Source organism: Sphingomonas sp. GW821-FHT02B09 (assembly GCF_059421875.1).
In genome coordinates this window covers 728,053-837,815 of sequence record NZ_JBWKVV010000002.1, presented here as the reverse complement: position 1 = coordinate 837,815, position 109,763 = coordinate 728,053, and the positions used below count along the sequence as shown (strand labels likewise).

Sequence of the window (109,763 nt, the reverse complement as noted above, 5' to 3'; positions counted from 1 at the left end):
ATCACAGGATGCGAACAGATTGATTTTGCACTGCGGCATGAGCACCTATATCCGGTCCACGTCATTCAACCGGAGACCCGACATGGCCCTCATCGGCAGCAAACTGAAGCCGTTCACCACCCAGGCCTATAAGGAAGGCAAGTTCGTCAGCGTCAGCGACAGCGACGTGCTCGGCAAGTGGGCGGTCTTCTTCTTCTATCCCGCCGATTTCACCTTCGTCTGTCCGACCGAGCTGGAGGACCTCGCCGACATCTATCCGACGCTACAGAAGATGGGCGTCGAGGTGTACAGCGTGTCGACCGATACGCACTTCAGCCACAAGGCGTGGCACGACAGCTCGCCGGCGATCGGCAAGATCAACTATTTCATGCTGGGCGACCAGAACCACAGCATCAGCACCAATTTCGAGATCCTGCGCGAAGGCCAGGGCCTCGCCGATCGCGGCACCTTCGTGGTCGATCCCGAGGGCGTGATCCAGCTCATCGAAGTGACCTCGGAAGGCGTCGGCCGCAATGCCGCCGAACTGCTCCGCAAGATCAAGGCCGCGCAATATATCGCTGCGCACCCGGGCGAAGTCTGCCCGGCGAAGTGGGAAGAGGGCGAGGAAACGCTCGCCCCCAGCCTCGACCTCGTCGGCAAGATCTAAGCGAATCCCTGCCTCTCCCCGTGGCAGGTGATCGCGGCCCGGGGTGGTTCCCTCCGCCCCGGGCCGCTTGTTTTTGAAGACGCCAATTTTTCGGAGTGCCCCCATGCTCGACGCCAATCTGACGCAGCAGCTGAAGGCCTATCTGGTCAACATCCGCGAGCCCATCGAACTGGTCGCCAGCTTGGGCGACGACGCCAAGTCGCAGCAGATGCGCGAGCTGATCGACGAGATCGCCGCACTGTCCGACAAGATCACCACCGCGACCGGCGACGATGCGCGCCGCCCCAGCTTCCTGATCCGCCGTACCGGCACCGATATCGGCGTGCGCTTCGCCGGCCTGCCGATGGGGCATGAATTCACCTCGCTTGTGCTGGCGCTGCTCCAGGTCGGCGGTCATCCGTCGAAGGCGGCGCAGGACCTGCTCGATCAGGTCCGCAGCCTCGACGGTGACTATCGGTTCGAGACCTATTTCTCGCTGTCCTGCGCCAATTGCCCCGACGTGGTGCAGGCGCTCAACCTGATGGCGGTGCTCAATCCGCGCGTGACGCATACCGCGATCGACGGCGCGCTGTTCCAGGACGAGGTCGCCAGCCGCAAGGTGATGGCGGTGCCGACGGTCTTCCTCAACGGCGAGGTGTTCGGCCAGGGCCGGATGGAGCTGGAGCAGATCGTCGCCAAGCTCGACACCGGCGCCTCGGCGCGGGCCGCGGCGTCGATCGCCGCCAAGGATGCGTTCGACGTGCTCGTCGTCGGCGGCGGCCCCGCCGGTGCCGCGGCGGCGATCTACACCGCGCGCAAGGGCATCCGCACCGGCATCCTCGCCGAGCGGTTCGGCGGTCAGGTCGCCGACACTATGGCGATCGAGAATCTCGTCTCGGTGCCGCATACCGAGGGGCCGAAGCTGGTCGCCGATCTCGAACGCCACGTCCGCGAATATGACGTCGACATCATGAACCTGCAGCGCGCCGAAAAGCTGATCCCGGCGCCCGAGGGCGGCCTGCACGAGCTGGTGCTGGAGAATGGCGCATCGCTCAAAGCGCGCACCATCATCCTGTCGACCGGCGCGCGCTGGCGGCAGATGAACGTGCCGGGCGAGGATGCCTATAAGAACAAGGGCGTTGCCTATTGCCCGCATTGCGACGGTCCGCTGTTCAAGGGCAAGCGCGTCGCGGTGATCGGCGGCGGCAATTCGGGCGTCGAGGCGGCGATCGACCTCGCCGGGCTGGTCGCGCACGTCACGCTCATCGAGTACGACACCGACCTGCGCGCCGATGCCGTGCTCCAGCGCAAGCTCGCCAGCCTGAGCAACGTCACGATCATCACCGCGGCGCTGACCACCGAAGTGCATGGAGACGGCGACAAGGTGACCGCGCTCTCCTATCGCGATCGCACCCACGGGACGATGCACCGCGTCGAGCTGGAGGGGATCTTCGTGCAGATCGGATTGGTGCCGAACACCGAATGGCTGGCCGGATCGATCGCGCTGTCCCCGCGTGGCGAGATCGAGGTCGACGACCGCGGCCACACGTCGCAGCCGGGCATCTTCGCCGCGGGCGATGCGACCACCGTGCCGTTCAAGCAGATCGTGATCGCGATGGGCGCCGGCTCGACCGCCGCGCTGGCGGCGTTCGACCACCTCATCCGCCTGCCCGCGGAAGAAACGCACGACTGGGAAGAAGCGGCGGAATAAGGGACCAAATTCCTCCCTCGCTTTAGCGGGGGAGGGGGACCGCCGGCGTAGCCGGTGGTGGAGGGGGCGTTTCCGCACACGGCAAACTTACCGTATCCTCCCCCTCCGTCAGGCCTTCGGCCTGCCACCTCCCCCTGGCGGGGGAGGACTTAGGGGGTAGCGCCCTCCTCTCGCGCTCCCTATCTGCCGACCCCATGGCAGCGACCTACCTCCCGACGCTGAAGCAGCTTCAATATCTCGTTGCGCTGAAGGACGCGGGCCATTTTGGCCGTGCCGCCGACGCCTGTTTCGTCACCCAGTCCACCCTCTCCGCCGGCCTGCGCGAGCTCGAGACGCTGATCGGCGTGACCCTGGTCGAGCGCACCCGCCGCGTCGTCCGCTTCACGCCGCTGGGCGACCGGATCGCCGACAAGGCACGCCGCGTGCTGCGCGAGGCGGAGGAGCTGGGCGATATCGCCCGCGCCGCCGGCCGGCCGTTGTCGGGCGAGATGCGGATGAGCGTCATCCCGACGATCGCGCCGTTCATGCTGCCGCATATCCTGCCGCGGCTGCGCCGCGACTATCCCGATCTCAAGCTGTTCCTGCGCGAGGAGCCCTCGGGCGCCGCCTGCGAGGGACTGCACAACGGCCGCACCGATTGCGTGCTGCTCGCTTTGCCCTTCGCCTGCGGCGACGTCGCCTCGCACCCGTTGTTCGACGACCGCTTGTTCGTCGCCTATCAGCCGCAGGACATGCCGAGCGACCCGCCGACTATCCCGGCGTCGCTGATCGACGAGACGCGGCTGCTGCTGCTCGAGGACGGCCATTGCCTCAAGGATCATGCGCTCTCGGCGTGCAACCGCCCGGAATTGCGCGCCGAGGCGACGATGCTCGGCACCTCGCTGCATACGATCGTGCAGATGGTCGACAACGGCCTCGGCATGACGATGCTGCCCGAGATGGCGCTGAAGGCCGGCATCCTCGACCATACCGATATCGTCGCGCGGCCGCTCGACGCCGACAATGCGGTGCGGCGGATCGCGCTGGTCTGGCGCCGCGCCTCGCCACGCGAAAAGGACTTCCAGTTGCTCGCCGAGGCGCTCGCCGAAGCGCGGTAATCCACAGGAGCCGATGTGATCCGATCCCAGACCCACGCGCGGCGTATCGCCGCGCTGCTTCTCGCCGCCGGCCTCGCCGGTTGCGTGCCGCCCGCGGCCGCGCCGGTCAGCGCGCCGCCGCCGCCGCCGGCCGCCGCCGCACCGGTGGCGGTCGACCCGTCGCACATCGAGTCCGACGCGATGATCGCCACCTCGATCGCGGCGACGCCGGGGCTGAACACGCTGGCGGCGGAGCTTCGCACCGCCGAACTCGACGCGTTGCTCGCCGGCAACGGCCCCTATACCCTGTTCGCGCCCACCGACACGGCGTTCACCCGGCTCGCGCCGGGGATCGCCGGCGATCTGCTCGCCCCCGAGAACCGCGCGGCGCTGGTCGCGTTGCTGCGCTATCATATCGTGCCGGGGACGATGACCACCGAACAGCTCACCCAGCGCATCCGGGCGGGCGGCGGCCGCACGGTGCTGACGACGCTCGGCGGCCAGCCGATCACCGCGACGCTGACCGGCGACGTCATCACGCTGACCAGCGTGACCGGGAACCGCAGCTACGTCGAGGCGGCCGACGTCGCGCAGGCGAACGGCGTGATCCACGTGGTCAATGGCGTGCTGGTACCGAATTTGCCGCAATAAGGAACCAGCGCCCCTACCAACCCCGTTCGTGCTGAGCTTGTCGAAGCACCTTGAGACTCACCTGCCCTTCGACGGGCTCAGGACAAACGGTAGCTGTTGTCTTGGCAGCCGGCGCGCAGGCTCCTGCCTCGCCAATCCTATTCGTCGCTGGTCTGTGCCTTACTAACCCCGTTGGTGCTGAGCTTGTCGAAGCACCTTGAGACTCACTGCCCTTCGACAGGCTCAGGGCAAACGGCAAAGATGGGACGTGAGCAAGTAGGATCGCCCTACCCCTCCCACCGCTTCGCCGCCTCCGCATCCGTCTCCCGTGCCTCGACCCAGCGCGACTCCCCCCCACGCGTCTCGCGCTTCCAGAACGGCGCATCGGTCTTGAGCCGGTCGATCAGATAGGCGCACGCCTCCAGCGCCGCGGCGCGATGCGCCGACGAGGCCGCGACGAAGACGATCCGCGTCCCCGGCGTCATCGGCCCGACGCGATGCACGATCGTCGCCCCGCCAAGCGCCCAGCGCTCCACCGCCCCGGCGGCGACCCGGAACAGCGCCGCCTCGGTGGCGCCGGGATAATGTTCCAGCTCCAGCGTTCCCACGCCCCCCGCTTCGTCCGCGTCGGCGCGGACCAGCCCGGTGAAGGTCGCGACCGCGCCGGTCCCGGCCGTCGCCTCGGCGAGCGCCATTTCGGCGGCGATGTCGATCGCCTCGGGCGTGACGACGATGCGGATCATCCGCCGGTCACCGGCGGGAACAGCGCCACCTCGCGCGCGCCGAGGATCGTCGCGTCCATCGTCACGAAGGCCTGATCCACCGCCGCGCGCAGCCGCCCGCGATCGGCCAGCGCCTCGGCGCTGACCTCGTCGCGCGCCGCCAGCCAGTCGACCAGCGCCGCCACCGTCGTCACCGCGGCGGGCGCCTCGACCATTTCCTGCGACCGGCCCATGCGCTCGCGCACCCAGGCGAAATAGAGCATCTCGAGTCGCATCGCTCAGTCCATATGCTTCAGGCCGACGCGCAGATAATCCCAGCCCGTCACCAGCGTCAGCGCCGCCGCCGCCCACAGGCAGCCGAGCCCGGTCACCTTGATCCACGCCTGCGCCGGCAGCGCCCCGGCGAGGATCAGCGCGCCGAACGCGACGAGCTGCAGCGTCGTCTTCCACTTGGCGAGCTTCGACACCGGCAGCGACACCTGCAGGCCGGCGAGGAATTCGCGCAGCCCCGACACCGCGATCTCGCGCAGCAGGATGATCAGCGCGGCGATCAGGTGGACGCCGGTGATGAGCGCGCTGTCGTCGTGCCGCGTGCCGACGAGCATCAGGATCACCGCGGCGACCATGATCTTGTCGGCGATCGGATCGAGGAACACGCCGAGCTTTGACACCGCCCCCTGCGCGCGGGCGAGATAGCCGTCGAAATAATCGGTGATCCCCATCAGGCAGTAGAGCGCGAAGGCGATCCCGAATCCCGCCTCCCACCGCGGCCACCACAGGAAGGCGACGAGCAACGGCACCGCGACGATCCGCGACAGCGTCAGGAGGTTGGGCAAGGTCAGCATCGCCGTCTTCCTACTCCGCCGGGGGAGCGGGCGGAACCCCAAGCTTCCTCTCCCTGCAAGCGAGGCGAGGCTATCGCATTGGCGCGGCGGTGTGACCCGGTCGTGTCCCACCCCCACGCCGTCACCCCGGCCCTGCGCCGGGGTCCCGCTGCTTCGGACGGTGCGGAAAAGCGGGATGCCGGATCAAGTCCGGCATGACGGAAAATACAGGTGCCGTTGCTACACCCCGACCGGTCATATGTAGCGGCGCCGGCGAGGGAGGGGCGATGCCGCCCGCACCTTCCCCGTTGGCGCGCCCTGCGCAAACGGCTATGCCGGTCACAATACCGCCACGATCAAAGGCCGTTACTCGCATGCTGAATGCCATGGGGTTGCTGAAGCAGCGCCGCTTCCTGCCCCTCTTCACCACCCAGTTCCTCGGCGCCTTCAACGACAATCTGTTCAAGACGTCGATGGTGCTGTTCGCGACCTATGCGATCTTCAACGATCCGCACTTGGAGACGAACTTCAACGCGCTGGCGACGGGTATCGCGATCCTGCCCTTCTTCCTGTTCTCGGCGCTCGCCGGACAATTGGCGGACAGCCACGACAAGGCGCGGATCATCCGCATCGTCAAGACCGCCGAGATCGGCATCATGCTGCTCGGCGCCGCCGGGCTGATGGTCGCGCGCGCCGGCCTGCCGACGCTCGGCGTTGCGCTGATGCTCGGCGCGGTGCTGTTCCTCGGCGTCCATTCGACCTTCTTCGGGCCGATCAAATACGCGATCCTGCCCCAGCATCTGAAAGCGCACGACGTGCTCGGCGGCACCGGGCTGGTCGAGGCGGGGACCTATCTCGCGATCCTGCTCGGCACGATCGTCGCCGGCTACGTCCCGATCGAGGGCGCGGCGATCCTCGTCCTCGTCGTTGCGGCGATCGGCTGGTTTGCCGCGCGCCAGATCCCGCCGGCGCCGCGCGAGGGGCCGCGGCTCAAGCTCAACTACAATCCGTTTACCGCCTCGTGGCGACTGATCCGTACGACGATGCACATCCCGCGGCTGTTCCTCGCGATCTGCGCGATCAGCTTCTTCTGGACGATCGGTGCGGTGCTGATCATCATCTTCCCGCCGCTGGTGAAGAACGTGCTCACCGCCGACAAGATGGTGGCGAGCGGCGCGATCGCGGTCTTCTCGGTCGGCGTCGCGATCGGCTCGGTGGTCATCAACACGATGCTCAAGGGGCGGATCAGCGCGCGTTACTCGCCGCTGTCGGTGATCGCGATGGGCGGCTTCGTCGTCGTCTTCTCGGTCCTGTGCCGCACCTGGATCCCGGCGGCGCCGGGCCAATATTACGACTGGACGCAATTCGTCGCCCAGCCGCGCGCCATCCCGATCATGCTGAGCCTGCTGGCGATCGCCACCACCGGCGGCATGTTCGTCGTGCCGCTCTACGCCTTCCTCACCACCACGGTGGAGAAGGACCAGACCGCGCGTACCGTCGCGGCGAACAACGTCGTCAATTCGGGCGCGATGACCTTGGGGTCGATCGCCGCGATCGGCATCAACATCGCCGGCGTCCAGCCGGTCGACATGCTGTTTCTCGTCGCCGCGATGTGCCTGATCTCGGCCTGGATCGCGCAGCGGCTGCACCGCGCCTGCGACTGATCCGGCGCTAGAACAGGAACGTGTAGAAGCAGGTGAAGAAGGCGGCGAAGCTGAGCAGGAACAGCTTCCAGTCCGCGTCGTCGCTCTTCCTCACGTCGGGCAGCACCGGCGGCGGCAGCGTCCGCCGGAACGGGTGACGGGCCGATTCATTGGTGAGGACGAGGCGTCTGGTCATGATGAGGATGTTAACGCCTCGTTTACGATATCGACCAGCGCGAAAGGTGGTTAAACCTGACCTGTCCACGGATGGGACGTTAACGATGAGGACCGCGTCATGAGTGTCGCCTTCCGCCGCGAGAGCGACGAGGAGCATCTGGAGCCCAAGTTCGAGCTGCCCATCCCGAGTGCGCCCAATCTCGTCACCGCCGCGGGCAAGCGGCTGATCGAGGAGCGGATCGCCACGCTGGAGGCGGCGATCGCCGCCGCCGATGCGCCGGCGGTCGACGCGCTGCGCCGCGACCTGCGCTATTGGCAGACGCGCCGCACCACCGCGGTGCCCACCGCCGCGCCGGCGGACGGCAGCGCCGGCTTCGGCACGCGGGTGACGATCCGCCTCGCGGGCAAGACCCGGACGATCGCGATCGTCGGCGACGACGAGGCCGACCCGCCTGCCGACCGGCTCGCCTATGGCGCCCCGCTGGCGCATGCGCTGATCGGCGCCGAGCCCGACGACGTGCTCGCCTTCAACGGTCGCGACGCGGCGATCGAGGTGCTCGCGGTCGAACCGATCGATCCGCGGGAGGACTAGCCGGGCTACGGGACCGGGGGGATCCCGTAGCGCGACCGTCGGGCACCGGGGAGCGCCCGGACGTCGATGGGTCGAGTGTGGGAGAGAACGCCACCGACGCGCGCTTCGCTAGCCACGCCATATTGCCGCGATATTTCCGCTTTGGACCGGTCGAGACATCCGCAGGCAATGCGCCGGCATGATGACACCCGGCGAAGGAGCCCAGCCCATGCCGGCATCGCCGATGATCGCCACCTGCCTTGCGACCCGCCACCGGCCCGGCCGCAAACAGAGCGAAATCGGCGGCGTCCGTCGCGCGCGCTGCGTCTGCTGCGGCATGCAGTTGATGCGCACCGCGATCAGCCGCCGCTGGATCATCGCCGACCAATTGGGCTGACGGCGCGGGCGGCAGAGACCTGCCCCTACACCGGCAACGTCACCCGCGCGATCGCGCCGCCGTCGGGATGGTTGGCGATCGTCGCGTCGCCGCCGTGCGCGCGCGCGACGCCGCGCACGCTGCTCAGCCCCAGCCCGATCCCGCCGGTATCGCGGTTGCGCGACCGCTCGCCGCGGAAGAAGGGCTCGAACAGGCGATGCAGATCCTCGGGCGCGATGCCGGGACCATGGTCGCGCACCTCGATCAGCGCATGGCCGTCGATCCGGCCCAGCATCACCTCGGCATCGCCGCCATATTTGAGCGCATTGCCGACCAGATTGGCGATCAGCGATTTCAGCCCCGCCGCATCGCCCTCGATCACCAGCGGCTCGCCGTCGTGGAGCGTCACCGGCTCGCCGCGATCCTCCAGTTCGTCGGTGACGCTCTCGACCAGCGAGCGCAGGTCGAGCCGGCGCCGCTCGCCGATCTGGTTGCCGTCGCGGAAGAAGCCGAGCGCCGCCTGGATCATCGCCTGCATGTCGCGGATGTCCGCCTCGCTGGCGCTGCGCAGCGGCTCGGGCGCGCGCTCCAGCCGCAGGCCCAGCCGCATCAGCGGCGTGCGCAGGTCGTGCGCGATCGCCGCGATCATCATCGTGCGATCCTCGACATAGCGGTTGAGCCGCGCCTGCATGCGATTGAACGCCGCCGCCGCGTCGGCGATCTCCGCCGGCCCGCCGAGCGGCAACGGCGCCGCGCGCGGATCGCGGCCGAGCCGCTCCGCCGCCGCGCCGAAGGCGGCGATCGGCTTGGTCAGCCGCCGCGCCAGCAGCCAGGCGAAGGGCGCGATCGCGACCAGCGCCGCCAGCAGCCACAGGAACGCCCGCCATCGCCAGCTTTCGAAGCCGGTGCGCGCCGCCCGCGCGATCCGCCAGCTGCCGTCGGGCTGATGGACCGAGACGGTGAAGCGCCCGAACAGGATCTGGTTGCGCGCATCGGGCGAGCGCGCCCGTTCGGGATAGCCCTCGCGCCGCGGCATCGGCCCGAAGACGATCGGCGGCGGCCCGCCGAAATGGACGTGGACGAGGTCGAGCGGCAGTTCGAGCTGCGCCGCCATCAGCCGCCGGATCCGCGCACCGCGCGCATCGTAAGGCGCGGGATTGCTGGCCTCGCGCGTCACCAGCACCTCGCCGGTCGCATCGCGGCCGGTGCGCAGCGCGGTGGCGACCTGCGGCACCGAGAAGATGCGCGGCGTCGGCGGGGTGATGAACACGACCAGCGCGACGTTGAGCGCCTGCACCGTCGCGACGCTCAGCAGCATCACGAGGAAGACGCGCCAGAACAGCGACTTGGCGACCCAGCCGATCCCCAGTCGGGACGCCGGCCGCCAGCTCATGTCCGCGCCACCGCCGGCACGAACAGATAGCCTTCGTTGCGGATGGTACGGATGATGTCGTCGCCGCCGCTGCGCAGCTTGCGCCGCAGCCGGCTGATCTGCACGTCGATCGCGCGATCGAACGCCTCGCTGTTGGGACCGCGCGCCGCCTCGAGCAGCAACTCGCGCGACAACACCCGCCGCGGCCGCTCGGCGAAGACGCGCAGCAGCGCGAACTCGCCGTCGGTCAGGCCGACCAGCACGCCCTGCGTGTCGAACAATTCATGCGCCATCAGGTCCATCGTCCAGCCGTCGAAGCTCAGCCGCGACCGGTCGGCGGGCTCGGCCTGCTGCCGGCTGCGCAGCGCGGCGCGGACGGTGGCGATCACCTCGCGCGCGCTGCACGGCTTGGTGAGATAATGGCTCGCACCGATCTCCAGCCCGACGATGCGGTCGCGTTCCTCGCCCAGAGCGCTCAGCATGATGACCGCCGGGCCGCCGTCGCGGGTGATGCGGCGGCAGGCGGAGATGCCGTCCTCCCCCGGCATCATCACGTCGAGCAGCACCGCGTCGATCCGGTCGCGCTCCAGCACCGCGTCCATCTCGCGGGTGTTGGCGGCGGCCTGCACGCGATAGCCGCGCGCGCCGAGGCTCTGGGTCAGCAGGGTGCGGATCTCGCGATCGTCGTCGACCACCAGGATCGCCGCCGGTTCGTCCCCCGATGCCCCTGCATTATGCTGTTGGCTCATCATCGCCCTCTCTTGGCGCCGAATTGTTTCCGCCGGATAACCGCATGATATCGGGTTGCGCCGGTCGTGGACATCCAACTGCAACATTGGGCTGGTTCACAGTGTCGTTCACCCGGGGAACCGCCATGAATCGCACCATCGTCATCGCCCTGCTCGCCTGCACCGCCGTGCCGGTCGCCGCCCAACAGCCGCCCGCCCACGGCAACCGCCGCACCTTCATCAGTCCGATGGGCCAGCCGTTCCACGGCGACGACGCCGCGCCCGATCCCGAACGCGCGTGGTTCGACGCGGCCGACGCCAACAAGGACGGCGCGATCACCCGCGCGGAGTTCCAGGCCGACGCCAGTCGCTTCTTCGCGACGCTCGACCGCAAGCACGACGGCGAAATCGACCCCGACGACATCGATTATTACGAAAGCACGATCGCGCCGGAGGTGCGCTCGGGCAGCGGCGGGCCGGGGGTGATCGCGAGCAGTTCCGATTCGGACGGCGGCGGCAAGGCGCCTGCCTATGACGCCGGCAAGCTCGGCGCGGCGCGCTTCAGCTATTTCCAGCTCCCCGAGCCGGTCACCGCCGCGGACCGCAACTTCAACCGCGGCGTCGACGCCCGCGAATTCGCCGACGCCGCCGACAAGCGCTTCGCCTCGCTCGACAAGAATCACGACGGCAAATTGAGCTGGGACGAATTGCCCCACGTCACCGGCCGCGCCGCGGCGATGAGCCGCGGCGGCGGCGAACGTGGCGGCGGTGGTGGCGGCCATCACGGCGGCGGCGGCCGCCGCGGTGGCGGCATGGGCGGCGCCGGCGGCGGCTTCGGCGGCGCAGGCACCGGCCCCGGCGGCGACATGACCGGCCTCGGCCGGGACTGATTCCTCCCTCGCTTTAGCGGGGGAGGCCCATCGCAGATGGCCATTCAAGGTGCTGAGACGGCATCCATTTTTCGTCATGCCGGACTTGATCCGGCATCCCGCTTCTTCTCACCGTCCGAAGAAGCGGGACCCCGGAACGAGTCCGGGGTGACGAATCCAACGAGGAAGCCGGTCGAACCTCAGCGGCGAAGCCATATGCGATAACCGCCGGAGGTCACCCCCGCCGGCGGATCAATCCAGCCGCCGCGCCAGCTCCTTGTTGAGCCCCAGCGCCACCAGCGTCGCGAACGCGCCCGACAGCAGGTACCCGCCCGCCGCCAGGAGCCCGAACTGGCTCGCCAGCACCAGCGCGGCGAGCGGCGCGAAGCCCGCGCCGAACAGCCACGCGAGGTCCGACGTCAGCGCCGCACCGGTATAGCGCGCCCGCTTGGGGAAATTGTTGGTCACCGCGCCCGACGACTGGCCGAACGACAGGCCGAGCAGCACGAAGCCGCCGATCATGAACGCCAGCTCGCCCGCATCGCCACCGGCGAGCAGCTGCGGCGCGAAGCCGCTGAACACCGCGATCGCCGCCGCGGTATAGCCGAGCACCGAACGCCGCCCGATCCGGTCGGCGAGCAGGCCCGAAATCACCACCGCGCCGAGCCCGAAGAAGGCGCCGATGATCTCGATCCCCAGGAAGCGCGCGATATCCTCGTTGGTGTAGAGCGCGATCCACGACAGCGGGAACACCGTCACCATATGGAACAGCGCGAAACTGGCGAGCGGCGCGAAGGCGCCGATGACGATGTTGCGCCACTGCGCCTTGACCGTCGCGGTGACGCGCGACGGGGTCAGCTCGCGCGTCTCGAACAGCCGGCTGTATTCCGGCGTCACGACGATGCGCAGCCGCGCGAACAGCGCCACCACGTTGAGCGCAAAGGCGACGAAGAACGGATAGCGCCAGCCCCACGACAGGAAGTCGATGCCCTCCATATTGGCGAGCAGGAAGGCGAACAAGGCGCTCGCCACGATCAGCCCGAGCGGCGCGCCAAGCTGCGGCACCATCGCATACCAGCCGCGCTTCTCCGGCGGCGCGTTGAGCGCGAGCAGCGAGGCGAGACCGTCCCAGGCACCGCCAAGCGCGAGACCCTGGCCGATGCGGAAGGCGGCGAGCAGGATCGCCGACCACACGCCGACCTCGGCATAGCCGGGCAGGAAGGCGAGCGACACGGTCGAGGTGCCGAGCAGGAACAGCGCGATCGTCAGCTTGGTGCCGCGGCCGTGTTCGCGATCGACCCACATGAAGATCTGCGTGCCGATCGGGCGGGCGATGAACGCCAGCGGGAACAGCGCGAACGAATAGAGCGTGCCGGTCAGCCGGTCGACGTACGGGAAGACCAGCGCCGGAAAGACGATGACCGAGGCGATCGCATAGCAGAAGAAGTCGAAGAATTCCGACGTGCGCCCGATGATGACGCCGATCGCGATCTCGCCCGGGTGGACCTCATGGTCCCCCTGCGTGTTGACGGCACGTGCATCGCGTTCGAGCGATCCGGAATGGGCGGAAGCCACTGACATGTATCGCAGTCCTGTCGTCTCGCAGCCCGAGGGCCGTCGGTCATCAACGCGCCGCACCCGGTTTCGGACGCAGCGCCAACATGACCCCTTACCGCAGCCGGCTGCGCACGGGGATAGGACAAAATGTCCTATTTTGCGGTGCAGCACACAGGCGTACCGGACCTGACGATGCGAACCTTCCCGTTCTCCCCCCTCCCGCCCCGTCCGGCACGCGCCATGCGCACTGCCGTCGCACTCCTTGCGCCTGCCCTGCTGGGCGGGTGCGACTGGGTGGTGATGAACCCGTCCGGCGATGTCGCGCGGCAGCAGGCCAATCTGATCCTGTGGTCGACCGGCCTGATGCTGCTGATCATCGTCCCGGTGATCGCGCTGACCATCCTGTTCGCGTGGAAATACCGCCACACGAACGAAGAGGCGGATTACGAGCCGCATTGGGACCATTCGACCGGGCTGGAGCTGATCATCTGGTCGGCGCCGCTGATGATCGTCATCGCGCTCGGCGCGCTGACCTGGATCAGCACCCATGCGCTCGATCCCTATCGTCCGCTGGCACGGCTGGAGCCGGGCAAGGTGCTGGCCAAGACCGACAAGCCGCTGGAGATCCAGGTGGTGTCGCTCGACTGGAAGTGGCTGTTCATCTACCCCGAACAGGGCGTGGCGACGGTCAACGAGCTGGTCCTGCCGATGAACCGCCAGGTCCGCTTCCGCATCACCTCGTCGTCGGTGATGAACACCTTCTACGTCCCCGCGATGGCCGGCATGATCTATTCGATGCCGGGCATGGAGACGCGGCTGCATGCCGTGCTCAACAAGCCGGGCCGGTTCGAGGGCCTGTCCGCCAACTATAGCGGTGCCGGCTTCTCCGACATGCACTTCACCGTCGACAGCGTCGACGATGCCGGCTTTGCCAAATGGGCCTCGGAGGCGCGCAGCGCGCCGGCGAAGCTCGACATGGCGACCTATGTCCAGCTCGAAAAGCCGAGCGAGAAGGTGCCGGCGATCCGCTACGCCGCGTTCCAGCCGCAATTGTTCGACCGCATCCTCGGCATGTGCACCAAGCCGGGCGAGACCTGCATGCAGGCGACGATGATGAAGGACGGCGCCAGGGACCCGCATCGCGACAGCGGGCACGGCAGCCCGGTCAACGACAGCGGCCATATGCGTGGCAGCGAATCGAAGGGCGCCTTGCAGAAGGAGCCCGAGGAGAAGGGCAGCAGCCCGCACCGTAACGCCCCCCGTCCCGCCCCGCCCGGCAGCAACAAACCTGGCAACGAAGACAATCGCTCGATGACCTCCGCCGCCCCGCTGCCCGCCATGCTGACCGGCCTCACCGCCGCCGCCCGTTCGTAGGACCGACCTGATGTCCGATGCTTTGCTCAAGACGATTTTCGGGCGCCTGACGCTCGAGAGTTTCCCGATCCACGAACCGATCCTGATCGGCACCTTCGCGGTCGTCGCGATGGGTGGCGCCGCGCTGATCGCCGCACTGACCTATTTCAAGGTCTGGGGCTATCTGTGGAAGGAATGGTTCACCTCGGTCGACCACAAGAAGATCGGGATCATGTACATGATCCTCGGTATCGTCATGCTGCTGCGCGGCTTCTCCGACGCGATCATGATGCGCGCGCAGCAGGCGATGGCGTTCGGCCCCAACGAGGGCTTCCTGCCCGCGCACCATTACGACCAGGTGTTCACCGCGCACGGCGTCATCATGATCTTCTTCGTGGCGATGCCCTTCGTCACCGGGTTGATGAACTACGTCGTCCCGCTCCAGATCGGCGCGCGTGACGTCTCCTTCCCGTTCCTCAACAATTTCAGCTTCTGGATGACCGCCGCGGGTGCCGCGATCGTCATGGCCAGCCTGTTCGTCGGCGAGTTCGCCCGCACCGGCTGGCTGGCGATGGCGCCGCTGTCGGGGCTCGATTACTCGCCCGATGTCGGTGTCGACTATTACATCTGGTCGCTGCAGATCGCCGGCGTCGGAACCTTGCTGTCGGGCGTCAACCTGCTCGCGACGATCGTCAAGATGCGTGCGCCGGGCATGAGCCTGATGAAGATGCCGATCTTCACCTGGTCGGCGCTCGCCACCAACGTGCTGATCGTCGCCGCTTTCCCGGTGCTGACCGCGGTGCTCGCGATGCTCAGCCTCGACCGCTACGTCGGCACGCACTTCTTCACCAACACCATGGGCGGCAACCCCATGATGTACGTCAACATGATCTGGATCTGGGGCCACCCGGAGGTCTACATCCTGATCCTGCCGGCGTTCGGCGTGTTCAGCGAGGTCACCTCGACCTTCTGCGGCAAGCGCCTCTTCGGCTATACGTCGATGGTCTACGCGCTGCTGGTCATCACCATCCTCGCCTATCTCGTCTGGCTGCACCACTTCTTCACCATGGGGTCGGGCGCGAGCGTCAATTCGTTCTTCGGCATCACCACGATGATCATCTCGATCCCGACCGGGGCCAAGATCTTCAACTGGCTGTTCACGATGTACAAGGGCCGGATCCGCTTCGAACTGCCGATGATGTGGACGATCGCGTTCATGATCACCTTCGTCATCGGCGGCATGACCGGCGTATTGCTCGCCGTACCGCCCGCCGATTTCGTGCTGCACAACTCGCTGTTCCTGATCGCGCACTTCCACAACGTGATCATCGGCGGCGTGCTGTTCGGTATGTTCGCCGGGATCAACTATTGGTTCCCGAAGGCGTTCGGCTTCAAGCTCGACAAGAAGTGGGGCACGATCAGCTTCTGGTTCTGGGTCATCGGCTTCTATGTCGCGTTCATGCCGCTCTACGTACTCGGCCTGATGGGCGTGACGCGTCGCCTGCGCCACTTCGAGGACCCGTCGCTGCAGATCTGGTTCATCATCGCCGCGATCGGCGCCGCGATGATCGCGGTCGGCATCGCCGCCTTCCTGATCCAGTTCTACGTCAGCTTCCGCAACCGCGAGGCGCTGCGCGACTTCACCGGTGATCCGTGGAATGGCCGCAGCCTCGAATGGGCAACCTCGTCGCCGCCGCCGGCGTACAATTTCGCCTTCACGCCCGTCGTCCGCGACCTGGACGCCTGGTACGACATGAAGTCGAACGGCGCCGAACGGCCGATCACCGGCTTCCGCGACATCCACATGCCGCGCAACACCGGCGCCGGCATCATCCTGGCCGGCCTGTCGATGGTCGTCGGCCTGGCGATGATCTGGTACATCTGGTGGCTCGCCGCGCTGGCGTTCGTCGGATTGCTGGCGGTCGCGATCGGCCACACCTTCAACTATGACCGCGATTTCTACATCACCGCTGCCGAAGTCACCGCCGCCGAGGACGATCATACCCGGCAGCTGATCACGCACGCAGCGGTCGCGGGGGCCTGAGGACCATGAGCGAAGCAACCATTCCCCCGGGCACACAGGCCCCGGTCTTCTACGAGACCGACGAACATCATCACGACGCCGGCGGCAGCACGATGCTGGGCTTCTGGCTGTACCTGATGAGCGACTGCCTGATCTTCGCCATGCTGTTCGCGGCCTATGGCGTCTACGGCGGCAGCTATGCCGGCGGCCCGCAGCCGCACGAGATCTTCGAGCTGCCACTGGTGGCGCTCAACACCTCGATGCTGCTGCTGTCGTCGATCACCTACGGCTTCGCCATGCTGGCGATGAACGACGGCAAGGTCCGCGCCGTGCAGGGCTGGCTGGCGATCACCGGCCTGTTCGGCCTCGCCTTCCTCTGCATCGAGCTCTACGAATTCTCGACGCTGATCCACGAAGGCGCCGGGCCGCAGCGCAGCGCCTTCCTGTCGTCCTTCTTCACCCTCGTCGGCACGCACGGGCTGCACGTCACCTTCGGCATCATCTGGCTGGTGACGCTGATGGTGCAGGTCGGCCGCAAGGGCCTGATCGCCGCCAACCAGCGTCGTCTGCAATGCCTGTCGCTGTTCTGGCACTTCCTCGACGTGATCTGGATCGGCGTCTTCACCTTCGTCTATTTGCTGGGAGTGCTGCGATGAGCGCGGACACGCATCACGGTCACGACGCGCACGATAACGCGCACGGCCACGGTCATTCGTCCGAAGGCGCGCACGGCAGCCGCAAGGATTATCTGATCGGCTTCATCCTGTCGGTGATCCTCACCGCCATTCCGTTCGGGCTGGTGATGAGCGGCGTCATCGCCGACGCGCGGATCACCGCGGGTATCGTCATGGTGTTCGCGCTGGTGCAGATCGTCGTCCACATGATCTATTTCCTGCACATGAACTCCAAGTCGGAGAATGGCTGGACGTTGATGGCGCTGATCTTCACGATCATCGTCCTGACGATCTGTCTCGCCGGCTCGCTCTGGGTCATGTATCATATGAACACGAACATGATGCCCAGCATGGACGCGGGCGCGATGTGAGCACCACCGCGTCCCGCCGGAGATGGGCGACCGGCGTCATGCTGGTCGTCATCGCGCTGCTGATCGGCCTCGGCATCTGGCAGCTCGAACGGCGGACGTGGAAGCTCGCGCTGATCGCGCATACCGAGCGCCAGCTCGCCAGCCCGCCGGTTCCGGCGTCGGGGCCGGCGGACTGGCCCGTCCTCGGCACCGGCGACGCCTATCGACCGGTCGTCGCGACCGGTCACTACCGGACCGGCGCCGACACCTATGTGCAGGCCGTGACCGAACTCGGCGGCGGCTTCTGGGTACTCACCCCTTTCGACACCGACCGCGGTTTCGCGCTGCTGATCAACCGCGGTTTCGTCCCCGGCGAGCAGCGCAGCCGCGTCGCCCCCTCCCCCGCGCCGCAGACGGTGCGCGGCCTGCTCCGCCTCACCGAGCCGGGCGGCGGCTTCCTCCGCAGCAACGACCCCGCCGCCGACCGCTGGTATTCGCGCGACGTCGCCGGAATCGCCGCGGCCAAGCACCTCGGCCGGGTGGCCCCCTATTTCATCGATGCCAGTGAACCGAAGAGCGGCTGGCCGCGTGGCGGCCTTACCGTCGTCCGCTTCCACAACAGTCATCTGGTCTATGCGCTGACCTGGTTCGGGCTGGCGGCACTGGTCGCGCTGATGGCGTGGCGGGTCCGCCGCCCGCGCTGACCCGCGTCAGTCGTCCAGCTTCGCGCCGTCGACGATCCGCTCCGCGCGTTCGCGCTCGGCTACGTCGGCGGCACGCTCGGCTTTCGTGCGGCCGAATTTGGCGCGATTGGCTTCGGCGGTCCGCGTCGCGGCAGCACGATCGCGCGCCTTGCGCGCCAGACGCAGGTTGATGATCTCGGCCATGGGGAGCCTCATATCAGTCCTCCCCCGCCAGGGGGAGGTGGCACGGCGAAGCCGGGACGTAGGGGGAGGTAAGGGTGGGAGCTTTGTAATGAAGCTCCCTCCCTTACCTGCCCCTCCACCATTCGACTGACGCCGAACGGTCCCCCTCCCCCTTGCGGGGGAGGACTTACTCGGCCGCCCGCGCTTCCGCCGCGCGCTTCACCACGCACCAGTGCTTCCATTCGTCGCGCGCATCCGCCAGCGCGCGATGCGCCGGCACGTCGCGGTCGCGCACCTCGGCGAGCGTCACCACCTCCGCCACCGCACGCCCGAGCAGCTCCGCCGGCACGACGTCGCGCAGGATCGCCGTCGCCGTATCGCGCTGCGCGTCCTCGGTATCGCGCAACCGCAGCGCGTGGCGCGGCAGCTTCGCCGCACGCAGCAGCGCGCTCAGCCATTTGCCGTCCCACGACGGCGCGCTCGCGAACAGGTCGTGCCCGGTCAGCGTCTCGATCATCCGCCGCGCGACGACGTCGTGCGGAGTCCCCTCTGCCTCCAGCCGCGCGCGCGGGATGTGGTGGATCGCCTCGGCCGCCGCGTCCCAGTCGGTCCATTGCGCCGCCGGCCGGATCAGATGGCTTTCCTCGCGCCCGTCCTCGAACACCCAGGCGACCTCGATCGGATAGCTCAGCTTGGCGAGCGACGAGGCTTCGAAATCGAGGAATACGAGCATGATCCGCCAACGCCTAAGCAGGCCGAAGGGGTGCGTCTAGCCGCCCTGCCCCGATCGCCGCCAAGCGCCGCGCGCCAACCGCCCGACCAGCGCCGGCAGTCCGGGCCGCAGCAGCAGCCAGTCGCGGATCGCCGGCCCCTTGTCGGCACCGATCACCTGTTTGTAGCCGCTGTCGCCCGCACCCCAATCGACGCGGGTGATGCCGCGGCCCAACGCCTCGACCAGATTGCGGTAATAAAGCAACTTGCCCGGCGAATGTTTCGCGTAAGCGGGGTCGTAGCTGTTCGCGATCGCATATTTGAGGTCGCCCGCATCGATGTCGAACGAGAAAGCTGCGGGCGTGCCGTCGATCGTCAGCAACGCCGCGCGCAACATGCCGGCGATCACCGGATCCGCCGAGGCCGCGCGCCAGAAGGCACCGTGGCCGGTGGTGGTGAACTTCGCGTCGGAGCCATCGGTGCGCGCCGCGATCCAGCTTACCGCCTCGATCTGCGCGAGTGCGTCGAACGCCGCCGGCCAGTCCGCGCCGCTGACGAACCGCCAGTCCGTCACGCCGTGGCTGGCGAGATGCTTCTCGTGGAAGCGGTTCTTGCGCAGCGTCGAGCCGCGTGGCCATCCCTCCGTCTGCAACGCCGCCATGTCGAGCAGCCAGCTGTCGGCGACGAACCGGTCGAGCACCGCCCAGCCGCTCGCCCGCGCCGCCGCGATCAGCGGTGCCGCCGCCGCATCGCCGTCATAGACCGGGCCGATCCGCAATCCGTTGACCGCGCCCGCCAGCGTCGCCAGCGCCGCGCGCAGCGTCGCCTCGCTTGCCCCGGCGGCGAGCGGAAAGCTGCGGAACGGCCAATAGCTGCCCGGCACCGCCGCCAGCCGCGCCCAGCCCGGCCCGACGCCGACGAACGGCAGCGCGCAGGTCGGCACGCCGTCCTCCTCGACCAGCAGCGTCCGCGCCCGCCCGCCATAAGCGCCTAGCGCCGCGGCGAACCAGCCGTAGCGCAGGAAACCGTGGCTCGCCGCGGCGCGCGCGGCGACGTCGTCGAGTGCCGCGGACAGCCCATCGCCGATCGTGGCGCGCGCCACCGGCGGCAGCCGCTGGAATTCGGCAAGGAGCATCGCTTCGGTCACCCCGGCGCATCTAACCGCCACGCCTTACCAATCGGTGCAGATTGCGGCGAGCCGTGCACCCTTTCGCCTCGCGCGGCGCGCCCTATGATGGGGCCATGCCAGTGTTCTTCCAGGTTTCGACGATCGCGCAGACGATCCAGCTGTCGCTCGCGCCGGTGTTCATGCTGGCGGCGATCGGCCAGATCCTCAACGTCCTCGCCGGGCGGCTCGCCCGCGTCATCGACCGCGCCCGCATCCTCGAAGAGCGCGTGCTCGGTCCGGAAACCGGCGCCGATCGTGTCCGCGACATCTGGGAATTGAAGCTGCTCGACGAGCGCATGTCGATCATCAACGCCGCGCTGTTCCTCGCGGTGTCGAGCGCGGTGATGGCCTGCGTCGTCATCGCGCTGCTGTTCATCGCCAATATCGCCAAATTCCACATCGGCACGTGGATCGCGCTCGCCTTCATCGTCGCGGTGGCGCTGCTGATCTGCTGCCTCACCGCCTTTATGTGGGAAGTGCGCGTGTCGCTGCGCGCGATCCACGTCCGCAAGGACCTGCTGCTGTGAGCCCCGCCATCGAACGGCGCCTATTGCAGGCGGTGGTGGCGCTCGCCTGTTTCGTACCGCTGTCGGTCGGCGGGCAGAGCGTGCTGCACGGTCCCGGCTTCCTCGGCCATCCGCCGGTGATCCCGACCGACCTCGACAGCCATTTCCGTTATATCTCGGGCATCTTCCTCGGCGTCGGCATCGCCTTCGCCAGCTGCGTGCCGCGGATCGAGGCGACCGGGCCGCGTTTCCGCTTGCTCGGCGCGCTTGTCGTCGCGGGCGGCCTGTCGCGCGTCGTGTCGCTAGTGACGGTCGGTGCGCCGTCGCCGGGCCATCTGTTCGGCTTCGCGATGGAATTGGGCGCGGTGCCGCTGCTGATGCTCTGGCAGGCGGCGTTCGCGCGGCGCTGGCGGGCGGCGCACTGAGCCGCCCAATCGGGACTCAGGCGTGGACGAGCGTCCCCGCGCCTTCCGAGGTGAAGATCTCGAGCAGCATCGCATGCGGCACGCGGCCGTCGAGGATCACCGCGGCATCCACCCCCGCTTCGACCGCGGCGACGCAGGTCTCGACCTTAGGGATCATCCCGCCCGAGATCGTGCCGTCCGCCTTGAGCGCGGCGATCAGCGCCGGATCGAGATCGGTCAGCAGCGTCTTCTGCTTGTCGAGCACCCCCGCGACGTCGGTGAGCAGGAAGAAGCGCGCCGCGCCGAGCGCCCCGGCGATCGCCCCCGCCATCGTATCGGCGTTGATATTGTAGGTCTGGCCATCGGCGCCCATCGCGATCGGCGCGATCACCGGGATGATGCCGCTCGCCGACAGCGTATCGATGATCGTCCGGTCGACCGCCACCGGCTCGCCGACGAAGCCGAGGTCGACGTGCCGCTCGATCCCCTGCAACGTGTCCGGCGTCTCGCGCCCGACCTTCTTGGCGGTGACGAGATTGGCGTCCTTGCCCGAGATGCCGACCGCGCGGCCGCCGGCCTGGCCGATCCAGGCGACGATTTCCTTGTTGATCGACCCGGCGAGCACCATTTCCGCGATCCGCGCCGTCTCCGCATCGGTGACGCGCAGCCCGTCGACGAAGCGCGATTCGACGCCGAGTCGCTTGAGCATCGCGCCGATCTGCGGCCCGCCGCCATGGACGACGACGGGGTTGATGCCGACCGCCTTGAGCAGCACGACATCCTCGGCAAAGTCCCGCGCCAGTTCGGGATCGCCCATCGCATGGCCGCCGTATTTGACCACGAAGGTCTTGCCCGCATAGCGCTGCAGATAGGGCAGCGCGTCGGTCAGCGTCTCGGCCTTGGCGAGCAGCGCGGCGGTGGCGATGGAGTCGGTCATGCGCGCGCCTTTAGCCGCGGATCGCCCGGCTTCAAAGCCTCTGTGGCAAGTGCTTCGATGCGGGGGATATGGAGCAGGCCAATGATGGATCGTGCAAGCCTCGCCCTCTCCACACCCAATCCGTCACCCCGGACTTGTTCCGGGGTCCACCGGGCCGCAAGCGCGCGCTCAAGCCTCAAGCCCGTCTCCTCGCCGCAAGGTGGACCCCGGAACAAGTCCGGGGTGACGGGTGATGGAACCCTACGAACCGTCGTCGCCCCTACCGCCGCCCGTCCAGCCCCTCGCCGACGTCCGCCTGCGGCACATAAAGCGGCGCCACCCGCGCCTTGGCCCGCTGTTCATAGGCATAGCCCGCGCCCAGCACCGTCGCCTCGCCGCTTTTGGTGGCGATGAACGACAGGCCGACCGGCAACCCCTTGGCGAGCCCCATCGGCACGGTGAGGTTGGGATAACCCGCGATCGCCGGCAGTTCCGACGACGACGGCCCGCCATATTGATCGCCGTACACCGGATCGCTCAGCCACGCCTGCGCATAGGTCGGCTCGACCAGCAATGTCGCGCCCGCGCGGCGCAGCATGCCGTCGATCGCCTCGCTCGCCAGCCTGAGCGATTTCGCCCGCGCCGCCTTGTACGCCGGATCGCCCAGCCCCTTGGTCTGCGCCGCCGCCTCGAACGTCTCCTGCTGGAAGAACGGCATCTCCTCGGCGGCATGCGCGCGATTGAACGCGATGAGCTGGTCGAGCGTCCGCGCCGTCACCGCCGGCGGGGTGGTCGCCAGATAGGCGTCGAGATCGGCCTTCAACTCGGTCTTGAGCACGGTGAATTCGGCGTCGCCGACGCCATCGAGCTTGGGCGGATCGACCGGCACCAGCACCGCGCCCGCCGCCTTGAGCACCGCGAGCGCGGCATCGAATGTCGCCGTCACCTCGACCGACAGTCCCTCCGGCCGCACCACGGCGACGCGCACCCCCGACAGCGCGCTCACCGACAGGCCCGCGGCATAGTCGCGGCTTACCGCGCCGGCGGTCGCCGGATCCGCGGGATCGGCCGCGACCATCGCCGAGAACAGGATCGCCGCATCGCGCACGCTGCGCGCCATCGGTCCCGGCGTATCCTGCGAATGGCTGATCGGCACGACGTGCGTGCGGCTGACCAGCCCGATCGACGGCTTCAGCCCGACCAGCCCGTTGATCGACGACGGACAGACCACCGACCCGTCGGTCTCCGTCCCCACCGCCGCCGCCGCGAAGCTCGCCGCCACCGCCGCGCCCGATCCCGACGACGATCCGCATGCGGTCCGGTCGAGCGCATAGGGGTTGCGCACCAGCCCGCCGACCGCGCTCCACCCGCTCATCGCATGGCTGGAACGAATATTGGCCCATTCGCTGAGGTTGGTCTTGCCGAGGATCACCGCGCCCGCCGCGCGCAGCGCCGCCACCACCGGTGCGTCGCGGCGCGTGACATTGTCCCTGAGCGCGAGGCTGCCCGCGGTCGTCGCCATCGGGTCGGCGGTCTCGATATTGTCCTTGATGAGCACCGGCACGCCGTGCAGCGGCCCGCGGATGCGCCCCGCTTTGCGCTCGGCGTCGAGCGCCTTCGCCTGCGCCAGCGCGTCCGGGTTGACCGCGATCACGCTGCGCAGCGTCGGCCCCTTGCGATCCATCGCCGCGATCCGGTCGAGATAGGCGCGCGTCACCTCGACGCTCGACGCCTTGCCCGCGGTCATCAGCGCCTGCACCTGTTCGAGCGACACCTCCTCGACCCGCGGCGTTTTCGCCATCGCGGTCGAGGCCGACGCGGCGAGCAGAACGGCAAGAAACATCCGACGCATGGAACCCCCTGTGCTTTTCGAGCGATGCTAGGGCCGTAGCGGCGACGCGCAAGCGTTCCGCCGTACGGATATCCGCCGTTCCACCTCCACCCCTCCGCCATATTGATCGGGATCAGGACGATGACAGGGCGCATAACGAGAATTGCCGCCGCGATCCTGGTGCTGCTGATCGTTGTCACCGGCCTCGCGGTGACGATCGTGCCGCGCTTTCTCGATCGGCTCTATTACGAAGGCCCGGCGACCGATCACTACGACGGCGCGCGCTTCTTCAATCCCGACAACGACCGCGACACGCAGGGCCTGCCCGGCGGCGGCAGCCGCGGCGGCTTCCTGTGGCGCCAGCTCACCGGCCGCGACGGCCGCCCGGTCTGGCCGGCGCAGGTCCCGGTCGCGCCATCGAAACCCGCCGCGCGCGTCGACGGCGAGCGGATGGTGGTGACGTGGATCGGCCACGCCACCGTGCTGATTCAGACGCAGGGCCTCAATATCCTCACCGACCCGGTCTATGCCGAGCGCGCCGGCCCGCTCGGCTTCGGCCCCGCGCGCGTCGCCGCGCCCGGCGTGCGGTTCGAGGATCTACCCAAGATCGACCTCGTCCTGCTCAGCCACAATCATTACGACCATCTCGACAAGGCGACGCTGCACCGCCTGTGGCGGCGCGACGCACCGGCGATCGTCACCAGCCTCGGCAACGACAGCGTCATCGGCCAGACCGGCGCGAAGGCGCTCGGGCTCGACTGGGGCGGTAGCGCGACGCTGACCGCCGCCGGGCTGAAGGACACCAGCCGCGACATCCGCTGCGACCCCGACAGCTGGTGTCCTGGCGATCGCGCGCAGGTGTTCGTGACGCGCAACCATCATTGGGGCAGCCGCTGGTTCACCGACCGCAACCGCGCGCTCTGGTCGAGCTTCGTCGTCCGCCTGCCGAGCGGCGGCAACCTGTTCTTCGCGGGCGACACCGGCTTCGGCGACGGCCTGTGGCCGGGCGAGGCGGCGGCCTATGGCCCGATCCGCTTCGCGATGATCCCGATCGGCGCCTTCCGCTTCCAGCCGGGGCAGATGTCCTCGGGCAGCCACGTCGGCCCCGCCGAGGCGGCGCTGATCCACCAGCGGCTCGGCGCGGCGCGGTCGCTGGCGATCCATTGGGGGACGTTCCGCCTGTCCTACGAAGGCTATGACACGCCGCCGAAGATGCTCGCCGCGGCGATGCGCTGCACCGGCGGCAGCGGCTTCACCGCGGAACGGCTCGGCGTGCCGTTCGAGGTGGCGCCCTATGCGAAGCCGGCGGCCGGCAAGCCGATGACCCCGCCCGAGATGATGCGCTGCCTCGACACGCCGGAGGTGAAGGCGCTGCGGTAAAAGCCCTTGTGAGGAAAGCGCCCCCTCATTCGTCATCCCGGCGAAAGCCGGGACCCATGGACGCGGGACATTCAAGGGGTCCGCACCGTCTCGGATCGCACTGAAACCATGGGTCCCGGCTTTCGCCGGGATGACGAGGATTGGGACGTCCCGCCGACGCCCCACCCCTCAATCCACGAACGCGCGCTCGATCACATACGTCCCGGCCTTGGCGTTCGAGCCTTCCTCGAACCCCAGCCCGTCGAGCATCGCCGCGGTCTCGCGGATCATCGCCATCGATCCGCACAGCATGATCCGGTCGGTCTCGGGGTCGAGGCGTTTCGCCCCCTGCACCGGATCGCCGAACAGCGCGGCGCTCTCGATCAGGTCGCCGATCCGTCCGGTGGTGCGGAACGGCTCGCGCGTCACCGTCGGGACATAGTGGAATTGCGTCGCCGCCTCGTCCGACACCAAAGGATCCTCGGCGAGCCGCGCCTGTAATTCGTCGTGATAGGCGAGGTCGCTGACCTGCCGCACCGAATGGACCAGGATCACCTGATCGAACATGCTGTAGACGTCCGGATCGCGCGCGAGGCTGAGGAACGGCGCGAGACCGGTGCCGGTCGAGAAGAAGAACAGCCGCTTGCCGCCGACCAGCGCATCGGTGACGAGCGTACCGGTCGGCTTCTTGCCCATATACACTTCGTCGCCCGGCTCGATCAGCTGAAGCTTCGAGGTCAGCGGCCCGTCCTCGACCTTGATCGACAGGAATTCCAGTTCCTCGGCATAATGCGGGCTGGCGATTGAATAGGCGCGCATGATCGGCTTCGCCCCCTCGCCGTCCCCCGGCAGGCCGATCATCACGAACTCGCCCGAGCGGAAGCGGAAGCTCGCCGGCCGCTCGACCGCGAAGCTGAACAGCCGGTCGTTCCAGTGGCGCACCCACAATACCTTGACGTTCGCGAACGCCTTGGTCTCGGGCAGGGTCTTGGGGGAACGGAGATCGGTCATGCGCGACGGGCTTCGGGTTGTTTGCGAAGGGATCGCATTATGAACCCCGCGCCGCCGGGTCAACCAAAGCAAAGCTTGGCCATGCCCCTGCCGGTCATTGCCGAGCCTTGGCGCCTACCCCATATCCGGTCCCGATATGGCCATCCAGATCCGCACCAGCCTCGCCGAGCCGGAAACCGGCGAAAGCTTCGTTCCGCATCGCCCCGCACGTCCCGACAAGGTCGAGGGTGGCCGGCCGTTCAAGCTGGTCAGCGACTATAGCCCGAGCGGCGACCAGCCGACCGCGATCGCCGAGCTGACTGCGACCGCGCGCGCCGGCGAGAAGGATCAGGTGCTGCTCGGCGTCACCGGCTCGGGCAAGACCTTCACCATGGCCAAGGTGATCGAGGAATTGCAGCGCCCGGCGCTGATCCTCGCCCCCAACAAGATCCTCGCGGCGCAGCTCTACGGCGAGTTCAAGAGCTTCTTCCCCGAGAATGCCGTCGAATATTTCGTCAGTTACTATGATTACTACCAGCCCGAGGCCTATGTGCCGCGCTCGGACACCTATATCGAGAAGGAATCGTCGACCAACGAGTCGATCGACCGGATGCGCCATTCGGCGACGCGCTCGCTGCTTGAACGCGACGATTGCATCATCGTCGCCTCGGTGTCGTGCCTTTACGGTATCGGCTCGGTCGAAACCTATTCGGCGATGATCTTCGATCTCAAGAAGGGCGCGACCGTCGACCAGCGCGAGATCGTCCGCAAGCTCGTCGCGCTGCAATACAAGCGCAACGACGCCGCTTTCGCGCGCGGCAATTTCCGCGTGAAGGGCGACACGCTCGAGATCTTCCCGTCGCATTACGAGGACAGCGCCTGGCGCATCTCCTTCTTCGGCGACGATATCGAGGAGATCACCGAATTCGATCCGCTCACCGGCAAGAAGGTGGCGAGCCTCAACAGCGTACGCGTCTACGCCAACAGCCATTACGTCACGCCCGGCCCGACGCTCAAACAGGCGGGCGACGCGATCAAGCACGAACTCGCCGAGCGGCTCAAGGAACTCGTCGCCGAAGGCAAGTTGCTCGAGGCGCAGCGGCTGGAGCAGCGGACCAATTTCGACCTCGAGATGATCGCCGCCACCGGTAGCTGCGCCGGCATCGAGAATTACAGCCGCTTCCTCACCGGCCGCCTGCCCGGCGAGCCGCCGCCCACCCTGTTCGAATATCTGCCGGAAAACGCCGTCCTGTTCGTCGACGAAAGCCACCAGACGGTGCCGCAGATCGGCGCGATGGCGCGCGGCGATCACCGCCGCAAGATCACGCTCGCCGAATATGGCTTCCGCCTGCCGTCGTGCATCGACAACCGGCCGCTGCGCTTCAACGAATGGGATGCGATGCGTCCGCAGACGGTCAGCGTCTCGGCGACGCCGGGCAATTGGGAGATGGAGCAGACCGGCGGCGTCTTCGCCGAACAGGTCATCCGCCCCACCGGCCTCATCGATCCGCCCGTCGAGATCAAGCCGGTCGAGGAACAGGTGCAGGACCTGATCCAGGAATGCCACAAGACCACCGCCGCCGGCTATCGCACGCTGGTGACGACGCTGACCAAGCGCATGTCCGAGGATCTGACCGAATATATGCATGAGGCGGGGATCAAGGTCCGCTACATGCATTCGGACGTCGAGACGCTGGAGCGTATCGAGCTGATCCGCGACCTTCGCTTGGGGGTCTATGACGTGCTGATCGGCATCAACCTCCTCCGCGAGGGGCTCGATATTCCCGAATGCGGGCTGGTCGCGATCCTCGACGCCGACAAGGAAGGCTTCCTGCGCTCGGAGACGTCGCTGATCCAGACGATCGGCCGCGCCGCGCGCAACGTCGACGGCCGCGTCATCCTCTATGCCGACCGCATCACCGGCTCGATGGAGCGGGCGATGAACGAGACCGCGCGCCGCCGCGAGAAGCAGGAGGAATATAACCGCGAACACGGCATCACGCCGACGACGATCAAGCGCAACATCGGCGACATCATCGCGCATGTATCGCAGGGCGATCAGGTCACGATTCCGATCGACGAGGACCGGCCGCACATGGTCGGCCACAATCTGCGCGCCTATATCGAGGATCTCGAAAAGCGGATGCGCAAGGCGGCGAGCGACCTCGAATTCGAGGAAGCCGGCCGGCTGCGCGACGAGATCCGCCAGCTGGAGAACGAGGAACTCGGCCTGCCCGTCGACGAGCAGAAGGCGCCGATCATGGGCCGCTCCAACGAGGGCAAGCCCGGCACCCGCAAGACGCGCTACGGCAAGGAACAGAAGATGCGGATGGGCGGCCGGCGCGGCGGGCGGTAAGCGCCGTCCGACGGCGGTAACATTGGTCAGGCAACGAACTACGGATCGGGTGGAAGGATGGCCCCATGATCCGCAGCTTTGCCGATACTGAGACGGAACGCATCTGGAACCGCGACCGCAGCCGCAAGCTGCCGCCGGATATCCAGCGTCCTGCGCTTCGCAAGCTGCGACAGCTCAACCGCATCGTCAGCCCGCACGACCTGCTTATCCCGCCGGGCAATCGATTCGAGGAGTTGAAGGGCGCCCGTAAGGGAACATATAGTATTCGCATCAACGCCCAGTGGAGGATCACCTTCCGCTGGGAGGACGGGAGCGCGATCGATGTCCGCATCGAGGATTATCATCGATGATAGCGAGCGACTGCCGAACATCCATCCGGGCGAAATCCTCCGTGAGGATTTCCTGATCGGCAGCGAGATATCCGCTGCCGAGGTCGCCGCAGGCGCGGGGATCGCCCGTGAGAAGCTGGAAGCGCTGTTGAACGAACGCGCACCGGTCGATGCCGAGTCCGCGCTTCGACTGGCTCGTTACTTCGGCATGAGCGAGACGTTTTTTCTCGGTTTGCAGAATGACTATGATCTCGAAGAGGCCCGGTCGGTCTACCGGGCCGATCTCGATCATATCATCCCCCGCGCCGCTTAGCCCGTCGTCAGGTTCGCCGCGCTCACCCCGTAATAGCTCGCGACGCGATCGGCATAGGCCTGGTCGAACACCGGCGCGTTGTTCGACCAGCTCGGCCCGCCCTCGAGCAGGCGGCGGTCGATCGTCACCACGTAGAGATCGCGCACCGGATCGAACTGGAGCAGCTCGAAAGGCAGCGGATAGAAGCTCTTGCCCATGCCGAGGAAGCCGCCGAGGCTGAGCACCGCATGCGTCGACCGGCCCGTGCCCTTGTGCACCATCAGCGCATAGACCGACCCGACCTGATCGCCGTCACGGCTCTCCACCTTCAGCGTGTGGGCGACGTTCGCCTGGACGAGCAATTGCGTAGCGGTGGTGGACTGGCTGTCGGTCGACATCGGATGCTCCTGGTTGTTGACGGGTGAACCGCCCGTTGCCCGCGCCGGTTCCACGCGCACGCCGCTTGAGGCATCGCCGCCCTTCCCGCATAAGCCGCCCGATGCGCATCCTTTCCGCCACCGCCCTGCTGCTCGCCGCGAGCGCCTGCGTGCCCCAGCCGGTGGCACCGCCCGCCCCCGCGCCCAAGCCGGTGGTGGCGCTGCCCGCGCCGCCGGTCACCGCCGCGCCGCGCGGCGCCGACTGGCGCGATTGGCCACCGACCCCGGGCGACTGGACTTGGCAGCGCGACACGCGCGGCAGCATCGCGCGCTTCGCCCCCGCCGGCGGCCCCGCACGCCTCGCGCTGCGCTGCGACCGCGACCGGCGCCAGATCATCCTGTCGGTCGACGGCAGCGCCGCGACCACCCTCACCATACGCACCACCAGCATCGCGCGCGCGCTCCCGGTCCAGCCGAACGGCGGCAATCCGCCGTTGCTCGCCGCGACGCTGGCGGCCAATGACGGCCTGCTCGATGCGATGGGGTTCAGTCGCGGCCGTTTCGTGATCGAGCGGCCGGGCGCACCGACGCTGGTCGTACCGGCCTGGGCGGAGATCGAGCGGGTGACCGAGGACTGCCGCGGCTGACGCGGCGGCGAGGGTCGGAATCGTCGCGTAAAATCCCCTGCATTACAAGACTTGTTTCCACCGCGGCGCATGCGCACATTGCAGCTGTGGCCGGGTCCGGTCACATGGCTATCAACAAGCGAAAGGAGGTGATCCGATGTCTCATGGTTCAGCAGTGAGTTCGGTTCGGTTCGTTCGGGGGACCGGCTTCTGACGTCCGTTTGAATCGTGTCGGGGGGTATCCTCCCCCAATCAACGGCACGACGAGGATGAACGAGGTCCCATGGTTTCCCGGGCTGGAGCTCTCCGGCCGCTGACCATGTTTGGAGGGTGTCGGGCTGCCGGGAGGCGCACGGCACCCTCTTCTCACATCTAGGGCAAAGCGCAGCGTGCCGTGACTGCACTTCCGCTTTGACTCGCCGGCATCCGAAGATAGGTTCCTTCCGGATATGGTTTCGGGAGGGACGGGATGTCGCCTGGAGTTCGCATCGGAATCGTCGCGCTCGCCGCCGCGCTGATCGCGCTGCTCGGCTGGCGGATCGATAGCCGCCATCCGGTCGTGCCCTCCCCGCCGGACACGACGCCTGTCCGCGTGATCCCCGCCAGCCCGATGCCGCCGTCCGCGACGACGGCACCGACCGCCCCGCCGGCTTCGCCCACGCCGCAACCGACCGCCGCCGCGTCATCGTCACCGCAAGATGACCCGATCACCGCCAACCTCCCGCCGCTGGACAGCGACCCGCGGGAATTGCACGCCCGGTTTCGGGCCGAAGCACGCGACGCGGGCTGGGCAGGACGCCGGGAAACCGACTTACGCCGCGCCTTCGCCGATATCCCGAACATCGGCAGCGACCCGCTCACCGTCCGCTGCGCGACGACGGTCTGCGAAGTCTCCGGCACCTATCCGCCGGGCCTGCCGCCCGACGCGGACCGCGGAGTGATGAGCGGTCTGCAAGGCCCACAGCTATCGGATCGCGCCCGAGCTTCGGGGCTCGACCAGGCCGCGTCCTCGTTCAGCGCGGTGCGCGACCGGCCGAGCTTCCTGATCTTCTTCCGCCGCCGATAACGCCGTTCGCGCACCGATCGACCGCATCGGCGCGCACGGCTCTATAACGGGATCATGGCTACGATCATCCGCCCCTATGCCGCGCCGGACAGGGACAGGATCCCGGCGCTGATCCTGCCGATCCAGCAGGTCGAGTTCGGGATGCCCATCACCGCGGGCGATCAGCCGGATCTGCTGGCGATCGACACTTACTATCAGACCGGCGCCGGCGGGTTCTGGGTGGCGGAGCGCGACGACGAGATCGTCGGCACGATCGGCCTCAAGGACATCGCCAAACGCAACGGCGCGCTGCGCAAGTTGTTCGTCGCCGCGCATGCCCGCGGTCGCGAGCTCGGCGTCGCCGTCGGGCTGCTCGATGCGCTGGTGCAGCATGCCCGGCAAAGCGGGATGCAGAACGTCTTTCTCGGTACCGCGCGGGACTTCCACAGCGCGCACCGTTTCTACAAGAAGAACGGCTTTCGGGAGATATCGCGCATGGGCCTGCCGGTGAATTTCCCGGTGATGATGGTGGACCGCAAGTTCTTCCAGCTCGCAATCCCGCAGTCGCCGACGACCACCGGCGGCCGCAGCCGGGTCAAAGGAACGCCTTTGCCCGGTTGAGCACCAGATTGCACACCTGGTTCTTCACCTGCCCGCGCAGCCCGTCGAGCGACAGCGCCTGCCCGCCCGGCGCCTGCACCTGCCCCGCCTGGCCCGCCGCATAGCCCGGCTGGCTCTGCACGTCCTTCTGTCCGGTCAGCCGTCCGAGCACGCCCGCCGCGCCCGACGCGCCGCCACCGGAGCCGAGCAACCGGTTCTTGACGCAATAGCCGAGCAGCCCGGCGGCATTGCCCGCGCCGATCGACCCGATCCGCGGCAGCGCCCCGGCCGCGCCGCCGCCGCCGCCGAGCAGGCTCTGCGCCTGCCCCAGCCACCCGCCGGCCTGCGACGTACCGGTGGCGGCGCCGGTCTGCGGTGCCGGATCGGCGGTCTGCGCGCTCGCCAGCGTCGGCGCGAGGATCAGCGCGGCGGCAAGGATCGTCTTCATGGCAGGGCTCCCATCGTCATGATGGCCAACCAACCACCCGCCGCGGGCGCCGTTCCACCGCCGCCCGCGGCGATGGAACGGCCCGTCCCGCTACTGCCGCCTCCGCTCACGCCGGCGTCAGCAGCCCCTCGCGTGCGATCTTCTCGCGCCACACCAGAGGCGCGAGCTGATGGACGTTCTGCCCCGCGCTGTCGACCGCGACGGTGACCGGGAAGTCGCTGACCTCGAATTCGTAGATCGCCTCCATGCCGAGATCCTCGAAGCCGACGACCTTCGACCCCTTGATCGCCCGCGCGACGAGATACGCCGCACCGCCGACCGCCATCAGATAGGCGCTCTTCGCCTCGGCGATCGCCTCGGTCGCCGCCGGGCCGCGCTCGGCCTTGCCGACCATCGCGAGCAGCCCCTGGTCGAGCATCATGCGGGTGAATTTGTCCATCCGCGTCGCCGTCGTCGGCCCCGCCGGCCCGACGACCTCCTCGCCGACCGGATCGACCGGCCCGACGTAATAGATCACGCGCCCGCGGAAATCGACCGGCAGCGGCTCGCCCTTGGCCAGCATGTCGGCGATCCGCTTGTGCGCGGCGTCGCGCCCGGTCAGCATCTTGCCGTTGAGCAGCAGCCGGTCGCCATGCTTCCACTGCGCCACCACCTCGGGCGTCAGCGTGTCGAGATCGACGCGGATCGCGGCGCTGTCCGGCTGCCAGTCGACCTGCGGCCAGTCGCTGAGCTTCGGCGCCTCGAGATAGGACGGGCCGCTGCCGTCGAGCGTGAAATGCGCGTGGCGCGTCGCGGCGCAATTGGGGATCATCGCCACCGGCTTGGACGCGGCATGCGTCGGCCAGTCGAGGATCTTGACGTCGAGGATCGTCGACAGCCCGCCCAGCCCCTGCGCGCCGATGCCGAGCGCATTGACCTTGTCCATCAGCTCGATGCGCAGCGCCTCGATATCGTTCTTCGGCCCGCGCGCCTTGAGCTGCCCCATGTCGATCGCACCCATCAGCGATTGCTTGGCGAGCAGCATCGCCTTTTCGGCGGTGCCGCCGATGCCGATGCCGAGCATCCCCGGCGGGCACCAGCCCGCGCCCATCTGCGGGATCATCTCCAGCACCCAGTCGACGATGCTGTCGCTCGGGTTCATCATCTTGAACTTGGACTTGTTCTCCGACCCGCCACCCTTGGCGGCGACGTCGACCGACACGCGCGACCCCGGCACCATCTCGACGTGCAGCACCGAGGGCGTGTTGTCGCGCGTGTTGCGCCGGGTGAACGCCGGATCGGCGAGGATCGAGGCGCGCAGCTTGTTTTCGGGATGCAGGTACGCCCGCCGCACCCCCTCGTCGATCACCTCCTGCAACGACAGGTCGCTGTCGAGCCGGCAATCCTGCCCCCATTTGACGAAGACGGTGACGATGCCGGTATCCTGGCAGATCGGCCGATGCCCCTCGGCGCACATCCGGCTGTTGGTCAGGATCTGCGCGATCGCGTCCTTCGCCGCCGGGCTCTGTTCGGCGTGATAGGCCTCGCCGAGCGCGCGGATGTAATCCATCGGATGATAGTAACTGATGAATTGCAGCGCATCGGCGACGCTGTCGATCAGGTCGGTGGCGCGGATGGTCGTGGTCACGGGGCGGGCTCCTTCGCGCCCGCCTTAAAGCCCGGAAGGATGGCCGCCAAGGTACGTTTCGGCCCGGAGCCGGTGTCGTCCCCGGCACTTGCCGAGCGTTCTGCGAAACCCCGCCATGTCGCCCCCCGCCAGTGTTCCCGCGAAGGCGGGAACCCAGAGCCAAGCAAAACAACGTCTCGTGGCGTTCATGGCCCTGGGCTCCCGCCTGCGCGGGAGCACTGCAACTGCCTGACGCATCCCAGCGGAGGCGGGACGTCCGCGAAACCCCGCGATGTCGCCCCCGCCAGAGTGTTCCCGCGAAGGCGGGAACCCAGAGTCACGCAAAGCAACGTCTCGTGGCGTACGTGACCCTGGGCTCCCGCCTCCGCGGGAGCACTGCAAATTCCTGACGCACCCGGCGGCGGCGGGAGGTCCGCGAAACCCCGCGATGTCGCCCCCCTCAGTGTTCCCGCGAAGGCGGGAACCCAGAGTCACGCAAAGCAACGTCTCGTGGCGTACGTGACCCTGGGCTCCCGCCTGCGCGGGAGCACTGCCGATGCCTGACGCACCCTAAAGACCGCGAGCCCACGCCTTTGCCCGGAGGCGACGAACGCCGGCATCGCGACCCAAAAACCCCCGTGATCGCAAAGCTTTCTCAACCATCACACGTTATTTTGCGCGTCATGCCCCTGCCCTCCCCCACGCCCGATCAGATCCCCGCCGTCCCGGTGCTGCGCCTGCTCGGTCTCGGCGGCGAGCAGAGCGACCATGAGGCGCAGATGCACGCCGGCCATCTCGCGCACGTCCGCACGATCTGGCCGTTCGCGCTCGCCGCGCAGGGAATCGCCAGCGCGGTGCTGATCGGCGCGGCGCTGGGCGACGTCGCCACCAACGGCGCGCCGGTCGGCATCGTCGTCGCCATCGCCGCGCTGCTGCTGCCCTCGCTCGCCGCCTATGCGCTGCTCGCGGCGTCGCGGCCGCGCAGCTGGCCGCCGCATGTCCGCACCCGCGGTCTGGTGGCGAGCGCCACCGTCGCCGCCGCCGCCCTGCTCTGGCTGCTCTGGGCGTCGACGCGGCTGCCGATCAGTCCGGTCCAGCTCGGCTGCTTCGTCGGCCTCGCCGGCGCGATCGGCATGACCAGCATCGCACTCCACCCGGTCCGCGCCGCGACGCTCGGCTTCGGCGCCGGGCTGGTGCTGATGCTCGCGCTCCTGTCCGACAGCGTGCTGCCGGCGCTGGTCGCGCTCGCCTTCCTCGTCTGCCTCGGCGTCGCCACCGCGCGGCTCGCCCGGCTCGACGGCCTCGCGGTGCAGCGCCGCGTCTCCGCCGCGCGCGAGGGCAGCCTCGCGGTCAAGATGATCGCCGAATTCGAAGGCCATGGCACCGGCTGGTTCTGGGAGGCCGACCGCCAGGGCCGCATCACCTATCTCTCCGCCAAGGTCGCCGCGGCGCTCGCCCCGCCCTATCGCGATCCCGGCGGCTGCCTGCTCACCGACGTGTTCCGGATGGACAGCGCCTCGCCGGGCACCGAACGCACCCTCGCCTTCCACATCTCGTCGCGCACCTCGTTCGCCGATTACACCGTTTGCGCCACCGGCAGCACCGACGGCACCGAGCCCGACCGCTGGTGGTCGATCTCGGGCCGGCCGGTGATCGACGATCTCGGCCGCTTCCAGGGCTTTATCGGCTCGGGCAGCGACCTCACCGAGAAGCGCAAGTCGGATGCCGAGATCACCCGCCTCGCACTGTTCGACGGCCTCACCGGTCTCGCCAACCGCCAGCGCATGCGCCAGAGTCTCGAAAAGACGCTGCAACCGCAGGGCGGCGTGCTGCGCCCCGCCTCGCTGTTCCTGATGGACCTCGACCGGTTCAAGGCGGTCAACGACACGCTCGGCCATCAGGCCGGCGATGCCTTGCTCAAGCAGGTCGCGCAGCGGCTCGAACGCGTCGTCGGCGCGGTCGGGCTGGTCGGCCGGCTGGGCGGCGACGAATTCAAGGTGCTGCTGCCCGCGATCGACCATCGCGATACGTTGACGACGCTCGCCCGGGAGCTGATCGCCGCGCTGTCGCAGCCCTATTTCATCGCCGGCGCGACGGTGACGATCGGCTGTTCGATCGGCATCGCCATCGCCCCCCAGCACGGCGACAATGCCGAGGAGCTGGTCCGCAACGCCGATCTCGCGCTCTATGCCGCCAAGGCCGACGGCCGCGGCGTCCACCGCTTCTTCTCCGAGGAGATGCTGTCGGGCGCGAAGAGCCGCAAGGCGCTGGAGGACGACATGCGCGCCGCGCTGGCGGAAGGCGGCTTCCACCTCCATTATCAACCCGTGGTCTCGACCGCGACCGAGGAAATCACCGGCTATGAGGCGCTGCTGCGCTGGCAGCATCCGGTGCGCGGCCGCATCTCGCCCGCCGACTTCATCCCGGTGGCGGAGGAATGCGGACTGATCGAGGCGCTCGGCGAATGGGTGCTGCGCACCGCCTGCGACGCCGCGGCGCGCTGGCCGCGCGCGGTACGCGTCGCGGTCAACGTCTCGCCGATCCAGTTCGCCAACCCCGCCTTCCCCGCGATCGTCACCTCGGCGCTGGCGCGCAGCGGCCTGCCCGCGTCACGGCTTGAGCTGGAGATCACCGAGGGCGTGTTCCTCGACGAATCCGGCGCAACCGATGCGATGTTCCGCTCGCTGAAGGCGCTCGGCGTCCGCCTCGCGCTTGACGATTTCGGCACCGGCTATTCCAGCCTCGGCTATCTGCGCACCGCACCGTTCGACAAGATCAAGATCGACCAGAGCTTCGTCCGCGGCGCCGCGCAGCCGGGCAACCGCAATGCGGCGATCATCCGCGCCATCGTCACGCTCGCCGATACGCTCGCCATGGAGACGACCGCCGAAGGCGTCGAGATCCAGGACGAGATCGAGCTCGTCCGTACCCTGGGCTGCAGCCATATCCAGGGCTTCGTCTACGGCGCCGGCATCGCCGATGCGGAGGTGATCGTGCAGCTCGGCGGCGCGGTGCAGGCCGCGCCGGTCGGCCACAAGGTGAGCCGCGCGCCGCGCACCAAGATGCTGCGCTCGGCGCGGCTCGCGATCGGCCGCACGCAGGGCGACGTGCGTATCCGCAACATCTCCGCGAGCGGCGCGATGATCGACGGCGTCGCGATCGACGACGAGGCGGTCGGGCTCGACGTGCTGATCGAACTGGTCGAGGACCAGATGTTCGCCGCCCGCGTCGCCTGGGCGCAGGACGGCAAGGCGGGGCTGCATTTCGCCGAGAATTTCAACCTCGACCGGCTCCAGCAGGCACAGCCCGGCCGCGTCGCCCGCCGCGCGACCTAGTCCCGTCCCACCCGCCACGTGCGCGATTCATGTCCGGATTCGCCGGGACTAAAAATTTTCGTTCCCGCATCGTTCCCTTGCGCTTTCCGTAACCCGCGGAAGTCCACGCGTCGTGCGGCATCGTCCGTCGCCGGGGCGCACCGGCGGGGCGGAACCGGCCTCGCTCCGCCGCATTACCCCCTTGCCTGCCGCGTCGGTTTGCCACAACTTGTGGGGGTTGAGTTCGGGGGCGGACCCAATTCCTGGTAGAGAACACCGTCGATCCCCATATCGGGCATCGATACAGGGCAAGCCGCGGCATCGCGATGTGCTCATTTTGTTCTCTTCCTCGGGCCGCCTTGGTGGTAGCATGAGAATGCACCGCCGATTCGAACACTTAGAGAACGAAGGATCGGTTTCGATGGATTTCAGGGACACGCAGGGTGAAGCAATGACCAGCGACACGATCGAAGCACCGGCCGGCGAAGCCACCACCGATGCGGCACGCGCCACCACCGCCTCCCCCGCCACCGAGGCGGTCGGCACCGGCAGCAAGGCAGTCCGCGCCCGCCCCTATCCGGTCGAGGTCGACCATAGCCGCGACGCGCTGCTCACCGACTTCGGCAAGGAGACCCTGAACGACCGCTATCTGCTGCCGGGCGAGAGCTATCAGGACCTCTTCGTCCGCGTCGCCTCGGCCTATGCCGATGATGCCGCACACGCGCAGCGCCTGTACGATTATATCTCGAAGCTGTGGTTCATGCCGGCGACGCCGGTGCTGTCGAACGGCGGCACCGGGCGCGGCCTGCCGATCAGCTGCTATCTCAATTCGGTCCCCGACAGCCTCAACGGCATCGTCGACACGTGGAACGAGAACGTCTGGCTGGCCAGCCGCGGCGGCGGCATCGGCACCTATTGGGGCAACGTCCGCGGCATCGGCGAGCCGGTCGGCCTCAACGGCAAGACCAGCGGCATCATCCCCTTCGTCCGCGTGATGGACAGCCTGACGCTCGCGATCTCGCAGGGTTCGCTGCGCCGCGGATCGGCCGCCTGCTATCTCGACATCAGCCACCCGGAGATCGAGGAATTCCTCGAGATCCGCAAACCCTCGGGCGATTTCAACCGCAAGGCGCTCAACCTGCACCACGGCGTGCTGCTCACCGACGCCTTCATGGAGGCGGTGCGCAACGGCGAGGAATGGCATCTGCGCAGCCCCAAGGATCAGACGATCCGCCAGACGGTGGATGCGCGCTCGCTGTTCCAGAAGCTGGTCGAGACCCGCCTGCAGACCGGCGAGCCCTATATCGTCTTCGCCGACCACGTGAATTCCAACATGCCCAAGCATCATCGCGAGCTGGGCCTCAAGGTGTCGACCTCGAACCTGTGCAGCGAGATCACGCTGCCGACCGGCGTCGACCATCTCGGCAACGACCGCACCGCCGTCTGCTGCCTGTCGAGCCTCAACCTCGAGACGTGGGACCAGTGGAAGGATGAGAAAGGCTTCATCGAGGACGTGATGCGCTTCCTCGACAACGTCCTGCAGGATTATATCGACCGCCACGAGCCGGGGATGGAGCGCGCCGCCTATAGCGCGGGCCGCGAACGCTCGGTCGGGCTCGGCGTGATGGGCTTCCACTCCTTCCTCCAGGCGCGCGGCCTGCCGTTCGAGGGGGCGATGGCCAAGTCGTGGAACCTGCGGATGTTCAAGCACATCAAGGGCCAGGCGGACGAAGCCTCGATGCAGCTCGCGATCGAGCGCGGCCCCTGCCCCGACGCCGCCGACACCGGCGCGATGGAGCGGTTCAGCTGCAAGATGGCGATCGCGCCGACCGCGTCAATCAGCATCATCTGCGGCGGCACCAGCGCGTGCATCGAGCCGATCCCGGCCAACATCTACACGCACAAGACGCTGTCGGGCAGCTTCTCGGTCAAGAACCCCTATCTCGAAAAGCTGCTCAACGAGAAATCGAAGAACAGCGACGCGGTGTGGAACTCGATCCTCGAGCACGGCGGTTCGGTCCAGCATCTCGACTTCCTCTCGGTGGAGGAGAAGGATTGCTACAAGACCAGCTTCGAGATCGACCAGCGCTGGCTGCTCGAACTCGCCGGGGACCGCACGCCCTATATCGACCAGGCGCAGTCGCTGAACCTGTTCATCCCCGCCGACGTCGAGAAGTGGGACCTGCTGATGCTCCACTTCCGGGCGTGGGAATTGGGCATCAAGTCGCTCTATTACCTGCGTTCCAAGTCGGTGCAGCGCGCCGGGTTCGCCGGGTCGGGCGGGGTCGAGGCGGACAATACGATCGCCGCACCCAAGTTCGAGATCGGCGAGACGACCGACTATGACGAATGTCTGGCGTGCCAGTGAGGTAGCGGGGCGGCGCTCGTCACGAGCTTGACGGCGGACATGGACCAAAAATGACGCTTCCCCCTCACCCTTCCGCGCCTGCGGCGCTCCCTCCAGCGTCGGGTCGGCCATGCTCCCAGCATGGCCTAGACAGCGCGGGGCGCTGTCTACCCGACGCTCCCACAAGGGGAGAGGGAACAGAGGCTCAAGCTCCCTCTCCCCTTGTGGGAGAGGGAAGGGGCCCGCGGCCGCAGGCCGTGGGAAGGGTGAGGGGGAATGCGCAAGGCCTGACCAAACGCCAGCAACTCCCCGCCCTCACCGTCACCAGATCACGGAAACTCCGCAAGGCGGCGGGCGAACCGGAGTTGCGGTTATGGCGAGCCCTGCGCGAAGCTTTTCCGAATCTCCGCTTCCGCCGCCAGGTCCCTTTCGGCCCCTATCACGCCGACTTCACCGCTCACGCCCTGCGCCTGATCGTCGAAGTCGACGGCGACGACCACGCCACCAAGATCAAGCGCGACGCCGCCCGCACCCGCTTCCTCCAGACCGAAGGCTACCACGTGATCCGCTTCACCAATGCCGATGTGATGGAAGCCCGCGACGGCGTCGTGCAGACGATCGCCACAATCGTCGCGGACAAGCAAAAGGGCCGCCCATGATGGACGGCCCCCTCACCCTTCCGCGGCCTGCGGCCGCTCCCTCCCTCTCCCACAAGGGGAGAGGGAAAGACGGATCACTCCGCCTCTTCGAACATGTCCACCGCATTGGCGGCGGTGGCCGACAGCCGCACCGTATCGCCCTCGATTTCGGCGACGAGGCCGGCGGGCAGGTAATGATGCTTGCCGCCCTGCCCGTCCTCGGTGCTCGGCGAGTCGTTCTTGGTGAGCTTGATGCGCTCGCCCTCAACGTGGTCGACGGTGCCGACATGGACGCCGTCGGCGCCGATGACGGTCATATGCTCTTTGATGTTGCTGTGATCGTGCATGACAAAGCTCCTGCAAGGGGTTCGGCGGTCCAACGACCCGCCCCGCAATTGGATGCATCGCGCGTCCCTGCCCGAGCCGAGCCCTGATGCCGCTGCAGAGCCTCATCATGTTCGCAGTCGCCGCGGTGTTCGGCCTCGGCGGCGCGTGGATGCTGTTCGAGCTGCGCCGCCCGCAGGGGCCGGCGCGCGTCTACGTCTACCGCATGGCCGGCATCATGGCCGTCTCCCTCGCCATCGTCCTCGCCTTTTCGGCGCATGCGATGTGGCAATGGAGCGGCCAGCCCTAACCTCTTTCGCCCGATATCCTATTTACGAAGATCCCACGGAGTAGTCCCCATGTCCCTCCTCGAAGCCCGCAAGCAGTACAAGCCGTTCGAATACCCCTGGGCGTTCGAATTCTGGAAGCGTCAGCAGCAGCTCCACTGGCTCCCCGAAGAGGTGCCGCTGGGCGAGGATTGCCGCGACTGGGCGCAGAAGCTGACCGATCACGAGCGCAACCTGCTCACCCAGATCTTCCGCTTCTTCACCCAGGCCGACGTCGAGGTGCAGGATTGCTACCACGAGAAATACGGCCGCGTGTTCAAGCCGACCGAGGTCAAGATGATGCTGACCGCGTTCAGCAACATGGAGACGGTGCATATCGCCGCCTACAGCCATCTGCTCGACACGATCGGCATGCCCGAGAGCGAATATGGCGCCTTCCTCGAATATGCCGAGATGAAGGAAAAGCATGACTACATGCAGAATTTCGGCGTCGAGAACGACGAGGACATCGCCCGCACGCTCGCCATGTTCGGCGGCTTCACCGAGGGCGTGCAGCTCTTCGCCAGCTTCGCGATGCTGATGAACTTCCCGCGCTTCAACAAGATGAAGGGCATGGGCCAGATCGTCACCTGGTCGATCCGCGACGAGAGCCTGCATTGCGAGGGCATCATCAAGATGTTCCACACCTTCTGCCACGAGCGCCAGTGCCTGACCAAGGCGGTGAAGGACGATATCGCCGACGTCTGCCAGACGACGATCCGGCTCGAGGACAATTTCATCGACCTCGCGTTCGAGATGGGCCCGGTCAACGGCATGACGCCCAAGGAGATCAAGAAGTACATCCGCTACATCGCCGACTGGCGGATGGGGCAGCTCGGCCTCAAGCCGATCTACATGATCGACGAACACCCGCTGCCGTGGCTGGCGCCGATGCTGAACGGCGTCGAGCACGCCAATTTCTTCGAACAGCGCGCCACCGAATATTCGAAGGCCGCGACCAAGGGCCAGTGGAACGACGTCTGGGATTCGTTCGACAAGCGCCAGAAGGCCAAGATCGGCCGCCCGGCGAACGAGGATGCGGGCGAGGCCAGCGGGGATATGTTCTCGCAAGCTGGTGTGGCGGCGGAGTAACGGAGACAGCCATCAGCATGATTGAGCGGCAAACAATCACTCCTCACCCGTTGGACGACTGCGACGAGAATGAGTGTTACAAGACGATGATGGCGGAGCGGACCGTCCTCATCGCCGCTCAGCGAGATGCTCAAGACAACTTAATCAAAACTATAATCCAGCTATCTTCGGCCTTAATCGCGTTGATGGCTGGATTCATTACCCAGTCAAAAGCAATCATTTCAGCATCATCATCTACAGTATTTTCAATATCATTGCTGTCACTTAGTTTGGCAATTATATGCGGATTATTGGAGAACTTTTTCTCATCCGCGGCATACAACGAACAACAGAAGATTCTTGAAGATTATTACGGGAAATACGTAGATTCATTCGCCGAGGCTAAATCAAATAAGTTTGTAAAACTAACTCAGATCGGGGCGTTTCTGTCCTTTCTCGTAGCGCTAGTATGTCTTGCCGTTTTTGGACTACTTCAAACAAAAGGAAAGAGTGATGTCAAAAACGCCGCCACCACCGCCGCCGCCGCCGCCTCCGCCCCCGCTTCCGCCGCCACCCGGCAGGTTCAACGACGGGGGACAGGCGAATAAATCAGCAGCGCCCTCTATGCCTCCGCCTCCTCCAAAACGGCGCTGACGGCAAATGCTGCCAACCACTTGGCGGATCGGCAGCGTTACCACTGAGGTCAGGCTCGCGATTAAATGCCGGTCATCTCCCTCTTCTTCGGCATCGTGATCCGAATGTATTTCGACGATCACCCGCCGCCGCATTTCCACGCCAGCTATCAGGGCTTCGAGGCGTTCGTGCGGATCGCTGATGGTGAGATCACCGAGGGCAGCCTGCCCCGCAAGGCTGCCCGTATCGTCCGGCAATGGGCGCTCGACCATCAGGCGGAGCTTATGGCAAATTAGCAGCGCGGCGTAGACCTTCAGCCGCTGGAGATGATCGCAGGAGCAGACTTTGATGATTAAGCTCGTCGATATGGCCGTCACCCGCCCGGCCACCCTCTCGCTCGCTTTTTCAGACGATAGCGCCGGCAATTGGTCTGCCGAGGAATTGATCGCGCGCGACACGATCATGACACGACCGCTCGCTGACCCAGACTTTTTCGCCCGTGCCTTCATCGAAGCAGGCGCACTGGCTTGGCCCAACGGCCTGGAGCTATCCGCGACGAGCCTGCACCGGCGTCTGGCCGCAGCCGGAGCGCTCATCAGACCGGCAGCTTAACCGTCCCGCAACTCCACCCCCTTACCCTCTCCCCCATGCTCCCCACCCCGCGCATCTTCCGCAGCCGCTGGGCGGCACTGCTCTGGGCCGGGGGGATCGTCTGGGCGGCGGTCGATTATGCCGGGTCGGCCTCGAACAGCGCCGACAGCAATGCCGCGATCACCGACGCGTCGGGCGAGGTCACCAATGCCGCCGACCTCGCCACCGTCGCCAACCTCATCGGCGAGTGAGTCGCGCGCGCCGCCGCGCCGCAATAGGATCGCGATCCCCCGGCCTCCGTCCGTAACGCCGCCAAGCCATTGAACGCACGCCGATCCGCCCGCCGCGCCGATCCGCGCTGTCCTACACGCATCGCCGCCGGCTAGGCTTCCGTCCTCGCCGCTCGTCAACGACGGGCGACGCGACGCTCTTTGCCATGGGTTCAGAAATCGAAACGATGGAAGGCGATCGTTTCCATTAAGGTGTCCATCTTGTCCACGTTCAGCGTCCAACCGCCTGAACGGACACGATATGCCGTCCAACCGCCTCAGCGGCTGCGGCGGGTCGGCGCGTGGAAGTCGGCGGGCTTGTCGGCGATCCAGCGGGCGAAGCGCGCGATCCCCGGATGCGCGGCGAGCGCCGCCGGATCGGCATAGGTCCGCGCCAGATCGGCATTGGGGATCAGCGCATGGACGGTGCGGTGACAGATCGGATGGACCGCGGCGGTGACGCGCCCGCCTTCGGACTTAGGGACGAGGTGATGCCATTCCACCTTCACGCCCAGCGCCCGCCCGCAGATCGGGCAGGGTGGCGGCGGCGCCTCGCGCGCGGCGCGTGCCTCGGCCTCCGCCAGCCCCGCCCTGCGCTTCACCCGTCCGACCATGATGCCGATATAGGCAGCGGCCGAGCGGCAACCACCGGCGCCGCAACGAAAAAGGGCGGGCCTGCCGTAGCAGACCCGCCCCGTTCGAACCGTTCTGGCGAACGATCAGAAGTGTGCGACCACACCCGCCATCGGGCGGAAGCTGTGCGCGTCGTCGAAGGTCGAAACCTCCATACGCAGGCGCAGACCCGAATTGCCGGTCAGGCCGCCGAGGCCGATGTCCTTCGGGCCGACTTCGGCGCCGATGCCATAGACGGTCGCGTGATAGTCGCGGTTCAGGTCGCCGGCGACGCCCGGAGCGAACTTGTCGAAGTTGTTCCAGCGGTAGCCGACCTTGCCGTAGAACAGGCCGCTGTCGCCGGCGCGGAAGCCGAAGCGGCCATAGGCGCCATACTGCCAGTCGATGTCACCCGACACGCCCTTGGCGACCGCACCCTCGGCGCCGACGAACACCGGGCCGAGCGGCACGTTGAAGCCGACGATGCCTTCGACCAGCGCGCCGTCGAGGTTATAGCCCTTGGGCTGCGCGGGGATGCCGGCAACGGCCTGGCGGTCGAACTGCTCCCAGCCGCCCATCACGGCGACATACGGCTCGATGCCGAAAGCGCGCGTGCCGTCCGGAGCCTTGGGCGCGGTGTCGACCTGCGCGTCGGTGGCGACGGTGGTGTCGGTCGTGCCGGTGGTCGACATGTCCTGCGCGAAGGCGGGGACGGCGAAGGACGCTGCCGCAACGGCGGCCGCGAGGGCGAGCTTACGCATATGAATGTACCTTGTGTTGCCTCAACTCGGGCGACGACACCGCAGCGTCGTGCAACCCAGGTCCGTCCAAACTGCGATTTTGGACCTTTGTTGCACCGCGACGGCACTTTTGCCCGGAACGTCCGCCGCTGTGGCTTTCGCGCCACACTTCCTGTCACCCGGATGAACGAACCCACGGCAATCCGTGCGTCCGCGTCCGCACGAGGTCGACGGGGGCTCGCGCCGATCATATCGCCGGTGCGAAGGCGGGCGCGATCAGGGCGCGCGCGGGGCCAGCTTGCGCAGCGACGCGCTCGGCAGCGACGACGGCCGTGCCGCGGTCCGCACGGCGCGATGGCCACTGCCGGCGGCGTAATTGGCGATGTCGGATTGCGCCCGCGATGCCGCCGCCTCGACGTTGACGGTGGTGTCCGTCGATTGGCTCGCCGGGCGCGAGCAGGCGGCCAGACTCATCGCCCCCACCAGGGGCAGCAGCAGGATACGCATAACGGGTCCGATTACACAGGGGCAGCGCAAACGCCGCCCCGTCGGCATCGTTCCCCGGCACGAGCCGGGGAACGATGCCGGCCCGGATCAGGGGCGCAGCGCCACGGCGTCGGCGTCGTCCAGATCGTCGTCCTCGTCCGACGTCGTGCCGGCATCAAAATCGTCCTGGGCGTCGTCCTCGTCGATATCCGCCTCGTCCATGTCGACGGTCGGGTCGCTCTCGCCGACCTCTTCCGAATCCATGTCGAGCTCGTCGATCGGCTCGTCTTCCTCGTCGTCGTCGCCGAGGTCGGGGTTGAGGTCGGTCAGCACCAGCCCGTCGCTGGGGCCGTTGCGCGTCGCCTCCAGGATCTCGGCGCGCTGGCTCTCGTCATAGCCCTCTTCGTCATAGCCGTCGTCGCCCGAGCCATGGCCCGTGACCTGATGTCCACCCATCGAAACCTCCTCGTGTTACCCGGTGCGAACGGCGGGGAGGCGGCGGCGGTTCCGCGGTCGTCAGGCGGCGCGGAACAACCGGCCGCGTTCGGTGACCGCCACGACGCCCAGCGCGACGACGCCGCAGATCAGGAAGCCGGCGGCGAGCGGCGCGGTGCTGCCGTCGAACGCCTGGCCGATGACAACGCCGATCACCGCGCCGAAGGTGACGCTGGTGAAGCCCTGGACGCTGGAGGCGGTGCCGGCGATCCCGCCCATATTCTCCATCGCCATCGACGAGAAATTGGAGGTGGCGAGCCCGAAACAGCCCATCGTCAGCGCCTGGAGGATGACGAAGCCGACCAAGGTCTCATAGCCGGCGAGCGCGACGGCGAGGTGGATCGCGCTCAGCACGACAAGCCCGATCACCGCGCTGTGGCTGATCAGCCGCGTGCCGAGCCGCATCACCAGCCGCGCGTTGGTCAGATTGGCGCCCGCCATCAGCGCCGCGGTGACGGCGAACATCACCGCGAGCAGCTGCGGGTGCTTGAACGTGTCGAACATGATCTGCTGGACGGAATTGAGATAGCCGTAGAGCGCGCCCATCAGCGAGGTCGAGGCGAGCGTATAGCCGAGCGACCAGCGATCGCTCAGCGTCTGCTTCCAGCCGCCGGCGACGCGCCGCACCGACAGCGGCTGCTGCGCATCGGCGTGGAGCGTCTCGGGCATGCGCACGAAGAACCACGTCCAGATCACCAGGCTCAGCCCGGCGACGACCCAGAAGATGCCGCGCCAATTGGCGAACAGCAGCACCGTCTGGCCGAAGGCGGGGGCGAGCACGGGGACGATCATGAACACCATGAAGGCGATCGACATCACCCGCGCCATCGGCCGGCCGTGGTAGCAGTCGCGGACCATCGCGACGGTCGCGACGCGGGTTGCGGCGACCATCGCCCCGCCGAACACGCGGGCGGCGAGCAGCAGCACGAAGTTCGCCGACACCGCGCAGGCGATGTTGGCGATGACATAGCCGCCGATCGCCCACAGCAGCACCGTCCGCCGCCCGAACCGGTCGGCGAGCGGCCCATGCGCGAGCTGCGCGATGCCGAAGCCGAGCACGAAGGCGGTGACGATGAACTGGCGCTGGTTCTCGGTGGCGATGCCCAGCGACCGCCCGATCGCCGGCAGCGCGGGCAGCATCGAATCGATGCCGAGCGCGGCGAGCGACATCAGCGCCGCGACGAGGGCGACGAACTCGACGAAGCCGATCGGCGCGCCCGCCGGCTCGCCGGGGACATGAGGGGCAGGAGCAGGGGCAGCGCCGTCGAGCGCCGGCGCGGAAGTGGGGATGGAACGGGTCACGATGCCGCCTCCCCTACCCGCAAGCGGCGGCCATCGGAACCCTGCTTGATCGCCGCGGCACGACGCCCTACGTGTATTGCCCGATCAACACACGAGGGCTGCCATGACCCGCCTGCTGCTTTGTACCGCCCTGCTCGCGATGCCGCTCGCCGCCTGCGACCGTTCGGGCGAGGGCACGTCGGTGTCGATCAACGCCGACGGCGGCAACGTCCTCGGCGCGGTCGACGCCAAATCGGGTCAGGTCAAGATCGCCGTCCCCGGCTTCTCGGGCCAGATCAAGCTGCCCAGGATCCAGCTCGACGCCGACAATTTCGACCTCAACGGCGTCCACCTCTATCCCGGCTCGACGATCGACAAGCTCGACGTCGCCGGCAAGGACGAGGCGGGCAGCCTGCGCGTCCGCTTCACCAGCCCCGCCCCCGCCGATCAGGTCCGCGGCTGGTTCCAGGACCGGCTCGGCAAGGCCGGCTTCACGCTCAAACAGAACGGCGCCGGCCTCACCGGCACCACCGACGACCACCAGCCCTTCCGCCTCGACCTCGCCGACGACGCCGGCAAGGCGAAGGGCACGATCACGGTGGGAAGCTGACGCTTTATTCTATCCTCGACGGGGATCGGGAGCGCTAAACAGGTCGAGCCCTCCGCGAAAACCATCACCACCAACAAATCAACACAGTGCTCCTGCGAAAGCAGGAGCCCAGAGCCAAGCAACGCCCCATGGCGTTCGAGACTCCTAGGCTCCTGCTTTCGCAGGAGCACTCGGTGACTTTCGCAGAGGTCTTCGTGACGATCGTGCTCTAACAGCGCGCCGGCCCGGGCTACGCCCCCCGCGCCGCCGCCAGCACCGCCGCGGCATGGCCCGGCACCTTCGCCTTGCGCCACGCCTGCGCCAGCCGGCCGTCGGCACCGAACAGGAAGGTCGCCCGCTCGATCCCCATATAGGTCTTGCCGTACATCTGCTTCTCGCCCCACACGCCGAACGCGTCGCAGGCGCTGCCGTCCTCGTCGCTCGCCAGACCGACGGTGAGGTCGTATTTGGCGATGAACTTGCCGTGCTTGGCGGGCGGGTCCTTGCTGATCCCGAGCACACTCACGCCGGCCGCGGCGAAGTCCGCCGTCAGTGCCGAAAAGTCCTGCGCCTCCCGCGTGCACCCCGACGTATCGTCCTTGGGATAGAAATAAATCACCGCCGGCAGCGGCAGTTCGGCCAGCCGGATCGGCGAGCCGTCAGGGGCAATCACCGTCACCGCCGGGATCGTCGCGCCGTCATCCATCTGCATCTCCTGTCGTACCCGTCCATGCTGCCGCGACCTCCTGCCGCGTCGCATCGAAGGCGACAAGCACCGCCGCCCAATCCGCCAACCGCAACGCCCGCGCGATCAGCTCGCGCGTCGCCGGCGGCGGCGTAGCGGCGTCGGGCGCCACGAGCCGCAGCACGACGAGCAGGCGGGTCAGCAGATCGTTCGCCGCCGCCAGCCCCGCCGGCAGCAGCCCCGCGGCCACCAAAGCCTCGATCGCCGACCCGAGATGCGGGTCGAGCCCGGTGCGATGCCGCAGTTGCGTCAGATGGACGGTGAATTCCAGATCGACCAGCCCGCCCGGCAGCAGCTTGGCGTCGAGCGGCCCGGTCGGCGGCTTGTGCCGCGCCATCTCGGCGCGCATCGCCACCGCCTCGCCGGCAAGGTCGCGCACCGGCCGCGCGCCGGCGAGCACCCCGGCGACCACCGCCGCCGCCGCCGCCCGCCCCGCTGCCGATCCGAACACCGGCCGCGCGCGGGTCAGCGCCATATGCTCCCAGGTCCACGCCTCCTCGCGCTGGTAGCGCGCGAACGAGTCTAGCGAAACCACCAGCGGCCCCTGCGTCCCCGACGGCCGCAGCCGCGTGTCGACCGGATAGAGCGGTCCGGCCGCGGTCGGCACCGACAGCGCCGCGGTCACCCGCTGTGCCAGCCGATTGTAGTAGAGCGTCGCGCCGAGCGGCTTCGCGCCATCCGACTCCGCGCTGAAATCGCCGGTGAACAGATAGACGAGGTCGAGGTCGCTGGCATGCGTCAGCGCGCCGCCACCGAGCCGGCCAAAGGCGAGGATCAGCAATTCGCTGCCCGGCACCCGGCCATGCGCCTGTGCGAATTCGGCGACGGTCGCCTCGGCGAGCACCGCAATCGCCGCCTCGGCGAGCCGCGCATAGCCCGTCGCCGCATCGAGCGGATCGGCCGCCCCCGCCACCACCTGCGATCCCAGCGCGAAGCGTTTCTCGCCGACGATACGCCGGACATGGTCGAGCAGCGCCTGATAGTCGCGCCCCTCGCCGCGCGTCATTTCGGCGGCGAGCGTCGCCACCTCGCCGAGCGGCTCGAACGCGCCGGGATCGATCAGCCAGTCGATCAGCTCGGGTCGCGTCGACAGCGCCTCGGCGAGCGGCGCGGCGTGGCTGAGGATCGTCGCGAGCAGGCTCGCCAGGCCGGGCCGCGCCTCGAGCAAGCGCAGGATGTTGATCGCGCTCGCCAGCCGTTCGAGCAACACGTCGAGTCGCAATAACGCCGCCGCCGGGTCGGGGGCGTCGGCGAGCGCGGGCATCAGCACCGGCAGCACCGCTTCCAGCGCCGCGCGCGCCGCGGGGCTGCGCAGAGCCGGATAGCGCCCGGCGCGCCAGCCGGCGATCCGCGCCGCCGCCGCCTCGCCATCGGGGAAGCCCGCCTCGTGCAGCCGCTCGGCGAGCGCCTGCGGGTCGTGCGGAAAGCCGGTTTCGCGCCCATCGTCGAGCGCGTCGTAGATGCGCCCCGCCTGCTCCACCGGGCCGCGCAGCAGGTCGATCAGCGCGCCGCCGTCGGCCAGTCCGTGCAACCGCGCCACCCGATCGAGCGCCTCGCCGGTCGGCAACGTGTGCGTCTGGCGATCGTCGATCATCTGGACGCGATGCTCGATCGTCCGCAGCAAGCTATAGGAGCCGGTCAGCGCCGCAGCTTGGTCCGCGCCGATCCACCCCGCCTCGGCGAGCCGGGCGAGCGCGTCGCGCGTCGCCGGCGTGCGCAACGCCGGGTCGCGGCCACCGTGGATGAGCTGGTGGATCTGCGCGAAGAACTCCGCCTCGCGGATGCCGCCGCGCCCGCGCTTGAGGTCGTAGCCGGGGCCGAACGCCTGCCCGCTCGCATAATGATCGCGGATGCGCCGCGACAGGTCGCGGATCTCGCCGATCGCGCCGAAATCGAGCCCGCGCCGCCAGACGAACGGCCGGATCGCATCGAGAAAGTACCGGCCGAGTTCGAGATCGCCCGCGGCCGCGCGCGAGCGGATGAACGCCGCGCGCTCCCAGGTCAGCGCCTGCGATTCGTAATAGCCGATCGCCCCGTCGACCGGCAGCGCGATCGGCGTCGCCTCGGGTGAGGGCCGCAGCCGCAGGTCGACGCGCAGCACATAGCCGTCGCCGTCGCGCGCCTGGAGCAATTCGACGACGCGCTTGGCGATCCGCACCGCCGCCTCTTCCGGCTCCTCGCGCGCCCGGTGCGGCAGCGTGCGCGGATCGAAGATCAGGATCGGATCGATGTCCGACGAATAATTTAGCTCGCGGCTGCCCTGCTTGCCGAGCGCGATCACCGCGAAGCCGCGCGGCTCGGCACCGGGGGTCCGCTCCTCGATCGCCGCGCGGATCGCGCGGTCGAGCGCGCGGTCGGCGAAGTCGCTCAGCGCCTGCGTCACCGCGGTGAGATCCATCACCCCGGCGAGGTCGCCGATCGCGACGGTCAGCGCCAGCGCCCGCCGGTCGAGCCGCAATTGCCGCGCGACCGGCATGTCGGGCGTCGCCGTCGTATAGTCCAGGTCGAACCGCCCCGCAGCGAGCCGCGCCGCCAGCGCCGGCTCGCGATCGAGCAACAGCGACAGGAAGGGCGCATGCGCGCGTGCGCGGTCGATCGCATCGGTGACGGCTGGCATCGGCATATCCTTTACGGGTGTCGCAACGTTTCCGTCGAACGATCGTTCTGACCGTCATGAACACCGCCATGCATACATCGCGAAAGGACCGCAGCGGCGACTACGTCGTCCGCCTTCCGCGGCCGGCGGATCCGCTCGGCCATGCGCTGCGCGGCGTGTTCGGCGAAACGCCGATGCCCGACGACATGCGCGCATTGCTCGAACGCCTCGAGCGCGTCACCCACTGATCGCGGGCGGGACGGTCGGTCCCACCGTCAAGAGACGCCAGCCCGTCGGCAGATAGTCCGTCGACATATAGAAATAGAAGGCGCAGCTGCCATCCGGCCGATAGCTGCCGCCCTTGAGGATGCCATAGGCAGTATCGCCGAGGAACACCGGGCTGCCGCTGTCGCCGCTCTTGCACACCGGCCCCGCCACCGTCGTCCAGGTCGGCAGGCAGGCACCGCCGCACAGGTCGCCGGCGGGGGCGAAGTCGGTCAGCTCGACCTGCGAGCAGCTGTATCCGGTCCGCTCGCCGCGATGGCAGACGATGTCGCCCGCGCGCATCCCCGCCCGCCCGCGCGCGCCGGTGACCGGCCGGCTGATCGTCTTGGCGGTATCGGCAAAGAACAGCGGCGCCAGCGGCGCGGCGCTGCTGTTGATCTGCACGTCCTGATGCCCCCAGCCCCATTGCCCGACGAACGGCAGCGCTTGCTCGTGCCCGTCGGCATCGCGTCCGCTGAGTTCGTCCGGGCAATGCGCCGCGGTGGCGAGCCCAGTGCGCAAGCCATCGGTGACGACGAAACCGGCGGTGCACAGATAGCGATGCGTATCGCCCGGCACCTGTCCGACGACGCGCGCGCCGCCCTGGATGCCGCCCATGTCGAGCGCCGGCTGATCGACGACGCGCAGCCGCACCGGCACATGCGTCAGCGCCGCGAGCCGCTCGGCGAGCAGCGCCGCGCCCTCGCGCGCCACGTCGCGGCCCGAGACGACGGCGACCAGCTCGCCGCTACGCTGGTCGATGCCGAGCCCCGGCGGCGCGATCAGGCTGGCGCGGATCGTCGCCTGATAGGCGGTGATCGCCTGCACCAGCCCGGTATGGCTGACCGCCGCGCCGGTACGGAAGGTCACGCGCACCGGCGTGCCGTCGAGATCGACGATCTGTTCGGCGACGGGCGCGTCGCCGGTCAGCGTCACGACGATCCCGAAGCCGGGGCGATGCTCGACCGCGATTCCCGTCAACCGATCGGCGAAACGATCGGCGATCGCATCGGTGACCGGCACGCTCGCCTCCTGCAGGCGAAGGTGGCGGATCGCCTCCTCGACCGTCACGCCGAGCCGCTCGGCCACCGCCGCCGCATCCTGCGCCCGCGCCGCCTCGGGCGACTGCACCGCCGCGGCGGCGACGACCGGCGGCGGCGTGACGAGCGCCTGCGCCGCCGCCGGACCGCCCGCCCCCAGCATCCACGCCCACAGCAAGACCCGCCGATATCGCCCCACACCATCCTTGTAGGGCGACAAACTGGCGCGTCGATGAACGATCAGGCGCAGAGGACGCAAAACCTCACGGCTGCCAGTTCGGCCGGTAGCTCGGATCGAGGCGGCGGTCGGTGAAATAGGCGGCGCTGATGAAGGCGAGGTGGGTGAGCGCCTGCGGGAAGTTGCCGATCGGCTCGCCGCGCAGGTCGAGCTCTTCCGAGAACAGGCCGAGCGGGTTGGCGTAGGCGATGCCCTTGGCGAGGATCATCTGCGCCTCGTCGAGCCGGCCGGCGCGCGCGAGGCATTCGGCGTACCAGAAGGTGCAGGTGGTGAAGGCGCCTTCCGTCCCCTCCAGGCCGTCGGCGTTGCGGTAGCGGTAGACGAGGCCGTCGTCGCGCAGATGCGTACCGATCGCGTCGAGCGTCTTGAGCCACACCGGATCGGTCGAGGAGACGAAGCGGACCAGCGGCATCATCAGCAACGCGGCGTCGAGTTCGGTGCCGCCGCGATCCTGAACGAAATAGCCATGGTCGGGATGGCGGAAATTGCTCCAGATATCCTCGACGATGGCGTCGCGCGCCTCGCTCCACGCGACCAGCGGCGCGGGCAGCGAGCGCTTCTTGGCGAGCCGGATCGCGCGGTCGAGCGCCACCCAGCACATCAGCCGCGAATGGAGGAAGTGGCGCGGTGCCGAGCGCATCTCCCAGATGCCGGCATCGGGCTGGTCCCAATTGGCGATGACATAGTCGATGACGCCGCGAACGTGCTGCCAGCCGGCGTGATCGATCGCCGCGCCGTATTTGTTCGAAAGATAGACGCTGTCCATCAGCTCGCCGAAGATATCGAGCTGGCTCTGCGCGTGGGCGCCGTTGCCGATCCGCACCGGGCGGCTGTCGACATAGCCGGCGAGATGCGGCAGCTCCTCCTCGTCCGCCGCCTCCGACCCGTCGATCGCATACATGATGCGGATCGGATGCGCGCGGTCGGCGGCCATCACCCGCTCGCCCGCCCAGCGGCGGAAATGCTCGGCTTCGTCGATGAAGCCCAGTCGCATGAAGGCATAGACGGTGAACGAGGCGTCGCGGATCCAGGTCGCGCGATAATCCCAGTTGCGCCCCGCCCCCACCGCCTCGGGCAGCGAGAAGGTCGCCGCCGCCGCGATCGAACCGTGGCGGTTCGAGGTGAGCAGCTTGAGCGCCAGCGCCGAGCGCATCATCTCCTCGCGCCAGCGGCCGCGATAGCTCGTGCGCGACAGCCAGCCGCGCCAGGCGGTCGTGGTCGCGGCGATCTCGGCGGCGACGGTCGCATCGTCGGGACGCTCCAGAGCCTCCTCGCCGAACACGAACCACGCGCTTTCGCCCTCGCCGAGGGTGAAGTCGGCGTCCGCCGTGCCCTCGCCACAGGTCAGCGGCACCGAGGCATGCAGGCGCAGCGTCAGGTCCCGTCCGACGAAGCACACGCCGCCGTCCGCCGCCGCCACGTTCGGCACCTCGCGCGCATAATCGAACCGCGGCCGGCAGCGCGCCGCGAAGGCGACCGTGCCGCGCGTCACCGTGACCCGGCGGATCAGGCAGCGCGCGCGATGTTCGGGATGCACGCGCGCGTCCGGATGCGGCATCAGATCGACGATCTCGACGCTGCCGCTCGTCGCCATCCAGCGCGTCGTCAGCACGTTGGTATCGGGCACGTAGATCTGGATCACCCGGGCGGCGTCGAGCGCCGGCCGGATCTCGAAGGCGCCGCCACGCTCGGCATCGAGCAGTTCGGCGAAGACGCTCGGGCTGTCGAGCGACGGCCAGCACAGATAGTCGATCGTCCCGTCCGCGGCGACCAGGGCCGCGGTCTCCATGTCGCCGATGATGCCGTGATCGCCGATGCGCCGGTGTGGCCCGACCCGCGCGTCATCCATTGTCGCGGAATTCGGGATAGAGCGACATGCCGCCATCGACGAAGACGGTGGTGCCGGTGACGTAATCCGCCGCGTCGGAGGCGAGCCATACCGCGGCGCGCGCGACGTCCTCGGGCTCCCCGATCCGGCCATAGGGGATCAGCTTCAGCAATTTGGTCAGCGCCGCCTCCGTCTCCCACGCCTCCTTGTTGATCGGCGTGCGGATCGCGCCGGGCGCGATCGCATTGACGCGGATGCCGTCGGCCGCGACCTCCTGCGCCAGCGTGCGCGTCAGCATCCGTACCCCGCCCTTCGCCGCGGCGTAATTGACGTGGCCGGCCCAGGGGATCAGCTCGTGCACCGAGCTCATCGCGATGATCGTGCCGGCGCTGCGCGCGGGCCTTCCGTCCCGCGGCTGGGCACGGAAGCGCCGGACCGCCTCGCGCGCGCAGAGGAACTGGCCGGTCAGGTTGATGTCGATGACGGTGTTCCAGTCGGCGAGCGTCAGGTCGGCGACCGGTGCGTCCTTCTGCACGCCCGAATTGGAGACGAGCACGTCGACCCGCCCGAACGCCGCCACCGCAGCGTCGAACAGGCGGGTGACGTCCGGCTCCTGCGATACGTCGGCCTGCACCGCGATTGCCTTGCCGCCGGCCCCGGTGATCCGCTGCGCCAGCGCCTCGGCGCTCTCCTCGTCGGAGCGATAGTTGACGACGACCGCGGCGCCGGCGTCGGCGAGCCCCGCCACGACGGCATGGCCGATTCCGGAGCTGGCACCGGTAACGATGGCAGTATGACCTGCAAGGACGGACAAGGACGCATCTCCAATGACTTCACGTCGCACCTGAACGGTCGAGCGCGTCAGGGGATGCGTGTCAGTCGATCGGGTCGCCGTAGAACAGCCCGCGTCCGTCGGTCCCGACATAGACGCGGCCGGCACGGCGCGGGTCGCCGGCGACCACGCGATAGCGCCCGCCCCAACGATGCGTCGCGTCGTCGATCCGCCGCCATGACGCACCGCGGTCGGTCGACCGCCAGATGCCGCGCACGTCGTCGCGGCTGCCGATCGCGAACACCGCATCCTTGCCTAGCCCGTACAGCTCGATCGCCAGTCCGCCGCTCGCCGGAACGAACGACACGCCGGCGTCCTCGCTGCAGAACAGCGCGGCGCCGACCTGCAACCACAGCCGCCCCGCCGCGTCGGGCGCGGCGACGAGCGCGCTTTGCGATTCACGGTTGCGCGCCTGCGCCGCGGTGAGGTCGCGCGGCAGGCCGCGCCCCGCCACCGGCGCGAAGCTCGCGCCGGCGTCGCGCGACACCAGCAACCGGCCACCCGTCGCGTCGACCGCGTAGAAGACCGCCGGATCGACCTTGTCGGACACCGCCCGCGTCCGCGGCGGCAGGCCGCGCACCGGCGACCACGTCCGGCCGCGATCGCGCGTCACCTGCGGCACGCGTGCGGCGACGACTATCGTCGCGCCGTCCGCGGAGACGGTGATCGGCGTCTCGCCGTTGAGATCGTCGCGCGCCGGCGGGTTGCCCTGCGGCGGTAGGCGCAGCGGCGTCCAGTGGCGGCCGCCATCCTCCGACCGGGCGAGGCTCGCGTCGCGGGGACGGTCGAGATACAGGCTGCCGCTGCGTACGATCACGGCCGGTGCCTTGCCGGCATAATCGAGCATGTTGGTGTTGGAGAGATACGGGTTGGCGAAGGTCGGCTGCGGCGAACGGTCGAGATCGTCGTGGACGAAGCCGGCGAGATCGCCGAACCCCGATACGACCGGCGCGCCGCCCGTCGGCGAGATCATCGTGATCACCGCGGTCTGTTCGATCCCGCGCACCCACGGCGCCCAATCCACCGTGCCGCGCGTCGGCAGGCGCTGCGCCGCATAGACGGTCGCGCCGGTGGTATAGGCGATATGGCCGGCATCGAACGGGTCGATCGCCAGGCCCGAGATCCAATGGCCGAAATCGGCGCCCTTGCCCTCGTGCAGCAGGAACGGCGTCGCCGACACGTCGCGGCGGCTGCGCGCGCCGACATCGTCCCAATGCAGACCGTCGTCGCGGCTCAGCCACAGCGAATCGCCGGCGCGATAGCGATCGATCGTCGACACCGCGACGGTGCCCGGCGCCGACCGCGCCACCGCGACGCCGAGAAACCCACCCTCGGCCCCTGCCGCACGCCACGCCGGCGGCGTGACGTCGCGGCCATGGCCTCGCGCGTCGTAGCGCCAGACCGCGCCGGTCTTGACGTCGCTCGGACCGATGCCGCTGGCGAAGCCGACCCACAGCACGCCGCGCGCGTCGACCACGCCCTTGGCCGCGAACAGCGCCGGTCCCGCCACCGCGGTCCAATGCACGCCGCCATCGTCGGAACGATACAGCGCCGGCCCGCCCGGATCGGCGATCCCCGCCCAGATCCGCTGCGACGCGCCCGCCTTGCCGCTGGTCGGGTCGATCGCGACGAAGGAGACGCCACCGTGGCTGGTGCGGCGCTCGGGCCGGCCGAGCCCCTTGTGCGGAAAGCCCGCGACCGGCGTCCAGCTCTGCCCCGCATCGTGGCTCTGCCACAGGCCGTCGTGCCGCGAGCCGAAGAACAGCCGGCGATGATCGTTGGGGTCGACCGCCAATCGCTCGCCGAGCCCCCGCCCCGGCTCGTTGCCGCCCATGGCGAACGGCACCGGCACCACCCGCCACGTCCGCCCGCGGTCGCCCGAGCGCAGGATCGCCGCGGGCGCGCCGGCGTTCATCCCCGCCGCCATATAGACGACGTCCGCGTCGACGGGATCGGCCGCGATGCTCTCGATCCCCATATAGCTGGAAACGGCATTGCCATCCTGCAGCGGCACCCAGCGCGCCGCCGCCGCGTCCCAGCGATAGGCGCCGCCCATGTCGGTGCGCAGATAGGCGAGCCCGCGCTCGACCGGGCTGAACACGATATTGGGCGCATAGCCCCCCGCCCCGACGGTGACGTTGGTCCAGCGATACGGCACCGCCTGTTGCGCGGGTGATGCCGCGGGCGTGGCGAGCACCGCCAGCATCACGAGCAGCGTTCGCCAAGACCCCCGCCGTTTGCCCTGAGCCTGTCGAAGGGCCTGAGTCTCACCGTGCTTCGACACGCTCGGCACGAACGGAGCAAATTGGCGCAACCCGCTCAATTCCTCGACACCACCGGTTCCAGCGTCGCCAGCACCACGTCGTTGCTGCGCATCGGCAGCCGCAGCGTATAGCCGCCATCGCGACCGACCTGAACGACGCGCGCGATCTCCGGCTTGTCGGTGGTCAGCGCCTGCAATTCGGCGATCTGCGCCGGCGTCAGCGTCTTGGGCGAGCCCATCGCCAGATAGCGCGAATGCGCGTCGTTCTTCTGATAGCCGGTCCGGCGCACCGTCACCCGATAGCGCCCCGGCGCGAGATGCGTCAGCCGCAAGTCCGCCGCCGCCGCCGCCGGCGTCGCGGGCAGCATTTTCGTGAAGAACGGGCGGTTGCTCAGCGTCTGCTTGGGCTGCTGCCAGTTCCACACCAGGACGTTGGTCCGCCCGCCCTCGCTCGTCGCCAGCGCCTGCGCGTCGGCGAGCGCGATCTCCGGCCCGCGCAGCGCGTGGAGATATTTGTACGCGAACCACGCCGGCTTGCGGATACCCTCGCGGTTCATCAGCCCGAAGCCGCCGTGGAACGGCGTCGGCGGCGGCCCGGCTTCCTCGAACAGGTCGCTGTAGGTCCAGTAGCTCATCCCCTGCGCGATCCCGCGCGTGGCGAGCAATTTGGTCAGGATATAGGGTGCGCTGACATAGGAATCGTGCACCGGATCGCGCGGATTGTAGCTCGCGCTCCATTCGGTGAAGAACAGCGGCAGGCCGGGAAATTTCGACGCCGCGATCTCCGCGCGGACGCGGCGGACGTCGCCGACGATCGCATCGGGATTGGTCGACAGGCGATTGTCGTCCTCGCCGCGCTCGTCGAGGAAACCGCCGTCGACGCCATAGGTATGCGTCGAGACGAAATCGATCGGCACCTTGCGTGCCGCGGCATAGTCGAGCAACTCGGGCACCCACGCCGCCCCCGCGGTCGCCGGGCCGCCGACGCGCAGGGCCGGGTCGATCGCCTTGATCGTCCGCGCGCTCGATTCGTACAGGCTGAGATAGGCCGCCTTGTCGCCCTTCTCCCAGAAGCCGGCGAGATTGGGCTCGTTCCACACCTCGAAATACCAGCTGCGCACCTCCTCGGCGCCGTAACGCTGGCGCAGGTGGCGGACATAGGCGTCGATCAGCCTGGCCCAGCCCTCGGCCTGCGGATGCGAGGTATTGCCCTTCCAGTAGAAGATCGTCTGGTTCGAGGTCTTGAGCGCGTCCGGCGTGAAGCCCAGCTCGACGAACGGCTTGATCTTGCGCGCGAGCAAGGCGTCGTAGAGCTGGTCGATCTTCGTCCAGTCGTAGACGACTTTGCCGTCGCGCACCTTCACCGTGCCGAGCGCATCGGTGAACACGTCGTGGAAGCGCACATAGCGAAAGCCCAGTTCGCGCACCGCGGTATCGAGCTGCGCGAGGCTGTCCGGCCGGATCAGCGTGCCCGCGAAGTCCGATCCCACCGACAGGTCGAAGGCGCGATCGATCGGCGCGGCCGCACGCGCGACATCGACGTTGATCACCCGTACCGGCTCGGACGCAGGCGCCGCGGACGCTGCCGCGGCCAGACAGAGCAGCGCACCGGCGCCGAGACGGAACGGGAGCGGAGTCATGGCGGTCCTTCGGTTCGGAAGATGGCAGACGCCCCGCCCGCCGGTCGGCGAGCGGGGCGCTGGGTCACTAGAAAGCGAGGCTGATCCCGGTCGAGATGCGGCGATCGCTCTGGAACCAGCTGCGGCCGTACAGCTTGCCGCCCGGATAGCCGCCCATCAGCGTGCGCTGCGTTGCGCCGAGGATGTTGGTGAACTGGACACCGAAGGAGAAATTGTCGGTGACCTTGAACCGCGCCCCGCCGTCGACCGTGCCATAGGCATCGCCATAGACCGGCAGCGCGATCTGGATCGCCTGCCCGGTCGGTCCCGGCGTGGCGTAATAGGTGTAGGTCGGGTTGGTACCGTTGCTGTTGGTCGTCTGCAGGTAGCGCGAGCGCCACGAATAAGCGACGCGGAACGACACCGCCTGCTTCTCGTAGAGCAGCGTGACGTTGGCATTGTGCTTCGACAGGCCGATCAGCGGCGCATCGTTGCGGGTGACGCCGTTGATGTCGCGATACAGATCGCCCGGGTTCTTGCTGTCGATGAACGTATAGTTCGCCTCGAAGCCGAGACCCGACAGCACGCCCGGCAGCATGTCGAGGAACGCACGCCCGCCGACCTCGACGCCCTTCACCGTCGCCGCCTTGGTGGCGTTGATGTAGTCGGTCGCCGCCGCATTGACGTTCTCGGTGGTGCCGTTGGTATACACCACGGTCACCTGCCGCTGGGTCAGCGAATAGATCGGCAGATCGGTCAGTCGCTTGTAGAACGGCGCGAGGTGGAAGGCGGTGCCCGGCCGCGCATAATATTCGAGCGAAATGTCGAAGTTGTTCGACATCGTCGGCTTCAGCAACGGATTGCCCGTATCCGCGGTGAAGTTGGTGAAGATGTTGGGCAGACTGCTGTTACCACCGGTGTTGCCGGGGTTGCTCGTCGTCGCCACGCCGATGCTGCCCGACGCGCGCAATGCGTTGAACGTCGGCAGATCCATCGTGATGTTATAGCCGCCGCGGATCTTGATCTTCTCGTTCGGCGCATAGTCGACGTTGATCGACGGCAGCCAGCGGGTGAATTCCGCCTTGCCGCCGCGGGGAAGGAACGTCTGCGCCAGCGTCAGCGTCTGGCCGTTGCGGATGAAGGTATTGGCGTTCTGCTGGATGTAGCCGCTGCCCTCGTTCTGGATATTGACGACGCGGACGCCGACGTTGCCCGAGATGCCGCCGTCCGGACGGCCGAAGCGCGCCAGCGCATAGGCCGCCTTGGTGATCGTCTTGTTGTCGACCTGATCGCCCGGCAGCACGAAACCGACCGGACGGATCCCCGATCCGCCACCGTATCCGCTTCCCGCAGGCAATGGGCCCGAGGCCGAGCAATCGGATTGCGCGGTGGCCGGGCAGAAGCCCGCCGGCGGCGAAGCCACCAGCCCGGTGCGGTTCGCGACGTAGCGCTTGGCCAGATCCTCGCTCGCGAACATCAGATTGCCCGGCAGCACCGTCTCGCCGCGGAAGAAGTCCTTGAACGCGTGATAGGTCGTGTCGCCCGGTGCGGCATTGGCATAGGTCAGCTGCGGATCGCCGTTCCAGCCGCGGCCCAAGGCGGCCCAGTTATACCCGTTGCCGAGGTCGCGCTCGGTCCGCTCCGCCGCGCGCGCGCCGACCTTGATCGCCTTCAGGAAGCTGTCGTCGAACGAATATTCGGCGTCGAGATTGGCCGAGTCGAGCCGGCCCTTGTTGCGCTCGTTGTGCGGCATCGACGCCGACCAGAAATAGCTTGCCGGATTGGCGAAGCCCGCCTGCGCGGCGGCGGTCGTGGTGATCTGCGGCAGGTCGCCGGTCAGGTCCATGCCGAAACCGGTGCCGAAGCTGACGTCGCGGAAGATGTCGAGCCGGTCGTAGATCTGACGCGAGTCGACGCGCTGCAACGCACCCTTCAGCGACAGGTGGCTGTCGGTCGGCGCATAGTTGAACGCGAGCGAATAGTCGCGGGTGCGCGTGTTGCTGTCGACGAAGCCCTTGTTGCCCGAGCTCGTGACATTGTTGGTGCTGGGGAGGAAGGTGGTGGTGTCGCGGTTGAACAGCGAGCTGGTCTTGGTCAGTACGCCGTTGCTGTCGAAGCTGCTGCTCGCCGGATCGACCGCCAGCGTCTGCGAGCTGACCTGCGCGCCGTAGTCGCTCGACTGGCTCTTGTAGCGTGACTGGAAGAAGGTGCCGCTGAACGTCAGGTCGTCGGTCGGCGCCCACTGCACCGCGCCGTAGATACCGTAACGACGATACTGGAACGCCTCGTCGCCGTAGGTGAAACCGCCGGGAACGTAGTAATCCTTGCCGCTGATGTTCGTCTTGAAATACGGCTCGGTGCGGATGAACTGCGACAGCGAGCTGAACTGGCTGTACGCGACGTCGGCGAGCACGCCGATCTTGCCGATCGGCGTGTCGAACGTCTTGGTCGCGAGCACCGAGGCGACCGGATCGGCCTTCTGCGCCATGTCACCCATGCCGAGCTCGCCGGTCGCGGCCATGTGGAACTTGCCGTTGAAGTCGAACGGCATCTTGGTGCGCAGGTCGATCTGGCCGCCGGTGCCGCCCTCGATCAGATCGGCCGTGGACGCCTTGTAGACGTCGACCGCGGCCATCAGCTCGGGCGTGACGTCGCTCCACAGGATCGCGCGGCCGTTGTTGGCACTGAAGATCTCGCGGCCGTTGAGGCGCGAGGCAACGCCGGTCAGGCCGCGCACCTGCACGCCCGAGCCTTGCACCGAGAAGTGATCGGGATCGCCGAGCGCGGCGAAGCGCACGATCGATACGCCGGAGACGCGCTGCAACACTTCCGTGATGCTATTGTCTGGCAATTTGCCGGCCTCGTCGGCGACGACCGAGTCGATGATCGTCTCGCTGCGGCGCTTGCGCTCGTCGGCGGCCTGCAATGCGGCACGACGGCCGGTGACGACGATCTCATCGCCCGACGGCTGGTCCGCGGGCACCTGATCGGCGGCAGTCGCGGTGCTGGTGAGGTCGCCCGCGGTGGTCGCCGCCTGGCCCGTCGCCTGTGGGATCGCACTCGTATCCGCCTGCGCCAGCCCTTCGGCGAACGCCGGCGATGCGAGCGCAATCATGCCGAGCGCAAGGCTCGAGACACCCGCGCGCAGCGCAGCGTTGAAAGCCGGACGCTTGGCGTCCGTGGTCACGATCCTGGTCATCCCCATCCTCTCCGGCGCCCCACCCGGCGCAAAACTGAATCTCACGCTTTATGGTAGCGCTAGCATTTTCATTAGTGGATTTCGATCTTAGCAGCAATGTCAGACTTAGAACCGTCACGAAATGGGCCCGTTATGTGACTATGATGTAACACCTTTCATTCGCCCAACCCGGCTATTGCTATTCACTTGCAACAGCAGCGCTGGCCGCTAAGAGGCTGGCAACGATCAGGGAGTAGAGAATGACGGCGTTCATCGCGTTGATGGCGGCAAGCGTGGTAGCGGCACCGGTGAGCGATACGGGCGCTGCCGATCCGCAGCGCAGCAGCGACGACATCATCGTCACCGGCCAGCGCAGCGAAGGCAGCGACGATTATGGCGTCAAGGCCCAGCGTACCGCGACCCGCCTGCCGCTCAGCCAACGCGAGACGCCGCAATCGGTCAGCGTCGTCACCCGCGCGCAGATCGAGGATTTCCAGCTCAACGACGTCAACGCGTTGCTCGCGACCGTCCCGGGCGTCAACGTCTTCGCCGGCGAGACCGACCGCGTCTATTATTCGGCGCGCGGCTTCGACATCCAGACCTTCCAGATCGACGGGATCGGCCAGCCCTTTTCGTTCGGCATCCAGACCGGGTCGATCGACACCGCGATGTACGACCGGGTCGAGGTGGTGCGCGGCGCGCCGGGGCTGCTGTCGCCGACCGGCAACCCTTCGGCGGTGATCAACTTCATCCGCAAGCGCCCGTATCATGAGCTCAAGGTCTCCGCGAGCGCGCAATATGGCTCGTTCGACAGCAAGCGGATCGACGGCGACGTCAGCGTCCCGCTCACCGCCGACGGCAGCATCCGCGCGCGTGCGGTCGGCGCGCTGCTCGACACCGACAGCTATATCGACCGTTACAGCCTGCGCCGCTGGACCGGCTATGGCATCGTCGAGGCCGATCTCGGCGCAAACACCGTGATCAGCGCCGGTTACGGCCATCAGGATCATCAGAGCCGCGGTGCGATGTGGGGCGCGATCCCGCTCTATTACACCGATGGCTCGCGCATCGATTTCGCGCGGTCCGCCAATTATGCGCCACGCTGGTCGGGCTGGAACGTCATCGATCGCCAGATCTTCGGCGACCTCACCCACGATTTCGGCAACGGCTGGACCGGCAAGCTGTCGGTGCTGCGCAAGGCGACCAGCGAGAACGACACGCTCTTCTACGTCTATGGCAATCCGGTCCGCGGTGCGCCGGGCGGCATCGACCGGAGCAACCCCGCCGAGGTCAAGGGTATCCAGAGCTACCCCGGCGCCTTCAAGGGCGAAGCGCGCAACCTGACGCTCGACGCCTATATCGGTGGCCCGGTCTCGGTCGGCGGCCGGCAGCACGACGTCATGGTCGGGGTGATGCGCGGCGCCGAACGCTATCGGCAATATTCGAGTTATGATTACAGCCAGGTCGGCTTGTTCCTGCCGCTCGACACCTTCTTCGACGGCAATTTCCCGAAGACGACCTTCCCCACGCCCTACGACCTCAGCCTCGACCAGCATACGCAGCGCGAGACGGTCTATGGCCTCGTCCGCCTCAACCTCGCCGATCCGTTCAAGGTGATGCTGGGCGGTAATTACACGCATGCGACCAGCCAGGGCGTATCCTATCTGGTGCCCACCAATTTCGATGACCGGCGCTTCCTGCCGTTCGTCGGCGCGACCTACGACCTGACGCCGACGATCAGCGCCTATGCGAGCTATGCGACGATCTTCAATCCGCAGACCGAGTTCGACGCACAGAACCGGCTGCTCGCACCGATCACCGGCGACAATCTCGAAGCGGGGCTGAAGGGCGCGTGGTTCGGCGGCCGCTTCAACGCCAGCGCCGCGATCTTCCAGGCGCGCCAGAACAACACCGCAGAGGCCGCCGGCTTCGACACCGCGCTCGGCCGCACCATCTATCGCGGCGTCGACGCCAAGTCGCAGGGCATCGAGGTCGAGGTCGGCGGCCAGCCCGCCGCGGGCGTGCAGGTGACCGGCGGCTTCACCGTGATGCGCGTGCGCGGCGAGAATGACGAACCGGTCCGCACCTTCGTGCCGCGCAACACCGGCCGCCTCAACCTGTCCTACACGCCGCAGGGCCTGAAGGCGCTCAAGCTCGGCGCGTCGGTGCAATATCAGGGGCGCTTCTATTTTGAGCCCGGCACGGTGTCGTCGACCACCGGCCAGCCGATCCGCATCACCCAAAGCAACGTCGCGACGGTCGATCTGTTCGGCCGCTACGCGCTCACCGAGAATGTCGCGATCAGCGCCAATCTGCAGAACGTCACCAACGCCAAATATCTCACCGCGCTGACCTTCGACCAGAGCCGCTACGCCGCACCGCGCGCGATCCTCGGCACGATCAGCCTACGCTATTGAGCGACGGGGCGCAGGCGAACGATGGCACCGCCTGCGCCCCCGGACGTTTTCCCCGGCAGAGCCAAAGGAGATGTCCATTGCCCGATGACAATCACGACAAGCCCGTTCTCTACATTCCCGACAGCCCCAATGTCGGTGCCGCCGATCCCGACGGCGACCCCAACGATCCCAAGCGTGCGGCCAAGGACCAGGCACGCGCCGACGATCTCGCCGCCAAGGTGGCGATCGGCGACGAACTGTCCGGCTATGAGAAGGTCGCCGGCCGCGGCATCGCCCGCGACTGACCGTCTGGCGCGGCGCCTCAGCGCCGCGCTACCCGCAACACGGTATAGCCGGCGATCCCCGACAGCAGCGAACCGATCAGCACGCCGAGCTTCGCCTCGGTCTGCAGCAGCGGCGCATCGGGAAAGGCAAGCAGCGTGATGAAGATACTCATCGTAAAGCCGATCCCGCACAGCAAGGCGACGCCGAAGAGCTGACGCCGCCCGGCATGCGCGGGCATGTCGGCGAGACCGAGCCGGATCGCCAGCATCGCGCAGCCGAACACGCCGGCGACCTTGCCGATCACCAGCCCGCCCATCACCCCGAGCGTCACCGGCGCCGCCAGCGCCCCCGCGGGCAGGTCGAGCAGCGGCACCGCGGCATTGGCCAGCGCGAACACCGGCACCACCAGAAACGCCACCGGCCGTTGCAGCGCATGTTCGAGCCGGTGCAGCGGGCTGGGATCGTCCGCGTCGGACCGTCCCCGGGTGCGCCGCATCGGGATGGTCAGCGCCAGCACCACCCCCGCCAGCGTCGCATGCACGCCAGAGCGCAGCACGAACAGCCAGAGGATCACACCGATCGCCAGATAGACCGACAGCCGCTGCACCCCGCAGCGGTTGCAGCCGATCAGCAGCGCGACCGCCACCGCCGCGCCGGCGAGGTCGGGCCACGACAGGCCGGCGGTATAGAAGATCGCGATGATCAGCACCGCGCCGAGATCGTCGAGGATCGCCAGCGCCGCCAGGAACACGCGCAACGACGCCGGCACGCGCGCGCCGAGCAGCGCGATGACGCCCAGGGCGAAGGCGATGTCGGTCGCCGCCGGGATCGCCCAGCCCGACGCAGTCGGTCCGCGATTGACCGCGAGGAACAGCAAGGCGGGCACGATCATCCCGCCTGCCGCGGCAACCCCGGGCAGCATGCGGCGCGGCCAGGTCGACAATTGCCCGTCGACCATCTCGCGCTTGATCTCCAGCCCGACGAGCAGGAAGAAGACGGTCATCACCCCGTCGTTGATCCAATGGCCGAGCGACAGCGGGCCGATGCCGGCATGCAGCAGCGTGGCATAGCCCGGCCCGAGCGGCGAATTGGCGATGGCCAGCGCGACGACCGCCGCCGCCATCAGCACCAGCCCGGCGGAGGATTGCGCGGCGAGGAAGGCCCGGATCGCGCTGGTCCGTGCGCGGTTGCTGTGGGTCATGCGATCATCGTCCGGATACGGTCGGCAGGCCCGCCCGACGCGAAACCCTGCCCGCTTCTTGCCCGGCGCGCCGCCGGCACCAAGCCGAATGTGACGATGATGAGGTGGAAATTCCGATGCCGCGGCACCGGGAGGCCGAAGTGGCTCTATCCGATCCCTCTGGGGTGGAGGAATGCTGCCGGATAGAGCCAAATCAGGATGGTGGGCGTGGCAAGGATTGAACTTGCGACCCCTGCGATGTCAACACAGTGCTCTACCACTGAGCTACACGCCCGCCGGAGGTGCGCCATTAGCCGGGCTTTTCCGGCCTGGCAAGCGGTCAATTCAATCCGGTGGCACTTCCCGTCTCGAAAACGCGATCGACCTCGGCGACGAGGTCGCGCAGGTGGAACGGCTTGGACAGCACGCGCGCATTGGGCATCTCGCGCCCCGCCTTCAGCGTCACCGCGGCGAAGCCGGTGATGAACATCACGCGCAGCCCCGGCACCAGTTCGGCGGCGCGGCGGGCGAGTTCGATTCCGTCCATCTCGGGCATGACGATATCGGTCAGCAGCAGGTCGAACGATTCGCTCTCCAGCAACGGGATCGCCGCCGTGCCGCGGTCCACCGCCGCAACCGCATAGCCGGCGCGCTCCAGCGCGCGGGTGAGATATTCGCGCATGACTTGATCGTCTTCGGCCAGCAGGATTCGGATCATCGCCTTGTCGGTCTCCATTCGCGCGCCGTCCTATGATCCGCAGTTGTGAAGATTTCCAGCGCGCCGAACGCGGGAACGCGGTAGGACGTGCCATAGATGGACGCATCGTTCGATACGATCGGCGGGTTGGACCGCGACGGTGCGCCGCTCAGCCCGGTGGTCCTGTCCGTGCCGCATGCCGGTCGCGACTATCCGGCGGCGCTGCTCGGCGCGCTGCGGCTGCCGGCGACCGCGCTGACCATCCTCGAGGATCGCTTCGTCGACGCGGTCGCGCAGGGCGCCCGGACGCAAGAGACGATGCTGGTCCAGCGCCGCGCACGCGCCTGGATCGACCTCAACCGCGGCGAGGGCGAACGCGACCCGCGCGTCGACGAGGGCGTCCGCCCGCACGGCCAGCCGGCGCCCTCCGCCAAGGTGCGCAGCGGCCTGGGCCTGGTGCCGCGCCGCGCCGGGGCGGCGGGCGATCTGTGGCGACGGCGGTTCAGCGGAAACGAGGTCGCCACACGGATCGAACAGGATTATCGCCCCTATCATGCCGCGCTCGCCGCCGCGCTCGCCGCGGCGCAGGCGCGGTTCGGCGTCGCGGTGCTGCTCGACGTGCATTCGATGCCGCCGCTCGGCGATCATGCCCGCATCGTGCTCGGCGACCGCTTCGGCCATGCCGCGGCCCAACGCTTCGTCGCGCGGCTGGAGGCGGCCGCGGCGCAGGCCGGCGTGCGCACCGCGCTCAACACGCCATATGCGGGCGGCCATATCCTCGAACGCCACGCCGCCCCCGCCCGCGGCATCCACGCCATCCAGATCGAGTTCGACCGCACGCTCTATCTCGATGCCGCGCTCGATCGTCCCGGTGCCGGCCTGCCCGCTGTCATCGCACTGCTCCAGCGGATGATCGCCGCGGCGGCGGACGAGGCGCTGACCGGCGACGGGATCGCGCTGGCGGCGGAGTGACATAAAAAAACCACCCCGTGCATGAAGCACGGAGTGGCCAAGGTTCAGGGAGGAGACACACTGAAAGTGTGTCATACGGGCCCGCGAAAGGGGGGACACGAGCGCCGTACTTTCATAAAATAGTCGAGCGCCCGATTGGTTCAACCCCCGGCCCGCCAGCCGTTCTTTTTTTCCGTCCGGTTCTTTTACTTGCCCAGCACGGGCGCGATCCGGACGAGGACCGAATCGCGCAGCAGCAGATGGTGGCGCAGCGCCGCGGCGACGTGCAGCACGACCAGCGCGAGCATCAGCCAGCCAAGCAGCCCGTGCGCGTCATGGCCCAGATCGGCGGCGCGGCTGCCGACCGGCAGCAGCGGCACGTCGAACAATCCGAACCAGCTCAGCGGCCGCTGCGGCCCGGGGCCGGGGCCGGAGACCATCATCCAGCCGGTCAGCGGCATCGCGACCATCAGCAGGTACAGCGTCCAATGCGTGGCATGCGCGACGCCCTTCTCCCACGCCGGCGTCCCCGCGGGCAGCGCCGGCGGACGATGCGTCAGCCGCCACGCGACGCGGCCGGCGGTCAGGACCAGCACGGTGATGCCGATCGCCTTGTGCGCCCCCATCAGCGCGCGCAGCGCCGGGATGCCGTCGTGGCCGATGCCGATGACCAGATTGGCGACGACCAGCACCGCGATCGTCCAGTGGAAGGCGATCGCCACCCGCGAATAGCGTTCGCCGTCGATCCGGTTCGTCATAGAGTCCAACCCCTTGCTAGCGGCGGGAACACTCGACCGGCGCGCACGACGGGTCAAGCCATGGCGATGGCCCGGATACGACACGGGCGGGACTCGCGTCGTGCGACCCCGCCCGTGCGATCGGTATGGAAGGAAGGATCAGCCGAACTGCGGCTGCGGCACCTTGTTCTGCTGCGCCTGGCGCGCGAAGATCTCGCGCATCAGCGACAGCGAGAAGAGGTGCGCGTAGAGCAGCGGCAGCATGCCCGATTGCGACATCTTGCGCAGCTGGTCGCCGCGCAGCCCGGCGAGCTTCTCTTCGTTGATCATCTGGAAGCCGCGATAGACGAACGGCTGCTGATTCTCGTCGATCTGGATGGTGACCTCGCCGTCCATCAGCAATTCCTGCTCGCGCAGCTCGTTCATGAACGCCTGGGTGCGGGCGCCGGCCTGTTCGAACTGTTCGGCGAAGTCGAGGATCGCCTTGGTCACCTGGCTCGGCTGGCCGTTCTCGAACAAGGGCTCGCCGTCGTCATAGGCGCCGAGCGCCTCCGAGGTCGGGTCGAAGCACAGCGACAGCTCCTCGGCGTCGGGACGCAGCCGCGCGAGCATATAGGGATAGCGGCGGACATAGGCCGGGACGTAGAAATTGGTCTCGGTCAGCTTGCCGTCGTCGCCCATGAAGACGTTGACGCCTTCGTTGAGGCCCATCAGCGCGAGCGGGATCGCGTCGTCGCCGACCGAGAAGACGATCGGCATATGACGCTGCACCAGCGGGAATTCGTCGGTGGTGATCGGAATCGCATGCTGGCCGACGAGGAACGGCGCGCTGTCCTGCTGGCGGACACGCCAATCGGCATGCGTCTCGCTCGAGAGCGGCTCGAGGCCGTTGTAGAACAAAGGAAGCGGCGCACTGGCCATGGGAACTCTCTCCGTGGTGGATAGTTTGCGGCGCAGCCGCTCGCTGGCCGCTGCTCTATTGGGCCGCAGCCGAGGGTGCAAGCGCCACGAGCTTGCCCGGGTTGAGGATGCCGAGCGGGTCCATCGCCGCCTTGACTGCGCGCAGCGCCGTCAGCCGCGCCGGCGACGACAGCCGTTCCAGCTCGGCCAGCTTCATCTGGCCGATGCCGTGCTCGGCGGCGATCGAGCCCCCCGCTGCGATCACCAGATCGTCGACGAAGCGCGTCACCACCGGCAATTGCTCGCCATACCAGAGCGCGGGATCGGTCCCCGACGCCGCGCGCACGTGGAAATGGATGTTGCCGTCGCCGAGATGGCCGAAGCCGCTCGCATGCGTGCCGGGGAAGCGCGCCTCGCACGCCGCCGCCGCCTCGATCATGAAGCGCGGCATCGCGTCGACCGGCACCGACAGATCGTGCTGCGACGCCGGGCCGAGCGCCCGCTCGGAATCGGAGATCGATTCGCGGATCCGCCAGAAGTCCGCCGCCTGCGTCGCGGTCGCCGCCAGCGTCGCATCGGCGATCAGCCCGTCCGCGAGCGCCTCGCCGAGCAGCCGCTCCATCAGCGCGTCGCCGGCCGGATCGGTAAGTTCGATCAACAGATGCCAAGCCGCCTCCGCCGCCACCGGCGCGCGCAGGCTCGGCACATAAGCGAGCACCGCGGCGAGCGATTCACGCGGCAGGATCTCGAAACTCTCCAGCGCCTCGGTCGCCGCCTGGAAGCGGCGCAGCAGCGTCAGCGCCGCCTGCGGATCGCGCACCGCCGCCCAGGCGGTCGCGCGCACCGCCGGCACCGGCACCAGCCGCAGCGTCGCCGCGGTGACCACCCCCAGCGTCCCCTCCGCCCCGACCAGCAATTGCGTCAGATCGTAGCCGCGATTGTCCTTCTTGAGCGGCGCCAGCCCGTCGTGCACGCTGCCGTCGGCGAGCACGACCTCGACGCCGGCGACCAGCCCGCGCATCGATCCGAAGCGCAGCACCTGCGTGCCGCCGGCGTTGGTCGAGACGAGCCCGCCGATCGTCGCATTGCCCTTGGCGCCGAGCGTCAGCGGAAAGCGCCGGTCGACGGCGAGCGCGGCGTCGTGCAGGTTGGACAGGATCACCCCCGCCTCCGCCACCGCCAGCCCCGCCGCGGCATCGACGCGGCGGATCGCATTCATCCGCCGCAACGACAGGATCAGCGCCGAGCCGTCGGCAGGCGGCGTCGCCCCGCCGACCATCGAACTGTTGCCGCCCTGCGGCACCAGCGGCACGCGATGCCGCACGGCGGCGGCGACGACGGCGGCGACCTCGGCGGTCGAGGCGGGCGCGAGGATCGCCGGCGCCGCGCCGTGGAAGCGCCGCCGCCAGTCGACCAGCCACGGCGCGATCGCGGCGGGATCGGTGACGATCCCCTTGCGTCCCAATACGGGAACGAGCGCGTCGAGCATGGCGGTCTGCGCGGGTGTCATGCCGCGTCCGCTAGGCCAAGTTCATCGCCTGTTCAACGATCCGGACTAAGGGGCGGGGTCTGACATGCTGCATCCCGCATTTCCCATCCTGCTGATCGCCGTCGCGGCGCCCGCCGCCGCCGCGCTCGGCGGCGGCGCGGGCCAGCGCGACGGCACGCTGCTCGCGCAGATGACGATCCACGAGCGCGTCATCATCCGCCTGCCGCGGATGGGCGCGGCGCGCGCCGCCATTCCCGCGCCGATCCGCTACAAGGAGAAGAAGGGGCCGAAATGCGTCGCCGCCGCCGATCTAGGCGGCGCGCTGATCCAGACCCCCGGCGCGGTCGATCTGGTGATGAACGGCGGCAAGCGGCTGCGCGCGCGGCTCGACAAGGATTGCGGCCCGCTCGATTATTACGGCGGCTTCTACCTGCGCCCCGCCGCCGACGGCCAGGTCTGCGCCGGCCGCGACGTGATCCGCATGCGCTCCGGCGCGAGCTGCGGCATCGCGACGTTCAAGACATTGGTCCCGGCGAAGTAGCAAAGTCCTCCCCCGCCAGGGGGAGGTGGCACGGCAAAGCCGTGACGGAGGGGGAGGACAGGACGGGAGCCCGGTAACGAAGCTCCCGCCCCATCCTCCCCCTCCACCACTCGGCTTGCGCCGAGCGGTCCCCCTCCCCCTGGCGGGGGAGGACTTGCCGCACCAATTCTTGACTTTTGCGCCCGAATCCGCAAGCGCCAGCCGCAACGGTATCGCACGCGCGCGTGACCGTGACTTATCCGGACCTTTGCATGAGCCTTTTGGCATGAGCTTCGCCGACCTCGGCCTTTCCGACGAACTGCTCAAGGCGGTCACCGACGCCGGCTATACCGAGCCGACGCCGATCCAGGCGTCGGCGATCCCGTCGGTGCTGATGATGCGCGACCTGATCGGCATCGCGCAGACGGGGACGGGCAAGACCGCCGCCTTCGTGCTGCCGATGATCGACATCCTGTCGCACGGCCGCAGCCGCGCGCGCATGCCACGCTCGCTGATCCTCGAGCCGACGCGCGAACTCGCCGCGCAGGTCGCCGAGAATTTCGAGAAATACGGCGCCGGCACCAAGCTGTCGATGGCGCTGCTGATCGGCGGCGTATCGATGGGCGACCAGATCAAGGCGCTCGAAAAGGGCGTCGACGTGCTGATCGCGACGCCGGGCCGCCTGATGGACCTGTTCGGCCGCGGCAACATCCTGCTCACCGGCTGTTCGATGCTCGTCATCGACGAAGCGGACCGGATGCTCGACATGGGGTTCATCCCCGATATCGAGGAAATCTGCACCAAGCTGCCCAAACAGCGCCAGACGTTGCTCTTCTCGGCGACGATGCCGCCGCCGATCAAGAAGCTCGCTGACAAGTTCCTCGACAATCCGAAGATGATCGAGGTGTCGCGCCCCGCCTCGACCAACCTCAACATCAAGCAGTTCCTCGTCCCCGTCTCCGGCAATGCGATGAAGAAGCGCGAGGCGCTACGCCAGTTGCTGGCGCAGGACGAGGTGCGCAACGCGATCATCTTCTGCAACCGCAAGACGACCGTGCGCGAGCTCAACAAGAGCCTCAAGAAGCACGGCTTCAAGGCGGGCGAGATCCATGGCGACATGGAGCAGGCGCAGCGCATCGCCGAGCTCGACCTGTTCAAGGACGGCAAGATCAACATCCTCGTCGCCTCCGACGTCGCCGCGCGCGGGCTCGACATCAAGGGCGTCAGCCACGTCTTCAACTTCGACGCGCCGTGGCATCCGGACGATTACGTCCATCGCATCGGCCGCACCGGCCGCGGCGGCGCGACCGGCATCGCCTATACGCTGATCACCAGCGAGGATGCCGAGAACATCCAGAATATCGAGAAGCTGACCGGCCAGAAGATCGACCGGCTCGACCTCGGCGCCGCGCCCGAGGCGGAGGCGCCCGCCGCTGCCGCTACCGCCACGAGCGAGGAACCGCGCCGCGGCCGCCGCGACCGCACGACCCGCGGTGAGAGCCGCCGCGACCGCCCCGCGCGCGCGCCGGTGGCGGAGGCTGCACCCGAGGTGGTCGAGGCGCCCGCCGCCGTCGAGGAACCGCGTCGCCAGCCCCGTCAGGAGCGCCGCCCCGAGCCGGAATTCGCGCCGCCGCCGCGCCGCGACATCCGCCCCGACGGCGGTCGTCGCCCACGCCGCGACGAGCGCGACGACGGCCCCGACGACGGCTGGAACGGCCCGATCCCGGAGTTCCTGAAGGCCGTGATCGGGGGATAGCTCCAAATTCCTCCCTCGCTTTAGCGGGGGAGGGGGACCGCCCGGCGTAGCCGGGGGGTGGAGGGGGCGTTTCCGCATACGTCGAGTTCGCCGTATCCTCCCCCTCCGTCAGTGCTTCGCACTGCCACCTCCCCCTAGCGGGGGAGGAATAAGATAATCGCCCCGCCCCACGCCCCGTCCGGTGTGACGAAGTCAGCGGTGCGTCTCTGCGCCCCTCAAGCCGCCGCCGCGATCGCCGCATCGTCCAGCGCCGCCGCCCGCCGGAACCCCTCGCGCGCCGTCAGCCGGGCGACATAATCCTCGAACGCCGCGCGCTTCGGCATCGACCCGAATTGCTGCCCGAACATCACCTGCGATCCGACATAGACGTCCGCCGCGGTGAACCGGTCGCCGGCGATGAACGGATGCGCGCCCACCGCCTGCTCCAGCACGTCGACGACGCGATCGTAATCGCCATAGCCGATCATCCGCTGCTGCGCCTCGCTCGGCACCACGCCCAGCGAGCGGTTGGTCACCGCCGCCTCGATCGGCCCCGCCGCGAAGAACAGCCAGCGGTAATAATCCGCGCGCTCGTCGTCGCGTGGGCCCAGCCCCGCCGCCGGGAACGCCTCGGCGCAATAGGCGCAGATCGCCGCGCATTCGGTCACCGTCTTGCCGCGATGGACGATCGCCGGCACCTTCGCCATCGGATTGACCGACAGATAGGGCTCCTGCTTCATCGTCGAGGCATAATCGAGCACGACGGTGTCATAGTCGACCCCCGCCTCCTCGAGCATCCAGCGTGCGATCCGCCCGCGCGAGCGCGGGTTGGTGTAGAAGGTCAGTTCGGCCATCACGCGGCTCCCGTCACAAATTCTTGGCGAACAGGTCGAGCATCCGCGCCCAGGCGCGTTCGGCCTGCGGCGGGTTGTAGACCTTGCTGTCGATCACGCACCAGCCGTGCATCGCATCGGCATAGACCTCGATCTCCGCCGGCCGTTTCGCCGCGGCGAAGGCCTTGCGCAACGCCACCTTGTCATTGGGGCTGCGCGCATCGTCGTTGCTGGCGATCGCGATGAGATAGCCGCCCGTGAGTTGCGGCACGAGCGTGTGCGGGCTGTCCGGCGCCTCGCTGACCAGCCCCGCGCCGTGGAAGGACGCGCCGGCATGCACCTGCGCCGGCCGCGCCGCGGCGGTGCGCAGCACCATCGGTCCGCCCATGCAATAGCCCGCGCTGCCGATGCCGCGCTTGGTGTCGACCTCCTTCTGCAGGTCGAGGAAGGCGAGGAAGACCTTGGCATCGCTCGTCGTCGCCGCCGCGGTCAGCGCGGCCCGCCACGGCATGATCCGGTCGCGCACCGCGGGCTGGTCGAACGATTCGCCGGCAGCGATGATCGGCGACTTGGCCGAGCGGTAGAATTGGTTGACGACCAGCACCGCATAGCCCGTCTGCGCGAGCCGGTCGGCCATCTTACGGAACACCGGCCGCAGCCCCATGATGTCGGGCCACATCAGCACCGCGGGATGCTTGCCCGCGCTCGGCGCGGTGAAATAGGCGTCGCACTGCCCGTCGGGCGTGGTGATGACGACGTCGCGCCCGGCGATCGGCTTGGCGTCCGCAGGCGCCGGCAGCACCAGCGCCGCGCCCACCGCCCCCGCCGCCAACCCGAGCTGCCGCCGCGTCAGCCGGGCGTCGTCCTCGACGGTAAGTTCGTCGCACATGCCTGCTCTCCCAATGCTTTGGGAGAGGCTAGCGCAGCGCGGGACAAGGTACCAGTCTCCTGTCCGTTCGCCCTGAGCCTGTCGAAGGGCAAACGGAGGAAGAGAAGCCTAACTCACATCACCGCTTGAACGGATCCTGGAACAACGCCGCCGCGGCCGAGGCCGGGTCCTGATCCGCCACGTCGACGCCGCGCGCCGCCGCGTCGCGCTCGGCGCGCAGGCTGGCGATCAGCGCCTCGCGATCGCCCTCCAGCCGCGTGTCGGTCGGCGCGGCCTCGTTGCCCGACGCCTTCGACGCCTTGGCCACCGCCGCGTCCAGCTCGCGCTGCGTCGTCAGGCCCAGCGTCACCGGGTCCTTCGGCGTGATGTTGCCGATGTTCCAGTGGCTGCGGTCGCGGATCGCGGCGATCGTCGTGCGGGTGGTGCCGATCAGGTTGCTGATCGCGCCGTCGGTGATCTCGGGATGGTTGCGGATGATCCAGGCGATGCCGTCGGGCTTGTCCTGCCGCTTCGACACCGGCGTGTAGCGCGGGCCCTTGGTGCGGCGGACCTGCTCGGGGCCCTTGATCATCTTCAGACGATAGGCGGGATCGGCCTGGCCCTTGTCGATCTCGTCCTGCGTCAGCTCGTGCGCGCGGACCGGATCGCGACCGGTCAGCTTCGAGGCGGCGGTATCGTCGGCGATCGCCTGCACCTCGAGGATGTGGAGGCCGCAGAAATCGGCGATCTGGTCGAAGGACAGCGACGTATTGTCGACCATCCAGGACGCGGTCGCATGGGGCATAAGGGGCTGGGCCACGGGTGAACTCCGTCGGATCTTTTGGGTCGGAAACAAATAGGGCCGCCCCTTACCGGAGCGGCCACGCCATAACCCCCTGTGTACCCCGCGCCGCTACGAAGGGCAACCCGAGTGTTCGGGTCGCCCTCCGACGATCATTTGGGCAAGGCGTAGGCGATGACATGATCGCCGAGCCTGGTGCCGAGCGAGCCATGCCCGCCCGCGACGACGACGACGAACTGCCGCCCGCTCGCCGTCGAGCGATAGGTCATCGGCGTCGCCTGCCCGCCCGCCGGCAGCCGTGCGCGCCACAGCACCTTGCCGGTGCGCGTGTCGTAGCCGCGGACGTAATCGTCGATCGCCGCCGCCATGAACGCGACGCCGCCCGCGGTGGTGATCGGCCCGCCGAGCGACGGCACGCCGAGCTTGAACGGCAGCGGCAAAATCGTCTCGTCGCGGATCGTGCCGTTCTTGTGCTCCCAGACCTTCTTGCCCGTGGTCAGGTCGATCCCGGCGACATAGCCCCAGGGCGGCTGCTGGCACGGCAGGCCGGCGAACGACAGGAACGGGTTCATGTCGACCGCGAACGGCGCACCGGTATTGGGGTTGTAGCCCGCCTCCTGCGACCCGCGGCGATCCGATCCGCCCGCCGGACCGCGCTCGCCCGGGCCGCCGGTATCGTCGGCGCGCGGCACCAGCCGGTCGACGAAGGCGACGTAATTGGGATGCGCGAAGATCACCTGCCGCACCGGGTCGATCGAGATGCCGCCCCAATCCATCACCCCGAAATTGCCCGGGAACACCAGCGACCCGCGCAGCGACGGCGGCGTGAACGCGCCCTTGTAGTCGAGCGACCTGAAGCGGATGCGGCACCACAATTGGTCGATCATCGTCGCCCCCCACATATCCTTCTCGCGCGCCGGCGCGGGCATCAGCGAGATCGCGGACAGCGGCTGCGTCGGCGACGTATGATCGCCCGGCGCGGCGCCCGCCGGCACTGGCGTCTCGGGGGCGGGGAAGATCGGCCGGCCGGTCCGCCGGTCGAGCACGAACAGATTGCCCGTCTTCGTCGACTGGACCAGCGCCGGCACGCGCCCACGCCCCGGCAGGTTCAGGTCGACCAGCGCGGGCTGCGCCGGCACGTCCATGTCCCACAGGTCGTGGTGCACCGTCTGATAGACCCAGCGCGGTTTGCCGGTCGCGATGTCGAGCGCTAGCACCGAGGTGGCGAACTTCTCCGTGGTCGCCGGGCGATGCCCGCCCCATTGGTCGACCGCACCCATCCCCATCGGCAGATAGACGAGCCCCAGCGCCTCGTCGGCGGCGGGCGTGCTCCAGCTATTGGGCGACGACGGCGTATATTGCTTGCCCGCGCCGAGCGGCGCGGTGTCGTTCGGGTTGCCCGGATCGAAATTCCAGACGAGCCTGCCCGACGCCGCGTCATAGCCGCGGATCACGCCCGAGGGCACCTTGGTGGCGATATTGTCGAACACCGCGCCGCCGGTGATCACCAGCCCGCGCGCGACGAGCGGCGCCGAGGTCACCTGATACCAGCCCTGGTTGTAATGCGGCTGGCCCGGCAGCAGGCTGACCGTGCCGCCTTGTGCGAAGCTGCGGCACAAGGCCCCCGTCTTCGGATCGAGCGCGATCAGCCGGCTGTCGTTGGTGGCGAGGAAGATCCGCTGCGGACAGTCGCCGACGCTCGCGCCGGCCCGCGCACCATCCCAATAGGACACGCCGCGGCAGGTGAGATGCTGCATGTTCTTCGCAGACGTCGTGATCTTCGGATCGAAGCGCCAGCGCTCCTTGCCCGTCTCGGCGTCGACCGCGATCACCCAATTGTGCGGCGTGCACAGATAGACGGTATCGCCGACCTTGATCGGCGTCATCTCGTACGTCGTCTCGCCGGGATCGCCCTCACGCTTGCGGTCGCCGGTCTGCAACTGCCACGCGACCTCGAGCTTGCCGACGTTCGCCGGGGTGAGCTGCGTCAGCGGCGAGAATTTGTCGCCGTACCAGCTCCGCGCATAGGCCTGCCAGTCGTCGTCCGGCACGCCGTGCAGATTGGCGGCGAGCGCGTTGCGCGGCCCGGGCAGCGTGCCGTCGAGATTGTGGACGTCGCGGGTCAGCGCCACCGCACCGAACACCGCCGCCGCACCGAGCGCCACCGCCAGCGGCCCCGCCGCGCGCAGCCAGCCGGTGCGCGGCACCAGCCGCTTCACCGTCCACGGCAGCGCGAGCAACGCGCCGAAGATGAAGATCAGGTCGCCACGCGGCACCAGCGGCCACCAGTCCGCGCCGATCTCCGCCCAGGCCCAGACCACCGTCCCGATCACCAAAGCGGCGAAGACATGCAGCGCCGCCGCATGCCGCCGCCACAGCAACACCGCCGTCGCCAGCATCGCCAGTCCCGCGACCGCATAGAACAGACTGCCGCCGAGCAGGATCAGCCACCCGCCCCCGACCAGATTGAGCACCCCGAACGTGCCGATGATAACGGCAAGGATATGGGGCCACCGGGCGGGATGGCGGGACTGGGACATGCGGCAACTCCGGTTCGTTCCTGACACTACCGCCGCGCCGCAGCAATGTTCCGTTACAATAACGATTTTGCAATGCGCTTCGCGTGTCCGGGCTGCGGCGCGGCGGACGCGGAAAGGAGGGGCGCTAGCGTCGTTTTCGCCAGCGAATGCCGGGTCGAACGGCCACCGACAGCGAAAAGAGAATGGTTCACGCGAAGGCGCGAAGGCGCGAAGAAGACGGGATCATGCGGAGGCGTTGGGATGCCACCCGAGACACGCGCATCCCTCCCCACGAGCGCGGCCCTGCCCACTCTTCGCGCCTTCGCGCCTTCGCGTGAACATATTGGCGCGCAGAGGCGCAGAGGACGCAGAGGCGCACGGTCGAACGCACATCGCCCACATCGGTTGTAAGGATGCGCCTTCGGCGACGAATGCGACACCTCTCTGCGCCCTCTGCGCCTCTGCGCGCAAACCCCTTCTTCTCTCCGCGCCTCCGCGCTGCGTGACCCCTATTTGCCCAGCCAGCCGTCGCGGAACGCCAGTTGCGCCGGCGTCACCGCCACGCCAGCGGTCTCGCCGCGCACCACCTCGAACGACGGATCGGCAGCCAGTCGCAGCACCGCATCGCGCTCCACCCCGCGCTGGCGGAAGCGCACCGCGACGCGGTCGCCCGGCCTGTGCGCCGCCAGCACCGCCTGCGCCGCTGCGGCATCGCGCACCGGCGCGCCATCGAGACTCAGCACCACGTCGCCCCGCTCCAGCCCGCCGGCATAGGCAGGCCCGTCGAGACGCGGCGCGTCACCGACGGTGACCACCCCGCCCTCGCCGCCGACGAGGCTCATCCCCGCCCAGCCGCGCGTCGCGTCGACGGGGCGCAGCACCAGCCCCGCCTGCCGCAGCAGCGGCGCATAATCGGGCAGCCCGCTCGCATGCACGGACCCGTCGAAGAACGCCTTGGCGAAGGCGGGATCGCGCGTCAGCTCTGCCAGTCCCCGCTCCAGATCCGCGAGCGTATATTTGAGCTCGGTATCGCCGCGCGTCGTCCACAGATGGCGCATATAGGCATCGAGCGACAGGCCCGGATAGCGCTGCCGCAATTGCAGATCGAGCGCCAGCGCCACCACCGCGCCATAAGGATAGTAAGACACGAAGATGTTCGGATTGACCTGGTCGATCGCCTTGGCGGCGTCGACGAAGGGCGCGCGCAGGCTCATCTCCTCCGGCCCGCCGTAGCGCCGCGCCGGGCTGTTCACGACGCCGCTCAGCGTGCCGCCCAGCCCGCGCAGGAAATCGTCGACGCTCATCTCGCCAGCGCGGCGGATCAGCAGCGGCCCGTAATATTGCGTGAAGCCTTCCGCGAACCACAAGGACGGCGTCGGATTGGCGCGGGTGAAGTCGAACGGTTCCAGCTCGGCGGGACGCAGCCGCTCGACGTTCCAGCTGTGGACGAATTCGTGGCTCAGCGTGTTGAGCTGCGCGAACTTCGCCTCGGCGAGCCCGCGCTTGTCGGTGATGATCGTCGAGTTGCGATGCTCCATGCCATCGCCGGTGATCTGCGGCAGATAGTCGGCGATGAACGTATAGGTGCCGTAATCGTAGCGCGGCGCCTGCCCGAACAGCGCATAATGCTGCGCGATCACCCGCTTCACCTTGGCGGTATAGGTATCGAGATCGGCGTCGCTGCCGGCGTGATGCACCGCCAGCCGCACGACATAGCTCTTGCCCAGCGCATCGGTGACCGGCCATTCGCGCAAGGCGAAATCGCTGATCTCGGTCGGGCTATCCATGAAATATTGCAGGTTCGGCGCCCAGAAGCTGTTCGCGCCCCTGGCGGCGGGAAGCTGCGTCGCGATCCGCCACTTGGGGTCGAACGGCGTGAAGCGCACGCGGATCGGCTGCGCGTCATAGCCCTCCGCCCACAGGAAGGTGGCGGGCATGTTGAGGTGCGCATGCGTCGTGTCGATCTGCGCATAGGTGCCGTCGCCCCAGTCGCCGAACAACGTGTAGGTGACGACGACGGTGCCGTCGTGTCCGGCGACCGTCCAGCCATAGGGATCGCTGCGGATCAGTCGCAGCGGGCGCCCTTTGCCGTCCTTCGCCGACACCGCATAGACGTTCTTGGCGAATTCGTGGATCGCATAGCGTCCCGGCGACGAGCGTGCCATCCGCACGCGCAGCGGCCCCGCCGGCACCCGCGCGAAGGTCGCGGTGATCTGCGCCTCGTGATGCACCGCATTGGGGAAGGCGACGTCATACGCCGTGCCGGCGCGCGCCCCCGGATCCTGCGCCTGCTGCGCGACGACCGCCTGCGCCGCCGTCTGCGCCTGCGCGGCGGCGGCCGCGAGCGTTGCCGCGGCAATCGCCAAAACCGCCGTCACTCGTGCCGTTGCTCTCATCATCGTCCCCTTGCCGCTACCGCCGCGACGTCATGCCGCACCTATAACCATGCCGCTCCGGTCCGGTCCATTGCCGCTCGGCAGCACGCGTGAATCGCCCGGTCCGATATTTGCTCCCGAAGTATAAACGCGCGATCGCGCGCCTCTATAATTGGTGGGGCGGCTGCTCTTTTCCGCCATCAGAGGAATAGACACTTGCTGCTTCGCCGCTTCAACGTCCGCGTCATCGCGCCCCTGGTCGGCGCGATCCTGTTGCTGTGGCTGCTGGCGGGCGTGACGTACCGCGAGGACCGTGCGCTGGAGGCGGCGAACGTCGCCGCACTGGAAGCGCAGGAGCGGGTGCTGGCCGTGACCGAGGTCCGTTCGGTCAGTCGCTCGCTGCAGCGCGACGCGCTCAACCTCATCACCGAAACCGATCCCGAGGAACGGGGGATCATCGTCCGGAAGTTCGACACACGCTCGCAGCAGATGCGCCAGATGTTGCGCGACCTCGAGGACACCAAGGCGCGCCACGTCCTGCCCGAGGATTATTTCCGCCTGTCGCACACCGTCGTCGCCGCACTGGGCGAGGTTGCCGCCGAAGCGAACGCGGGCAACCGGTCCGACGCATTGCGCCATCTGCGCGAGGTCGTCCGCCCCGCCGAACGGGCCGCTTCGAAGGTCGCCGACGCCCAGATCGATGCGATGACCGCAGAGGTCGCCGCGCTGCGCCACAAGGCCGCGGTCGCGCAACGCGCCGCGAACCGGACGCTGTTGGCCGCCGTGACCTTTCTCAGCCTGCTCGCGGTCGCGGTCGGGGCGCTGACCGAGATGATCCGTCGCGAGCAGGCCCGCCTCATCGTCCGCAGCATCGGCGGCGCGCTGCACAAGCTCGCCGGCGGCGATCTCACCGTGCGGGTCGAAGGCGCCCTCGCCGGAGAGTTCGGCAAGCTCAAGAGCGATTTCAACCACGCCGCCGACGCCCTTGGCACGGCACTGGCCTCGGTCCGCCTCAGCGCCACCGATATCGCGTCCGGCGCGCAGGAATTGATGCAATCATCGAACGATCTGTCCCAACGTACCGAGCGGCAGGCGACGAGCCTCGAGGAAACCGCCAGCGCGCTCCAGCAGCTCAGCGGCGCGCTGACCGACTCCGCCGGCAACGCCGTGCAGGTGCGCCAAGCGGTTTCGGAAGCGCATGTCGACGCCGAAAAGTCGGGCGAGATGCTCAAGGACGCGGTCGCCGCGATCAACCGGCTCGAACAATTCTCCAACGAAATCGGTGAAATCCTCGTCGTCATCGACCGCATCGCCTTTCAGACCAACCTGCTGGCGCTCAACGCCGGGGTCGAGGCGGCACGCGCCGGCGAAGCCGGCAAGGGCTTCGCGGTCGTCGCGCAGGAAGTGCGCGCGCTTGCCGGACGGTCGGCCGAGGCCGCGATGGACGTCAAGCGACGGATCGGCCGCTCGGCCGAGCAGATCGGGCTCGGCGTCCGCTCGGTCGGCGACGTCGAGATCGCCCTCGGCCGGGTGATCGAGCGCGTCGGCAAGATGGCACTGCTGACCACCAACATCGCCGAGAACGTCGAACATCAGTCCCTCGCCTTGCAGCAGATCACGGCCGCGGTGGCCGAGCTCGACAACGTCACACAGCAGAATGCCGCGGTCGCCGAAGAAGAGACCGCCGCCGCGCGCAAGCTGGTCGACGAGACGCATGCGATGACCGACCAGATCGAGCAGTTCCGCTTCACCGAATGGGAGGCCGCCAACGACCTCCTGCCCGAGCGCGACCGCCAGCCGCGTCGGGCATGGCGGCAACGCCCGGTCGACCTGACGCCACAGACGATCGTCCCGCTCAAGCAAAGGCTGTCCTGATGCCCGCGGGCCAGATCGACATTCCGTATCCCGGCCGATGATGAGCGCCGAAGCTTCGCTCTTCCGTCACCCCAAAGCGATCGCACAGGGGCGTTCGCACGAGCCCACCGTCTGCTAAGCCCACCCCGTCACCCGGACTTGTTCCGGGGTCCACCCTGCGGCGAGGGGTAAGACTTGACGGGACACCATCCCGCACGGCCCGATGGACGCCGGAACACGTCGAGGCTCTAAGACAGTCCACATCAGCACAGTGCTCCTGCGAACGCAGGAGCCCAGAGCCAAACAAAACAACACCTTATGGCGCTCGGAACGCCTGGGCTCCTGCGTTCGCAGGAGCACTACGCGGCGTTTGCAAAGGCCCCCGACAAAACCGCGGTGATGCACCCGGACGGTCAAGGCCGCGACACCACCGCATGCCGATCCGGCCTAGGCCTTCTTCCCCCCGAACAACCGGCCGAGCAGCGCCTCCGCCGCCTTGCCGACCGCATCGGCGATCGCCTGCGGATCGGGTTGCGTCTGCGTGCCCTGCGGCGGTTCGGGTGGACGCCGCGGCTCGGGTGCCGCCCCCGTCGTCGGAGGCACCGGCGGCACCGGCCGCTCCCCCGCCGCCTCGCGCTTCGTCCGGCCCTTCGCCACCGCCGCGGTCGCCGCCGCCGCGGCCATCGTCAGCCCCGCCGCGAGCATCTCGCGCCCCTGCGGGCTGTTCGCTTTCTCAAGCAACGCCCCGCCCGCCTCGCGCAGCTCCTTGGGCAGGCGGATGCCGAGCACCTCCTTGGGGAGCTTCGCCTTCTTCGTCTTCTTGCCCATGCGCGGCCTCTCTGTCTGTGTGTCGCCGAGATAAGACACGCGCCGCGCGTTTCAACGTGGTGCTGGCGAAGCCTCCCGCGCGTTCCTACTTCCCGGACTAGCCCCAGACACAGAACAGAAGTAGAACCCGCCACATGCTGACCAAAATCACCGTCCGCGGCGCGCGCGAGCACAACCTCAAGGACGTCGATGTCGACATCCCCCGCGATACGCTGACGGTGATCACCGGCCTGTCGGGTTCGGGCAAGTCGTCCCTCGCCTTCGACACCATCTATGCCGAGGGCCAGCGCCGCTACGTCGAATCGCTCTCCGCCTACGCCCGCCAGTTCCTCGAGCTGATGCAGAAGCCCGACGTCGATCATATCGAGGGCCTGTCGCCGGCGATCTCGATCGAGCAGAAGACGACCAGCCGCAACCCGCGCTCGACGGTGGCGACCGTCACCGAGATCTACGATTACATGCGCCTGCTCTGGGCGCGCGTCGGCATCCCCTACAGCCCCGCGACCGGCGAGCCGATCGCCGCGCAGACCGTCAGCCAGATGGTCGACCGCGTCCTCGCGCTGCCCGAGGGGACGCGCCTCTATCTGCTCGCCCCCGTCGTGCGCGGCCGCAAGGGCGAATATCGCAAGGAACTCGCCGAATGGCAGAAGGCGGGCTTCACCCGCGTCCGCATCGACGGCGAGATCCACGAGATCGACGAGGCCCCCGCGCTCGACAAGAAGTTCAAGCACGACATCGAGATCGTCGTCGACCGGCTGGTCGTGCGCGGCGACGCCGCGACGCGCCTCGCCGAGAGTTTCGAGACCGCGCTGAAACTCGCCGACGGCCTCGCCTATGTCGATCCCGCCGACCCCGCCAAAGACGAATATACGCCGCACACGCCCAAGTCGGAAGTGCTCGGCGACAACGCCCCTCCCGGCCGCATCGTCTTCTCCGAGAAGTTCGCCTGCCCTATCAGCGGCTTCACCATCGCCGAGATCGAACCGCGGCTGTTCTCGTTCAACGCGCCGCAGGGCGCCTGCCCAGCCTGCGACGGGCTCGGCGAGAAACTGCTGTTCGACGAGGATCTCGTCGTCCCCAACCACGGGCTCAGCATCAAGAAGGGCGCCGTCGTCCCCTGGGCCAAATCCAACCCGCCCAGCCCTTATTACATGCAGGTGCTCGGCAGCCTCGCGCGCGAATTCGACTTCAGCCTCGACACGCCCTGGGCCGACCTGCCAGAGGCGATCCACGCGCTGATCCTGCACGGCAGCAAGGGCAAGCCCGTCACGCTGACCTTCGTCGACGGCAAGAAGGCCTATGACGTCAAGAAGCCGTTCGAGGGCGTCGTCGGCAACCTCAACCGCCGCCTGCTCCAGACCGAGAGCGCGTGGATGCGCGAGGAATTGTCCAAATACCAGAGCTCGCGCCCGTGCGAGGTCTGCCACGGCGCGCGCCTCAAGCCCGAGGCGCTGGCGGTCAAGATCGCGATGCGCGACATCGCCTATGCCACGCATCTCTCGGTGGTCGACGCGCTCGCCTTCTTCACCGATTTGCCCAACCATCTCGGCGACCAACAGCGCGCGATCGCCGAGCGCATCCTGAAGGAGATCGTCGAGCGCCTGGGCTTCCTCAACAACGTCGGCCTCGACTATCTCAACCTCGACCGTACCAGCGGCACCTTGTCGGGCGGCGAGAGCCAGCGCATCCGCCTCGCCAGCCAGATCGGCAGCGGCCTGTCGGGCGTGCTCTACGTGCTCGACGAACCCTCGATCGGGCTCCACCAGCGCGACAACGACATGCTGCTCGCGACGCTCAGGCGCCTGCGCGACCTCGGCAACACCGTGCTCGTCGTCGAACATGACGAGGACGCGATCCGCACCGCCGATTACGTCATCGACATGGGGCCGGGCGCCGGCGTCCACGGCGGCCAGATCGTCGCGCAGGGCACGCTCAAGCAGATCCTCAAGAGCAAGACGAGCATCACCGCCGACTATCTCAACGGCACCCGCCAGGTCCCGGTGCCGGCCAAGCGCCGCAAGGGCAACGGCAAGCAGCTCACCGTCCACAATGCGCGCGCCAACAACCTCACCGGCGTCACCGCGAGCATCCCGCTCGGCACCTTCACCTGCATCACCGGCGTGTCGGGCTCGGGCAAGTCGAGCTTCACGATCGACACGCTCTATGCCGCCGCGGCGCGCGCGCTCAACGGCGCGCGCATCCTCGCCGGCAAGCACGACAAGGTCAGCGGCCTCCAGCATCTCGACAAGGTGATCGACATCGACCAGTCGCCGATCGGCCGCACCCCGCGCTCGAACCCGGCGACCTATACGGGCAGCTTCACGCAGATCCGCGACTGGTTCGCCGGCCTGCCCGAGAGCCAGGCGCGCGGCTACAAGCCCGGCCGGTTCAGCTTCAACGTCAAGGGCGGCCGCTGCGAGGCGTGCCAGGGCGACGGCGTGCTCAAGATCGAGATGCACTTCCTCCCCGACGTCTACGTCACCTGCGACGTCTGCCACGGCGCGCGCTACAATCGCGAGACGCTGGAGGTGAAGTTCAAGGGCAAGAGCATCGCCGACGTGCTCGACATGACGGTCGAGGATGCGGCAGAATTCTTCAAGGCGGTGCCGCCGATCCGCGACAAGATGGAGATGCTGGTCGAGGTCGGCCTCGGCTACGTCAAGGTCGGCCAGCAGGCGACGACGCTGTCGGGCGGCGAGGCGCAGCGCGTCAAGCTCGCCAAGGAACTCGCCCGCCGCGCGACCGGCAATACTTTGTACATCCTCGACGAGCCGACCACCGGCCTGCATTTCGAGGACGTCCGCAAATTGCTCGAAGTGCTCCACGCCCTGGTCGAGCAGGGCAATACGGTGGTGGTGATCGAGCACAATCTCGACGTCATCAAGACCGCCGACTGGGTGGTCGATCTGGGCCCCGAAGGCGGCGTCAAGGGCGGCGAGATCGTCGCGGTCGGCACGCCCGAAGTGGTCGCCAAGGAACCGCGGAGCTTCACGGGGAAGTATCTCGCGCCGTTGTTGAAGGCGCGTGGCGGGGAGGCGGTGGCGGCGGAGTAACGCCCGCATTTCCCCAAAATTTTTGCGGCGATGCGCCATCGACGAATTTTGCGGATTTCTTCGTTAGATCAACGGGCAACGACAGGTGTTGGATTACGTAATCGCAGAGTAAGGTTCCAGGGCCGTCTCGATGTCACTTCCACGTCAAAAAGCGATGGGAAGGTGCTGCCATGACATTCGCAGCCTCTGTGTTCGCCGCTCTTTCGATCGCAACGTCCGCCACCGCGTCGTCCGAACCGCCACCGCCACCTGCCCTGCAGGCACTGGTCGTCTCATCCGATTATCAAGCAAATATCGCACGCCTGTTTTCGCAATTGCCGGCGCCTGTTTTCCAAAGGTGCCCGTCGTTGATATCGAAGGGCTCTACGGTGACGATGATCGAGCCGGTATCGTTCGCGCCGGATGGATATCCGACGTCCGGACTTTGGGAGCAAAGCTTCCCGGTAAGCGGGTGCGGTAACGATACGACGATCAACTTCTTTTTCCGAGCCCAGTCCGACGAGAAGATAACCAGTATCGTCGGAGTTCCGGGAGAAACCCATGCCGACGTGATATTGCAAAGCGATGCGGTCGGGATGATGGCAACGGCAGTGAAAGCTGCCGCCCCCAATTGCGAACAGATCACTGTGCAAGACAGCAAATATCTGGGACCGGTCGGAAAATCTCACAAGGCTTGGCAGGAAAGCTGGCTGCTCGCAGTTTGCGCCCGCCCCACCCACATAACGCTGACCTTCACGCCCGACGATACCGGCACGAAGATATTGGTATCGCCTGTTAAACAGATGCCGTGATCCGACCCGAGAAAGAAATCGAAACAAGCGGAACACCCTATGATCATTATGGCATTAGTGGCTCAGGTGGCGGCCACCCCGACGTTTGCAGAATTCAAACGTCTTGCTCCTTCGATCGCTGGCGATCTCGTGCTGCAAGGGCAAACACACGGCCGGATCGACTCCGTCATTGCTCCGGTCGGCGGGTTGATCGCTCCGGGCGTGGTTGAGGCAGAGCTCGTGGAACAGCCAGTCGCGACCGAGCGAGAATGTATTAGAAAACGTTGGGCCGTGAGTTTTAGCGCGCCACCCAGTGCGGATATCAATACCGCCACGCTCGATCGTAGCCTCAGCTCAACCGAGATAGGAATGCCGGGGCCGCGCGGTTGTCGAACCGCATCCTATGCGCATCTCAATCCCGGTATCGATCAAGCGCAAGGGTTTCGTAGTTTGACGGCGCTGGAGCAGATTCGCTTGGGCGCACGCAACCTCCGGTTTCAATGTTCCGATGAAACGTCATCCGGTCTTTGCCGGGATGACCGGACCATCCTCCGCGTGCTGAACACTCTGACGCCATGGGCAATATCGTGGGACGCAAACGATGTTCTCATCTGGCTAGGAACACCGGGTGGGATCGTCACCGAAGTCCGTTTCGACTTGGCGGAACCCAGCCGGGTTCGGGTGATGCGACATATACCCGCACCGTTCTGATCGGTCGGCTTGCCGATCCGATGAAGGGCTTTCCGTTCTTCCGCCTTGGAGAGCCATGGAGTAAAACGGCATTATGACCGCCCTCTCCCCAATCGAGTCGGAATTCGCGACCACCGAAGAGGCCGCCGCCTATGACGTATGGTTCCGCGCCAAGGTCGAGAAAGCGATGGCGTCCACGGCGCCTAAAATCCCGCACGATCAGGTGATGGCGGGCATGTGGGAGATCATGGAGCGCGCCAAGGTCAAGTGACGCTTTCGGTCATCTGGGATCCGGATGCGCGCGCCGACCTGTACGAGATCACCAGCTACATCGCCGATCGCAATCCCGCGGCGGCGACACGGATCGGCCTAGCGCTCCAGCACGCCGCCGACCGCCTGCCCGATCACCCCTACATCCACCGCCCCGGCCGCATCGCCGGCACGCAAGAGGCGATCGTCCACCCCAATTACATTCTCGTCTATCGAGTCGCGATCGAAGTGCTCGCCATGCTCACGCCCGGCAGCACTATCCCTAGAGCCCCACCGCCCTCCGCAGCGCCGCGTTCATCCGCCCCTGCCACCCCGGCCCATCGGCACGAAACCGCTCGACCACATCGGGGTCGAGCCGCAACGTCACCTGCTGCTTGGCATGGTCCCGGAGCGGCGGACGGCCGCGCACGACGCCGTTCGGGCCCAGATACCCCGTTGCCGGGCGAATGACCTTGCCGCCGACCCGAAGCTCGGCGATCTCCATCATTTCCTCGGTCAGTTCAGGGGCGTCGTCGGGGTCAATCCAGTCCGACATATCTGATCTCCCATTGATGCATGCGCCGCATCGATATCACCCGACACCTGCCATCCCGCTCGGTCCACACGATCGCCACGGCATCCCGCGCCAGCCACCCGTAGGTGATATGTCGCACTTCGCCATAGTCGAACCGGTCGTCGACCAATGTGCGGCTGCGGCCATCGAACACCGTCGCGGCATCCGCAAAATCCAGCCCGCGTTCGCGCAACACCGTGTCGCGCTTCCCGGGATCGAAGCTGATCTCCACATCCGCTCCTTTATGTAGCTACGTAAATCACCGCGTCAACGCATCACCCATGCATTATAGGCGCACCCACCCCCTGTCCTACACCCCCGCGCTTGGCATAGATCGTCGGTCCCCTGGACCGAATCGGAGGGACTATGGCCAAGCCGTTCAAACCCTGGAGCAAGGCACGTTGCGAACGTCAGCGCATCCGCGACGCGGAGCTGCGCGCGCTGAGCGACCGCGCGATCATGGCGGGGGTCGACGCGATCAACGCCGGCGAGGATGTCCCCGCCGCGATCGCCGCGGTCACCGGGCAGAAGCTCGACGCCGACGGCAATCGCGTGCGCGAGGACGATTTCTTCGAACCCCTGCTCCACCTGCGCCGCCAGCGTGTCGACGGCTGGAGCGCCGACACGCAACGCGCCTTCATCGGCGCGCTCGCCGACACCGGCTGCGTCAGCCACGCGTGCAAGGCGGTCGGCGTCCCCCGCAACAGCGCCTATGCGATGCGCCAGCGCGCGACGCACAGCGTCTTCGCGCTCGCCTGGGACGTGGCGATCCAGATGGGGCGCAAGCGCCTGCTCGACATCGCGATGGAACGCGCGCTGGAGGGGCAGGAGGTCGCGATCTGGTATCGCGGCGAACAGGTCGGCACGCGTACCGTCCACAACGACCGGCTGCTCAGCTTCCTGCTGTCGCACAAGCCGGAGCCGGCGCATTCAAGGCTCGCGCCGCACGAACTCGCGGCGATGTTCCCGCGCCTGCTCGACCTCATCGACGTGGTCCAGCCGCACCCGGCGGCGCAACGGCTCGCCGCGGACAAGGCGGCGGCCGAGGCGGCGGAGCAGGAGGAGGATGACGATTATTGAAACGATCGGGCGGGATCGTTTCCATCAAGGTGTCCATCTTGTCCACGTTGCCGCATTTTCGCCGCAATTCGGCGTCGGGGCCATGGCGCCGGAGGCTTGCCGATCCGGCATTTCCTGTCATCCTGCCGCGGAACGACAAGAGTCGCCGCGACACGAGAGGACAGCCATGGCCACCAGTCTGCGCGAGCCCGCGCCCCCCGCCCCACCCAGCCTCCGCGACATGGTCAGCGCAGAGGAATGGGCGCTGCGCGTCGACCTCGCCGCCGCCTATCGGCTGGTCGCGCTCTACGGCTGGGACGATCTGATCTTCACCCACCTCTCGGCGCGCGTGCCGGGGCCGGAGCATCACTTCCTCATCAACCCGTACAATATGATGTTCGAGGAGATCACCGCCTCGTCGCTGGTCAAGATCGACATCGACGGCAACACCGTCTCGGACAGCCCGGCGCCGGTCAATCGCGCCGGCTTCGTCATCCATTCGGCGATCCACGCGGGTCGCGAGGATGCGGCGGCGGTGCTGCATCTCCACACGCCGCACGGGCAGGCGGTGTCGGCGATGGCCGAGGGGCTGCTGCCGCACACGCAGACCGCGATGATCGCCGGCCACGACGTCGCCTATCACGACTTCGAAGGCATCGCGACCGAGCTCGACGAGCGCGAACGGCTGGTGGCCGATCTGGGGTCGCGGCACACGATGATCCTGCGCAACCACGGCACGCTCACCGTCGGCGCGAGCGTCGCCGAGGCGTTCCTGCGCATGTATTTCCTCGAGCGCGCCTGCGAGGCGCAGATCCTGATGCTCAGCGCCGGCCGGGCGGGGCTCAACACCCCCAATCAAGGCGTCGCCGAGAAGGTCGAGCAGCAATCGACCGGCCCCGGCATGGCGATGCTCGCCCGCGGCCTCGCCTGGCCCGCGCTGCTCCGCAAGCTCGACCGGCGCGATCCCTCCTATCGGGAGTGACGATGATCGCGCGAAGGCGCGAAGACGCGAAGAGGTCCCGAGCGGCGCAGCCTCTCGCCTCGTGATGAAGGCGGGACATCGCCGCCCCCGCAACACCTTCGCGTCTTCGCGTCTTCGCGTGAATCCCCTTCTGCGCCAAGGCGCATCATCGAGGCGAGGCCATGCCCCATTACGGCGACTATCAGAATGCGATCTACGGCGCCGGCCTCGCCGGGGTGGTGCCGAAAGTGCCGGTCGATTTCGCCACGCTGGAGGCCCGCGCGCTCGCCGCGCTGCCGCCGTCGGTGCGCGACTATGTCCAGGGCGGCTGCGGCGACGAACATACCCAGCGCACCAATGCCGAGGCGTTCCGCCACTGGGGCATGACGCCGCGGATGATGGTCGATGGCGCGACGCGCGACCTGTCGGTTGAGCTATGCAGCCTCACATTGCCGAGCCCGGTGTTCATGGCGCCGATCGGCGTCACCGGCCTGTGCACGCCCGACGGCCACGGCGACCTCGCCGCCGCGCGCGCCGCCGCGGAGACGGGCGTGCCGCTGGTCGCCTCCACTTTGTCCAACGACCCGCTCGAGGCGGTCGCGGCGGCGAGCGGCGCCACCCCCGCGCTCTTCCAGCTCTACACGCCCAAGGATCGCGACCTCGCCGCCAGCCTCGTCGCGCGCGCGGAAGGCGCGGGCTACAAGGCCATCGTCGTGACGCTCGACACCTGGGTCACCGGCTGGCGCCCGCGCGATCTCAACACCGGCAATTTCCCGCAATTGCGCGGCGCCGTGCTCGCCAATTACTTCAGCGACCCGGTCTTCCGCGCACAGCTCGCCGTGCCGCCGGAGCAGGACCCCGCCGCCGCGATCCGCCAGTGGATGGGCGTGTTCGGCAAGGTCCTCACCTGGGACGACCTGCCGTGGCTGCGCGCTCTGACCAAGCTGCCGCTGATCCTCAAGGGCATCTGCCACCCCGACGACGCGCGCCGCGCGATCGATGCCGGTGCCGATGCGATCTATTGCTCGAACCACGGCGGGCGGCAGGCGAACGGCGGCATTGCCGCGATCGACCTACTCCCCGACATCGTCGCCGCGGCGGGGGCGACGCCGGTGCTGTTCGATTCGGGCATCCGCTCGGGCACCGACGTGGTCAAGGCGCTGGCACTCGGCGCGACCGCGGTCGGCATTGGCCGCCCCTATAGCTACGGCCTCGCGCTCGACGGCGCGGCGGGCTGCGCGCACGTGTTGCGCTGCATCCTCGCCGAGGCCGACCTGCTGATGGCGGTCAACGGCTGGCCGACGATCGCCGCGGTGCGCGAGGCGGGCGCGCGGCGGCTCACCGCGTGACGATATGCGGCACGAACCGCGCCGTATTGCCGGTAATCAGCCCGTCCTCGCGGATGCCCATCCCGACGGGTTCGCCGTCGACCACCCAGCTGCCGATCACCGGGAAACAGCCCGGCGCCGGTTCGGGCAGGCGATAGATCGCCTGATAGACATAGCCTTCGTCGCCATACTCCCCCGCCGCCTCGGCGACGATCCGCCCGCCGCGGCGGATCGAGACGTTGGCGCCCTCGCGCGACAGCAACGGCTTGGCGACCGCATCGCCGTCCGGGATGTCGAATCCGGCCGGCAACAGATTGGGATGATCGGGGAACAGCGCCCACAGCACCGCGAGCACGCCCTTGTTGCTCCAGATCATCTTCCACACCGGCTCGATCCACGTCGTGCCGCCGGCCGCCAGATCCTCGACCAGCATGTCGGCGAACGCCTCGTTGGCGAGCCATTCCCACGGATAGAGTTTGAACACGGCCTCGATCGGTTCTGCCGCGTCGTCGACGAAGCGGCGGCGCTCGTGGTCCCAGCCGATCGTCTCGACCGCCATCGCCACCGTCTCGAACCCCGCCGCCGCCGCGGTATCGCGCAGATAGGCGGTGGTGACGCCGTCCTCGCCCGCCTCGTCGGCGGCATGCGCGAAATGGACGCGGCCCGGCAGATGATCGGCAAGGTCGCGCCACTTCGCCACCAGTGCCTCGTGCAGGCCGTTGAACTGGTCGGCGGCGGGGAAACACTCTTCCTTCCAGCTCCACTGGATCACCGCCGCCTCCAGCAGCGAGGTCGGCGTATCGCAATTGAACTCGAACAGTTTCGGCGGCGACGCGCCGTCGTAGCCGAGATCGAATCGTCCGAAGTTGAGCGCCGGCGGCTCCGCCTCCCACGCGTCGCGGATCGGCTGGTGGAAGGCGCGCGGGATGCCGAACCGGTCGAGCAGCGCGCGGTCGGCGACGATCGCCTCGCCGGCGGCGAGGAACAGGCGGTAGAGTTCGGCGGTCGCTGCCTCGATCTCGGCGATCTGCGCCGCGGCAAAGCGATAGCAGACCGATTCGTCCCAATAGGGGCGGCCGTCGGCGGTGTGCCAGATCAGCCCCTCCGCCTCGACCTTCGCCTGCCAGTCGGGCCGCGGCGTCAGCGTGGTGCGGATCACGAGCGACCGCTCCCGAAACTGCGCGCCGACGCACCGAAGCCGCCGCGGCTGATCGCCCCGGCGCGCGTCACCTGCGTCGCCGCGGGCGCAAAGCGATACGCCCGGCCCGGCGCCCGCGCATACGAGCCGCCGCCGACGCGCTCGCCATAAGGCGGGATCATCGCGTTGCGCGCGAGGAAGTACCACAGGAACGGGCTGACTCCGCCGGCATGGCTCTGGCGCGCGCACTGGCTGTCGGCGACGCGGTTGCCGCTGCGATCGGTGCATACCGCGGTATCGCCCTGCGCGACCCAGCCGTCGGCATCGTCGCGCGACTTGCCGCAGCTTGCCGCCAGCAACGCGGCCGCCAGCGCCGTCGTGAACTTCAGCTCGTGCCTCAACATGTCCTCCGGTCGGCCGATCTTGGCTGTTGCTGGAGTATGACGCAGGAAATCGAATAGGGTGAGCGTCTTTTTTACGATCCAAAAAAGCACAGCACTGCGGATCATCCGCTTGACGGTTGGTTTCCCCGGCGTACGGCTGCCATTGGTCAAAGGAGCAAACTATGACTGACGAATCCACCGATCTGAACGCCGTTGAACTAGCAACCGAATTGACGATTGCTTGGCTCGGCAACCCCAACACCCGTACTTCCGCCGATGAGGTTCCGGCCTTTCTCGGAAAGATGCACGACACCGTCTCGGCACTGCTTGGCGCCAGCGGTGCGGCACCGGAAGCACAGCCCGCGACTGAATATACCGCCGCGGTCTCGGCGCGGAAGTCGCTGGCGTCGAAGGATCACATCATCTCGATGATCGACGGCAAGCCCTACAAGACCTTGCGTCGTCATCTCGCGACGCACGGCATGACGCCGGCGGAATATCGCGAACGTTATGGCCTGAAGGCCGATTATCCGATGGTCGCGGAGAATTATTCGGAGAGCCGCCGCGCCATGGCGAAGAAGATCGGCCTCGGCCGCAAGCCCGGTGCGCGCAAGGCCGAAGGGGGCGCCGAGGGCGCCGCAGCGGCGCGTCGCGGCCGCAAGTCCGCGGACGCCGTCGAGGCCTGACGTCGACGGGCAGGCGAGCGGCGCGCGACCGACCCGATCGGTCGCGCGCCGTTTCGCCCCGCCGCCCGGTTACTGCCCGAACGTACCCTGGCGATAGAGCAGGGTGATCGCGACGCGGCGATTGCGCGGGTCGCCGGGATCGCTGGTGATGATCGGCTCGCGGTCGGCGACGCCCTCGATCCGCTCGAACCGCGTCTCGGGGATGCCGCCGAGCGCCAGCCGGCGTCGCGTCGCCTCGGCCCGGCCGGACGAGAGCATCCAATTGTTCATCGCGCGCGGGTCGCCATAGGGCACGCTGTCGGTATGGCCGCGGATCATGATCGTGTTGGGCGTTCCCGCGATCGTCCCGGCGATCATGCCGATCAGCTCGGACGCCTTGGCATCGAGCGCGGTCGTGCCGAGCGCGAACATCGAATAATCGGCATTGTCGACCAGATCGATGCGCAGCCCGTCCTGCGTCGGCACGAAGCGGATATGGTCGGCCATCTTCGAGAGCCGCGGCGAGGCCTTGATCTGCTTTTCGAGCTGGGTCTTGATCGCCTGGAACGCCTGCTTGTCCAATTGCATCGCGGCCGGGTTGCGCAGCGACCCCTTGTCGCCCGTGCCGCTTTTCTGCCCGCCCGACATGCTCATCGGGATGCCGATCGAGGCGATCGGCGCCGATGCCGCACGCGGCCCGAGCTTGTTGTTGCTGAGGATCGATTCCCCGCCGAGCACGCCGTTGCCGCCGAGACCGGTCATCTTCTTGTCGAGCAGGGTCGGCGCGAAATAATCGGCGATGCCCTTGCGCTGCTTCTCGGTCGTCGCGCCGAGCAGCCAGAGCAGCAGGAAGAAGGCCATCATCGCGGTCACGAAGTCGGCATAGGCGACCTTCCACGCGCCACCGTGATGGCCGGCATGGCCACCATCGATGATCTTCTTGACGATGATGATCTTGGGCGGCTGGTTGTTGCCGTGCGGCGCGGCGCGGGCCATCGCTTATTTGCCCCGCAGGCCGTCGAAGACCTCGGCGAAGCCGGGCTGGTTCTTGTGCGCGATCCCGGACCGTGCCGCCTCGATCACCAGCGGCTGCGGATGGCCGTGCAGCGAGGCGATGATGATCTGCTTGACCACCATGTAGATCGCGGCATCCGCGTCGAGCACCTGCTTGAGCCGCCCGGCGAGCGGCGAGACGATGCCATAGGCGAGCAGCACGCCCATGAACGTGCCGACCAGCGCCGAACCGATCATCCCGCCGAGCACCGACGGCGGTTTGTCGATCGAACCCATCGTCTTCACGATGCCGAGCACCGCGGCGACGATGCCGAGCGCGGGCAGCGAATCGGCGAGGCTGTTGAGCGTCGTATGCGGCCCCTCGACCTCGTGGTGATGCGTCTTGATCGAATGGTCCATCACCTCCTCGACCGCATGGACATCGAGCGTGCCCGACGAGACGACGACGAGGCGCAGCGTATCCGCGATCAAATTGACCAGCGTATGGTCGGCGAGCAGGCGCGGATATTCGCTGAACACCGCCGACGACTTGGGATCCTCGACATGCGGCTCGAGCGCGATCGGACCGTCCATGCGCAGCATCTTCATCAGCTTGCTGACGAGGAAGATGACGTCGAGATAATCCTGCTTCTTGTACTTGGGGCCCTTGAACACCTTGGCGAGGCCGCTGCCCACCGCCTTCAGCTCGGTGCCGGAATTGCCGATGATCAGCGCGCCGGCCGCGGCGCCGCCGATGATCAGCATCTCGTGCGGGATCGCCTCCATGACCGGCCCGAGCGCGCCGCCGGTGATGGCGAAGCCGCCGAACACCATGGCGAGAAGAACGACGAGACCGATGGCAGGAAACACTGTGGGAAACCCCCGTTGCGCCGGCGAGCCGGCAATCCGATACGACCGGATTAACCGCACTTCCTAGATAAGTGGTTACCGGCCGGGTGAGTTTGTTTGGTGGCGCGGATCGCGCACCGGGCGCGCCTGCTTGCGGCGACCGCCGGAAGCCCTGTTCGAGCGCGCCAACGCACCGCACCGACGCCACGGATCGCGGCACCGGTGGTGGCGAAGGTCGGAGATGCCGCCTATTTGATGTAGTCGAACAGCGAGAGGCTCGACAGCTTGCTGAAGCTGGCCTGCGAGGCCGACAGTGCGGTCATCATCTGCTGGAGCTGCACGACCGCGTCGGTCATGTCGACCTGTTCGAGCTTGCCGCGCAATTCGCTGCGATCGGTATTGGCGGTGACCAGCAATTGCTGTTGCAGGTCGACGCGCGCGCCGCGCGCACCGACCGACGCCGAGACGTCGGCGACCTGGTTGACCGCCTGGCCGATCTGGTCGAGCGCGCTGCTCACCGACGCCGAGACGTCGCCGCCCGCATTGAGCGTGGTGGCGAGCTTGCTCAGCATCGCCAGCGTGTTGTCGCTGCCGCCGGCGAGCGAGAAGATGCGCTTGGCGCTTTCGGTCGCCTGCACGCTCTGGCCGTCGGCGATCGGCACTTCCGACACCTGCACGTCGGGCGGGAAGGTGAAGGTGCCGTCCTTGTTGTCGACCACCGCCAGCCCGCCCGATGCCGAGCCGAACAACGGCTGGCCGCGGACGTTCTTGGTGTTGGCGAGGCCGACGAGCGACCCGACGATCGAATTGAGCTCGGTCGCGATGATCTTGCGCGTCGCATCGGTCTGCGTGCCGTTCGCCGCCTGCGTCGCCAGTTCGGTCGCGCGGGTGAGCTGCGTGCTGATCTGGCTGAGCACGCCATCCGCCTGATCGAGCAGCGAGCCGGCGAGCGTGATGTTGGTGCCGTAGACCGCGGCATCGGCATCCTTGCGGTCGAATTCGGCGAGCTGCTGCGCGGCGGCGGGATCGTCCGACGGCTTCAGGATCTTCTTGCCCGTCGAGATCTGCGTCTGCAATTCCGACGCGCGTTCGCTCATCTTCGAGAAGCGGCTCGAAGCGTTGGCGTAGAAGAGGCTGGTGGAGATCTGCATGGCGCGCCCTAGCGGATATCGAGGATGGTCTGCATCGTCTCGCGCGCGACCTGGATCACGCGGCCCGACGCGGCATAGGCCTGCTGGAAGCGCATCAGATCGACCGCTTCGGCATCGAGGTTGACGCCCGTCGCAGTCGACAGCGCCTTCGTCGCGCCATCGCGGATCGCCGCCTGTGCGTCGGCGATCGTGTTCTTCTGCTTGTAGGCGGTGGCGTTATCGGTGACGAGCGCGGTCAGCGAGGTCTCGAAGCCCTTGCTGACCCGGGTCGCCTCCAACGCGGTGAGGTTGGACGAGTCGCGCACGCCGCCGCCCTGTGCCGCGGCGATCTTGCCGGCGGCGATCTGGCTGCCCGTGAAGGTCGCCGAGATGCTGACGTCGGTCGGTTTCGCGCCGGTGGTGAACATCGCGACGCCCTGCGCGCCGGTCTGGTCGAGTCCCGCCGCCTGATTGTCGTTGACCGCACCGACGAAGCTCTTGGCGACCGCGTCCAGCTCCTGGCGGATCGCGGCGACGCGCTCGGCACCGTCGACGATCCCGGCGATCGAGCCGCCGGTCGCGCCGATCTGGTTCTTGACCGCACCGACGGTGACCGAGAAGGCGATCTTGCCGTTGCTGTCGCGATCGTAGGAGATCATGCCGCTGTTGACGCCCTGCACGAAGGCGGGACCGGTCGAGCCGGCGAAGCTGACCGTGGCACGGCCGATCGCGTCGGTCCGGCTGGTGATGTCGGCGATGCCGCTCATCTGCGAGAGGATGTTGTCGCGCTGGTCCATCAGCTGCGCGGCGGCGGTGCTGCCGAGCTGGGCGCGGCTGATGCTCTCGTTGATCTTGGCGAGCGAGTCGCCCAGCGACGTGAGCGTCTGCGCCGCCTGGTTGCCGGCGCTGTCGATATCGGCGTCGACCTGATCGAAGGCCTTGCCGGTCGCGGTGAAGGCGATGCCGGCGGAGGCGGCGGCGCTCATCATGCCGGTGCGCAGCGCGGTCGAATTGGGTTCGGCGGCGAGGCTCTGCGCCGATGCGAAGAAGGACGTGACGCGCGAGGTCAGCGCATTGCCGGTCAGCGCGCCCTGGATGCGGTCGAGCCAGTCCGCGCCACCCGTGGTGCGGGCGAGATCGCTGGTCGAGGCGCGCAGCGCGGCGCTGGCGTAGACGTTGGACGACCGGTTGATCCCGGTCATGACGACGCCGTTGCCGGCACCATAAGGATTGGTCGAACCGCTGCCGCCCGCGACCTCGGCGACGTTCACCGTGCGGCGGGTATAGCCGGGCGAGTTCACGTTGGCGATATTCTCGCCGACCGTGGCCAAGGCGCTCTGATAGGCGCGGACGCCCGAGGCGCCGATCGACAGCAAGTCGCTCATTTCGGCGGATCTGCAACAGAAGCATTAAGATCGGATTGCGACTTGGCGAGAAAGGCGGTCATCGCCTTGCCGATGCCGAGCGGCGTCGTCTCCGCCATCGACTGGGCGACGCGCGCGTCCTGCATCTCGCTGAACGTGTCGATCGCCTTCGAATCGAACAACGGATCGGCGAGCTTCGCCTGGCGCATGCTCTTGAGCATCATGCCGGTGAACACCGCCTCGAACTTCTCGCCTGCCTTCTTGAGGTTGTCGGCGGACTTGAGCCGCGACGTATCGGTCGAGATGCCGCCGGTGGCCGCAATCGGGGTGGCGCCGAGCGTCGTCATAGCACGATCAGCTCCGCCTTGAGGCTGCCGGCCTCCTTCAGCGCTTCGAGGATCGCGACGAGATCGGCGGGCGAGGCACCGATGGCGTTCACCGCCTTGACGATGTCCGCGAGCTTCGGGCCGGGGTTGATGAGGAACATCGGCTTCTTCTCCTCTTCGATCGACACGTTGGACTTCTTCTCCAACGCGGTCTGACCCTGGCTGAACGGCGCCGGCTGGCTGATCCGCTGGTTCTCGTCGATGCGCACGGTCAGCTTGCCGTGCGTCACCGCGGCAGGACCCACCCTGACCGCAGAATTGATAACGACCGTTCCGGTGCGCGCATTTACAATTACTTTTGCGGACGGCTCGGCGGAGGTCGCATCGAGGTTCTCGATCGTCGACATCAGCGTCGCGCGCACGTCGGCGCCCTGCGGTGCACGCACCGCGACCGAGACGCCGTCGATCGCCTGCGCGGTGCCGAAGCCGAACTTGGCATTGATCGCCTGCGCGACGTTCTGCGCGGTGGTGAAATCGGACCGCGCGAGGTTGAAGGTCAGCATCGGCGAGGAGTCGAACCCGGTGGCGACTGCGCGCTCGACCGTGGCGCCCTCGGGGATACGGCCGGTCGAGGGGACGTTGACGACGATCTTCGATCCGTCGGCGCCTTCCGCGCCGAGGCCTCCGACCGCGAGATTGCCCTGCGCCATCGCATAGATCTGGTTGTCGGCACCGAGCAGCGGGGTCAGCACGAGGCTGCCGCCGCGCAGCGACTTGGCCTTGCCCATCGACGCGACGGTGATGTCGAGCCGCTGGCCCGGCTTGGCGAAGGGCGGCAGTTCGGCGGTGATCATCACCACCGCGGCGTTCTTCATCCCCGGATTGGCACCCGGCGGCAGTTGCAGGCCGAAGCGCGACGCGACGGCCTTCAGCGACTGGACGGTATATTCGAGGTTGTCGTCGCCGGTGCCGGGCAGGCCGACCACCACGCCGTAACCGGTGAGCTGATTCGAGCGGATACCCTGGAAGCCGCCGAGGTCCTTGATCCGGTCCGCCGAGGCGGGCGCGGCGAACGCGAGCGTGGCGATCAGCGAGGCGAGAAGAAAACGGATCATGGCGGACACTCTGCGCGTCATAGGGTTAACGGGCGCTCAAAACGGGCTGACGACGGAGAAGAATCGGCTGAGCCAGCCCTGCCGGCCGGCGCGCGCGACGTCGCCCTTGCCGGTATAGGCGATCTGCGCGTCGGCGACGCGGGTCGACAGGATGCGATTGTCCGCGCCGATATCGGCGGTGCGGACGATGCCCTTGATCTGGAGGAATTCGTCGCCGCGGTTGAGCGTGACGCGCTTCTGCCCCTGCACCAGCATCGTGCCGTTCGGATAGACCTCGGCGACCGTCACCGAGACCTCGCCCGACAGCGAGTTCGCCTGATCGGCCTGCCCCTGCCCGTCGAAACCGCGGCTGCCGCTGGCGGTGACGTCGGTCGAGTTGAACAGCTTGAGCGGCCCGGTGGTCGGCGGCGTGATGCTGCCCGAGCCCTTCGAATCGAGCTTGGAGCCCGAGGACTTCGATGCGGCGGTGCGCTCGACGAGGATGATCGTCAGCGGATCGCCGACCCGGCGCGCGCGCCAGCCCTCGTACAGCGCGGCATAACCATCGCTCGCCTGGAAGATCGACCCGTTTGCGGGTGCCGGCGCCGGTGCGACGGGCGCACGGACGACGGTGAAATCCTCCGCCGGCTTCTTCTTGCCGAGGATGCTGGCATCGGCCGTGCCGGGCGTGAACGCGGCGAGCGCGAGCAGCCCCGCGGCGGCGACGGCGGCCGGCCGGCGATGATGCGGTGCGGCGGACATCACAGGTTCTGGTTCACGTATTTGAGCATTTCGTCGGACGACGAGATCATCTTCGAATTGACCTCATAGGCGCGCTGCGTCTCGATCATGTCGACGAGTTCCTCGACGACGTTGACGTTCGACGCTTCGAGGCTGCCCTGGCGGATGTTGCCGCGCCCGTCCTGCCCGGCGATGCCGAGGTTGGCGGCGCCCGACGAGGCGGTCTCCTTGAGGTAATTGTCGCCGGTCGATTGCAGCCCCGTGGCGTTGGGGAAGCTGGCGACCTGGATCTGGCCGATGTTGGTGCCCTCGTTCTGGCCCGGCACCTGTGCGGTGACGGTGCCGTCGGTGCCGATCGAGACCGAGGTGGCATTGGCCGGCACGGTGATGCCGGGCATCACCTGATAGCCTTCCGAGGTGACCAGCAGGCCCTCGGGCGACCGGTTGAAATTGCCGGCGCGCGTGTAGCCGAGGTTGCCGCCGGGCAGCTGGACCTGGAAATAGCCGTCGCCGTCGAGCGCCATGTCGAAGCTGTTGCCGGTCTGCGTCAGCGACCCCTGCGTATCGATTCGCGCGGTGCCCTGCACGCGCACGCCGGTACCGAGGTTGAGGCCGGTCGCATATTTGGTCTCGGCGGTCGACGCCGCGCCGGGCGCGGTGATCGTCTGATAGGCGAGCGTCTCGAAGGCGGCGCGATCCTTCTTGAACCCCGTCGTGTTGACGTTGGCGAGGTTGTTCGAAATGACCCGCATGCGCGTATCCTGGGCGTCGAGCCCGGTGCGCGCGATGTGCATGGCGGAGGAGGACATCGTGTCTGTTCCTTAACTCGGGAGGCGCATCACGGAGGTGCTGCTCTCGTCCATATCCTTGGCCGACTTCATGAGGTTGGCCTGAACCTCGTAACTGCGCTGGTTCTCGATCATGTCGACCAGCGCCTGCGTCATGTTGACGTTGGAGCCTTCGAGCGCGCCGCCCTGCACCTTGGCGTCGAGATTGGCGGGCAGAGTGCCGCCGCCCTTGACGCGGAGCAGGTTGTCGAGCCCCTTCAGCGTCGCCGTTCCCTTGGTGTCGACCAGCTTGAGCCGGTCGAGCACCTGCGGGTTCTTCGCGTCGCCGCCCTGCGGCACGATGCTGATCGTGCCGTCGGCGGCGATCGTCAGGCTGTCGTGCGGCGGCACGGTGATCGGCCCCGCCTGCCCCTGGACGATGAAGCCGTCGCCGGTCTGGAGCACGCCCGAGGGCGCGATCTCGAGATCGCCGCGGCGGGTATAGGCCTCGCTGCCGTCGCCCGCCTGCACCGCCAGCCAGTCGCTGTTGCCGCTGATCGCGACGTCGAGCGCGCGGCCGGTCGCCTGGATCGCGCCGGGCGCACGATCGGCGTCGGTCACCTCTTCGCTGGTCGGCATGCGCGCTTCGAGCTGCGCGCCGCCGCCCTTCAGTTCGATCCGGTCGAAGACGACGCGATCGGCGCGGAAGCCGGTGGTGGACGCATTCGCCATATTGTTGGCGATCGCCGCCTGCGCCTGCATGTGCGCACGCAGCCCCGTCGCCGCCGTATAGACCAATTTGTCCATCTAGAGCCTCCGCGCCGCTTCGCTTAGTTGCGGATCTGGATGATGGTCTGCGAGACCTGGTTGGCGGTATCGAGCGCCTTCGAGTTCGCCTGGAAGTTACGCTGCGCCGCGATCAGATTGACCAGCTCCTCGGTGATGTCGACGTTCGATCCCTCGATCGTGCCGCTCATCAGCGAGCCGAAGCCGTCGGCGCTCGCCGAGCCCAAAGTCGCCGCACCCGACACGCCGGTCGCCGCCCAATAGCTGTTGCCGATCTGGCGCAGGCCGGTCGGCGTCGAGAATTTGGCGAGCGCGACCTTGCCGAGCGGCTTGATGTCGCCGTTCGAGAAGCTCGCCTGGATCAGGCCGGCGTCGGTCACCGTCACGCCGGCGAGCTGGCCGACCGCGATGCCGTCCTGCGTCTTGGCGTTGACCGCGAATGCCGAGGACAGCTGCGTCGAGTTAGTCAGGTCGAGCGACACGGTCTGCGCCGCCGCGCCCGAGGTCGGCGTGAAGGTGTTGAAGTTAAGCGGCATCGTCGTGCCGGTGGCGAGCGCGCCCTTGTCGTCGAAGGTCAGCGTGACCTTGTCCGACTTGGCCGCACCGGTGCCGGTGGTCATCGCCTGGTCGCCGATGAAGGTATAGACGTCCCAGCTGCCGGTGGTCGCCGGCGGACCGGCGGTGCCGGCAGCGGTGCGAACGTAATAGCTGGTCATCGTCATCGGATTGCCGTTCGCGTCGTAGATGCGCGTGGCGACCGAATTGTTGTAGCTCGTCGTATCGGTACGATCGAACTTGTAGCCGGCACCGCCGCCCTTGACGGTCGAGGTCGACGACATCTGCACCGCGGTGGCGACCTTGCTGGTCCCCTTGGGGGTGCCGCTGGTCTGCTGGATCTGCAGCGTGGTCAGGCCCTTCTCACCGGTGGCGGTGACGTTGCCGTCGCTGTCGACCGGATAGACCATCAGGTAGCTGCCCTGTGCGTCGACGACGTTGTTGTTCGAATCGACCGAGAAGGCACCGTTGCGGGTGTAGGTGGTCGAATCGCTGGTGCCGGTCGAACGCATCGTGAAGAAGCCCTCGCCGACCATCGCCAGGTCGAGCGCGTTCGACGTGGTGGTGAGGTTGCCCTCCTTGAACTGCTGCGTGTTGCCCTTCACCACGACGCCCGAGCCGACCATCTTGCGCGGATCGGTCGAGGTGCTCGACGCGATGATGTCGGCGAACTGGGTGCGGCTCTTCTTGAAGCCGGTGGTCGAGACGTTGGCGAGATTGTGGCTGATCGTCGCCATGTCGGTCTGCGACGCCTGGAGGCCGGAAAGCGAGGTGTAGAAGGACATCGGGTTACTCCTTGGAAGCGGTAGGTCGGCGGATGAGAATCAGGTGGCGGAACGGACGTCCGAGGGATCGACGTCGCCGACCCCGAGGACCTTGAGCTTGGGGGCACCGCTGGACGGCAGCGACACCGATTCGACCGGCGCCCAGACGAGCGTGCGGCTGGTGACCGTCTTGTCGCCGGCAGTGGCGAAGGCGGTGATCGTGAAGGGGCCCGAACCGACGCTGTTGCCGGCGCCGTCCTTGCCATCCCAGTCGAAGGTCGCGGTGCCCTGCTTCTGCGCGCCGAGTTGCAGGTTGCGCAAAGTGCCGCCGTTGGCGTCGGAGATCGAGACGTTGACCTGCGTCGCGTCGCCGTCGAGCTCGACCGCACCGTCGAGGCTGCCGCTGGCGCGCGGATAGGCGGTCGAGCCGGCGGTCAGCACCGTCTTGCCGACGTAGCTCATCGCATCCGACGCGGTCGTCGAGCCGAGCTTGGTGGCGACGCCGCTGAGCGTCTTGTTCATCTCGCTGATGCCGGCGACGGACGAGAATTGCGCCATCTGGGCGACCATCTGCGTATTGTCCATCGGGCTGAGCGGGTCCTGGTTCTTGAGCTGCGTGGTGAGCAGCTTCAGGAAATCGTTCTGATCCAGCGTCGTCTTGGTCGTGCCCGGGGTCGCCGAGGCGCCGGTCGCGGTGGTCGTCGCGGTATTCGCCGTCGAACGCTTGATGCCGAGCTTGTCGAGCGTCGCATCGAAGGTCGGCTGGGTGGTCGAGGCGGTGGTCACCATGATTAGCGTCCCAGCTTGAGGGTATCGATGGTGAGCTGCTTGGCAGTGTTCATCACCTCGACGTTGTTCTGGTAGGAGCGCGCGGTCTCCATCATGTCGACGAGCTCGCGGCTTTCGTCGACGGCGGCCTGGTAGATATTGCCGTCCTTGTCCGCGAGCGGGTTGTTCGGATCGTAGACCTTGGTCGGCGATTCCCCGGCGGTGACGATCTTCTCGACGTCGACGGTGGCGAGGCCGCTGGCGGCGTCGAAGCTGGTGCGGAACACCGGCTTCATCGTCTTGTACGCGGTCTCCGCCGACCCCGTCGTGCCGCCGACGTTGGCGAGGTTGGACGCGGTCGTGTTCATGCGGATGAGCTGCGCGCTCATCGCCCGACCGGCGACCTGGAAGACGTTCATCGGATCGGCCATCGGCTTATTCCCCCTTCAGCGCGCGGGTGATCTGACCGATGCGCCCGTTCAGGAACGACAGGGTCGTCTGATACTGGACGGCATTCTCGGCGAAGGCGGTCTGCTCCTCGTTGAGCTCGACCGTGTTGCCGTCCATCGAGGTCTGCAGCGGCACGCGATATTTGGTCGCGGCGTCGAGACTGCCGTTGCCGTCCTGCTCCATCGACGCGAGCGCCGACTTGAAGTCGATGTCCTTGGCCTTGAAGCCGGGGGTCGAGGCGTTGGCGATGTTCGACGCCAGGACGCCCATGCGCTGGCCGCGCACTTCGAGGGCGGCACCATGGACTCCGAACAAACTCTCTGCGGCCATCGGCCCAAATCTCCGGCGCACCATTGCGCTGCCCGGACCTAAGCAACCGCCGTGCCAGTTTTCGATTCCGGCCGGTGGCAGGCGATTTTTTCAGCTACGGCAAGGCGACCACGAGGGAACGGCAAGGCGGCCGGCAAACGCTTGCCGGGGATTGCCGGGGAGCGGCAAAGGCTGCCGGATGACGGCGCGGATGGTGTTGCGGGGGTTTACCATTTTCGACGCGGGCACATGGGGATCGCACCCGTTTGCCCCACCCCATCTCCTTGTCGTCAGCCTTCGCCCCCCTCGTCATCCCGGCGAAAGCCGGGACCCATGGACGCGGTTCGCTAATGTTGGCGCGCACCATGAGCCGATCGCAGCCATGCGTCCCGGCTTTCGCCGGGATGACGAGTGGAGAGGGACCATACAAACTGGCCCGCCCCTTGCATCGGCACGCGCATGTTGATCGCCCAGCTCTTCGATCCCGTCGCGCTTGCCATCGTCGGCGGCGGGACGGTCCTTGCCGCGGTGTTGCGCGCGCCGTTGCGCGACGCGCTCGGCGCGGTGTCGGCGTTGCGCGTGCTCGCGCGGCGGCCGTTCCGTGCCGATGCGCTGCTCGACCAGGTCGCCGCGCAGGCGCGGATCGCCAAGCGCCACGGTGTCGTCGCGCTCGATCGCTCGGTGATCGCCGACCCCGATGTCGCCGCCGCGATCGCCGCGATCGTCGACGGCGGCAATCCGCGCGAGGTCGAGGCGCTGCTGCGCTATCATCGCCAGGCGCGCATCGCGCGGCATGTCGCGATCGCCGAAGTCTGGTCGTCCGCCGCCGAGGTGGCGCCGGCGATGGGGATGGTCGGCACGCTGATCGGCCTCGCCAGCATGTTCGCCAGCATGACCGACCCCAAGGCGATCGGCGGGGCGATGGCGATCGCACTGCTCGCGACGCTCTACGGTGCGCTGCTCGCCAATCTGGTGCTCACCCCGATCTGCCATCGCCTGCGCGCCGCCGGCCGGATCGAGGCGTTCGAGCGCGCGCGGATCGAGGCGCCGCTGCTGGCGCTCGCGCTGCGCGAGACGCCCCGCCATCCCCTGCAGAGCGTCGCATGACCGGCGACGCCTTCTACCCGCCCTCGCCGCCGGCCAAGCCGCTGTGGCTGGTGACGCTCGCCGACCTCGCATTGCTGCTGGTCGGCTTCTTCGTGCTGATCCAGGCGAGCGAGAAGCCGCGCGCGATCACCGATGCGCTGCGCCAGAGCTTCGGCGGCGCGCCGGCGCCCGCGGCGCTGCCGGTGATGGCCGCCGGCCTGTTCGACTTCGCACCCGGCAGCGCGACCTTGCCGGACAGTCCCGCCACGGTGATCGCCTGGGCGCGCGAGGCGGTGCGCGATCCGCGCGTCGCGCTGACCGTGACCGGATCGACCGACGGCAGCGCCGCCGACGTCGATCCCGCCACCGGTAGCGCCACCTTGCTCGCGGCCGATCGCGCGCGCAGCCTCGCCGCGGCGCTCGCCCCGGTCGGGCCGCGCATCACCGTCACCACCAGTCCCCATCCCGGCCGCCGCGCCGCGATCGTCACGATCGCCTTCGTCGGCGAACAATCCAGCACGGACCATCAGCCATGATCTTCCTTCCCCTGCTTCTCGCCGCCGGTGGCGCGGTCGCCTTCCAGGACATCGGCGGGCTCGACCGCGCCGTCTCCGCCTTCACCAGCCGCCCGATCGGCGCCGAGGGTGGCGCGCGGACCGCGATCGACAGCCGGCTGCGGCTCGCGCCCTGTTCCACCGTCGCGCTGGCGTGGCGGACCGAGGCGCACGACGCCGTCGTCGTCTCCTGTTCGGGGCCGGACTGGCGTATCTTCGTCCCGGTGATCCGCCCGGCCGCCGCTGCGGCACCGGCCGGTGCCGCCCGCCCGACGACCGTCGCCGCCAAGGCCGAACCGGTGATCCGTCGCGGCGATCCGGTGGTGATCGAGGCGGGGTCGAACGGCTTCTCGATCAGCCGCGAGGGCGTCGCGATGGGCGACGCCGCGCCGGGCGGCCGCTTCATGGTGAAGGTCGACGATGCCAAGGGTCCGGTACAGGCGATCGCGCTGGAAAGCGGCCGCGCCACCCTGCCCGGCTGGGGTGAATGAGCCGGCGCGCGTGACCGCCGAATCTTTTTTGCTAAAGCCAGGGTGCAGTCGGCCGTTTATCCTCATGTCAGGCAACACAGATAGGTGCGGACATGGTGGACTCGATCGGCTCAACGCCGCTGAACGGAAGTGGAAGCGTTTCGCGCGTCGCCGCCCCAGCGGCTGCGCCGGTGGTGCAGCCCGCATTGCAACAGGCGGCTCAACAGGCCCCCGCGGCGAACACCGCGACGCAATTGACCAATCTCGCCAGGACGCTGGCGGCCGAACCGCCGATCGACAGCGACCGCGTCGACGAGATCAAGAAGGCGATCCAGAACGGCTCGTTCCCGATCCTGCCGGCGACCATCGCCGACCGGCTCCTCGCACTCCGGCTGAACTGGGATGGCCATGACGCGGCGTGATGCCCTCATCAAGGTGATCGACTCGCTGCATGCCGAGATCGAGGCGCTCAAGACCAACAACGTCACCGCGCTTGAGCGGGCGACGCAGGAAAAGCTCGCCGGCATCGAACAGGTCGCCGCGCTCGGCACCGGCCCGGCCGGCGACGACCTGCGCGCGCTCGCCGAAGAGGCGAACCGGCTGAACGAGACCTGCCGGATCTACGTCAATCTGATGGCGGCAAATGTTCGCCGCCGCCTGCAACTTCTGACCGGCGATGCCGGCCACGGCTTCCGCCCGACGATGGTGTCGGCCTACGCGTGACCCGATCGCCCCTTCACGGGGGCATCCGGGCAGAACTGGCACGGTCCTTGCTGATCACACCTGCAACAACTGGGGTGTGCTTTCTTCGCAATGACCGTCAATCCGATTACCTCCGGCCGGGTGCAGTCCGCGATCGCGCTTGCGAGCAGCAAGACGGGCGTGGACTTCGACTATCTGCTCGGTCAGGCCAAGATCGAGAGCGGTCTCAACGCCAATGCGCGCGCCGGCACCTCGTCGGCGTCGGGCCTGTACCAGTTCGTCGAGCAGAGCTGGCTGGCGGTCGTCAAGAAACATGGCGCCGAGCACGGCATGGCCTGGGCCGCCGACAGCATCGGCCAGTCGCATGGCCATTTCACCGTCGGCGATCCCGCCACCCGCTCGGCGATCCTCGCGCTGCGCAACGACCCCACCGCCGCCTCGCTGATGGCGGCCGAGCACGCCTCCGACAACAAGGACGTGCTCGAGGGGACGCTCGGCCGCTCCGCCAACGGCACCGACCTCTATATGGCGCATTTCCTCGGCCTCGGCGGCGCCAAGAAATTCCTGTCGGCGATGCAGAACAATCCAGGCGCCTCGGCGGCGTCGCTGTTCCCGCAGGCCGCCGGCGCCAATCGCTCGATCTTCTACGCCGGCAACGGCCAGCCGCGCTCGCTCGAAGCGATCTATCAGAGGTTCGCCGACAAGCTCGGCGCGGCAAGCGACAGCACGACCGAAACGCGCAAGGCCAACCTCGCCTTCGCCGCGCAGGCGCTCGACATGGACGGATCGACTGTCGTCACCGGCGGCAATGAAAGCGCCGAGGATGCGCTCGCCTGGGCGTCGCGCGCGATGGGCCAGATGGGGGGCCGGCTCAACACCAACCCGACCTCGGCGAACGCGCTGCTGCGCCCGTCGCCGAACAACGCAAGGCTCGCCTATATGATGCTCGCCAGCATGGGGGGCCGCTGAGGTGAACAAGCTCCTCGCGTCCGGTCGCGGCGCGGCGCTGCCGCTCGCCATCCTGCTGCTCGTCGTCGTGATGGTCGTGCCGATCCCGGCCTTCCTGCTCGACATCTTCTTCGTCGCCAATATCGCGATCAGCCTCGCGGTGCTGATGGTGTCGCTCAACGCGCAGAAGCCGCTCGATTTCTCGTCCTTCCCGACGGTGCTGCTGTTCGCCACCCTGTTCCGCCTCGGCCTCAACGTCGCCTCGACCCGTATCGTGCTGGTCCACGGCCACGAGGGCGAGAGCGCGGCGGGCCACGTCATCGAGGCGTTCGGCACCTTCCTGATCGGCGGCGACTATGTCGTCGGCATCTTCGTCTTCGCGATCCTGATGATCATCAACCTGATCGTTGTCACCAAGGGCGCCGGCCGCGTGTCGGAAGTCTCGGCACGCTTCACCCTGGACGCGCTGCCCGGCAAGCAGATGGCGATCGACGCCGATCTCAACGCCGGCCTCATCACTCCCGACGACGCCAAGAAGCGCCGCGTCGAAGTGGCGACCGAGGCCGATTTCTACGGCTCGATGGACGGTTCGTCGAAGTTCGTGAAGGGCGATGCGGTCGCCGCGATGCTGATCCTCGCCGCCAACGTGGTGGGCGGGCTGATCCTCGGCCCGGTCAGCCACGGCATGACCATCGCTGCCGCAGCGAAAAGCTATATCCTGCTCGCGATCGGCGACGCGCTCGTCGCGCAGCTGCCGTCCCTGATGCTCTCGATCGCCGCCGCCGCGATCGTCACCCGCGTGTCGTCGGACAAGGATCTCGCCGGCCAGATCGGCGGCCAGTTCGGGTCCCCGCGCACCTGGACCCCGGTCGCGGTGATCCTCGGCCTGCTCGGCCTGCTGCCCGGCATGCCGCATCTCGTCATCCTCACGGCTGCGGGGATCGCCGGCTTTGCGGCATGGAAGCTGCGCCAGATCGAACGCCGCCCGCTCGTCGAGGCGACCCCCGCGGTCGCCGAGGAGCCCGCCGACCCGTCGAAGATCGGCTGGGACGAGGTCACCGACGGCATGCAGGTCAATTTCGACATCGGCTATGGCCTGGTGCCGCTGGTCGATCCGCGCCGCGGTGCGCCGCTGATGGGCCGGATCACCGGCGTCCGCCGCCAGCTCTCGCGCGAACTCGGTTTCGTCGTGCCGCAATGCCGCGTCCGCGACGACATCAACCTCGCGCCCTATACCT

At 67.9% G+C, this 109,763-nt stretch carries 112 protein-coding genes, 1 tRNA gene and 1 pseudogene (1 of these 114 running past the window's edge); 55 read left to right on the top strand and 59 right to left on the bottom strand.

Going from position 1 to position 109,763, the window contains the following annotated elements; all coding sequences use genetic code 11:
* The first annotated feature begins 82 nt into the window (after nt 1-82).
* The 4 genes from ahpC (at nt 83) to AC07U4_RS11840 (ending at nt 4,063) form a co-directional block, all read left to right on the top strand.
* The gene (gene ahpC / locus AC07U4_RS11855; RefSeq protein WP_137899081.1) at nt 83-646 is read left to right on the top strand and encodes an alkyl hydroperoxide reductase subunit C; all 564 of its coding nucleotides are present in this window, start codon (nt 83-85) and stop codon (nt 644-646) included.
* A 103-nt stretch (nt 647-749) separates the two neighbouring features.
* Nucleotides 750-2,336: an alkyl hydroperoxide reductase subunit F gene (gene ahpF / locus AC07U4_RS11850; RefSeq protein WP_495195531.1), complete on the top strand. Its 1,587-nt coding sequence runs from the start codon at nt 750-752 to the stop codon at nt 2,334-2,336.
* A 194-nt stretch (nt 2,337-2,530) separates the two neighbouring features.
* Nucleotides 2,531-3,433, top strand: coding sequence for a hydrogen peroxide-inducible genes activator (locus AC07U4_RS11845; protein WP_038663489.1), 903 nt, complete (start codon nt 2,531-2,533; stop codon nt 3,431-3,433).
* Nucleotides 3,434-3,448: 15 nt separating this feature from the next.
* Nucleotides 3,449-4,063, top strand: a complete 615-nt coding sequence (locus AC07U4_RS11840; RefSeq protein ID WP_052075643.1) for a fasciclin domain-containing protein — start codon at nt 3,449-3,451, stop codon at nt 4,061-4,063.
* 266 nt (nt 4,064-4,329) lie between these two features.
* Here the strand turns inward: AC07U4_RS11840 and AC07U4_RS11835 are convergent, their stop codons facing one another.
* From AC07U4_RS11835 to pgsA, 3 genes are read right to left on the bottom strand one after another with little or no spacing between them, the layout of a single operon-like run.
* Nucleotides 4,330-4,785 carry a molybdenum cofactor biosynthesis protein MoaE gene (locus tag AC07U4_RS11835; RefSeq protein ID WP_495195530.1) on the bottom strand — a complete coding sequence of 152 codons (456 nt, stop codon included), beginning with the start codon at nt 4,783-4,785 and terminating at the stop codon, nt 4,330-4,332.
* Nucleotides 4,782-5,039 carry a molybdopterin converting factor subunit 1 gene (gene moaD / locus AC07U4_RS11830; RefSeq protein ID WP_038663495.1) on the bottom strand — a complete coding sequence of 86 codons (258 nt, stop codon included), beginning with the start codon at nt 5,037-5,039 and terminating at the stop codon, nt 4,782-4,784. The genes AC07U4_RS11835 and moaD overlap by 4 nt, the downstream gene beginning before the upstream one ends.
* A gap of 3 nt (nt 5,040-5,042) precedes the next feature.
* The gene (pgsA, locus tag AC07U4_RS11825) at nt 5,043-5,609 is read right to left on the bottom strand and encodes a CDP-diacylglycerol--glycerol-3-phosphate 3-phosphatidyltransferase (protein ID WP_038663498.1); all 567 of its coding nucleotides are present in this window, start codon (nt 5,607-5,609) and stop codon (nt 5,043-5,045) included.
* 353 nt (nt 5,610-5,962) lie between these two features.
* Here pgsA and AC07U4_RS11820 point away from each other — a divergent pair, with 353 nt between their 5' ends.
* Nucleotides 5,963-7,252, top strand: coding sequence for an MFS transporter (locus AC07U4_RS11820; RefSeq protein ID WP_495195529.1), 1,290 nt, complete (start codon nt 5,963-5,965; stop codon nt 7,250-7,252).
* Between the two features lie 7 nt (nt 7,253-7,259).
* On the opposite strand, the gene AC07U4_RS11815 is transcribed toward AC07U4_RS11820, so the two are convergent.
* Entirely contained in the window at nt 7,260-7,427 is a 168-nt protein-coding gene (locus AC07U4_RS11815) for a hypothetical protein (RefSeq protein WP_169742550.1), read from the bottom strand.
* A 99-nt stretch (nt 7,428-7,526) separates the two neighbouring features.
* Here AC07U4_RS11815 and AC07U4_RS11810 point away from each other — a divergent pair, with 99 nt between their 5' ends.
* Nucleotides 7,527-8,000 carry a GreA/GreB family elongation factor gene (locus AC07U4_RS11810; protein ID WP_137899086.1) on the top strand — a complete coding sequence of 158 codons (474 nt, stop codon included), beginning with the start codon at nt 7,527-7,529 and terminating at the stop codon, nt 7,998-8,000.
* A gap of 208 nt (nt 8,001-8,208) precedes the next feature.
* A complete protein-coding gene (locus AC07U4_RS11805) occupies nt 8,209-8,376 on the top strand; it encodes a hypothetical protein (protein WP_156143830.1) in 168 nt (55 codons plus the stop codon).
* 25 nt (nt 8,377-8,401) lie between these two features.
* Here AC07U4_RS11805 and AC07U4_RS11800 read toward each other — a convergent pair whose 3' ends face one another.
* Both AC07U4_RS11800 and AC07U4_RS11795 read right to left on the bottom strand, forming a co-directional pair.
* On the bottom strand, nt 8,402-9,748 hold the full coding sequence (locus AC07U4_RS11800; protein ID WP_137899087.1) for a sensor histidine kinase: 1,347 nt from the start codon (nt 9,746-9,748) through the stop codon (nt 8,402-8,404).
* The gene (locus AC07U4_RS11795) at nt 9,745-10,476 is read right to left on the bottom strand and encodes a response regulator (RefSeq protein WP_038667247.1); all 732 of its coding nucleotides are present in this window, start codon (nt 10,474-10,476) and stop codon (nt 9,745-9,747) included. Before AC07U4_RS11795 ends, AC07U4_RS11800 begins: the two co-directional genes overlap by 4 nt.
* A 125-nt stretch (nt 10,477-10,601) precedes the next feature.
* Here AC07U4_RS11795 and AC07U4_RS11790 point away from each other — a divergent pair, with 125 nt between their 5' ends.
* Nucleotides 10,602-11,345 carry an EF-hand domain-containing protein gene (locus tag AC07U4_RS11790; RefSeq protein ID WP_495195528.1) on the top strand — a complete coding sequence of 248 codons (744 nt, stop codon included), beginning with the start codon at nt 10,602-10,604 and terminating at the stop codon, nt 11,343-11,345.
* A 231-nt stretch (nt 11,346-11,576) separates the two neighbouring features.
* On the opposite strand, the gene AC07U4_RS11785 is transcribed toward AC07U4_RS11790, so the two are convergent.
* Nucleotides 11,577-12,905 carry an MFS transporter gene (locus AC07U4_RS11785; RefSeq protein WP_038663507.1) on the bottom strand — a complete coding sequence of 443 codons (1,329 nt, stop codon included), beginning with the start codon at nt 12,903-12,905 and terminating at the stop codon, nt 11,577-11,579.
* A 216-nt stretch (nt 12,906-13,121) separates the two neighbouring features.
* Between AC07U4_RS11785 and cyoA the strand changes: the two genes are divergently transcribed.
* Genes cyoA through AC07U4_RS11760 form a run of 5 tightly spaced genes read left to right on the top strand, consistent with a single transcriptional unit; the run spans nt 13,122 to nt 17,985 of the window.
* Nucleotides 13,122-14,255: a ubiquinol oxidase subunit II gene (cyoA, locus tag AC07U4_RS11780; RefSeq protein ID WP_495179330.1), complete on the top strand. Its 1,134-nt coding sequence runs from the start codon at nt 13,122-13,124 to the stop codon at nt 14,253-14,255.
* A 10-nt stretch (nt 14,256-14,265) separates the two neighbouring features.
* Entirely contained in the window at nt 14,266-16,278 is a 2,013-nt protein-coding gene (gene cyoB, locus AC07U4_RS11775; protein WP_495195527.1) for a cytochrome o ubiquinol oxidase subunit I, read from the top strand.
* A 5-nt stretch (nt 16,279-16,283) separates the two neighbouring features.
* Nucleotides 16,284-16,913 carry a cytochrome o ubiquinol oxidase subunit III gene (cyoC, locus tag AC07U4_RS11770; protein ID WP_038663515.1) on the top strand — a complete coding sequence of 210 codons (630 nt, stop codon included), beginning with the start codon at nt 16,284-16,286 and terminating at the stop codon, nt 16,911-16,913.
* Complete coding sequence (gene cyoD, locus AC07U4_RS11765; protein ID WP_038663518.1) at nt 16,910-17,302, top strand: cytochrome o ubiquinol oxidase subunit IV; 393 nt, start codon at nt 16,910-16,912, stop codon at nt 17,300-17,302. Before cyoC ends, cyoD begins: the two co-directional genes overlap by 4 nt.
* Before the next feature lie 38 nt (nt 17,303-17,340).
* On the top strand, nt 17,341-17,985 hold the full coding sequence (locus AC07U4_RS11760) for an SURF1 family protein (RefSeq protein WP_495195526.1): 645 nt from the start codon (nt 17,341-17,343) through the stop codon (nt 17,983-17,985).
* A 6-nt stretch (nt 17,986-17,991) separates the two neighbouring features.
* Here the strand turns inward: AC07U4_RS11760 and AC07U4_RS11755 are convergent, their stop codons facing one another.
* The 3 genes from AC07U4_RS11755 to AC07U4_RS11745 all read right to left on the bottom strand — a co-directional run bounded on the left by AC07U4_RS11755 (nt 17,992) and on the right by AC07U4_RS11745 (nt 20,005).
* Nucleotides 17,992-18,168 (bottom strand): DUF4169 family protein, encoded by a 177-nt coding sequence (locus AC07U4_RS11755; protein WP_081974428.1) that lies wholly within the window; start codon nt 18,166-18,168, stop codon nt 17,992-17,994.
* Nucleotides 18,169-18,334: 166 nt separating this feature from the next.
* Nucleotides 18,335-18,880, bottom strand: a complete 546-nt coding sequence (locus tag AC07U4_RS11750; protein WP_038663523.1) for a 3'-5' exonuclease — start codon at nt 18,878-18,880, stop codon at nt 18,335-18,337.
* A gap of 36 nt (nt 18,881-18,916) precedes the next feature.
* Entirely contained in the window at nt 18,917-20,005 is a 1,089-nt protein-coding gene (locus tag AC07U4_RS11745; protein ID WP_495195525.1) for a GNAT family N-acetyltransferase, read from the bottom strand.
* A gap of 95 nt (nt 20,006-20,100) precedes the next feature.
* On the opposite strand from AC07U4_RS11745, the gene AC07U4_RS11740 reads away from it, so the two are divergent.
* Both AC07U4_RS11740 and AC07U4_RS11735 read left to right on the top strand, forming a co-directional pair.
* On the top strand, nt 20,101-20,553 hold the full coding sequence (locus AC07U4_RS11740) for a DUF2721 domain-containing protein (RefSeq protein WP_495195524.1): 453 nt from the start codon (nt 20,101-20,103) through the stop codon (nt 20,551-20,553).
* Nucleotides 20,550-20,957 (top strand): DUF4345 domain-containing protein, encoded by a 408-nt coding sequence (locus AC07U4_RS11735; protein ID WP_495195523.1) that lies wholly within the window; start codon nt 20,550-20,552, stop codon nt 20,955-20,957. Before AC07U4_RS11740 ends, AC07U4_RS11735 begins: the two co-directional genes overlap by 4 nt.
* Nucleotides 20,958-20,973: 16 nt before the next feature.
* Here the strand turns inward: AC07U4_RS11735 and argB are convergent, their stop codons facing one another.
* Together argB and AC07U4_RS11725 are read right to left on the bottom strand one after the other, a co-directional pair.
* On the bottom strand, nt 20,974-21,873 hold the full coding sequence (gene argB / locus AC07U4_RS11730) for an acetylglutamate kinase (protein WP_495195522.1): 900 nt from the start codon (nt 21,871-21,873) through the stop codon (nt 20,974-20,976).
* A 259-nt stretch (nt 21,874-22,132) separates the two neighbouring features.
* The gene (locus AC07U4_RS11725) at nt 22,133-23,704 is read right to left on the bottom strand and encodes an amidase (protein ID WP_495195521.1); all 1,572 of its coding nucleotides are present in this window, start codon (nt 23,702-23,704) and stop codon (nt 22,133-22,135) included.
* A gap of 120 nt (nt 23,705-23,824) precedes the next feature.
* Between AC07U4_RS11725 and AC07U4_RS11720 the strand changes: the two genes are divergently transcribed.
* On the top strand, nt 23,825-25,063 hold the full coding sequence (locus AC07U4_RS11720; protein ID WP_495195520.1) for an MBL fold metallo-hydrolase: 1,239 nt from the start codon (nt 23,825-23,827) through the stop codon (nt 25,061-25,063).
* Nucleotides 25,064-25,231: 168 nt separating this feature from the next.
* Here the strand turns inward: AC07U4_RS11720 and AC07U4_RS11715 are convergent, their stop codons facing one another.
* Nucleotides 25,232-26,053: a ferredoxin--NADP reductase gene (locus AC07U4_RS11715; protein WP_495179338.1), complete on the bottom strand. Its 822-nt coding sequence runs from the start codon at nt 26,051-26,053 to the stop codon at nt 25,232-25,234.
* Between the two features lie 136 nt (nt 26,054-26,189).
* Between AC07U4_RS11715 and uvrB the strand changes: the two genes are divergently transcribed.
* From uvrB to AC07U4_RS11700, 3 genes are all read left to right on the top strand, one after another.
* The gene (gene uvrB, locus AC07U4_RS11710) at nt 26,190-28,388 is read left to right on the top strand and encodes an excinuclease ABC subunit UvrB (RefSeq protein ID WP_495195519.1); all 2,199 of its coding nucleotides are present in this window, start codon (nt 26,190-26,192) and stop codon (nt 28,386-28,388) included.
* Nucleotides 28,389-28,453: 65 nt separating this feature from the next.
* On the top strand, nt 28,454-28,738 hold the full coding sequence (locus AC07U4_RS11705) for a type II toxin-antitoxin system RelE/ParE family toxin (RefSeq protein WP_038663548.1): 285 nt from the start codon (nt 28,454-28,456) through the stop codon (nt 28,736-28,738).
* Nucleotides 28,710-29,030, top strand: a complete 321-nt coding sequence (locus AC07U4_RS11700) for a HigA family addiction module antitoxin (protein ID WP_137899102.1) — start codon at nt 28,710-28,712, stop codon at nt 29,028-29,030. Before AC07U4_RS11705 ends, AC07U4_RS11700 begins: the two co-directional genes overlap by 29 nt.
* Here AC07U4_RS11700 and AC07U4_RS11695 read toward each other — a convergent pair.
* Nucleotides 29,027-29,407: a PRC-barrel domain-containing protein gene (locus AC07U4_RS11695; RefSeq protein ID WP_038663553.1), complete on the bottom strand. Its 381-nt coding sequence runs from the start codon at nt 29,405-29,407 to the stop codon at nt 29,027-29,029. The genes AC07U4_RS11700 and AC07U4_RS11695 overlap by 4 nt on opposite strands.
* A 101-nt stretch (nt 29,408-29,508) precedes the next feature.
* On the opposite strand from AC07U4_RS11695, the gene AC07U4_RS11690 reads away from it, so the two are divergent.
* The 3 genes from AC07U4_RS11690 (at nt 29,509) to AC07U4_RS11680 (ending at nt 31,678) form a co-directional block, all read left to right on the top strand.
* Nucleotides 29,509-30,033 (top strand): hypothetical protein, encoded by a 525-nt coding sequence (locus tag AC07U4_RS11690; RefSeq protein ID WP_495195518.1) that lies wholly within the window; start codon nt 29,509-29,511, stop codon nt 30,031-30,033.
* A 448-nt stretch (nt 30,034-30,481) separates the two neighbouring features.
* Nucleotides 30,482-31,078: a hypothetical protein gene (locus AC07U4_RS11685; protein WP_495195517.1), complete on the top strand. Its 597-nt coding sequence runs from the start codon at nt 30,482-30,484 to the stop codon at nt 31,076-31,078.
* A 54-nt stretch (nt 31,079-31,132) separates the two neighbouring features.
* Nucleotides 31,133-31,678 (top strand): GNAT family N-acetyltransferase, encoded by a 546-nt coding sequence (locus tag AC07U4_RS11680; RefSeq protein ID WP_495195516.1) that lies wholly within the window; start codon nt 31,133-31,135, stop codon nt 31,676-31,678.
* On the opposite strand, the gene AC07U4_RS11675 is transcribed toward AC07U4_RS11680, so the two are convergent.
* A complete protein-coding gene (locus AC07U4_RS11675; RefSeq protein ID WP_495195515.1) occupies nt 31,653-32,105 on the bottom strand; it encodes a DUF2501 domain-containing protein in 453 nt (150 codons plus the stop codon). The genes AC07U4_RS11680 and AC07U4_RS11675 overlap by 26 nt on opposite strands.
* Before the next feature lie 106 nt (nt 32,106-32,211).
* On the bottom strand, nt 32,212-33,732 hold the full coding sequence (locus AC07U4_RS11670; protein ID WP_137899107.1) for a fumarate hydratase: 1,521 nt from the start codon (nt 33,730-33,732) through the stop codon (nt 32,212-32,214).
* 662 nt (nt 33,733-34,394) lie between these two features.
* Between AC07U4_RS11670 and AC07U4_RS11665 the strand changes: the two genes are divergently transcribed.
* The 3 genes from AC07U4_RS11665 (at nt 34,395) to AC07U4_RS11655 (ending at nt 40,031) form a co-directional block, all read left to right on the top strand.
* Nucleotides 34,395-37,046: an EAL domain-containing protein gene (locus AC07U4_RS11665; RefSeq protein WP_495195864.1), complete on the top strand. Its 2,652-nt coding sequence runs from the start codon at nt 34,395-34,397 to the stop codon at nt 37,044-37,046.
* A 400-nt stretch (nt 37,047-37,446) separates the two neighbouring features.
* Nucleotides 37,447-39,393, top strand: coding sequence for a ribonucleoside-diphosphate reductase subunit alpha (locus AC07U4_RS11660; protein ID WP_038663568.1), 1,947 nt, complete (start codon nt 37,447-37,449; stop codon nt 39,391-39,393).
* Nucleotides 39,394-39,638: 245 nt separating this feature from the next.
* Nucleotides 39,639-40,031, top strand: a complete 393-nt coding sequence (locus AC07U4_RS11655; protein ID WP_495195514.1) for an endonuclease domain-containing protein — start codon at nt 39,639-39,641, stop codon at nt 40,029-40,031.
* A 74-nt stretch (nt 40,032-40,105) separates the two neighbouring features.
* On the opposite strand, the gene AC07U4_RS11650 is transcribed toward AC07U4_RS11655, so the two are convergent.
* Entirely contained in the window at nt 40,106-40,357 is a 252-nt protein-coding gene (locus AC07U4_RS11650; RefSeq protein ID WP_037531986.1) for a DUF2171 domain-containing protein, read from the bottom strand.
* Between the two features lie 86 nt (nt 40,358-40,443).
* Here AC07U4_RS11650 and AC07U4_RS11645 point away from each other — a divergent pair, with 86 nt between their 5' ends.
* The 6 genes from AC07U4_RS11645 to AC07U4_RS11620 all read left to right on the top strand — a co-directional run bounded on the left by AC07U4_RS11645 (nt 40,444) and on the right by AC07U4_RS11620 (nt 43,206).
* Nucleotides 40,444-40,644, top strand: a complete 201-nt coding sequence (locus tag AC07U4_RS11645; RefSeq protein ID WP_322850227.1) for a hypothetical protein — start codon at nt 40,444-40,446, stop codon at nt 40,642-40,644.
* A gap of 49 nt (nt 40,645-40,693) precedes the next feature.
* A complete protein-coding gene (locus AC07U4_RS11640) occupies nt 40,694-41,752 on the top strand; it encodes a ribonucleotide-diphosphate reductase subunit beta (RefSeq protein WP_038663577.1) in 1,059 nt (352 codons plus the stop codon).
* Between the two features lie 17 nt (nt 41,753-41,769).
* Nucleotides 41,770-42,339 carry a hypothetical protein gene (locus AC07U4_RS11635; protein ID WP_495195513.1) on the top strand — a complete coding sequence of 190 codons (570 nt, stop codon included), beginning with the start codon at nt 41,770-41,772 and terminating at the stop codon, nt 42,337-42,339.
* A gap of 111 nt (nt 42,340-42,450) precedes the next feature.
* Nucleotides 42,451-42,660, top strand: a complete 210-nt coding sequence (locus AC07U4_RS11630) for a DUF4160 domain-containing protein (RefSeq protein ID WP_495195512.1) — start codon at nt 42,451-42,453, stop codon at nt 42,658-42,660.
* Between the two features lie 52 nt (nt 42,661-42,712).
* On the top strand, nt 42,713-42,976 hold the full coding sequence (locus AC07U4_RS11625) for a hypothetical protein (protein ID WP_495195511.1): 264 nt from the start codon (nt 42,713-42,715) through the stop codon (nt 42,974-42,976).
* 35 nt (nt 42,977-43,011) lie between these two features.
* Nucleotides 43,012-43,206: a hypothetical protein gene (locus AC07U4_RS11620; protein ID WP_495195510.1), complete on the top strand. Its 195-nt coding sequence runs from the start codon at nt 43,012-43,014 to the stop codon at nt 43,204-43,206.
* 296 nt (nt 43,207-43,502) lie between these two features.
* On the opposite strand, the gene AC07U4_RS11615 is transcribed toward AC07U4_RS11620, so the two are convergent.
* The 5 genes from AC07U4_RS11615 to AC07U4_RS11595 all read right to left on the bottom strand — a co-directional run bounded on the left by AC07U4_RS11615 (nt 43,503) and on the right by AC07U4_RS11595 (nt 46,859).
* Nucleotides 43,503-43,826 carry an HNH endonuclease family protein gene (locus AC07U4_RS11615; RefSeq protein ID WP_495195509.1) on the bottom strand — a complete coding sequence of 108 codons (324 nt, stop codon included), beginning with the start codon at nt 43,824-43,826 and terminating at the stop codon, nt 43,503-43,505.
* Between the two features lie 117 nt (nt 43,827-43,943).
* Entirely contained in the window at nt 43,944-44,597 is a 654-nt protein-coding gene (locus AC07U4_RS11610; protein ID WP_038663583.1) for an outer membrane protein, read from the bottom strand.
* Between the two features lie 255 nt (nt 44,598-44,852).
* Nucleotides 44,853-45,050: a hypothetical protein gene (locus tag AC07U4_RS11605; protein WP_495195508.1), complete on the bottom strand. Its 198-nt coding sequence runs from the start codon at nt 45,048-45,050 to the stop codon at nt 44,853-44,855.
* 120 nt (nt 45,051-45,170) lie between these two features.
* The gene (locus AC07U4_RS11600) at nt 45,171-45,518 is read right to left on the bottom strand and encodes a hypothetical protein (protein WP_038663589.1); all 348 of its coding nucleotides are present in this window, start codon (nt 45,516-45,518) and stop codon (nt 45,171-45,173) included.
* Nucleotides 45,519-45,578: 60 nt separating this feature from the next.
* The gene (locus tag AC07U4_RS11595; RefSeq protein WP_495195507.1) at nt 45,579-46,859 is read right to left on the bottom strand and encodes a multidrug effflux MFS transporter; all 1,281 of its coding nucleotides are present in this window, start codon (nt 46,857-46,859) and stop codon (nt 45,579-45,581) included.
* A 103-nt stretch (nt 46,860-46,962) separates the two neighbouring features.
* On the opposite strand from AC07U4_RS11595, the gene AC07U4_RS11590 reads away from it, so the two are divergent.
* Complete coding sequence (locus AC07U4_RS11590) at nt 46,963-47,448, top strand: hypothetical protein (protein ID WP_038663593.1); 486 nt, start codon at nt 46,963-46,965, stop codon at nt 47,446-47,448.
* Nucleotides 47,449-47,677: 229 nt separating this feature from the next.
* On the opposite strand, the gene AC07U4_RS11585 is transcribed toward AC07U4_RS11590, so the two are convergent.
* Nucleotides 47,678-48,133, bottom strand: a complete 456-nt coding sequence (locus tag AC07U4_RS11585; protein ID WP_495195506.1) for a peroxiredoxin — start codon at nt 48,131-48,133, stop codon at nt 47,678-47,680.
* Nucleotides 48,126-50,795: a bifunctional [glutamine synthetase] adenylyltransferase/[glutamine synthetase]-adenylyl-L-tyrosine phosphorylase gene (locus tag AC07U4_RS11580; RefSeq protein WP_495195505.1), complete on the bottom strand. Its 2,670-nt coding sequence runs from the start codon at nt 50,793-50,795 to the stop codon at nt 48,126-48,128. Before AC07U4_RS11580 ends, AC07U4_RS11585 begins: the two co-directional genes overlap by 8 nt.
* Before the next feature lie 62 nt (nt 50,796-50,857).
* Here AC07U4_RS11580 and AC07U4_RS11575 point away from each other — a divergent pair, with 62 nt between their 5' ends.
* On the top strand, nt 50,858-51,016 hold the full coding sequence (locus AC07U4_RS11575) for a hypothetical protein (protein ID WP_171009311.1): 159 nt from the start codon (nt 50,858-50,860) through the stop codon (nt 51,014-51,016).
* On the opposite strand, the gene AC07U4_RS11570 is transcribed toward AC07U4_RS11575, so the two are convergent.
* From AC07U4_RS11570 to AC07U4_RS11545, 6 genes are all read right to left on the bottom strand, one after another.
* Nucleotides 51,006-52,250, bottom strand: a complete 1,245-nt coding sequence (locus AC07U4_RS11570; RefSeq protein ID WP_495195504.1) for a chymotrypsin family serine protease — start codon at nt 52,248-52,250, stop codon at nt 51,006-51,008. The genes AC07U4_RS11575 and AC07U4_RS11570 overlap by 11 nt on opposite strands.
* An 85-nt stretch (nt 52,251-52,335) precedes the next feature.
* On the bottom strand, nt 52,336-54,159 hold the full coding sequence (locus AC07U4_RS11565) for a glycoside hydrolase family 15 protein (protein WP_495195503.1): 1,824 nt from the start codon (nt 54,157-54,159) through the stop codon (nt 52,336-52,338).
* Nucleotides 54,152-54,952 (bottom strand): SDR family oxidoreductase, encoded by an 801-nt coding sequence (locus tag AC07U4_RS11560; protein WP_495195502.1) that lies wholly within the window; start codon nt 54,950-54,952, stop codon nt 54,152-54,154. Before AC07U4_RS11560 ends, AC07U4_RS11565 begins: the two co-directional genes overlap by 8 nt.
* Nucleotides 54,953-55,013: 61 nt before the next feature.
* Nucleotides 55,014-57,176, bottom strand: coding sequence for a WD40/YVTN/BNR-like repeat-containing protein (locus tag AC07U4_RS11555; RefSeq protein ID WP_495195501.1), 2,163 nt, complete (start codon nt 57,174-57,176; stop codon nt 55,014-55,016).
* A gap of 113 nt (nt 57,177-57,289) precedes the next feature.
* Nucleotides 57,290-58,873 (bottom strand): GH39 family glycosyl hydrolase, encoded by a 1,584-nt coding sequence (locus tag AC07U4_RS11550; protein WP_495195500.1) that lies wholly within the window; start codon nt 58,871-58,873, stop codon nt 57,290-57,292.
* Nucleotides 58,874-58,940: 67 nt separating this feature from the next.
* The gene (locus tag AC07U4_RS11545; RefSeq protein WP_495195499.1) at nt 58,941-62,051 is read right to left on the bottom strand and encodes a TonB-dependent receptor; all 3,111 of its coding nucleotides are present in this window, start codon (nt 62,049-62,051) and stop codon (nt 58,941-58,943) included.
* A gap of 239 nt (nt 62,052-62,290) precedes the next feature.
* Here AC07U4_RS11545 and AC07U4_RS11540 point away from each other — a divergent pair, with 239 nt between their 5' ends.
* A complete protein-coding gene (locus tag AC07U4_RS11540; protein WP_052075648.1) occupies nt 62,291-64,447 on the top strand; it encodes a TonB-dependent siderophore receptor in 2,157 nt (718 codons plus the stop codon).
* Between the two features lie 77 nt (nt 64,448-64,524).
* Nucleotides 64,525-64,731, top strand: a complete 207-nt coding sequence (locus AC07U4_RS11535) for a hypothetical protein (RefSeq protein WP_137897233.1) — start codon at nt 64,525-64,527, stop codon at nt 64,729-64,731.
* A gap of 17 nt (nt 64,732-64,748) precedes the next feature.
* Here AC07U4_RS11535 and nhaA read toward each other — a convergent pair whose 3' ends face one another.
* From nhaA to cpdR, 3 genes are all read right to left on the bottom strand, one after another.
* On the bottom strand, nt 64,749-65,912 hold the full coding sequence (gene nhaA / locus AC07U4_RS11530) for a Na+/H+ antiporter NhaA (RefSeq protein WP_495195498.1): 1,164 nt from the start codon (nt 65,910-65,912) through the stop codon (nt 64,749-64,751).
* A gap of 199 nt (nt 65,913-66,111) precedes the next feature.
* A tRNA-Val gene (locus AC07U4_RS11525) sits at nt 66,112-66,186 on the bottom strand.
* A gap of 45 nt (nt 66,187-66,231) precedes the next feature.
* On the bottom strand, nt 66,232-66,609 hold the full coding sequence (gene cpdR, locus AC07U4_RS11520; protein WP_038667273.1) for a cell cycle two-component system response regulator CpdR: 378 nt from the start codon (nt 66,607-66,609) through the stop codon (nt 66,232-66,234).
* A 96-nt stretch (nt 66,610-66,705) separates the two neighbouring features.
* On the opposite strand from cpdR, the gene AC07U4_RS11515 reads away from it, so the two are divergent.
* Nucleotides 66,706-67,560, top strand: a complete 855-nt coding sequence (locus AC07U4_RS11515; protein WP_495195497.1) for an N-formylglutamate amidohydrolase — start codon at nt 66,706-66,708, stop codon at nt 67,558-67,560.
* Between the two features lie 185 nt (nt 67,561-67,745).
* Here AC07U4_RS11515 and AC07U4_RS11510 read toward each other — a convergent pair whose 3' ends face one another.
* The 3 genes from AC07U4_RS11510 to AC07U4_RS11500 form a co-directional block, all read right to left on the bottom strand.
* Nucleotides 67,746-68,297, bottom strand: a complete 552-nt coding sequence (locus tag AC07U4_RS11510; RefSeq protein ID WP_495195496.1) for a cytochrome b — start codon at nt 68,295-68,297, stop codon at nt 67,746-67,748.
* Between the two features lie 138 nt (nt 68,298-68,435).
* The gene (locus AC07U4_RS11505; protein ID WP_038663622.1) at nt 68,436-69,197 is read right to left on the bottom strand and encodes a SapC family protein; all 762 of its coding nucleotides are present in this window, start codon (nt 69,195-69,197) and stop codon (nt 68,436-68,438) included.
* Between the two features lie 55 nt (nt 69,198-69,252).
* Nucleotides 69,253-70,686, bottom strand: coding sequence for an FAD-binding oxidoreductase (locus tag AC07U4_RS11500; RefSeq protein WP_495195495.1), 1,434 nt, complete (start codon nt 70,684-70,686; stop codon nt 69,253-69,255).
* Between the two features lie 64 nt (nt 70,687-70,750).
* Here AC07U4_RS11500 and AC07U4_RS11495 point away from each other — a divergent pair, with 64 nt between their 5' ends.
* Complete coding sequence (locus tag AC07U4_RS11495) at nt 70,751-71,206, top strand: hypothetical protein (protein ID WP_495195494.1); 456 nt, start codon at nt 70,751-70,753, stop codon at nt 71,204-71,206.
* A 265-nt stretch (nt 71,207-71,471) separates the two neighbouring features.
* On the top strand, nt 71,472-72,941 hold the full coding sequence (locus AC07U4_RS11490) for a DEAD/DEAH box helicase (protein WP_495195493.1): 1,470 nt from the start codon (nt 71,472-71,474) through the stop codon (nt 72,939-72,941).
* Between the two features lie 215 nt (nt 72,942-73,156).
* On the opposite strand, the gene AC07U4_RS11485 is transcribed toward AC07U4_RS11490, so the two are convergent.
* From AC07U4_RS11485 to AC07U4_RS11465, 5 genes are all read right to left on the bottom strand, one after another.
* On the bottom strand, nt 73,157-73,774 hold the full coding sequence (locus tag AC07U4_RS11485) for a glutathione S-transferase family protein (protein ID WP_495195492.1): 618 nt from the start codon (nt 73,772-73,774) through the stop codon (nt 73,157-73,159).
* A gap of 13 nt (nt 73,775-73,787) precedes the next feature.
* Nucleotides 73,788-74,642, bottom strand: a complete 855-nt coding sequence (locus AC07U4_RS11480; RefSeq protein WP_495195491.1) for a dienelactone hydrolase family protein — start codon at nt 74,640-74,642, stop codon at nt 73,788-73,790.
* Between the two features lie 118 nt (nt 74,643-74,760).
* A complete protein-coding gene (locus AC07U4_RS11475) occupies nt 74,761-75,441 on the bottom strand; it encodes a DUF1013 domain-containing protein (protein ID WP_038663640.1) in 681 nt (226 codons plus the stop codon).
* A gap of 134 nt (nt 75,442-75,575) precedes the next feature.
* Nucleotides 75,576-77,963 carry a membrane-bound PQQ-dependent dehydrogenase, glucose/quinate/shikimate family gene (locus AC07U4_RS11470; RefSeq protein WP_495195490.1) on the bottom strand — a complete coding sequence of 796 codons (2,388 nt, stop codon included), beginning with the start codon at nt 77,961-77,963 and terminating at the stop codon, nt 75,576-75,578.
* A 488-nt stretch (nt 77,964-78,451) separates the two neighbouring features.
* Nucleotides 78,452-80,320 (bottom strand): M61 family metallopeptidase, encoded by a 1,869-nt coding sequence (locus AC07U4_RS11465; RefSeq protein WP_495195489.1) that lies wholly within the window; start codon nt 80,318-80,320, stop codon nt 78,452-78,454.
* A 213-nt stretch (nt 80,321-80,533) separates the two neighbouring features.
* On the opposite strand from AC07U4_RS11465, the gene AC07U4_RS11460 reads away from it, so the two are divergent.
* Nucleotides 80,534-82,192 carry a methyl-accepting chemotaxis protein gene (locus AC07U4_RS11460; RefSeq protein WP_052075651.1) on the top strand — a complete coding sequence of 553 codons (1,659 nt, stop codon included), beginning with the start codon at nt 80,534-80,536 and terminating at the stop codon, nt 82,190-82,192.
* A gap of 426 nt (nt 82,193-82,618) precedes the next feature.
* Here the strand turns inward: AC07U4_RS11460 and AC07U4_RS11455 are convergent, their stop codons facing one another.
* The gene (locus tag AC07U4_RS11455; protein ID WP_038663643.1) at nt 82,619-82,999 is read right to left on the bottom strand and encodes a hypothetical protein; all 381 of its coding nucleotides are present in this window, start codon (nt 82,997-82,999) and stop codon (nt 82,619-82,621) included.
* A 134-nt stretch (nt 83,000-83,133) separates the two neighbouring features.
* On the opposite strand from AC07U4_RS11455, the gene uvrA reads away from it, so the two are divergent.
* From uvrA to AC07U4_RS11430, 5 genes and pseudogenes are all read left to right on the top strand, one after another.
* A complete protein-coding gene (gene uvrA, locus AC07U4_RS11450) occupies nt 83,134-86,052 on the top strand; it encodes an excinuclease ABC subunit UvrA (protein WP_495195488.1) in 2,919 nt (972 codons plus the stop codon).
* A 170-nt stretch (nt 86,053-86,222) separates the two neighbouring features.
* Nucleotides 86,223-86,843 carry a hypothetical protein gene (locus AC07U4_RS11445; RefSeq protein WP_495179373.1) on the top strand — a complete coding sequence of 207 codons (621 nt, stop codon included), beginning with the start codon at nt 86,223-86,225 and terminating at the stop codon, nt 86,841-86,843.
* A gap of 39 nt (nt 86,844-86,882) precedes the next feature.
* Complete coding sequence (locus AC07U4_RS11440) at nt 86,883-87,533, top strand: hypothetical protein (protein WP_495195487.1); 651 nt, start codon at nt 86,883-86,885, stop codon at nt 87,531-87,533.
* 73 nt (nt 87,534-87,606) lie between these two features.
* Nucleotides 87,607-87,783, top strand: a complete 177-nt coding sequence (relB, locus tag AC07U4_RS11435) for a type II toxin-antitoxin system RelB family antitoxin (protein WP_495195486.1) — start codon at nt 87,607-87,609, stop codon at nt 87,781-87,783.
* Nucleotides 87,750-87,977: pseudogene (locus tag AC07U4_RS11430) on the top strand (type II toxin-antitoxin system RelE/ParE family toxin); the annotation flags it as partial. The gene relB and the pseudogene AC07U4_RS11430, both read left to right, overlap by 34 nt.
* A gap of 67 nt (nt 87,978-88,044) precedes the next feature.
* Here the strand turns inward: AC07U4_RS11430 and AC07U4_RS11425 are convergent.
* Together AC07U4_RS11425 and AC07U4_RS11420 are read right to left on the bottom strand one after the other, a co-directional pair.
* Nucleotides 88,045-88,317 (bottom strand): BrnA antitoxin family protein, encoded by a 273-nt coding sequence (locus AC07U4_RS11425; RefSeq protein WP_495195485.1) that lies wholly within the window; start codon nt 88,315-88,317, stop codon nt 88,045-88,047.
* A complete protein-coding gene (locus AC07U4_RS11420) occupies nt 88,301-88,567 on the bottom strand; it encodes a BrnT family toxin (RefSeq protein ID WP_495195484.1) in 267 nt (88 codons plus the stop codon). The genes AC07U4_RS11425 and AC07U4_RS11420 overlap by 17 nt, the downstream gene beginning before the upstream one ends.
* Nucleotides 88,568-88,701: 134 nt before the next feature.
* Here AC07U4_RS11420 and AC07U4_RS11415 point away from each other — a divergent pair, with 134 nt between their 5' ends.
* From AC07U4_RS11415 to AC07U4_RS11405, 3 genes are all read left to right on the top strand, one after another.
* Complete coding sequence (locus AC07U4_RS11415) at nt 88,702-89,415, top strand: hypothetical protein (protein ID WP_495195483.1); 714 nt, start codon at nt 88,702-88,704, stop codon at nt 89,413-89,415.
* A 166-nt stretch (nt 89,416-89,581) separates the two neighbouring features.
* A complete protein-coding gene (locus tag AC07U4_RS11410; protein WP_495195482.1) occupies nt 89,582-90,376 on the top strand; it encodes a class II aldolase/adducin family protein in 795 nt (264 codons plus the stop codon).
* A gap of 161 nt (nt 90,377-90,537) precedes the next feature.
* On the top strand, nt 90,538-91,704 hold the full coding sequence (locus tag AC07U4_RS11405; protein ID WP_495195481.1) for an alpha-hydroxy-acid oxidizing protein: 1,167 nt from the start codon (nt 90,538-90,540) through the stop codon (nt 91,702-91,704).
* On the opposite strand, the gene AC07U4_RS11400 is transcribed toward AC07U4_RS11405, so the two are convergent.
* Nucleotides 91,694-92,842 carry a glutathionylspermidine synthase family protein gene (locus tag AC07U4_RS11400; protein ID WP_495195480.1) on the bottom strand — a complete coding sequence of 383 codons (1,149 nt, stop codon included), beginning with the start codon at nt 92,840-92,842 and terminating at the stop codon, nt 91,694-91,696. The two genes, AC07U4_RS11405 and AC07U4_RS11400, sit on opposite strands and share 11 nt — an antisense overlap.
* Entirely contained in the window at nt 92,839-93,222 is a 384-nt protein-coding gene (locus AC07U4_RS11395; protein WP_495195479.1) for a hypothetical protein, read from the bottom strand. Before AC07U4_RS11395 ends, AC07U4_RS11400 begins: the two co-directional genes overlap by 4 nt.
* Before the next feature lie 164 nt (nt 93,223-93,386).
* Here AC07U4_RS11395 and AC07U4_RS11390 point away from each other — a divergent pair, with 164 nt between their 5' ends.
* A complete protein-coding gene (locus AC07U4_RS11390) occupies nt 93,387-93,890 on the top strand; it encodes a Ros/MucR family transcriptional regulator (RefSeq protein WP_038663662.1) in 504 nt (167 codons plus the stop codon).
* A 69-nt stretch (nt 93,891-93,959) separates the two neighbouring features.
* Here the strand turns inward: AC07U4_RS11390 and AC07U4_RS11385 are convergent, their stop codons facing one another.
* From AC07U4_RS11385 to AC07U4_RS11325, 13 genes are all read right to left on the bottom strand, one after another.
* Nucleotides 93,960-94,865 carry a flagellar motor protein MotB gene (locus AC07U4_RS11385; protein ID WP_038663665.1) on the bottom strand — a complete coding sequence of 302 codons (906 nt, stop codon included), beginning with the start codon at nt 94,863-94,865 and terminating at the stop codon, nt 93,960-93,962.
* Between the two features lie 3 nt (nt 94,866-94,868).
* Complete coding sequence (motA, locus tag AC07U4_RS11380; protein WP_038663668.1) at nt 94,869-95,732, bottom strand: flagellar motor stator protein MotA; 864 nt, start codon at nt 95,730-95,732, stop codon at nt 94,869-94,871.
* Between the two features lie 227 nt (nt 95,733-95,959).
* Nucleotides 95,960-96,862, bottom strand: coding sequence for a flagellar hook-associated protein FlgL (flgL, locus tag AC07U4_RS11375; RefSeq protein WP_495195478.1), 903 nt, complete (start codon nt 96,860-96,862; stop codon nt 95,960-95,962).
* Nucleotides 96,863-96,870: 8 nt separating this feature from the next.
* Nucleotides 96,871-98,226 carry a flagellar hook-associated protein FlgK gene (gene flgK / locus AC07U4_RS11370; RefSeq protein WP_495195477.1) on the bottom strand — a complete coding sequence of 452 codons (1,356 nt, stop codon included), beginning with the start codon at nt 98,224-98,226 and terminating at the stop codon, nt 96,871-96,873.
* Nucleotides 98,223-98,552: a rod-binding protein gene (locus AC07U4_RS11365; protein ID WP_495195476.1), complete on the bottom strand. Its 330-nt coding sequence runs from the start codon at nt 98,550-98,552 to the stop codon at nt 98,223-98,225. Before AC07U4_RS11365 ends, flgK begins: the two co-directional genes overlap by 4 nt.
* The gene (locus AC07U4_RS11360) at nt 98,549-99,646 is read right to left on the bottom strand and encodes a flagellar basal body P-ring protein FlgI (RefSeq protein WP_081974435.1); all 1,098 of its coding nucleotides are present in this window, start codon (nt 99,644-99,646) and stop codon (nt 98,549-98,551) included. The genes AC07U4_RS11365 and AC07U4_RS11360 overlap by 4 nt, the downstream gene beginning before the upstream one ends.
* 36 nt (nt 99,647-99,682) lie before the next feature.
* Nucleotides 99,683-100,387 carry a flagellar basal body L-ring protein FlgH gene (locus AC07U4_RS11355; protein ID WP_495195475.1) on the bottom strand — a complete coding sequence of 235 codons (705 nt, stop codon included), beginning with the start codon at nt 100,385-100,387 and terminating at the stop codon, nt 99,683-99,685.
* Complete coding sequence (gene flgG, locus AC07U4_RS11350) at nt 100,387-101,175, bottom strand: flagellar basal-body rod protein FlgG (protein ID WP_038663683.1); 789 nt, start codon at nt 101,173-101,175, stop codon at nt 100,387-100,389. Before flgG ends, AC07U4_RS11355 begins: the two co-directional genes overlap by 1 nt.
* 12 nt (nt 101,176-101,187) lie before the next feature.
* A complete protein-coding gene (locus AC07U4_RS11345) occupies nt 101,188-101,940 on the bottom strand; it encodes a flagellar basal body rod protein FlgF (RefSeq protein ID WP_038663686.1) in 753 nt (250 codons plus the stop codon).
* 23 nt (nt 101,941-101,963) lie between these two features.
* Complete coding sequence (locus tag AC07U4_RS11340) at nt 101,964-103,259, bottom strand: flagellar hook protein FlgE (protein WP_495195474.1); 1,296 nt, start codon at nt 103,257-103,259, stop codon at nt 101,964-101,966.
* A 39-nt stretch (nt 103,260-103,298) separates the two neighbouring features.
* Nucleotides 103,299-104,027, bottom strand: coding sequence for a flagellar hook assembly protein FlgD (locus AC07U4_RS11335; protein WP_495195473.1), 729 nt, complete (start codon nt 104,025-104,027; stop codon nt 103,299-103,301).
* A gap of 2 nt (nt 104,028-104,029) precedes the next feature.
* The gene (gene flgC / locus AC07U4_RS11330; RefSeq protein WP_038663694.1) at nt 104,030-104,437 is read right to left on the bottom strand and encodes a flagellar basal body rod protein FlgC; all 408 of its coding nucleotides are present in this window, start codon (nt 104,435-104,437) and stop codon (nt 104,030-104,032) included.
* A gap of 4 nt (nt 104,438-104,441) precedes the next feature.
* On the bottom strand, nt 104,442-104,786 hold the full coding sequence (locus tag AC07U4_RS11325) for a flagellar basal body rod protein FlgB (protein WP_038663697.1): 345 nt from the start codon (nt 104,784-104,786) through the stop codon (nt 104,442-104,444).
* Between the two features lie 438 nt (nt 104,787-105,224).
* On the opposite strand from AC07U4_RS11325, the gene AC07U4_RS11320 reads away from it, so the two are divergent.
* From AC07U4_RS11320 to flhA, 7 genes are all read left to right on the top strand, one after another.
* Nucleotides 105,225-105,872 carry a motility protein A gene (locus tag AC07U4_RS11320; RefSeq protein WP_495195472.1) on the top strand — a complete coding sequence of 216 codons (648 nt, stop codon included), beginning with the start codon at nt 105,225-105,227 and terminating at the stop codon, nt 105,870-105,872.
* Nucleotides 105,869-106,387, top strand: coding sequence for a flagellar motor protein MotB (locus AC07U4_RS11315; protein WP_495195471.1), 519 nt, complete (start codon nt 105,869-105,871; stop codon nt 106,385-106,387). Before AC07U4_RS11320 ends, AC07U4_RS11315 begins: the two co-directional genes overlap by 4 nt.
* Entirely contained in the window at nt 106,384-106,896 is a 513-nt protein-coding gene (locus AC07U4_RS11310) for a flagella basal body P-ring formation protein FlgA (RefSeq protein WP_495195470.1), read from the top strand. The genes AC07U4_RS11315 and AC07U4_RS11310 overlap by 4 nt, the downstream gene beginning before the upstream one ends.
* A gap of 92 nt (nt 106,897-106,988) precedes the next feature.
* Complete coding sequence (flgM, locus tag AC07U4_RS11305; protein WP_495195469.1) at nt 106,989-107,297, top strand: flagellar biosynthesis anti-sigma factor FlgM; 309 nt, start codon at nt 106,989-106,991, stop codon at nt 107,295-107,297.
* Complete coding sequence (locus AC07U4_RS11300; RefSeq protein ID WP_171009346.1) at nt 107,284-107,598, top strand: flagellar protein FlgN; 315 nt, start codon at nt 107,284-107,286, stop codon at nt 107,596-107,598. The genes flgM and AC07U4_RS11300 overlap by 14 nt, the downstream gene beginning before the upstream one ends.
* A 90-nt stretch (nt 107,599-107,688) precedes the next feature.
* Entirely contained in the window at nt 107,689-108,546 is an 858-nt protein-coding gene (locus tag AC07U4_RS11295) for a flagellar protein FlgJ (RefSeq protein ID WP_038663710.1), read from the top strand.
* Nucleotide 108,547: 1 nt separating this feature from the next.
* Nucleotides 108,548-109,763: the 5' portion of a flagellar biosynthesis protein FlhA gene (gene flhA / locus AC07U4_RS11290; protein ID WP_137897514.1), read on the top strand. Its footprint extends 857 nt past the window's final position; only the first 1,216 of its 2,073 coding nucleotides appear in the window; its start codon is at nt 108,548-108,550; the stop codon falls past the right edge of the window.

Excerpts from the sequence above, each read along its gene's own strand:
- ahpC (WP_137899081.1), top strand. The coding sequence starts at position 83 with ATGGCCCTCATCGGCAGCAAACTGAAGCCGTTCACCACCCAGGCCTAT.
- ahpF (WP_495195531.1), top strand. The coding sequence starts at position 750 with ATGCTCGACGCCAATCTGACGCAGCAGCTGAAGGCCTATCTGGTCAAC.
- AC07U4_RS11845 (WP_038663489.1), top strand. The coding sequence starts at position 2,531 with ATGGCAGCGACCTACCTCCCGACGCTGAAGCAGCTTCAATATCTCGTT.
- AC07U4_RS11835 (WP_495195530.1), bottom strand. The coding sequence starts at position 4,785 with ATGATCCGCATCGTCGTCACGCCCGAGGCGATCGACATCGCCGCCGAA.
- moaD (WP_038663495.1), bottom strand. The coding sequence starts at position 5,039 with ATGCGACTCGAGATGCTCTATTTCGCCTGGGTGCGCGAGCGCATGGGC.
- pgsA (WP_038663498.1), bottom strand. The coding sequence starts at position 5,609 with ATGCTGACCTTGCCCAACCTCCTGACGCTGTCGCGGATCGTCGCGGTG.
- AC07U4_RS11820 (WP_495195529.1), top strand. The coding sequence starts at position 5,963 with ATGCTGAATGCCATGGGGTTGCTGAAGCAGCGCCGCTTCCTGCCCCTC.
- AC07U4_RS11815 (WP_169742550.1), bottom strand. The coding sequence starts at position 7,427 with ATGACCAGACGCCTCGTCCTCACCAATGAATCGGCCCGTCACCCGTTC.
- AC07U4_RS11810 (WP_137899086.1), top strand. The coding sequence starts at position 7,527 with ATGAGTGTCGCCTTCCGCCGCGAGAGCGACGAGGAGCATCTGGAGCCC.
- AC07U4_RS11805 (WP_156143830.1), top strand. The coding sequence starts at position 8,209 with ATGCCGGCATCGCCGATGATCGCCACCTGCCTTGCGACCCGCCACCGG.
- AC07U4_RS11800 (WP_137899087.1), bottom strand. The coding sequence starts at position 9,748 with ATGAGCTGGCGGCCGGCGTCCCGACTGGGGATCGGCTGGGTCGCCAAG.
- AC07U4_RS11795 (WP_038667247.1), bottom strand. The coding sequence starts at position 10,476 with ATGAGCCAACAGCATAATGCAGGGGCATCGGGGGACGAACCGGCGGCG.
- AC07U4_RS11790 (WP_495195528.1), top strand. The coding sequence starts at position 10,602 with ATGAATCGCACCATCGTCATCGCCCTGCTCGCCTGCACCGCCGTGCCG.
- AC07U4_RS11785 (WP_038663507.1), bottom strand. The coding sequence starts at position 12,905 with ATGTCAGTGGCTTCCGCCCATTCCGGATCGCTCGAACGCGATGCACGT.
- cyoA (WP_495179330.1), top strand. The coding sequence starts at position 13,122 with ATGCGCACTGCCGTCGCACTCCTTGCGCCTGCCCTGCTGGGCGGGTGC.
- cyoB (WP_495195527.1), top strand. The coding sequence starts at position 14,266 with ATGTCCGATGCTTTGCTCAAGACGATTTTCGGGCGCCTGACGCTCGAG.
- cyoC (WP_038663515.1), top strand. The coding sequence starts at position 16,284 with ATGAGCGAAGCAACCATTCCCCCGGGCACACAGGCCCCGGTCTTCTAC.
- cyoD (WP_038663518.1), top strand. The coding sequence starts at position 16,910 with ATGAGCGCGGACACGCATCACGGTCACGACGCGCACGATAACGCGCAC.
- AC07U4_RS11760 (WP_495195526.1), top strand. The coding sequence starts at position 17,341 with ATGCTGGTCGTCATCGCGCTGCTGATCGGCCTCGGCATCTGGCAGCTC.
- AC07U4_RS11755 (WP_081974428.1), bottom strand. The coding sequence starts at position 18,168 with ATGGCCGAGATCATCAACCTGCGTCTGGCGCGCAAGGCGCGCGATCGT.
- AC07U4_RS11750 (WP_038663523.1), bottom strand. The coding sequence starts at position 18,880 with ATGCTCGTATTCCTCGATTTCGAAGCCTCGTCGCTCGCCAAGCTGAGC.
- AC07U4_RS11740 (WP_495195524.1), top strand. The coding sequence starts at position 20,101 with ATGCCAGTGTTCTTCCAGGTTTCGACGATCGCGCAGACGATCCAGCTG.
- argB (WP_495195522.1), bottom strand. The coding sequence starts at position 21,873 with ATGACCGACTCCATCGCCACCGCCGCGCTGCTCGCCAAGGCCGAGACG.
- AC07U4_RS11725 (WP_495195521.1), bottom strand. The coding sequence starts at position 23,704 with ATGCGTCGGATGTTTCTTGCCGTTCTGCTCGCCGCGTCGGCCTCGACC.
- AC07U4_RS11720 (WP_495195520.1), top strand. The coding sequence starts at position 23,825 with ATGACAGGGCGCATAACGAGAATTGCCGCCGCGATCCTGGTGCTGCTG.
- AC07U4_RS11715 (WP_495179338.1), bottom strand. The coding sequence starts at position 26,053 with ATGACCGATCTCCGTTCCCCCAAGACCCTGCCCGAGACCAAGGCGTTC.
- uvrB (WP_495195519.1), top strand. The coding sequence starts at position 26,190 with ATGGCCATCCAGATCCGCACCAGCCTCGCCGAGCCGGAAACCGGCGAA.
- AC07U4_RS11705 (WP_038663548.1), top strand. The coding sequence starts at position 28,454 with ATGATCCGCAGCTTTGCCGATACTGAGACGGAACGCATCTGGAACCGC.
- AC07U4_RS11700 (WP_137899102.1), top strand. The coding sequence starts at position 28,710 with ATGTCCGCATCGAGGATTATCATCGATGATAGCGAGCGACTGCCGAAC.
- AC07U4_RS11695 (WP_038663553.1), bottom strand. The coding sequence starts at position 29,407 with ATGTCGACCGACAGCCAGTCCACCACCGCTACGCAATTGCTCGTCCAG.
- AC07U4_RS11690 (WP_495195518.1), top strand. The coding sequence starts at position 29,509 with ATGCGCATCCTTTCCGCCACCGCCCTGCTGCTCGCCGCGAGCGCCTGC.
- AC07U4_RS11685 (WP_495195517.1), top strand. The coding sequence starts at position 30,482 with ATGTCGCCTGGAGTTCGCATCGGAATCGTCGCGCTCGCCGCCGCGCTG.
- AC07U4_RS11680 (WP_495195516.1), top strand. The coding sequence starts at position 31,133 with ATGGCTACGATCATCCGCCCCTATGCCGCGCCGGACAGGGACAGGATC.
- AC07U4_RS11675 (WP_495195515.1), bottom strand. The coding sequence starts at position 32,105 with ATGAAGACGATCCTTGCCGCCGCGCTGATCCTCGCGCCGACGCTGGCG.
- AC07U4_RS11665 (WP_495195864.1), top strand. The coding sequence starts at position 34,395 with ATGCCCCTGCCCTCCCCCACGCCCGATCAGATCCCCGCCGTCCCGGTG.
- AC07U4_RS11660 (WP_038663568.1), top strand. The coding sequence starts at position 37,447 with ATGGATTTCAGGGACACGCAGGGTGAAGCAATGACCAGCGACACGATC.
- AC07U4_RS11650 (WP_037531986.1), bottom strand. The coding sequence starts at position 40,357 with ATGCACGATCACAGCAACATCAAAGAGCATATGACCGTCATCGGCGCC.
- AC07U4_RS11645 (WP_322850227.1), top strand. The coding sequence starts at position 40,444 with ATGCCGCTGCAGAGCCTCATCATGTTCGCAGTCGCCGCGGTGTTCGGC.
- AC07U4_RS11640 (WP_038663577.1), top strand. The coding sequence starts at position 40,694 with ATGTCCCTCCTCGAAGCCCGCAAGCAGTACAAGCCGTTCGAATACCCC.
- AC07U4_RS11635 (WP_495195513.1), top strand. The coding sequence starts at position 41,770 with ATGATTGAGCGGCAAACAATCACTCCTCACCCGTTGGACGACTGCGAC.
- AC07U4_RS11630 (WP_495195512.1), top strand. The coding sequence starts at position 42,451 with ATGCCGGTCATCTCCCTCTTCTTCGGCATCGTGATCCGAATGTATTTC.
- AC07U4_RS11625 (WP_495195511.1), top strand. The coding sequence starts at position 42,713 with ATGATTAAGCTCGTCGATATGGCCGTCACCCGCCCGGCCACCCTCTCG.
- AC07U4_RS11620 (WP_495195510.1), top strand. The coding sequence starts at position 43,012 with ATGCTCCCCACCCCGCGCATCTTCCGCAGCCGCTGGGCGGCACTGCTC.
- AC07U4_RS11610 (WP_038663583.1), bottom strand. The coding sequence starts at position 44,597 with ATGCGTAAGCTCGCCCTCGCGGCCGCCGTTGCGGCAGCGTCCTTCGCC.
- AC07U4_RS11605 (WP_495195508.1), bottom strand. The coding sequence starts at position 45,050 with ATGAGTCTGGCCGCCTGCTCGCGCCCGGCGAGCCAATCGACGGACACC.
- AC07U4_RS11600 (WP_038663589.1), bottom strand. The coding sequence starts at position 45,518 with ATGGGTGGACATCAGGTCACGGGCCATGGCTCGGGCGACGACGGCTAT.
- AC07U4_RS11590 (WP_038663593.1), top strand. The coding sequence starts at position 46,963 with ATGACCCGCCTGCTGCTTTGTACCGCCCTGCTCGCGATGCCGCTCGCC.
- AC07U4_RS11585 (WP_495195506.1), bottom strand. The coding sequence starts at position 48,133 with ATGGATGACGGCGCGACGATCCCGGCGGTGACGGTGATTGCCCCTGAC.
- AC07U4_RS11580 (WP_495195505.1), bottom strand. The coding sequence starts at position 50,795 with ATGCCGATGCCAGCCGTCACCGATGCGATCGACCGCGCACGCGCGCAT.
- AC07U4_RS11575 (WP_171009311.1), top strand. The coding sequence starts at position 50,858 with ATGCATACATCGCGAAAGGACCGCAGCGGCGACTACGTCGTCCGCCTT.
- AC07U4_RS11565 (WP_495195503.1), bottom strand. The coding sequence starts at position 54,159 with ATGGATGACGCGCGGGTCGGGCCACACCGGCGCATCGGCGATCACGGC.
- AC07U4_RS11555 (WP_495195501.1), bottom strand. The coding sequence starts at position 57,176 with ATGCTGGCGGTGCTCGCCACGCCCGCGGCATCACCCGCGCAACAGGCG.
- AC07U4_RS11550 (WP_495195500.1), bottom strand. The coding sequence starts at position 58,873 with ATGACTCCGCTCCCGTTCCGTCTCGGCGCCGGTGCGCTGCTCTGTCTG.
- AC07U4_RS11545 (WP_495195499.1), bottom strand. The coding sequence starts at position 62,051 with ATGACCAGGATCGTGACCACGGACGCCAAGCGTCCGGCTTTCAACGCT.
- AC07U4_RS11540 (WP_052075648.1), top strand. The coding sequence starts at position 62,291 with ATGACGGCGTTCATCGCGTTGATGGCGGCAAGCGTGGTAGCGGCACCG.
- nhaA (WP_495195498.1), bottom strand. The coding sequence starts at position 65,912 with ATGACCCACAGCAACCGCGCACGGACCAGCGCGATCCGGGCCTTCCTC.
- cpdR (WP_038667273.1), bottom strand. The coding sequence starts at position 66,609 with ATGATCCGAATCCTGCTGGCCGAAGACGATCAAGTCATGCGCGAATAT.
- AC07U4_RS11515 (WP_495195497.1), top strand. The coding sequence starts at position 66,706 with ATGGACGCATCGTTCGATACGATCGGCGGGTTGGACCGCGACGGTGCG.
- AC07U4_RS11510 (WP_495195496.1), bottom strand. The coding sequence starts at position 68,297 with ATGACGAACCGGATCGACGGCGAACGCTATTCGCGGGTGGCGATCGCC.
- AC07U4_RS11505 (WP_038663622.1), bottom strand. The coding sequence starts at position 69,197 with ATGGCCAGTGCGCCGCTTCCTTTGTTCTACAACGGCCTCGAGCCGCTC.
- AC07U4_RS11500 (WP_495195495.1), bottom strand. The coding sequence starts at position 70,686 with ATGACACCCGCGCAGACCGCCATGCTCGACGCGCTCGTTCCCGTATTG.
- AC07U4_RS11495 (WP_495195494.1), top strand. The coding sequence starts at position 70,751 with ATGCTGCATCCCGCATTTCCCATCCTGCTGATCGCCGTCGCGGCGCCC.
- AC07U4_RS11490 (WP_495195493.1), top strand. The coding sequence starts at position 71,472 with ATGAGCTTCGCCGACCTCGGCCTTTCCGACGAACTGCTCAAGGCGGTC.
- AC07U4_RS11485 (WP_495195492.1), bottom strand. The coding sequence starts at position 73,774 with ATGGCCGAACTGACCTTCTACACCAACCCGCGCTCGCGCGGGCGGATC.
- AC07U4_RS11480 (WP_495195491.1), bottom strand. The coding sequence starts at position 74,642 with ATGTGCGACGAACTTACCGTCGAGGACGACGCCCGGCTGACGCGGCGG.
- AC07U4_RS11470 (WP_495195490.1), bottom strand. The coding sequence starts at position 77,963 with ATGTCCCAGTCCCGCCATCCCGCCCGGTGGCCCCATATCCTTGCCGTT.
- AC07U4_RS11455 (WP_038663643.1), bottom strand. The coding sequence starts at position 82,999 with ATGGGCAAGAAGACGAAGAAGGCGAAGCTCCCCAAGGAGGTGCTCGGC.
- uvrA (WP_495195488.1), top strand. The coding sequence starts at position 83,134 with ATGCTGACCAAAATCACCGTCCGCGGCGCGCGCGAGCACAACCTCAAG.
- AC07U4_RS11445 (WP_495179373.1), top strand. The coding sequence starts at position 86,223 with ATGACATTCGCAGCCTCTGTGTTCGCCGCTCTTTCGATCGCAACGTCC.
- AC07U4_RS11440 (WP_495195487.1), top strand. The coding sequence starts at position 86,883 with ATGATCATTATGGCATTAGTGGCTCAGGTGGCGGCCACCCCGACGTTT.
- relB (WP_495195486.1), top strand. The coding sequence starts at position 87,607 with ATGACCGCCCTCTCCCCAATCGAGTCGGAATTCGCGACCACCGAAGAG.
- AC07U4_RS11425 (WP_495195485.1), bottom strand. The coding sequence starts at position 88,317 with ATGTCGGACTGGATTGACCCCGACGACGCCCCTGAACTGACCGAGGAA.
- AC07U4_RS11415 (WP_495195483.1), top strand. The coding sequence starts at position 88,702 with ATGGCCAAGCCGTTCAAACCCTGGAGCAAGGCACGTTGCGAACGTCAG.
- AC07U4_RS11410 (WP_495195482.1), top strand. The coding sequence starts at position 89,582 with ATGGCCACCAGTCTGCGCGAGCCCGCGCCCCCCGCCCCACCCAGCCTC.
- AC07U4_RS11405 (WP_495195481.1), top strand. The coding sequence starts at position 90,538 with ATGCCCCATTACGGCGACTATCAGAATGCGATCTACGGCGCCGGCCTC.
- AC07U4_RS11390 (WP_038663662.1), top strand. The coding sequence starts at position 93,387 with ATGACTGACGAATCCACCGATCTGAACGCCGTTGAACTAGCAACCGAA.
- AC07U4_RS11385 (WP_038663665.1), bottom strand. The coding sequence starts at position 94,865 with ATGGCCCGCGCCGCGCCGCACGGCAACAACCAGCCGCCCAAGATCATC.
- flgL (WP_495195478.1), bottom strand. The coding sequence starts at position 96,862 with ATGCAGATCTCCACCAGCCTCTTCTACGCCAACGCTTCGAGCCGCTTC.
- flgK (WP_495195477.1), bottom strand. The coding sequence starts at position 98,226 with ATGAGCGACTTGCTGTCGATCGGCGCCTCGGGCGTCCGCGCCTATCAG.
- AC07U4_RS11365 (WP_495195476.1), bottom strand. The coding sequence starts at position 98,552 with ATGACGACGCTCGGCGCCACCCCGATTGCGGCCACCGGCGGCATCTCG.
- AC07U4_RS11360 (WP_081974435.1), bottom strand. The coding sequence starts at position 99,646 with ATGATCCGTTTTCTTCTCGCCTCGCTGATCGCCACGCTCGCGTTCGCC.
- AC07U4_RS11355 (WP_495195475.1), bottom strand. The coding sequence starts at position 100,387 with ATGTCCGCCGCACCGCATCATCGCCGGCCGGCCGCCGTCGCCGCCGCG.
- flgG (WP_038663683.1), bottom strand. The coding sequence starts at position 101,175 with ATGTCCTCCTCCGCCATGCACATCGCGCGCACCGGGCTCGACGCCCAG.
- AC07U4_RS11345 (WP_038663686.1), bottom strand. The coding sequence starts at position 101,940 with ATGGACAAATTGGTCTATACGGCGGCGACGGGGCTGCGTGCGCACATG.
- AC07U4_RS11340 (WP_495195474.1), bottom strand. The coding sequence starts at position 103,259 with ATGTCCTTCTACACCTCGCTTTCCGGCCTCCAGGCGTCGCAGACCGAC.
- AC07U4_RS11335 (WP_495195473.1), bottom strand. The coding sequence starts at position 104,027 with ATGGTGACCACCGCCTCGACCACCCAGCCGACCTTCGATGCGACGCTC.
- flgC (WP_038663694.1), bottom strand. The coding sequence starts at position 104,437 with ATGGCCGATCCGATGAACGTCTTCCAGGTCGCCGGTCGGGCGATGAGC.
- AC07U4_RS11325 (WP_038663697.1), bottom strand. The coding sequence starts at position 104,786 with ATGGCCGCAGAGAGTTTGTTCGGAGTCCATGGTGCCGCCCTCGAAGTG.
- AC07U4_RS11320 (WP_495195472.1), top strand. The coding sequence starts at position 105,225 with ATGTTGATCGCCCAGCTCTTCGATCCCGTCGCGCTTGCCATCGTCGGC.
- AC07U4_RS11315 (WP_495195471.1), top strand. The coding sequence starts at position 105,869 with ATGACCGGCGACGCCTTCTACCCGCCCTCGCCGCCGGCCAAGCCGCTG.
- AC07U4_RS11310 (WP_495195470.1), top strand. The coding sequence starts at position 106,384 with ATGATCTTCCTTCCCCTGCTTCTCGCCGCCGGTGGCGCGGTCGCCTTC.
- flgM (WP_495195469.1), top strand. The coding sequence starts at position 106,989 with ATGGTGGACTCGATCGGCTCAACGCCGCTGAACGGAAGTGGAAGCGTT.
- AC07U4_RS11300 (WP_171009346.1), top strand. The coding sequence starts at position 107,284 with ATGACGCGGCGTGATGCCCTCATCAAGGTGATCGACTCGCTGCATGCC.
- AC07U4_RS11295 (WP_038663710.1), top strand. The coding sequence starts at position 107,689 with ATGACCGTCAATCCGATTACCTCCGGCCGGGTGCAGTCCGCGATCGCG.